Below are 115,343 nucleotides of genomic sequence, written 5' to 3'. Positions count from 1 at the left end.
ATTCACATGCCACCTTAGCGGTAGCAATCAGTGGGATTGCTGGGCCTGCTGGTGGTAGTCCAGAAAAGCCAGTGGGTACGGTTTGCTTTGGCTTTGCGGACCAGTTTGGTTGGCTTAGGCTAGAAACTTGCCATTTTGTTGGTGATCGCCAGCAAGTACGTCAACAAGCGATCGAGCATGTGTTTGACCAACTGATGGTGTATCTGCAGCTCGAGGATCGCGAAAACGTTAACTAAGGCAAACTTTTTTCACACAGATCTAGACACTGTACAAATCAACAGTATAATGAGCCGCAACATAACCAATCAGTGTCGAGCCGATTTCGACGCAATACCCACTCACCTGAGTGACTATCCGGAGAGAGTAATGGACGAGAATAAACAAAAGGCACTTGCGGCCGCCCTTGGTCAAATTGAAAAACAATTTGGTAAAGGTTCCATCATGCGTTTAGGTGATAACCGCACGATGGATGTAGAAACCATATCGACCGGCTCATTGTCTCTGGATATCGCCTTAGGTGCGGGTGGTTTGCCGATGGGACGTATTGTTGAGATTTTCGGCCCAGAATCTTCGGGTAAAACCACACTGACCTTGGAACTGATTGCTGCGGCCCAACGCGAAAGCAAAACCTGTGCTTTTATCGATGCTGAGCACGCTTTGGATCCGGTATATGCCAAAAAGCTGGGCGTTAATATTGATGAGTTACTGGTTTCTCAGCCAGATACTGGCGAGCAAGCGCTAGAGATTTGTGATGCCTTAGCTCGCTCTGGTGCGGTGGATGTGATTGTGGTCGACTCTGTCGCAGCCTTGACACCAAAAGCGGAAATTGAAGGAGAGATGGGCGACAGCCACATGGGTCTGCAAGCGCGAATGCTGTCACAAGCGATGCGTAAGCTAACCGGTAACCTCAAGCAGTCCAACTGTATGTGCATCTTTATCAACCAGATTCGGATGAAGATCGGGGTAATGTTTGGCAACCCAGAAACCACCACCGGTGGTAACGCGTTGAAATTTTACGCTTCGGTTCGTTTAGATATTCGTCGTACTGGTGCCATCAAAGAAGGTGATGAAGTCGTCGGTAACGAAACTCGGATCAAAGTGGTGAAGAATAAAATTGCGGCACCTTTTAAAGAAGCCCATACGCAAATCATGTATGGCCAAGGTTTTAACCGCGAAGGTGAATTAATTGATCTTGGTGTTAAGCATAAAATGGTTGAAAAATCAGGCGCTTGGTATAGCTGTAATGGTGATAAAATTGGCCAAGGTAAAGCGAACGCTTGTAAATATCTGAAAGAGAATCCAGCGATTGCTAGTGCGCTAGACAAAAAGCTGCGTGATATGCTGCTAAACCCAGAAAATATGCAATTGACCGAGGAAACCTCTGCGGCAGTTGATGAGGCAGAATTTGGTGCTGCCGAAGAGTTTTAAACTCGCGGCTAAGTGGCTGTCATTTTAGCGCTTAAGTTTTACTGAAATAAGCCCTGCATCGCAGGGCTTATTTTTTGCGGCCCCAAGTGGCAACCCGCACTATTGGAGAAAATAATGAGTTCGGCGTTATCCGCTTGTCGGCACAATGCACTACAGCTACTGAGTCGCCGCGATCATGGTCAATATGAATTGCAGCAAAAATTAGCTCTGAAAGGGCATCCAACCGATGTGATTGATCAGGTGATTAACGATTGTTTAGCGTTGGGCTATCTGGATGATGCGCGTTATGCGGCAAGCCAAGTACGGCAAACTATGAGTAAAGGTTATGGTGAGCGCCACGTGCGTCAACAACTCAAACAAAAGCGGATTGAGTCAGCGATGATTGATCAAGCTTTAGCCGATCAACAAGTCGACTGGTTTGCGCAGGCTAAATGGGTTGCTCAGAAGAAATTCCCACTTGGGGGGAGTGCCGAACGCCAACAATATGCGAAACAAGTTCGTTATCTGCAATATCGAGGTTTTGACTTTGAGCAGATCCGCTACGCACTGCAATCCAATAAGGGAGATGAATAGTTTTTACTGGGTGATTGTGCGGATTTAGGACCTAGCCAACCATTCACTTGTTACTTGCTGCTTTATTTCAATTTTCATTTCAATCTTCGATTTAGGGACCACTCTTGTTAAATTCAACTCAATAGGTTGTTAACCACAAGAAACTAGGCGAACGGTTATCCTTGCTTTACAATAGCGCAAAATTCTAACTTGAGTATTTCAGGAAGAGCTGCATGTTTATGAGCACGGATGAGGTGCGCCGCGCGTTCCTCGCATTCTTTGAAAGCAAAGGACACCAAATTGTAGAAAGTTCTTCATTGGTGCCAGCTAACGATCCGACCCTGCTGTTTACCAACGCAGGTATGAACCAATTTAAAGACTGTTTCTTGGGCTTGGAAAAGCGCGCCTACACTCGCGCGACAACCGCCCAACGTTGTGTCCGCGCCGGCGGTAAACACAATGATTTAGAAAACGTCGGTTTCACCGCACGTCACCATACCTTCTTCGAAATGCTAGGCAATTTCAGCTTTGGTGACTATTTCAAAGAAGATGCTATCCAATATGCATGGGAGTTTCTGACGGAAGTTCTGCAACTGCCCAAAGATCGTTTGTTGGTCACCGTATACCAAACCGATGACGAAGCGTTTGATATTTGGCATCAAAAAATGGGTATTCCGGCTGAGCGTATTATTCGTATCGGCGATAAACCTGGTGGTAAGAAATTCGATTCAGATAACTTCTGGCAGATGGGCGATACAGGCCCTTGTGGTCCATGTACTGAGATTTTCTATGACCATGGTGATCATATCTGGGGTGGGCCTCCCGGTTCGCCTGAAGAAGATGGCGACCGCTTCATCGAAATCTGGAATAACGTGTTCATGCAATTTAATCGTCATGCTGATGGCACGATGGAACCCCTGCCTAAACCATCGGTTGATACCGGCATGGGTATTGAGCGTATTTCTGCGATTATGCAGGGCGTGCACTCTAACTACGAAATTGATGTATTCCAAACCCTGATCAAAGCCGCTGCGGATGAGATCGGCTACCAAGATTTGACCAACCAATCTCTGCGTGTTGTGGCGGACCACATTCGTTCTTGCGCATTTTTGATTGTAGATGGGGTGATGCCGTCTAATGAAGGTCGTGGTTATGTACTACGCCGCATTATCCGTCGTGCAGTACGTCATGGTAACAAGCTTGGTGCACAAGGCGCTTTCTTCCACACTTTAGTGGGGCCTTTGGCGGAAGTGATGGGCAGCGCTGGCGTTGAACTGAAAAAACAACAAGCCTTAGTGGAAAAAGTCCTGCGTATCGAAGAAGATAACTTTGGTCGTACGCTGGATCGCGGCATGAGTATTCTTAATGGCGCTTTAGATCAACTCTCTGGCCAAGTGCTGGATGGTGAGACCGTGTTTAAATTGTACGACACTTACGGTTTCCCTGCGGATTTAACCAATGATGTGGCGCGTGAGCGTGGTTTTAGCATTGATGAAGCCGGTTTTGAGCAAGCGATGGAAGAGCAGCGTCAACGCGCTCGTGAAGCCGGTCAGTTTGGTACCGACTACAATTCACTGATCAAATCGGCAACCTCGACTGAATTTTGTGGCTACACCGAGAGTCGTGGTCAAAGTGTGGTGCAGGAAATCTTTGTGCAAGGTGCGCAGGTTGCTGCGTTGTCGGCAGGTGATAGCGCGATCATCGTATTGGATAACACGCCGTTTTATGCAGAGTCGGGTGGCCAATGTGGTGATACGGGTGTACTGAAAACCGACGCGGGTATTTTCCATGTACAAGATACGCATAAGCTAGGAAATGCGATTGCGCACCACGGCGTGCTAGCCGAAGGTGTTCTGGCGCAAGGCGATCACGTTGCTGCGATGGTTGATGAACAGCGCCGTATCGCGATTTCGCTGAACCACTCGGCAACCCACTTATTGCATGCAGCGCTACGTAACGTGCTGGGTGAACATGTGGCGCAGAAAGGCTCTCTGGTGCGTGCGGAAACACTGCGCTTTGACTTTTCACATCTTGAAGCGATGAGTGCAGCAGAGATCAAACAAGTTGAACGTCTGGTTAACCAGCAGATCCGCCGTAACCACAATATCGCAACTCAGATCATGAATATTGAGGAAGCGAAAGCCAAAGGGGCGATGGCACTGTTTGGTGAGAAATATGATGACCAAGTGCGCGTGCTGTCGATGGGCGATTTCTCCACCGAACTGTGTGGTGGTATCCATGCCAGCAATACCGGTGATATTGGCCTGTTTAAAATCATCTCAGAAGGTGGGATTGCAGCGGGTATCCGCCGGATTGAAGCGGTGACGGGTGAAGGAGCATTAGATTACCTTGAAGCGCAGCAAACGCAGCATGATGCCAAAGTGTCTGAAATGGCTGCGAAAGCCAAATTGCTTGAGAAAGATATCCAGCATTTGAAAGATAAGCTGGCAGCGCAAGAGAGCGCAGGCCTGATTAATCAAGTCAAACAAATCGCTGGGATTAATGTCTTGATTGCACAGCTTAATGGGGCGGATAACAAAGCACTGCGTGGCATGGTTGATGATCTTAAAAACCGACTGGGTAGCGGGATTATCATGCTTGGCAACGTGGCCGAAGATAAAGTGGGCCTGATTGCCGGCGTGACCAATGATTTGACCAATAAAGTCAAAGCTGGGGAGCTGGTCAACATGGTGGCACTACAAATTGGTGGAAAGGGCGGTGGCCGCCCTGACATGGCTCAAGCTGGTGGAACCGATGCGCAGGCTCTACCTGCGGCCTTAGAGTCGGTAGACGCTTGGATTACTGAGCGTCTATAACCACGACAAATAAATGACGCTCAATCGATATGTTATTGATTGGGCGTTATTTTATTAAGTCAACCAAGTGAGCTGATTGGTGTAAGTAAGACGTAGCCAATGAGGTGCTTGGTTTTATTTTAGTAACGATCAAATGAGATCTGACAATGGAATCCGATCAAATTTGATCCCAATAAGACTTTGGTCTTGGGAAGGTGAATACTGGTGAAAAAGCCCCTTATCGTGCAAAAGTTCGGTGGAACTTCGGTGGGTTCAATAGAAACAATGCAAACCGTAGCCGAACACATCATTAAGGCGAAAAATGATGGCAATCAAGTTGTCGTAGTGGTTTCTGCTATGGCAGGGGATACCAATCGACTGGTGGGTTTAGCTCAGCAAGTAGATAGTGTACCAAACGCTAGAGAACTTGATGTTTTGCTCTCTGCTGGTGAGCAGGTGTCGATGGCCTTAGTGGCCATGACACTGCACAAAATGGGCTATGCAGCCCGCTCACTAACCGGAGCTCAAGCGAATATTGTGACGGATAATCAACACAATAACGCAACGATTAAGCAGATTGATACTCGAAAGATTACAGAGCTGCTAGAACAAGATTTTATTGTAATAGTCGCTGGTTTTCAGGGTGTTAATGAAAATGGGGATATCACCACGCTCGGCCGCGGTGGTTCAGATACCAGTGCTGTGACCTTGGCGGGTGCGCTTAATGCTGATGAGTGCCAAATCTTCACTGATGTTGATGGTGTATACACTTGTGATCCACGAGTGGTACCTACGGCGCGAAAATTGGATGTGATTGATTTTCCATCCATGGAAGAAATGGCACGTAAAGGCGCGAAAGTGCTACATCTGCCCTGTGTCCAGTATGCTTGGAAAAATGCGGTACCACTACGTGTACTTTCTACCTTTGAAGATAATCAAGGCAGTTTGATTAAGGGTGATACCAGTACACATGCTATCTGTGGTATCGCAATTCAAAGAGACATGGTTTTAGTTGCGCTCAGTAATGAATCTTTGGCAGGGATTATTAAGCAGTGCCAAATGCTGGGGATTGAAGTTTGCACTATCATTGAAGAAGGTGATGATAGTGCGTTAGTGATTAAGCAAGATGCTTGTGCCAAGTTGCGATTAGTGTGCGCTGAGAAAATCCGCAATTCAGAGTCAGTGAGTCTAATCACTAAGGTTGGCCTGCAGGCTCGTGGGTTAGTGGAACATGCTCGGGCAACCTTAGCCGAACATGGTATCGCTGTGCGTTATGTCTCGGCTGAGCAACAATCATCTATGCTAATGTTGGATCCTGCGAATGTGGATCGTGCGGCAAATATTCTGCACGAGACTTATGTCGTATCAGCGATCTCTCAAGAGTTTGGGGTAAAACAAACTTTTTTAGGTTAAACCGCAACCCTTGAGAGTTTACGATGTGACAACTTTTGATGGATAATAGTTTGGTTGCAAGAAAATACAGAGATTACTCAAGGAGCTAAGAATGCTTATTTTGACTCGCCGTGTTGGCGAAACCCTGATGATCGGTGATGAAGTGACCGTGACGGTATTGGGTGTAAAAGGTAACCAAGTCCGTATCGGTGTTAATGCACCGAAAGAAGTGTCTGTGCACCGTGAAGAAATCTACATGCGCATTCAAGCAGAAAAAGGTAATGGTGGCGTTGCTTCAGGCAACTACTAATTATCACAGCAAGGTCGGCTTATCACGCCGACCTTTTTGTTTATCCGCGTGTTTTTACGGATAAAGTGTAAATTCTCAGCGCTTTGGTTAATTTACCAACGGTTGAGTGGTTTAACCCATTTTTTGCCAAGAAAGTGTTTGACATATTTTTGGTAAATCGTAATATGTGCCTCCGCAAGACGGTGAGGTGGCCGAGAGGCTGAAGGCGCTCCCCTGCTAAGGGAGTATACGGTTTATAGCCGTATCGAGGGTTCGAATCCCTCCTTCACCGCCATTCTTGCATTGCTTATTTCGATAAGCCACAGCGCGTCCGTAGCTCAGCTGGATAGAGTACCTGGCTACGAACCAGGCGGTCAGAGGTTCGAATCCTCTCGGACGCGCCATATTCTTCTGGAATATGTAAGTGGTGAGGTGGCCGAGAGGCTGAAGGCGCTCCCCTGCTAAGGGAGTATACGGTTTATAGCCGTATCGAGGGTTCGAATCCCTCCCTCACCGCCATTTATTGGCCGATGGTCAATTTTTTTGTTCCAGAGAAAACATTTGTGATATAGTTCACAACTTGCGCGCTCGTAGCTCAGCTGGATAGAGTACCTGGCTACGAACCAGGCGGTCAGAGGTTCGAATCCTCTCGAGCGCGCCATTATTTAACACTTCTGATGATTTGGGAGTGGATTGTGAAACCTGCGATTGCACAAGCAATCATGGCTTAAACAATCAAAAGCCTGCGCGTCCGTAGCTCAGCTGGATAGAGTACCTGGCTACGAACCAGGCGGTCAGAGGTTCGAATCCTCTCGGACGCGCCATTATTTTCTGTTTAAGAGCGAGTCTTATTCAGAACTAAGGGTAATTCCCTGCTAGTTAAATAGCGAATCATTACTCAATTGCGCGCTCGTAGCTCAGCTGGATAGAGTACCTGGCTACGAACCAGGCGGTCAGAGGTTCGAATCCTCTCGAGCGCGCCATTATTTAACACTTCTGATGATTTGGGAGTGGGTTGTGAAACCTGCGATTGCACAAGCAATCATAGTTTAAACAATCAAAAGCCTGCGCGTCCGTAGCTCAGCTGGATAGAGTACCTGGCTACGAACCAGGCGGTCAGAGGTTCGAATCCTCTCGGACGCGCCATTATTTTCTGTTTAAGAGCGAGTCTTATTCAGAACTAAGGGTAATTCCCTGCTAGTTAAATAGCGAATCATTACTCAATTGCGCGCTCGTAGCTCAGCTGGATAGAGTACCTGGCTACGAACCAGGCGGTCAGAGGTTCGAATCCTCTCGAGCGCGCCATATTATAAGCCCTGCATGAAAATGCAGGGCTTTTTTACATCTTTTAAATCTATATCTCTCAAACTGACATCTTGCAAAGACGGTGTCGTACTTTAAACAACAACCTCCTGTTTTGTAGAAGATATTTTTCTCTCTATTAACTTCATCGCATTATTTGCCCATTTTTCACGTTAGCTTGATTGAAATGAGGGAAAATCGATCTCTTCGCTTATTGTTTAAGCCCGTTATCCGGTTTGCTGTGCCGTGAATAGAGGATGCAGGCTACTGATTTGCTACGATTGCGATGATTTTTTGCTCTAATTTGTGGTCTAGGCAAAAGAGTGCGAGTAAGCAAATTGACAATAATGGTGCAGTCGAGATAATTCGTCCCTTCTGCTCGGCGATCACGCTGGTGAGTAGAAGAATGTCAGGATGACAAAAAGGAAGCAACATGACACATATTGGAAGTTTACTGATTGATGCCGCTACGTTAATGGCAACGGGAATGGTGGTGGTATTTCTGTTTCTTACCATCCTCGTATATTTAGTCCAACTGATGTCTCGATTGATACCTCAAGAGGTCATTGAGCCAGCTGTAACCTCCAACCACCATCAAACCGTTCAACCGATAACCGATGGCGTGAGCCCACAAGTCGTGGCGGCTATTTCTGCTGCGGTGCATCAGCACCGTGCTGCGCAACAGTAAATCAGGATTAAAAGGAGTTAATCAACATGGCTAAACCACTTGCTATCACCGATGTGGTCCTGCGTGACGCACATCAATCGCTTTTTGCTACACGGATGCGTATTGACGATATGCTGCCAATCGCGGCTGAATTGGATAAGATTGGCTACTGGTCTTTGGAAACCTGGGGCGGAGCAACCTTTGATGCGTGCATTCGTTTTTTGGGCGAAGATCCTTGGCAGCGTTTGCGCGCTTTAAAAAAAGCCATGCCCAATACGCCAATGCAGATGTTGCTGCGTGGGCAAAATCTGCTTGGCTATCGGCATTATGCCGATGATGTGGTCACCAAATTTGTTGAGCGTGCGCATGCCAATGGTATGGATGTCTTTCGTATTTTTGATGCGATGAATGATGTACGCAACTTTGAACAGGCAGTAAAAGCCACCATTGAAGTTGGCGCGCATGCTCAAGGCACTTTGTCTTACACCACCAGTCCAGTGCACAATACCGAAACTTGGGTTGATTTGGCCAAACGTTTAGAAGATCTCGGCTGTCATTCTTTGTGCATCAAAGATATGTCTGGCTTACTCAAGCCCTATGAAGCTGAAGAGCTGATCTCGCGGATCAAACAATCTTGTGCGGTGCCATTAGCATTGCATTGTCATGCCACCACTGGCTTATCTACTGCAACGGCGATCAAAGCTGTTGAAGCCGGGATTGATATTCTCGATACCTCGATTTCATCGATGAGCCAAACCTATGGCCATACTGCGACGGAAACTGTGGTGGCTATGTTACAAGGCACGGATCGTGATACTCAGTTGAAATTGGAACAATTGCAGCCGATTGCGACTTATTTTCGAACCGTGCGTAAAAAATACGCCAAATTTGAAGGCCAGCTAAAAGGGGTCGATTCGCGGATCCTGATCGCTCAAGTGCCAGGTGGTATGCTGACTAATATGGAGGGGCAGTTAAAAGAGCAAGGTGCTGCTCATCGGTTAGATGAGGTGCTTGATGAGATCCCTCGTGTACGTCAAGATCTTGGCTTTATTCCTTTAGTCACCCCTACCTCACAAATTGTCGGCACTCAAGCGGTGATCAATGTGTTGGCTGGTGAGCGCTACAAAAGTATTACCAAAGAGACGGCCGGTGTTTTGAAAGGTGAATATGGTGCCACCCCTGCTAGCGTTAATGCTGAGCTGCAAGCGCGTGTATTAGAGGGGCAAGCGGCGATCACCTGTCGACCAGCGGATCGATTACCTGATGAGTTGGATCAATTAACCAAGCAGTTAGTTAAAAAAGCGCAAGAAGAAAGCATCACCTTAGCCGATTCTCAGGTTGAGGATGTATTGATCTATGCGTTATTCCCGCAAGTTGGCCTTAAGTTTTTAAAAAATCGCCATAATCCAGCAGCGTTTGAACCTGCTCCAGATAAAAAACCAGCCCCTGCTGTTGCGCTACCTAACACCACAACTCAGGTCGAAGCTTATAGTGTCAAAGTCGATGGAGTGGTGTATGAGGTGGAAGTTGGCCCACAAGGTCAGCTCACTTCAATTGCTGCCGCTGCGCAAACTCAAACGGCGCCGCAACCTATTAGTACCAACGCCTCTCAAGCGCTAGAAACCATCACCGCTCCCTTAGCGGGCACGATTTTTAAAATCCAAGTTGAATCTGGAGCTGAAGTTGCACAAGGTGATGTGCTGATTGTGTTAGAAGCGATGAAAATGGAAACGGAAATTCGTGCGCTGCGTGACGGCGTGGTACAGCAGCTGCTGGTCAAATCTGGCGATAGCGTACAAGTGGGTACACCGTTAGTGAGTTTGGTGTAAGGGCGGATCATGGAGAGATTTATCACCTTATGGCAGCAAACTGGGCTTGCCAACTTTGCGTTTGGGCAAATCATTATGATTATGGTTGGCTGTGGTTTGCTGTTCTTAGCGATTCGCAAGGGTTTTGAGCCACTATTACTGCTACCGATTGGTTTTGGTGCGGTGTTAGCCAATATCCCTAATGCTGGGTTTACCGACCCTGGTGGTTTGCTGTATTACGTTTACTATATCGGTATTGAGTCAGGAATATTTCCGCTGCTGATTTTTATGGGCGTCGGTGCGATGACTGACTTTGGCGCTTTGATTGCCAATCCCAAAACCTTATGGTTAGGGGCTGCGGCACAGTTTGGTATTTTTGCTACCTTATTTGGTGCGATTTTGCTTAATTTTGTGCCGGGTATTGAATTTAGCTTGGCCGATGCCGCCTCGATTGCGATTATTGGTGGTGCTGATGGCCCAACCGCGATCTTTCTGTCTAGTCAGCTAGCGCCAGATTTGCTTGGCGCGATTGCGGTGGCAGCTTATAGCTATATGGCATTAGTGCCGCTGATCCAGCCGCCGATCATGAAAGCATTAACCACTCCTGAAGAGCGCAATATTACTATGGCTCAACTGCGTCATGTCGGAAAAACCGAGAAGATCGTATTCCCACTCTTGGTATTACTGATGGCGATCCTCTTTTTGCCGACTGCGACCCCTTTAATCGGCATGTTCTGTTTAGGTAATTTAATGCGCGAAGCTGGGGTGGTGGATCGCTTGTCAAAAACTGCGCAAAATGAGTTGATCAATATTGTCACCATCTTTCTTGGTCTGGGGGTTGGCTCAAAACTGCAAGCGGATAACTTTTTGAATATGCAAACCTTAGGCATTCTGCTATTAGGTGCGATCGCATTTAGTATTGGCACCGCAACTGGGGTGATCATGGCTAAGATCCTCAATAAATGCTCCCAAGAGGCGATCAATCCACTGATTGGTGCTGCTGGGGTTTCCGCTGTTCCTATGGCCGCACGAGTGGTGAATAAGGTTGGCTTAGCTGCGAATCCACAAAACTTTTTATTGATGCATGCGATGGGGCCTAATGTGGCAGGTGTGTTAGGCTCTGCGGTTGCTGCAGGTATTTTGTTAGCTTTGGCAGGTTAACTTAGAAGCAACTCTGCTAGGTTAAGTCTTGCGCTGCAGTATTAAGGTATTAAAAAATAGGTATATATTCAAAAGGATGCTTCGGCATCCTTTTTTATGGATCGGCTCGGGAGAGTGGAAATGGAAAATAAACAAATTGTCATCCCCCAATTTGGCGGTTCAGAGGTATTGGCGATGCATACCACTGCAATACCTACCCCAAAAAGTGGTGAAGTGTTAGTCAAAGTCGCTTTCGCCAGTATCAATCCTATCGATGTGAAAACACGCGCGGGTTTAGGTTGGGCGGCAGCACAGAATAAAGACCGGCTTCCTTGGACGCCGGGGTATGATATTGCAGGGCGAGTGATCGCGCTCGGTGATGGGGTTCGCCGTTTTAACTTGCGTGATAACGTGGCGGGTTTTATTGGTTTTCCACTGCGTGGAGGGGGTTACAGTCAGTATGTTTGTGTTCCGGAATCTGAACTCAGTCTCGTGCCAGATAGCGTGACGTTAGAAGCTGCTGCGGCGTTACCGTTAGCCGGACAAACCGCAGCGCAGGCACTGAGCAAGGCTCAGTTACAAGAAAGTGAGCGAGTTTTGATTTTAGCGGGAGCCGGTGGCGTTGGGCATATTGCGGTACAGATCGCGCTGGCGGCGAAAGCGCAGGTTTTTACCACCTGTAGTGAAGCGAATTTAGATTTTCTGGCCACGCTCGGCGCTCATGCCATCAACTATCAATTTGCGCCGGTGTCGCAGCGCCTACAAGATGTTGACGTGTTGATCGATTTAGTCGGCGGTGATGTCGCGTTAGATGCGCTCAAATGTTTAAACGACCATGCTCGCGTGGTCACTGTGCCAACGTTAAGTGCTGAGCTGATTTGCGAAAAAGCTAAACTGCTCGGTTTCCAAGCCAGCGGTATGCTGGTGGATCCTAATCCTGAACAGCTCGATACCATGTTGTATATGATGAGTGTCGGTTTACTGCATTTGGAAATTCAGCACATTTACCCGTTAGCGGAAGCCTGTTTGGCTCATGCACAGATTGAAACTGGCCATACCCGAGGCAAGTTACTGCTCGATATGAAATGTTAGTGTGGTTGCAAGATGTCAGCGCACCACTGACCACGCTGCTCGCTGAATCACCACTGGGTCTACTGTTTTGGAGTGGTTTTCTTAGTGCCACTTTATTACCGGGTGGCTCAGAAGCAGCGCTGCTGGCCAGTTTAGCGCTGGCTGAGCATTCAGTTTGGCTGATTGTGCTGATGACTACCGCAGGTAATACCTTAGGTGGCATGACCAACTATTGGTTAGGTTTATGCTTGCCCCATCGAACTGATTCTCAAAAACAAGGTCATAAAGCCAAGTTATGGCTACAACGTTATGGGTATTGGGCGTTATTAGCAAGTTGGTTACCGATCATTGGTGATCCACTCTGTTTAGCCGCCGGTTGGTTGCGTTTCAAGGCCATCCCTGTATGTTTGATGATTTTGATCGGTAAAGGGCTGCGCTATTCACTGCTGGCAGCCTTATATTACGGCGTATGGTAAGGATAAATGATGAGAAAAATTGGCAGCTATGGGTTATTGCTGTGGCTATTGGCTGGATGTAGTGCTTCTGAATCATGGTGGCCACGTTTTTCTTCGCTGCCGCAAGGTGTCACCCTAATTGAACAAGTGCCGGCCCAGCCGGGTAAGGTGATGATCCCGTATAGCAAATATCGCTTAGATAATGGACTAACGGTGATCTTGGCGCCGGATCACTCCGATCCTCTGGTGCACGTGGATGTGACTTATCATGTAGGCTCTGCCCGTGAAGAGATTGGTAAATCAGGTTTTGCTCATTTCTTTGAACACATGATGTTTCAAGGTTCACAGCATGTGGGCGATCAGCAACATTTTCGTTTGATCACCGAAGCCGGTGGTACTCTCAATGGCACCACTAATCGTGATCGCACCAACTATTTTGAAACGGTGCCAGCCAACCAGTTGGAAAAAGTGTTATGGCTGGAAGCGGATCGCATGGGATTTTTGCTCTCTGCGGTCTCGCAGCGCAAGTTTGAAATTCAGCGCGATACCGTCAAAAATGAGCGCGCTCAGAACTACGATAACCGTCCTTATGGCCTGATGTGGGAGAGAATGGGGGAAGCGCTGTATGCCGAAGGGCATCCTTATTCTTGGCAAACGATAGGTTATGTCAGCGATTTAGATCGGGTTGATGTTAATGATCTGAAAGCCTTTTTCTTGCGTTGGTATGGACCAAACAACGCCGTCTTAACCCTAGGTGGTGATTTAGATGTTCAACAGACCTTGGCTTGGGTGCAAAAATATTTTGGCTCGATTGAGCAAGGTCCAGAAGTCGTTGATGCGCCGAAACAGCCCGCGCGCTTAAGCGAAGATCGTTTTATTACGTTAGAAGATCGCGTGCAGCAGCCAATGCTGTTGATTGGTTGGCCAACTCAATATTTAGGCGCGGATGATCAGGTGGCACTGGATGTACTGGCGAGTGTCTTAGGCAGTGGTAATAACAGTTTGTTGTACCAAGAACTGGTGAAAACCCAAAAAGCGGTCGATGCCGGAGCATTCCAAGATTGTGCTGAATTGGCCTGCACCTTTTATGTTTATGCCATGGCACCGGCTGGTGAAGCCGGTCAATTGGCTCCGCTCTATCAACAAACCTTGCAAGTGCTGCAAAAATTTAAGCAGCAAGGTGTTACAACTCAGCGCTTAGAGCAGATCATTGGCTCACAAGAGGCCAATGCGGTATTTGCGCTAGAAAGCGTGCCAGGTAAAGTGAGCCAATTGGCCGCCAATCAAACTTTCTTCAAGCAACCGGATCGGATTGCCAGCCAGTTAGAGCAGTTGCGAGCGGTGACGCCACAAGCGGTGCAGCAGGTTTTTGGCCATTATCTTGTTGATCAACCGAAAGTGACCTTAAGTGTGGTCGCTAAAGGCAAAACCGACTTTGCGGTGCGCGCCGCTACCTTTACTACGCCTGCGCGTCAGTTGCCGGAATACCAAAAAATCGCTGAGCAGCAGTTGGCTTATCGACAAGTCAAAGATGATTTTGATCGTGCGCAAATACCAGCTGTGGCAGAGCCGGTTCAAGCACATTTACCGACTTTGTACCGGGTCGATTTTGACAATGATGTACAGTTACTCGGCACCCAAACCGATGAAACGCCGACTGTTTTGATTGAAATTCAGTTGCCTGTGGGCGAACGTCAGGTGGCGATCGGTAAAGAAGGATTAGCCAATTTAACCGCCAGCTTGCTGCAAGAGGGTAGTCAGCAGCGTAGTGCAGAGGCGATACAGGCGCAATTGGATCAACTGGGTTCGAGTGTGCAAGTGTCGGCTGGGGCTTATTCAACCAGCATTGTGGTCTCGAGTTTAAGTCATAATTTAGCGGCCACCTTACAAGTGGTGGAAGAGATGCTGCTGACCCCAGCGTTTAATCACAGCGATTTTGTGCGTCTACAGCAACAGATGCTGCAAGGTTTGGTGTATCAGCATCAGCAACCGAGTTGGCTAGCCTCGCAGGCGACACGCCAAGTGTTGTGGGGAGAGAGCTTGTTTGCTCGCTCAGGTGAGGGCAGTGAAACATCGGTTGCCGAGTTGACCTTGCAAGATGTGCAGCAGTTTTACCGTCAGCATTACACCCCTCATGGGGCACAAATTGCGGTAGTGGGAGATATCAGTGCAGCAGAGATTACACAGCAGTTGCAGTTTATCGCGAATTGGCAAGGTCAGCCTGCACCACTGATCCAGCCACAGACCATCCCTCATTTGACTTCGCAAAAAATCTATTTGGTTGATAAGCCAGGAGCGCCGCAGAGTATCATTCGTATGGTGCGCCAAGGCCTCCCGTTTGATGCCACTGGTGAACTCTATTTAACTCAGTTGGCTAACTTTAATCTGGCCGGTAACTTTAATAGCCGTATCAACCAAAACCTGCGTGAAGATAAAGGTTATACCTATGGTGCGGGAAGCTATTTTGCCAGTAATCGTGAAGTTGGGGCGATCGTATTTAATGCGCCAGTGCGAGCCGATGTTACGCTGGATGCCATCCAAGAAATGATCCACGAGATGCGTCAGTTTAGCCAAACGGGGATCAGTGAGCAGGAGATGGCCTTTTTACGTTTAGCCGTTGGGCAACAAGAGGCGTTGCTGTATGAAACGCCGGCGCAAAAAGCGCAGCTGATTTCGAATATTTTGACCTACAGTTTAGATCGGGATTATTTGCAGCAGCGTAATCAGATTGTCAAAAGTGTTGAGCGTACTGCGCTCAATCAGTTGGCGGCGCAATGGTTTAATCCAGATGATTATCAGATCATTGTCGTCGGTGATAGTCAGCGGCTTAAGCCGCAGCTACAAAAGTTAGGTATTGCCCTAGAAGAGCTTGAAATCCTCCGTTAGAGGACACATTTATTAGTCGGGCACAGTTTGCCCCTACTCGCTATGCCGCGTAATGGTTCGATATCACTGGCGGCATTCGATCATAACTACCGATATAAGTGAAGCGTATTTTGAGTACATTTGCCGAGCGACTACAAACAGTTGCAAACAAACCAGAAGTCTTTCAAAACTTTGGGCGTGGGTTAGAGCGCGAATCTTTGCGCTACACACCAGACGGCGCTCTTACGCAAACGCCACATCCTGCAGCGCTGGGCTCGGCATTAACTCATCGCTGGATCACCACCGATTTTGCTGAATCATTGTTGGAGTTTATTACTCCGGTTTCTCATGATGTGGATACACTACTGGCTCAGATGGCGGATATTCACCATTTCGCACAAAGCAAATTGGGTGAGGAAAAGCTATGGCCGCTCTCGATGCCTTGTTATGTCGGCAGTGAAGAGGGCATTGAACTGGCACAATATGGTTCATCGAATACCGGCAAAATGAAAACCTTGTACCGTGAAGGCCTTAAGCGCCGTTATGGTAGCCTGATGCAGATCATCTCTGGCGTTCATTTTAATTTTTCCTTCCCTACGAGTTTTTGGGATGCATTATTAGGCGAGCAAGATCCACAAACTCGCCAAGCCAGCCAATCGGCAGCTTATTTTGGGGTGATCCGCAATTACTACCGTTTCGGCTGGTTGATCCCTTATCTGTTTGGTGCCTCACCGGCGCTGTGCTCTTCATTTTTACAAGGGCGTAAAACCGATCTGCCGTTTGAGTCGTTGGGTAACACGTTATATCTGCCTTATGCGACTTCATTGCGCCTCAGTGATCTTGGCTATACCAACAGCGCGCAAAGTGTGCTGCAAATTGGTTTCAATAGCATAGAGCAGTATCTGCAAGGAGTGAATGAAGCGATCCGTACTCCATCGCAACAGTTTGCCAAACTTGGGGTTAAGGTTGAGGGACAATATCATCAGCTCAACAGCAATGTACTGCAAATTGAAAATGAGCTGTATGCGCCAATTCGTCCCAAACGAGTGACCCAAAGTGGTGAGCGACCTTCACAAGCGTTAGCTCGTGCTGGCGTCGAGTACATCGAAGTGCGTTCACTGGATGTCAATCCGTTTAGTCCGATTGGCATCGACGAAGATCAAGTCCGTTTTCTCGACCTATTTTTAGCTTGGAGTGCGTTATCGGACTCCGATCCGATGGGCAATTGTGAACTTGCCTGTTGGCGTGATAACTGGCGCAAAGTGGTGTTAGAAGGGCGTAAACCTGGCTTAGAGCTACAAATTGGTTGTCATGGTGAAGTGCTGACGTTGCAAACTTGGGCCAAGCGGGTGTTTGCTGATTTACGTGCTATTGCACAAACCATGGATGCTGCGCTAGGTGGGCAAGCTTACCAAGAGGTATGTGACAAGCTAGAAGGTTGGATTGATAATCCAGAGCTGACTTTATCAGCACAGATTTTGGCGCAAATTAAACAGCATGGCGGTTTGGGCAAAACCGGTTGTGCGCTCGGTAATCAATATCGCGCGGCGAATTTGCAGCATCACTACCAATATTATTCACTCGATGTGATGGAACAGGAAGTATGCCGCTCTACGCAAGCTCAAGCAGAGGTTGAAGCTAAAGATACGCTCAGTTTCGATGCTTACTTAACGCAATATTTTGCGTACTTGCAGGAGACGGTTTAAGGTTATTTGGCAAATGGTGCGTGACTAACGCGCCAATCAGGGAGCAAAGCGATGCCATTATTAGACAGTTTCACGGTTGATCATACTCGTATGCAGGCACCTGCGGTACGGGTGGCTAAAACGATGCAAACCCCAAAAGGGGATACTATTACGGTGTTTGATCTGCGGTTTACCTTGCCCAATCAGGACATTTTGTCTGAGCGGGGTATTCATACTTTAGAGCACTTGTATGCCGGATTTATGCGTCAGCATTTAAATGGCCGCGAGGTGGAAATCATCGATATTTCGCCTATGGGCTGTCGTACCGGTTTTTATATGAGCTTGATTGGTGCGCCTAGCGAGCAGCAAGTGGCGACGGCTTGGTTAGCGTCGATGCAAGATGTGCTGAAAGTCGCAAGCCAAGCGCATATCCCTGAGTTAAATCGATACCAATGTGGCACGGCAGCAATGCACTCACTGGCAGAAGCACAAGCGATTGCCCAGCAAGTGATTACCGCTGGTATTGCCGTGAACCGTAATGAAGAGTTGGCACTACCGGAAGCGATGCTTCATCAGCTAAACGTTAACTAAATTCGGCTTGAGTTTGCTTGATATATGAAAAAGCCCGAACTTCTGGTTCGGGCTTTTTGTCGTTTTCTTTCTTGCGAATCGCTACACCAAGCCAGCTTTAGTTTTCTTGGGATAGACTTTAACCAGCTTGATCCGGTTCTCTTCTAACTCCAAGATTTCCATCTTATGCTGTGCTACTTTGACACTCAGGTGACTGGCTGGGATCTCTTCAAGATGCTCCAAAATTAAGCCATTCAGTGTTCTTGGGCCGTCGGTCGGCAGTTTCCACTTTAAGCTTTTATTAATGTCACGAATGTTGGCGCTGCCCTCAATTAAGAAGCTGCCATCTCCTTGTGGGGTAATTTCATCGGCTAAACTGGGTGACATCGAGGTGGTAAATTCACCGACAATCTCTTCTAAAATATCTTCTAGCGTAGTTAAGCCAATGATTTCACCATATTCATCGACGATCAGGCCAATTCGCTCTTTGTTACGCTGAAATTTAACCAACTGGACATTAAGCGGGGTCCCTTCTGGAATAAAATAAATTTCATCCGCGGCACGTAAGAGCATCTCTTTATTAAAGTCGTTTTTCTCTAACATAAAGCGTGCTGCTTCGCGTAAACGTAGGATGCCGACCACTTCATCGATTTTGTCGCGATACAGCACGATGCGTCCATGTGGTGAGTGGCTCAACTGACGCACGATCGATTTCCAATCATCATTGATATTGATCCCGCTGATCTCATTGCGTGGGATCATGATGTCATTGACTGTGACATGTTCAAGATCGAGGATCGATAGCAACATATCTTGGTGACGACGAGGGATCAGATTGCCTGCTTCATTGACCACAGTACGCAACTCTTCCGAGCTGAGATGATCGCCTTTGCTATGCGGTGAAATACCAAGGACACGGATCAAACCATTAGTGATTACATTGACGAATACCACCAAAGGTGAGAATAGCTTCATCAGTACCGACAGTAATACGCTACTGGTGTAAGAAACCCGCTCAGGATATAGCGCAGCTAAGGTTTTTGGTGTCACTTCTGCAAAGACCAGAATCACCAAAGTCAGCGCTCCGGTGGCAATCGCAACCCCTAAATCACCGTACAGACGCATACCGATAATGGTCGCAATCGCTGAGGCGAGAATATTGACCAGGTTATTACCAATTAGGATTAAACCGATCAAACGATCTGGACGAGCCAATAGCTTTTCTACTCGCTGTGCACCTTTATGGCCACTGTTGGCTAAATGCTTCAAACGGTAGCGATTGAGGGCCATCATGCCGGTTTCAGAACTGGAGAAGTAGGCAGAAATAATAATAAGACACGCGAGTAGCGCAAATAAGATACCCGTTGATATGTCGTCCAAAACGCTAATTTTCCTTATGGTAGAGTGCTAATAAAATTAAAAATAAAACCGAATCAGATCAATGCCCGATTGATACCGCTTATTAGCGTAAAATGATTTCGCGTACAAAACGGCTACCGAAATACGCCAAAGTGAGTAAGGTGGCTCCGGCTATCGCAAACCATGTTACTTTTTTACCTCGCCAACCTTTACGGTAGTGTCCCCAGAGCAAAACCGAATACACCATCCAAGCGACAAATGACAAAATACCTTTGTGCGCTTTACCTTGTGCAAACATGTCCTGAACAAAGATAAAGCCAGTTAATAATGTTCCGGTCAATAATAAGTTACCAATCAAAATAATCTTGAATAGTTGGCGCTCGACCATCAATAGTGGTGGCAAGTTAGGATTATTCAACAATACTTTTTTGCTCTTTAGCTTATGGTCAAGCCAAGCTAGCTGCAATGCATATAGCGCACCGATGGTTAAGGTCGAATAAGAAAACAGAGCCAAAGAAATGTGCAGTAATAATTTAGGATCACTCTCTAAGTGAGTAATAAAGCTGCTTGGTAGAAAGGTAGCGGCACAAAGATTTAGTGCCGAGAAGCTGTAGGCTACGGGCAGTAAAAACCAAAGCCGAGCCTTGAACATGGCTAAACTCATCACCAAAGAGACAATAAAACTGATCAGCGACGCGACATTGAGGATACTTAAATTTTGTCCACTACCATGCAGGATCAAATCACTGAGTAACCAGGCATGAAACAGCAGTGCAATAGCGGCACTGATAAATACGGTTTTAGCTCGGATCCCAGTTTGCTTGACCAGTCCAGGTACGATATTCGCAATCGATAAGAGATATAACATCGTCGAGACAATCGCGATTAAGTTTTCCATACCTGCCACATAGATAAAGGTTAAGTGGGTGAATTATACCTTGCTCTTAGTAAATGGGCTACTTTGGAAATGCGCTGTTTTTGATATACCCTTCCTACTTAAAGCTGCAGCGGTGTTGGCGACGTTCGTTCACCCCAATCACATAGTTTGCCTATGCTCATGGGGACTCTCTCACTTGCCGCCTACCTGTAACTTCAAGTGGTTTGGGTATAGGTGAGATAAAAGGTCGGGTAATTTACGATTCGTGAATCTCAGCCATCAGCAACGGGTATGCCTGTCCGTTTGTCTAAGGTATACTCACGCCAATTTACCGCCGCTTAGCGCAGAGAAAAAAGATGTTTGAGAATTTAACCGATCGCTTATCCAACACGCTGAAAAATATCAGCGGCAAAGGTCGTCTTACCGAAGATAATATTAAAGATACCCTGCGCGAAGTGCGCATGGCATTGTTAGAAGCTGACGTTGCGTTACCTGTGGTACGTGATTTTGTGCAGCGAGTCAAAGAAGGCGCAGTGGGTGTTGAGGTGTCTAAATCACTCACTCCGGGCCAAGAGTTCATTAAGATTGTTCGTCAGCAGCTTGAAGCTGTGATGGGGGAATCGAATCAAGCGCTGAATCTCGCGGCTCAGCCACCGGCAGTTATTTTGATGGCCGGTCTACAAGGTGCCGGTAAAACCACCTCGGTGGGTAAATTATCCAAGCTTCTTAAAGAGCGAGAAAAGAAAAAAGTGCTGGTGGTTTCCGCCGACGTTTATCGCCCCGCGGCGATCAAACAGTTGGAAACGCTAGCTAATGATTTAGGTGTTGATTTCTTCCCATCAACGCCGGATCAAAAACCGATTGATATTGCTAACGCTGCGATTGATCACGCCAAGAAAAAATTCTACGACGTATTGATTGTCGATACGGCTGGTCGTTTGGCGATTGATGAGCAGATGATGGCGGAAATCCAGGCACTGCATAAAGCTATCAACCCAGTCGAAACCCTGTTTGTGGTCGATGCGATGACCGGTCAAGATGCAGCCAATACCGCCAAGGCATTTGGTGATGCACTGCCGTTGACTGGGGTTATTCTGACCAAGGTTGATGGTGATGCCCGTGGTGGTGCTGCACTATCGGTACGTCATATCACGGGTAAGCCAATTAAATTCTTGGGGGTCGGTGAAAAAACCGATGCACTAGAACCATTCCATCCAGATCGGATTGCATCACGCATTCTCGGTATGGGTGATGTGCTGTCCTTGATTGAAGATTTGCAGCGTAATGTTGATCAGCAACAAGCGGAAAAGCTCGCGAAAAAGTTCAAAGAAAAGAAAGGCTTTGATTTAGAAGATTTCCGTGAACAGCTCGGCCAGATGAAAAATATGGGTGGCATGATGGGCATGCTCGATAAATTACCCGGTATGTCGCAATTACCAGCCGATATGAAAGATAAAGTCGATGATCGGGTCTTTAAGCAGATGGAAGCGATGATCAGCTCAATGACCATGAAAGAGCGTCAGCATCCTGAGTTGATCAAAGGTTCACGTAAAAAGCGCATTGCCGCGGGCTCTGGTACCCAAGTACAAGATGTGAATCGCCTACTTAAGCAATTTACTCAGATGCAAAAAATGATGAAAAAAATGCAGCAGGGCGGCATGAAAGGCATGATGCGTAACATGCAAGGCCTGATGGGTGGTGGTCGTGGTGGTTTGGGCGGCGGTTTCTTTGGTCGTTAATGACACTATCACCAGCGGAGTAGATGAAGCATTAACCTTTCAATCTGTTAGCTGAATCACAGTAATGGCGCGCGCTTTTTGCTGGTGAAAAAGTAGCTAAACCCCTTGCAAAGCCTCGCAATAAGAGTAGAATTCCGAGGCTTTATTTTGGCACGAGACCCCAAACTGATTTTGTGAAAATTTTTGCAAGCCGGTTTTCGGGGTTAATTTTATTTTTGAAAAGCAAAGAGGACGACATGGTAACCATTCGTTTGGCACGTCACGGCGCGAAAAAGCGTCCATTTTATCAAATCGTTGTAGCAGACAGCCGCAACTCAGCAACTGGCCGTTTCATCGAGAAAGTTGGTTTCTTTAACCCGACTGCTGCTGGCCAAGAAGAAGGCCTGCGTCTGGATCTGGATCGCGTGAACCACTGGGTTTCACAAGGCGCATCTATGTCTGACCGCGTAGCACAACTAGTTAAAACCGCTCAAAAAGCGGCTTAATTATTACAATTAAGTAATCACTAGTTTATGTCGATGAAAGGTAAAGAAACGATGAGCAAGCAACACGAAAAATTGGTTGTGGGAAAATTAGGTTCTTCTTACGGCATTCGTGGCTGGCTTAAAGCTTTTTCCTACACAGACAATCCAGAAAGTATTTTCGATTACAGCCCTTGGTTCATTGAACAAAAGGGTGAGTGGGTAGAGTACAAAGTAGAAGGCTGGAAACGCCACAACAAAGGTTGGGTAGTGAAACTTCAAGGGCTTGATGTTCGTGAAGACGCACACCTGCTGACTAACTTTGAAATCGCAATTGACCCCGCATCATTACCAGAATTGTCAGGAGATGAGTTCTACTGGCGTGAATTGTTTGGTATGCAAGTGGTGACCACCAGCGGTTATGACCTTGGCGTTGTAACTGACATGATGGAAACCGGCTCCAACGATGTTCTCGTAGTGAAAGCGAATCTGAAAGATGCTTTCGGCCAAAAGGAACGGTTGATTCCGTTTCTTGAAGAGCAAGTGATCAAAGTTATTGATCGCCAAGCTCAACGGATCGAAGTTGACTGGGATCCTGCGTTTTAACTCAAAAATCGAATAAGCGAGGAAACATGTGGGTTGGCATTGTTAGCCTATTTCCTGAAATGTTCCGCAGCGTTACCGATTTTGGAGTAACAGGTCAGGCGGTGAAAAAAGGGTTATTGTCAGTTGAGACTTGGAATCCACGTGATTTCGCTCATGACAAGCGTCGCACAGTCGATGATAAACCCTACGGTGGCGGTCCCGGCATGTTGATGATGGTGCAACCTTTGCGCGATGCCATCCATGCGGCGAAACAAGCGTCACCGGGTAAGACGAAAGTGATTTATCTCTCTCCACAAGGTCGTAAACTCGACCAACAAGGTGTGGAAGAGCTGGCGCAAAGCCAGAATTTAATTCTGATTTGCGGTCGCTATGAAGGGGTAGATGAACGGATTATTGAATCGGAGGTTGACGAAGAATGGTCAATCGGCGATTTCGTAATGACCGGCGGCGAACTGCCAGCCATGACGTTGATTGATTCAGTCTCGCGGTTTATACCGGGAGTGCTAGGGGATTTTGCGTCAGCAGAAGAAGATTCTTTTGCTAATGGTCTGTTAGATTGTCCGCACTACACGCGTCCTGAAGTATTGGATGGAAAAGAGGTACCCGCGGTACTGAAATCTGGCAATCATGAGGACATTCGTCGCTGGCGACTGAAACAGTCGTTAGGCCGAACCTGGCTAAGAAGACCGGAGCTCCTGGAAAACCTAGCTCTGACTGACGAACAGGAACAATTACTGGTTGAGTTTATTAAACAGGCTCAGCATCAGTAACCTATTAAATTTAGTATCAGTTTATTCTAGGAATTTAGACAATGAGTAACATCATCAAGGCTCTAGAACAAGAGCAAATGAAACAAAACCTGCCTCAATTTGCACCAGGTGACACTGTTGTGGTTCAAGTTAAGGTAAAAGAAGGTGACCGTGAGCGTCTACAGGCTTTCGAAGGCGTTGTAATTGCAATTCGTAACCGTGGTCTGCACTCTGCATTCACCGTTCGTAAAATTTCTAACGGCGAAGGTGTTGAGCGTACGTTCCAAACTCACTCTCCAGTAGTTGATAGCATTGAAGTTAAACGTCGCGGTGCAGTACGTCGTGCCAAACTGTACTACCTGCGTGACCTGTCTGGTAAAGCTGCTCGTATCAAAGAGAAGCTGACTAAGAAATAATGCTAGAACTTTCGTTCTCGTAGTAAAAAGCGGAGCCCAAGGGCTCCGCTTTTTTGTATTGAGTGATGATTGTTTATCGATGATGGTTGCTTGATATTCATGCTTAACCATTGAAATCTTGGCGGTGCTAAACGCGAAACTGCAAGCTATTCTCGGGCATCTTCACCAATTGTCACTGGCACCACCATTTCTTGGCCTTTGCGCAGCAAAGTCAAATCGACCACGGTGCCTGGTCTAAGATCGGTCACGGTATCGGTCACATTTTGCCGGCCATTAATTTTTTTACCATCAATTTTGAGCAGGATATCTTGCTCTAATAGGCCGGCTTTTGCTGCGGGCCCAGTGGGATCCACGCCTAAAATGATGATCCCACCCACATGTTCATTGCCCAGTAAGCGTGAGGTCATTGAATTAATATCTTGTCCATCTACCCCAATATAGCCGCGGATCACCCGTCCATCGGCAATGATTTTGGTCATAATTTTGCTGGCGAGAGCGTAAGGAATTGCAAATGAAATGCCATAGGTTTCAAAATCGGTAGCTTGTTGGAAAGAGGCGGTATTGATCCCAACTAATTCCCCTTCGGTATTCACTAAGGCTCCTCCAGAGTTGCCTTCATTGATCGCCGCATCAGTTTGGATGAATGCTTGTCGTCCATCAGCGCTGATCGATGAACGACCGGTGGCTGAAATAATCCCAAATGTGGTGGTTTGCCCCAAATTATAAGGATTACCAATTGCTAACACCACATCACCCACTTGGGGATGATAATCGGGATTGAGTGGAATGACTGGCAGCCCACTCCCTTCCACGCGCAATATTGCGATATCGGTGCGGCGATCTTTGCCAACCAGCTGTGCCGCTGCGGCTCGGCCATCTTGTAGTGCCACCACAATTTGATCGGCTTGAGCCACGACATGATAGTTGGTAATGATATAGCCCTTTTCACTGACAATTACCCCTGAGCCTAAACCTTGAATCGACAGTTTGCGGTGATCGCTTTCGCTGTATTTACGGTTATAAATATTGACGACTGCAGGGGCGGCATTGCGCACCGCTTGATTAAACGATATCTGTAATGCGCTGATATGACGCGGTTGAGAATTGACGACAGGGAGTAGTTTGGCACGTAGTGAGGGTGTTAGCCCAATGATGATGATTGCGACAAATACCCCAAGGCTGATTGAGCGAACCCAAAATTTCAGCATAGTTTCCCCAACTCAAATTTAGATAAATGACGGACGGTAAGTGGTCAAGAATAACACTGGAAGTGCATTTCGCCAAAGTGACATCGAAAACGTTTATAGTTTCGTTTTTCTGGTTGATGTTGGTGTGAAGAGTATGGACTGCGTTACCGCTAAATGAGCGGTAACGCAGGGCTGACGTTTAACGAACGACTAGATACAGGGTCCGTTCGCCACGTTGAATATTTAATGCCAGAATATTCGGCGATTTTTCCATGATGGCACGCAACTCGGCAATGTTTTTTACCCGCTTACGGTTTACACCGATAATGATGTCATCTTTTTGTAGTTGATAAGACTCAGCCGCCGAACCTTTTTGTACCTCGGTGACTTTAACCCCTTGGATTGGATCGCTGTCATCAGTGTTACTGAGCTCTGCGCCGCTTAAACCTTGGTGCAGTGATTCGGCTTTGGTTTTTGCATTTTGCTGTTCATCGAGCGTAACGGAAACACTCTGGTTTTTACCATCACGTAATATGCCAAGAGTAATGGTTTTACCGGCACCTAAGGTGGCCACTTTAGCGCGCAATTCCGAGAAGGTATCAACCGGTTTACCATTGAGTGAGGTAATGATATCGCCGGCTTTGATCCCCGCTTTATCTGCTGCACTATTGGCGACCACTTGACTGACAAATGCACCTTTAGAGGATTCATAACCGAGCGCATCGGCGAGCTCAGAGCTGATTTCGCCTCCTTGCACTCCCAGCATGCCACGTTTGACTTCACCAAATTCTAAAATTTGATCGGTGAGGTTTTTCATCATATTCGAAGGAATGGCAAAGCCGATCCCGACGTTACCGCCATTGGGGCCTAGAATCGCAGTGTTAATTCCGATCAATTCACCATTGAGATTGACCAGTGCCCCGCCTGAGTTGCCGCTATTGATGGCGGCATCCGTTTGAATGAAATTTTCAAAATTTTCGATATTTAAGCCACTGCGCCCAAGCGCGGAGATAATGCCAGAGGTGACGGTTTGCCCTAAACCAAATGGGTTGCCAATCGCTACGGCAAAGTCTCCAACCCGTAGCACATCGGAGTCGGCAATTTTAATTTCGGTGAGATTTTTTGCTTTGCTGAGTTTAAGCAACGCGACATCGGACATCGCATCGCCACCGACCAGTTCAGCATCAAACTCCCGACCATCATGCAGTTTAACGCGAATTTTTTCTGCACTATTGATGACATGATAGTTGGTGACTACATAACCTTTCTCAGCACTAATAATGACGCCTGAGCCGAGTCCACGAAATGGACGTTCTTGCAGTTGTTCGGTTGGAAAGTCAGGGCCGAAGAAAAAACGAAATTGATCCGGCAGGCGCTGTTTTGATACTTGAGTGCCTTCCACTGCAATACTGACTACCGCTGGGGTGACTTTTTCTAGCATCGGCGCAAGACTCGGTATTTGCGATCCATTGACAGAAAGGGGAAGGGCTGCGCTGGCAGGTAACGGTGAAAGTATCGTGCCCAAGCTAAGAGATAGAGCAGTTAAAATAAGCAAAGGTTTTTTCATCATAAACTCCTCAACAAATACACATTTGGCTGAAATAGAAAATAGGTCCATTTCCAGAAACATCAACCAATAATCTGTGAGTTATGACTCAAAAACCTTTGCAAAGTTCACCATGCTCTGAGGTGAATAAAATTAACTGGCTTTGCTGTTATTAACTAAGTCGGCTGAGTGAATAATCGCTTTGGTTTCACCACGCAGCAAACCACTTGCACCTAAAGCATAATCTTTCGGCGGCTGTTCTAACGTTTCAGGTTGTTTATTCTCTTGCTCTTTTTGCTGGGCGAGTCGACTAAACGGATTATCTTGCTCTGGCAAATGAGGGATTAAATCGCTGGCGGTTTTTGCCATATGCTGATAGAGCTTAGTGTAATCCTTACCTAGAGTGTCGAGCATTTCGGCTGTCTGTGCAAAATGGTCAGCCAGTTCTTGACGCTGCTGTTCTAAACTAAATTTGGCGCTATCGAGTTCTTTTTGTAGATTCTTCTGCGTTTTGTATTGAGGCGTCATTAAACGAGTGATCAGCACTCCGACTATTATCCCCACTAGCAATCCAGCAATAGTATAAATCCAAGGCATAAGAGCTCCTTATTGTTGTTGTTTAACATGTTTTTTACCTGTCGGTTACACATGTGCGAGGGACATGTTACTATGAGAGCCTAGTACGATAAAGCAAAATGCATGTGGTTGATTTTGCGTTTACCACTTTTCTTATCACTGTAGCAGAGCAATATGACAGCAAAGCCGCGCTACCCCAAATATTTACTTTAAACCTCAGCATGACATATTGAATGGCTATGGTTTTTTTTGTGATTTTATACAAAAAGAGATGATTTTTTCTGCTCCCTTCTCTATAATCCTGCGACCCACCGTTACTGCAGGTCCTTTGTGACCGAGAGTGCCACCCACTCGAAGGGGTGATGACTGGGCTCTTAGACAGTGGGAGCGAAAGCTCCTTGAAGTGTAAATTTAAATTAACGGGTTATTATTAGCATGAAAACTTTCGTTGCTAAACCAGAAACTGTAAAACGTGACTGGTACGTTGTAGACGCTGAAGGTAAAACTCTTGGCCGTCTAGCAAGTGAAATTGCATCTCGCCTACGTGGCAAACATAAAGCTGAATACACTCCACACGTTGACACTGGTGATTACATCATCGTTGTTAATGCGGAGAAAGTTACTGTTACTGGTAACAAAGCTAAGAACAAAATGTACCACCGTCACTCTGAGTTCCCAGGTGGCCTGAAATCATTCAGCTTCGAGACGCTGATTGAGCGTAAGCCAGAAATGGTACTTGAGTTAGCGGTTAAAGGTATGTTGCCAAAAGGTCCTCTAGGCCGTGCTATGTACCGTAAGCTAAAAGTTTACGCTGGCGCTGAGCACAACCATGCTGCTCAACAACCAAAAGTACTGGACATCTAATCGGGGATTTCGGAAATGGCAGAGAATCAATACTACGGCACTGGCCGTCGCAAAAGCTCAGCTGCTCGTGTTTTTATCAAACCAGGCAGCGGCAACATCGTAATCAACAAGCGTAGTCTTGAAGAGTACTTCGGTCGTCCAACTTCTTGCATGGTTGTTAAACAACCTCTTGAACTGGTTGACATGGTAGAAAAACTGGATCTGTACATCACTGTTAAAGGTGGTGGTATTTCTGGTCAAGCTGGTGCTATCCGTCACGGTATCACTCGCGCTCTGATGGAATACGATGAGTCTCTACGTCCTGTTCTACGTGCTGCTGGCTACGTTACTCGTGACGCTCGTCGCGTTGAACGTAAGAAAGTGGGTCTACGTAAAGCACGTCGTCGTCCACAGTTCTCTAAGCGTTAATTTTCCTGTTTGGAAAATACGCTCCAGTGTTACTGGATGTGGTTCAAAAACCCGGCTATTTGGCCGGGTTTTTTACATTTCAGCGATAAGCCCACGGTTTATTGCTTGGTAGCGAATTGTCGCCACTGTTTTTTTCGTACTCATCCTCTCCTCCATGCTCATCATGCTTTATCCGGCACGCGATTATTCCTTTTGTGATGCTTCCAGCGTTCTCAATTGATGCATGTTGCAAAAAGGTAGCTTCACCTTGTTAAATATTAACTGTTTATTTATGATTTGTTATCGAGGTGATTCTATAGCCCGTGTTGGTTAGCCTTACTCTTTAAATGGAATTAGCTGGATCGATTGGAAGCCAATGGGAGAATGTCTGGATGAGTAATGCACCTCTAAATCCAGGTCGTAGACGATTTCTGACCGCCACCACCGCTGTTGTTGGTGGCTTAGGAGTGGCTGCGGTCGCAGTACCTTTTATCAAATCATGGAATCCGAGTGCTAAAGCCAAAGCCGCAGGAGCTCCGGTTGAGGTTGAAATCGGCAAGCTGGAAGAAGGGCAAATGATCCGAGTCGAGTGGCGCGGCAAACCGGTTTGGATAGTTCGCCGCTCTGGCGCGATTATTGAAGATCTAAAAAATCACGCCAACCAATTGCGTGATGCCAATTCGCAGCAGTTACAACAGCCCAATTATGCTCAAAATATTTACCGCTCAATTAAGCCTGAATATTTTATTGCGGTAGGGATTTGTACTCACTTGGGTTGCTCACCTACTTATTTACCCGATTCTTTTTCTGAGCAAGTCCAAGGTGTCAAATCCGGCTTTTTTTGCCCCTGTCATGGCTCCAAATTTGATATGGCGGGCCGTGTTTTTCAAGCGGTTCCTGCGCCATTAAATCTAGTGATCCCGCCGCATATGTACCTAAGCGATACTCGGGTGGTAATTGGTCTTGATGCAACAGGAGAGGCATAATGCAAGCTCTACTGGACTGGGTAGAAAAACGTCTACCGGTTATCAATGCGTATAGAAAGCATCTGTCCGAATATCCGATGCCTAAAAACTTTAACTTTTGGTACTTGTTTGGTTCGTTGGCGATGTTGGTACTGGTTAACCAGCTTTTAACGGGGATCTGGTTAACCATGAACTACGTGCCTTCAGGCGAAGGAGCCTTTGCATCAGTCGAATACATTATGCGTGATGTGGAGTATGGTTGGTTGCTGCGTTATATGCATTCGACCGGGGCTTCCGCATTTTTTATTGTGATTTATCTGCACATGTTTCGAGGTTTGATTTATGGCTCTTATCAGCAGCCTCGTGAATTATTGTGGATCTTTGGCATGCTGATCTTCTTGGTATTGATGGCTGAAGCGTTTATGGGCTATCTGCTCCCTTGGGGACAAATGTCTTATTGGGGGGCGCAGGTTATCATCTCGCTATTTGGTGCAATTCCGATTATTGGTGATGATTTAACACTGTGGATCCGCGGTGATTATGTTATTTCTGGTGCCACGCTCAACCGTTTCTTTGCGTTACACGTGATTGGATTACCAATAGTGCTACTACTGCTGATTGGGTTGCACGTTTTGGCGCTGCATGAAGTGGGTTCCAATAATCCTGATGGAATTGAAACTAAATTGGCTAAAGGTTCGCAGGGTGAGGGTTATCAACCTCAATTCAAGTTTCATCACGACTACACCAAGAAATATGACATTGTGGACTCCATTCCCTTTCACCCTTATGGCACGGTCAAAGACTTAATCGGTGTGGCCGGTTTCTTGTTTTTGTTTTGTTATGTGCTGTTTTTCAATCCGGAAATGGGAGGGTATTTCCTTGAACCACCTAACTTTGAAGCGGCTAATCCACTGAAAACGCCAGAGCATATCGCTCCGGTGTGGTATTTCACTCCATTTTACGCCATTTTGCGTGCCGTGCCGGATAAGCTAATCGGTGTGATGGCGATGGGGGCATCGATTATCATGCTGTTTTTATTACCTTGGTTGGATCGCTGTAAGGTGCGCTCTTATCGTTATCGTAGCAAATTCCATTTATTCAATATTGCCCAGTTTACGGTCAGTTTCATTGCATTGGGCATGTTAGGTGCGTTACCTGCGACACCTACTTATACCTTGTTGGCGCAGATTTTTAGCTTGGGCTATTTCATGTTCTTTGTGTTGCTGTTTTTCTATAGCAAGAATGAAGTGACTAAGCCATTACCGACCAGAGTGACCTACTAATGAAAATATGGATTGTAGTGTGGTTGGCTTTATGGCCATCATTGGTGATGGCGGCAGGAGCTAATATTCATTTAGATAAAGCGAATAATCAATTAAGCGATCAAGCTTCGCTACAAAATGGTGCCAAGCTATTTATCAACTATTGTTTTGGTTGCCATTCGACCCAGTACCAACGTTATCAAAGAGTTGCCGATGATCTTGGCATCCCGGCTGATTTAATGAAGCAACACTTAATATTTAATCCAGCCACTAAAATTGGTGATGTGATGGAAAATGCAATTCCGGAGCCATCCGCAGCTAAGTGGTTTGGGGCGCCGCCTCCGGATTTAACCTTAGTGGCTCGAGTACGGGGCACCGATTGGCTTTACACTTATCTGCGTACTTTTTATGTTGACCCATCACGCCCATTTGGAGTTAATAACTTAGTCTTTCCCAGCGTTGGTATGCCGCATGTGCTGGAAGAGTTGCAGGGCACTCCTGAGCCGATTTATGCCAGCAAAGTTGTTGATGGGAATCCGGTTATGCATGTGGTTGGGATCAAATCGCGTGGTAATGGTGAGCTAAGTGAAGGGGAATACAATCAAGCGGTGCGAGATTTGGTCAATTTTCTCGCATACTCTAGCGAGCCTATCAAGTTAGAGCGGCAAAAACTTGGTTGGTGGGTGATGGGCTTTTTAGTACTTTTCAGCCTAGTAGTGATTGCGCTCAAGAAAGAGTATTGGCGTGATGTGCACTAATTGTGCTATTATGTCGCGCTAATTTCCGATTGTTAACTCATCAATGGAGGCTATAGCCTCCATTGTTTTTTATCCCCGCATCTGTACTGGAGGGCTCCATGGCTGTAGCTGCCAACAAACGTTCTGTGATGACTCTGTTTTCAAGTGCATCCGACATGTATAGCCATCAGGTTCGCATTGTGCTGGCTGAAAAAGGTGTCAGTTTTGAAGTTGAGTTGGTTGATGAGAATAACCTCCCAGCGGAACTGATCGAGCTGAATCCTTATAAAACCGTACCTACTTTGGTGGATCGTGAGCTGGCTCTGTATGATTCCAAAATCATCATGGAATACTTAGATGAGCGTTTTCCGCACCCACCGCTAATGCCGGTTTATCCGGTTGCACGTGGTAACAGCCGTTTGATGATCTACCGTATTGAACGCAACTGGTACTCATTGGCGGAGAAAGTAGTCAATGGTTCACCTGAAGTGGCTGAGCAAGCGCGCAATAAATTGCGTAATGACTTACTGACTTTAGGCCCAGTGTTTGCTGAGTTTGAATACTTTATGAGTGAAGAATTCAGTTTAATTGATTGCTACTTGGCTCCACTGCTGTGGCGTTTACCTGTACTGGGCATTGATTTGATTGGTCCTGGTTCTAAAGAACTAAAAGTGTACATGAACCGTGTATTTGAGCGTGATTCATTCCTCGCTTCGCTGACGGAAGCTGAACGCGAGATGCGTCTGGCTCGCTAATGGATGCCGGAATGGATAGTGATCAAATGACACCGCGTCGACCTTACTTGCTGCGTGCATTTTATGATTGGCTGCTGGAAAACGAGCTTACGCCACATTTAGTGGTGGATGCCACGTTACCAAGAGTTAAAGTGCCACTCGAATATGTGCAAGATGGGCAAATTATTCTCAATGTCGCTCCGCGTGCGGTCAGCCATTTAGATCTCAGTAACGACGAAGTTACCTTTAATGCTCGGTTTGGTGGTCGGCCTCATCGCGTGATTGTGCCAATTTATGCGGTGCAGGCGATTTATGCACGTGAAAATGGTGCAGGGACGATGTTTGAGCCTGAACCTGCTTATATCGATTCACTAGAGCTTGAAGAGCTTGACTCACCAGCCTCGTTAGCTGGGCTAGAGAGTCCATTGACTGATGACAGTGATGATCATACTCGCGATGAGAGTAGTGATGAGCCACCTCGTCCAAAAGGCAAACCAAGCTTACGTGTTGTGAAGTAAACGTATCGTGAAGTCATCAAGCGTAACATGTAAAAGGCAGCGAGAATCGCTGCCTTTTTTATCGCCATCCCAAACGGGGTGGTTATTTATCTTGCTAACCGCTTGGTCCGATGGGCTTACTGAGCGTAATCAAATGCTCTGACCACTTGTTTTACACCAATAATATTTCTTGCTACCTCTATCGCAATATCAGCATGTTCAGCGGATACGTAGCCAAACAGATACACTACTCGATCTTCGGTTACTACCTTCACTTTTATCCCGTTGAGCTCGGATTTGGTCAGTAACGCGGATTTGACTTTAGTGGTGATCCAACTGTCATTGCTGATTTCTCCGACCGACAGCTGCGCTTTGATCTGGATTTGATTATGCAACTCTTTGACATCTTTCAGTTGCCGAGCTTGCGCGATAAATTGTTCTAAGGTCGCTTCAGTGCTGGATTGACCAAGTAATACCACGGTACCGCGATAAGCCACCGCTGAGATGCGCGTCTCTTTGCGATAGGGCTCTTTATTGGCAAGTCCTGCGACTTCTAACTCTAGGTTATTATCTTGCCAGATCTCCTTAGTGCTGCGCGGATCGGTCACCATATTGGCGGTGGTTGCGGCACCTGCGATGAATAATCCAGCACAACCGGTTAAGGTGACAAGCATGCTGGCCAAGAGAACAAGTTTAATACTTTTCATAATCACTCTACATGGGCTGGGAATAATACTTGGTCAATCAGATCACATAGGCAGTGTAGCGTCACCATGTGAACCTCGTGGATGCGCGCGGTACGGTGTGAGGGAATACGAATTTCCACATCATTTTCACCGAGTAGTCCCGCCATTTCGCCGCCATCTTTACCGGTGAGCGCAATAATCGTCATATCACGAGTGACGGCCGCTTCCATTGCTTTAATGATATTTTTGCTATTACCACTGGTCGAAATGGCTAATAAAATATCGCTAGGTTGACCAAATGCCCGCACCTGTTTAGAAAAGACTTCTTGGTAGTGGTAGTCGTTAGCCACTGCGGTTAAGGTGGTATTATCCGCGGTCAGAGCCATCGCTGGTAAACTTGGGCGTTCGGTTTCAAAGCGATTGATCAGGCAAGACACAAACTGTTGCGCGTTGACAGATGAACCACCGTTACCACAACAGAGAATTTTGTGGCCATTGAGTAAGCTTGCCACCATCGCTTGCGCCGCATGCATAATTGCATCTGGTAACGCTTCGGCTGCGGCAATTTGAATTTGAATACTTTCGGTAAAACTGTCTTTAATGCTATCGAGCATTGTCTATCCTTCAGTTATCGCGTTTTTTAACCATTCGATATGTTGCCCTTGCTGATGAATCGCAACCACATCAAAACGAAAATCCGCACTGTGACTATTTATGTTATTGGCGAGCATCCACCAATTTGCTGCTTTGATCAAGCGATCACGTTTGCTGCGGGTGATGGTTTCTGCGGCATGACCGTGTTGGCGATTGGCGCGATAACGGACTTCAACAAATACCCAAGTGGCACCCTGGCGCATCACCAAATCTAATTCGCCGCAGCGATAATTGACATTTTGGCTGACCAACTTTAACCCTTGGCGGCATAGGTGCTGTGCCGCCATCTGTTCATAGTGGTTGCCTTGGGCGCGAGAGTTAGCGAACTCCATGCTCCGCCCAACTGATTTCACGTTGTACCACACACTGATCATCAATGCTCAGTACACCGGTTTGGCCATCAAGGGTATAACCTTCGACGATTTTCATTTGTGGAAGTTCCACCATCAGTTGATACGCATCCATTCCGAGTGCTTGTAAGCGGCGCTCGGCATTTGAGCTGTCCGGCCAAATTTGAGTCAGTTGCTGCTGGAGGCTTGGCGATGGATGGATCAGCAGTGGAATATCGCTGTAGGTGACACCGGATAAATCTTCATACTGACGGCCTCCGGCATTGCTGTTGGAGTTAGAAAACAGCTTTGGAGGACGAGTGTCTGGGTTGATCGCGACTTCAATGAACGGTTTGATTAAGGTGAGATCGGAGCTGTTGGCAACAATATACACCGCATCGATATCGCGGCGGCTCCGCGGCTGACTTTCTAAGCCAATACCAAGCAGAGATTCGATCTGAGCAATATTTTGCTGGCTATCTTGTAAGCCAAAAATTGAATTGATATTGCGCTGTAATTGACGCTTATCACCAAACAGATTAACTGCCACTTTATCGTTACTAAAGTGCCGCCACTCTTGATTAAAGGCTTCCACCACACGCTGCCCATAAGCATTTTGTGGCGCTAAAATCAGTGGATAGCGGTAGCCTTGGCTGAACAAATGTTTAGCGGCTTGTGCCACCTCTTGCTCTGGTGATAAAGCCAGATAACACGCACCGGCAGTGTTATCGATATTATCCGGAATATTTAACGCTAACGTTGGAATCGTTTGGCCACGGCTTTGTTGCAAGCGTTGTAATTGCTCAATATTGTCTTTAATTAATGGCCCGACCACAAAATCAATGTTCTGGTTGGTCAGGCTGGCATCCACCGATGCTAGTGATTCGGCATTGGTATCAATAATGGTTAAAGTGGCGTCCGTTGCGCGTTCAGCATCATTCATCATCGCAAACACGAAACCATCACGAATAAATTGTGCCTGTTTGGCAAATTTGCCGGTTAAAGGCAGCAGTAATGCGGTATGGGTTGGTTTGACAATATTGAGTGCCAAAATATCGCTGATGGCTTTTGGGGTATATCTTGCCGCTGGATGCTGTGGGTTTTCGGCCAGCCAGCGCTGCAAAGTGTTTTGTAGCTGTGGCAGATTGCTGCCCAGCGTTTTCATGTAGATGGTTAATTGTAACCAACCGCTCAACTGTGTTTCATTGGGGCCCACGGCAAGGCGAGTCAAATTGTTCGCCGAATAGTGATTCAAGCTAGCCCAGATTTGATCGGCTAACGCTTCTTGCTCACGGTTTGATGACATCTCATACAGCGCGATCAATTCACGAGTGGAGTCAAACGGGCGATCTAGCGCGGTAAAAATATCGGCGCGTAATTGGTAATATTGTTGCCATTGAACCTGTGGTAATGACCAGTTCGCTTGGAAATTTAATTGGCGGAGCGCTTCTTGATACTGTTCGCTATTCACCAGTAATTGTGCGCGCAGCAGTTGCCATTGTGCTTGCTGAGTTTCGGTCAAGGGTTGCTTGGCAAGGCGCATGATCAATAATTGCGCTTGCTCAGGATTGTTTTCGGCAATCGCGGCTTTGAGGGCCATCAACAACCAATCATTTTGTTGTGTACCTTGGCTGGCATCGGCACGCATTAAGTAGGTTTGTGCGGTTAACAGTGGTGGTGCGGCAATATCGACCACATCCGGTGACGAAGGTTGAGTCGAACAGGCCGATAACACGATTGATAATGCAATCGGAGTCAATATGCGTGGTACACTGCGTCGCTGATGGTGGTTCATAGCCATGATTCTTTCGTTAGTCCGTAAGTTGTCTCTATATTAATCGTTGATGTGATGGTAAACAAATGACAGATACTAAAACCGTGCCAAATGGTGCACCAACTCTTTATATTGTGCCAACCCCGATTGGTAATTTGGGTGACATCACACAACGAGCCTTAGAGGTGTTAGCCCAGGTCGATATGATTGCCGCGGAAGATACTCGCCATACGGGTAAATTATTAGCGCACTTTAATATCAGCACCAAAACTTTTGCTCTGCATGATCATAATGAGCAGCAAAAAGCCCAGTTTTTAGTCGATAAGCTGCAATCGGGCATGTCGATTGCGCTGGTATCCGATGCTGGCACACCACTGATTAGCGATCCAGGTTATCATTTGGTCAATCAATGCCGTCAAGCTGGGGTCAAAGTTGTGCCACTTCCTGGTCCTTGTGCGGTGATCACAGCGTTAAGTGCAGCTGGTCTTCCGTCCGATTGCTTTAGTTTTGAGGGTTTTTTACCTGCTAAGAGTAAAGCACGTAAAGATAAGCTACTTGAAATCGCCAAAGTCGCGCGCACTTGTATTTTTTATGAGTCACCGCATCGGATCTGCGACGCCCTGCAAGATATGCAAGAGGTACTGGGCGGTGAGCGTCAAGTGGTTTTGGCGCGCGAGTTAACCAAGACCTTTGAAACCATTCAAGGTATGCCATTGGCACAATTGATCACCTGGATTGCCGAAGACGATAACCGCAAAAAAGGTGAAATGGTGCTGTTAGTGCATGGTTATCGGGCGGCTGGTGAGCAGACTCTGCCAGATGATGCATTGCGCACCTTAACTCTACTCAGCAAAGAGCTGCCACTCAAAAAAGCGGCGGCGCTCGTCGCCGAAATTCATCAGTTGAAGAAAAATGCACTGTATAAATGGGGCCTAGAGAATTTGGGTGAATAATTTCAACTGATTGATTTTATTTAGATTAGTCCGGTGCTTAAAGCATCGGCCCTTGATTAACTGTTCAGAAAACACAAGCGTTCAGGGGGAGTCTAAACCTTGGTTTTATAGATGCATAGCATATTGAGATAGCTATCAACCAGTTTATACATTGCATCTTGCGCACCAACGCGGTTGATCTGCAGAAACAGTGAGTAAAAGATGCCATGAAATAGGCTGGTGATATGATCAACATCATGCTTTTCACATAATTCACCACGTTGCATCGCTTTGCTAAACATATTTTTGATCAGCAACTGATTCGTTCGGTTAGTGGCAACGAATAGCGGCCACACTTCCTCGCGGGTTGATGTACTCCATTCAAACAATACTTTTAGCCAGTGGCAATCGGTGATTGCCAGTTGCACCATCTGTTTGCATAAACTTTGTAGGTTGCTTTTCACATCTAAATCCAAATCGATGTGATCGGTGAGGAAATTCGAATACTGCTGAACCACAAAATTGAGCACGTCATCCACCAGATCTTCACGAGTCGGGAAGTAATTAAATACGGTTGCCACCGAGACCTGGGCAATTTCTGCAATGTCAGCATGACCTGCGCGGCCTATCCCACGCTTTGCAAACACTTCTAAGGCGATTTCCATCAGTTGCAGTTTACGTTTATGAGGGGCCAAGCGAGTTCGCTGGGGTTTTTCTATTGATGTATCCATACCAAAAGGTCCTTGCCAATGAGACGATTGATTGAGCATCTTGCTCTAATAATTATTGTGTCATTTATTAATAAATGCCTAATGAGTGTAATGGTGCATATGTGTGAGGTCAATTGTCACGGGATTGAAATGCGCAGTAATAGTGATTTTGGGTCGGTTGTAACATCGCTTGGCTTGAGTGCAATCATCAGCACGCAGAGAATAGAGTGTGAAACGATTAACAGCTTTTGAGGGAAATGCTACTATGCACGCCTGCCAATAGGCACCCGTAAAATCAGCGATGCTGATATCGCGCAACATAACGAGAATGGTATGAAACATACAGTTGAAGTCATGATTTCTGAGCAGCAAGTTGCTCAGCGCATTGTCGAGTTAGGCCAAAAGATCACCGAGCATTACCAAGGCAGTGAAGATTTAGTCTTAGTGGGCTTGCTCCGTGGTTCGTTTGTGTTTATGGCAGATCTCGCTCGTCAAATTGATCTGACTCACCAAGTGGATTTTATGACCGCTTCGAGCTACGGCAACAGTATGCACAGTTCACGTGATGTGCGGATCTTGAAAGATTTGGACGATGATATTAAAGGCAAAGATGTGCTGTTGGTGGAAGATATTATCGATACTGGCAATACGCTGAGCAAAGTTAAAGAAATTTTGGCACTGCGTGAGCCGAAGTCGATCGCGATTTGTACTTTGCTCGATAAGCCAACGCGCCGTGAAGTGGATGTAGCCGTGGATTGGGTTGGTTTTGAAATTCCCGATGAATTTGTAGTAGGCGTGGGTATCGACTACGCGCAGAAATATCGCCATCTGCCTTATATTGGTAAAGTGGTGCCAGTTGCCGAGTAATCATTGAATTTAACAGCCATAACGCCCACTCAGTCAGTGGGCGTATGAGTTAAGCCATATTGTTAATCTTTCAGCGACACAGCAAACGATGCTGTGGATTGAGAATTTTCTCTAACGCTTGGTGATAGTTGCGCTCTACTGCATCGCGTGAGTCACAAGCCACCCCTAAATACTCCAAACGGCCATCGCCAATGCCATACACGAAACCGTGTACTTCGACTGATTGTCCACGTTCCCAAGCATTTTGTAGCACAGTCGAGTTGGCCAAGTTATACACTTGCTCGGCAACGTTAATTTCGGCTAATTTATCCGAGCGATCTTCCGCTGGCATTTGCTCCAGATAGTGGCGATGTTTGAGATAGTAATCGCGAATATGCAGCAACCAGTTATTAATTAAACCGAGTTGTGGATTAACAATTGCCGCAGTCACCCCACCACAGCCATAGTGGCCACAAACAATAATATGTTTAACTTGCAATACATCCACCGCATATTGAACCACGGATAAGCAGTTGAGATCAGTATGGATCACCTGATTAGCCACATTACGGTGGACAAACAGTTCACCAGAATAGAGACCGGTGAGTCGCTCGGCAGGCACTCGGCTATCGGCACATCCGATCCACAAAAAATCCGGGTCTTGCCCTCTGGCTAGCTTGGCAAAATATTCCGGATTTTCGGCTTTGATTGACTCTGACCATTTTGAGTTATTCTCAAAAAGCTGTTTTATTTCTGGCATCTTATTTCCCTTAGATTGTTAGCCACAATATACACAATCTCCCCCATGCTAGCTCACCTAATTTGTGGATTGATTCACTGCTCTGACGTGTTTTGGTAACCTTCGCCTAAACTCAGTGTAGGCATGATACTGCCAGCAGTGAGTGTTTTTAGGCTGACGGAAGCAAGAAATGCTCCCCTTTCACAGGTTAAGGGTTGAAAAAACGCCATTCAAGCGCAACATCACGACGGTCATCAGTAAAAAGGTTGCAGTTATGTACGCACTGGAAATACAACAGCTCACAAAAACCTATGCCGGTGGCTTTGAGGCGCTCAAAGGCATCAGCTTGCAGGTTCAACAAGGGGATTTTTATGCACTACTGGGGCCTAATGGGGCGGGTAAATCGACCACCATTGGTATTATTGCATCGCTAGTGAATAAAACGTCTGGCCAGGTCTCTGTGTTTGGTTACGATCTCGATACTCAGCTTGAGCGAGCTAAGCAGCAGCTTGGCCTAGTACCACAAGAATTTAACTTTAACCCGTTTGAGACGGTTGAACAGATCGTGTTGCAGCAAGCGGGTTATTATGGTGTGCCCAAAGCGCTGGCTAAGCAACGGGCGAAAAAATATCTGACTCAGCTCGACTTGTGGGAAAAACGTAGTGAGCGGGCCCGCCATCTTTCTGGGGGTATGAAGCGCCGTTTGATGATCGCTCGTGCGTTAATGCATGAGCCGCAACTGCTGATCCTCGATGAACCGACGGCTGGGGTGGATATTGAGCTACGCCGCTCGATGTGGGAGTTTCTGCAGCAGATTAACCAGCAGGGCGTCACCATCATTCTGACCACTCATTATCTGGAAGAGGCCGAAACGCTGTGCCGCAATATTGGCATTATTCAGCGTGGTGAATTAATTGAAAACACTAGCATGAAAGATCTGCTTGGTAAGCTGGATGTGGAGACCTTTGTATTGGATATCGATGGTCAGCAGACGATTGCGCCACTGCAAGGGGTGATCAAACAGCAGCTGGTGCAAGGCTCGCTGGAAATTGAATTGGAAAAGAGCCAAGGTATTAACCATGTGTTTAGCCAGTTGACCGAGCAAGGGGTTAAGGTGCTGTCGATGCGTAACAAGGTCAATCGCCTAGAAGAGCTGTTTGTCAGTATCGTTAATAATGCGAAGCGAGGCTAACCCGTATGTATCAAATTTATTGGACCGCATTTCGCAGTTTATTAAGTAAAGAAATTCACCGTTTTATGCGGATTTGGGTGCAAACACTAGTGCCACCTGCGATCACCATGACGCTCTATTTCATCATTTTTGGTAATTTGATTGGCTCACGGATTGGCGAGATGAACGGCTTTAGCTATATGGAGTACATTGTACCCGGGCTGATTATGATGTCAGTCATCACCAACTCTTACTCCAATGTAGCAGCTTCTTTTTTCAGTGCTAAGTTTCAAAAGAACATTGAAGAGTTGTTGGTCGCTCCGGTGCCCAATTATGTGATTATTGCCGGATATGTGATGGGCGGTGTGGCGCGAGGTTTATTAGTCGGGGCGATGGTGACCGCCGTTTCGCTGCTGTTTGTTGATCTGCGGGTCGAGCATTGGGGCGTGATTTGTGCCACGGTATTTTTAACTTCGGTGGTGTTTGCGCTCGGAGGATTGATTAACGCGGTATTTGCCAAAACTTTTGATGATATCTCGATCATCCCAACCTTTGTGCTGACGCCGCTGACTTATCTGGGCGGGGTATTCTATTCCATCACACTGTTGCCGGAGTTTTGGCAAGGGGTATCGCAGATCAATCCGATCGTCTATATGGTCAATGCATTCCGTTATGGCTTTCTTGGTATGTCGGATGTCGATATTAGCACTTCGTTTGCGGTATTAGTGGCTTTTGTGCTGGTGCTGTATGTGGTAGCGCACTATTTAGTGACCAAAGGTAAAGGGCTGCGCAGCTAGGCTTCACTCTTTATTAATGCTTGTGTCGTTAGCGAAAAAGGTCAACCGAGGTTGACCTTTTTGCTACCAGGATGAGGGATTATTCTTCTTCAGCGCTGGCTTTGTTTTCGATTTGCAGGTCAAGCACTTGGTTATCGATCAAGCGTACTTTACCAAGAAAAGCCGACATCAAGATCACCGCTTGTTTACTCTCATGGCTGATCGGTAATAGTGTTTGCGCATCACGAATAAAAATTTCATCAGGTTCTAAATCAGCGGCGCGTAACTGGTCCACCGCATCTTGGATCACCGATGGATAATCGCTGCGTCCACCGCGGATCGCACTATTGATCCAACGCATAGTGCGCGCTAAGACTGGCGCGCGTTGGCGTTCATCCAGCGTCAGCAAATTATTACGTGAACTCATCGCTAGGCCATCTAATTCACGCACGGTTGCTACGCCAACAATTTCAATATCCAGACACAGATCTTCGACCATCTGGCGGATCACCGCCAATTGCTGGAAATCTTTCTCGCCAAAGCAAGCCACATCGGGTTGTATGATGTTAAACAGCTTAGTGACAATCGTTGCCACGCCACGGAAATGTCCGGGACGAGAGGCGCCTTCCAGCATATACGATAGCCCAGGCACTTCGACCAAGGTCTGCTTATCTAACCCTTGCGGATAGAGAGTTTCTGCGGTTGGGGTAAATACTAGATCAACCCCTTCACCATTGAGTTTGCTCAAATCCTCTTCCAGGGTGCGCGGGTAGTTTTTCAAATCTTCTGCACGGTCAAACTGCATTGGATTGACGAAAATGCTGACCACCACCACATCGGCTAACTCACGGGCTTTGCGCACCAGCGTTAAATGGCCTTCATGTAAATTACCCATAGTCGGCACAAACGCGACACGGCGACCTTCGCGTTTCAATTGTTTGATCTGCTCGCGAACAACAGCTAGGTCTGCAAATACTTGCATCAATGACTCCTTAGGCAATAGTGTGGGCGAGATCGGGAAATGCGCCACTGGCCACATCTTCGATATATTGGGTAACCGCTTGACGGATATCACCGGTTTCGGCCAAGAAATTTTTCGAGAATTTAGGCATGTAGTTGGCCGAAATACCAAACATGTCATGCATAACCAGAATTTGGCCATCGGTGCCATTCCCAGCGCCAATGCCAATCACTGGTACATCCAAAATTTGGGTGATCCGTTTGGCGAGATCGGCCGGTACACACTCTAACAGGATGATTTGTGCTCCGGCTTCTTGCAGCGCGATAGCATCACGCACCATACGATCCGCTTTATCTTGCTCACGGCCTTGCACTTTGTAACCACCGAAAATATTAACCGATTGTGGCGTTAAGCCTAAGTGAGCACAGACCGGGACGGCACGTTCAGTCAACATTTTTACGGTGTCGACTAACCAATCGCCGCCTTCAATTTTTACCATATTCGCCCCAGCACGAACCAGTTTCGCAGCATTATCACACGCTTGTTCAGGCGTGGTGTAGCTCATAAACGGCATATCAGCCATCAATAGGCAGTTGGGGCTACCTTTACGTACACAACGGGTGTGGTAAGCAATGTCTTCCACCGTAACAGGCAAGGTATCCGCCTCACCTTGTAACACCATGCCCAGTGAATCGCCTACTAACAAGAGTGGCATGTCTAGGCTCTCAAATAATTGAGCAAAACTCGCATCATAAGCGGTGGATGTAGCAAATTTGCGACCCTCTTGCTTCCATTTCATCAGGTCGTTTATGGTTATTTTTTTCATGTTTAGTCCTTACTCGACATTGGCGAGTGCCAAACTCTGAGTCCATTAAGCGGCACTTGTTGCAGTAACGTTTGGATCTCAGTCCCGTCAGGGAGGGTTAAATTGGGTGCAATTTCTGCGAGCGGATAGAGCACAAATTCACGCACTTTCATTCCATAGTGGGGAATGGTGAGACGCTCACTCTCTATCACTTGATTGCCATAAAGCACAATATCAAGATCGAGGGTTCTTGGCCCCCAGCGCTGATCTTTACGCACGCGTCCCTGCTGCTGCTCAATGCGTTGTGTGCTATCGAGCAATTCCAGTGGGGTTAATTCGGTTTCGATGGCCGCCACCGCATTGATGTAATCGGGCTGATTTTGCGGCCCCATTGGGGTACTGCTATAGAGCGATGAAGCCGCGATTAAGCGCGACTTGGGTAATTGAGTGAGCTGGTGGATGGCCTGTTGGGCTTGGGTGACCGGATCGCCCAAGTTACTGCCAATCGCAATGTAGGCAAGGATCATTCGCTAGATTTACTCTTTGATTTATTGCGTGATGGTTTACGACGCCGCGCGCTGGATTTGCTGCCCGGCGCATTGCCAACATCGGCCACCATCGCTTGACGCATATTACGCCCTGCATTTTGGAAAGTCGCCCACCATTCGGCCAATTGTTTGGTTTCACCGCCTTCAATTTCACCACGCATCTCTAGGAAATCAAAGCCAGCGCGGAATTTACTCAGTTCTAGCAGGCGAAATGCACGTTTACTACTGCGCCGCGGTAGGCGTTGCTGTAACTGCCAAATATCTCGGATGGTCGTGGTGTGACGGCGTGGGATGGCGATACGTTTAACCACTTCATCCAAAATGTGGTTGCTGGCTTCAGTGATCGCATCAAATTCATTGAGCTTGAGCGAGGCCATTAAGTTATTGGCCAGCTCGATCATCGGATACCACAACATTGCAGCAAACATAAAGGCTGGGTTGATGCGCAGATCTTGTTCTAGTCGAATATCGGTGGCATCCAGCACTAAATCGAGCATCTGCTCGGTTGGTGAACTGTGCTCTTCGGTAAAATATGCCGCGACCGTTGGGAACAGTTGTTGGAATAGCTGGTATTCACGCATCAAGTGGTAGGTTTCTAAGCCATGACCCGCTTGCAGCATTTTCAGCGACTCTTCATACAGACGTGCAGCTGGAATATCGCGCAGCAAAGGTGCGAGTTGCTCAATCGGCGCGGCGGTATCTTCCTCAATATCAAAATCGAGTTTAACCGCAAAACGTACTGCGCGCAGCATGCGCACTGGATCTTCACGGTAGCGAGTTTGCGGATCACCAATCAGGCGCACTAAGCGATCGTCGAGATCTTCCATGCCACCGGCATAGTCGTGGATGCTGTAGTCGGCAATATTGTAATACATCGCATTGATGGTGAAATCGCGTCGTTCCGCATCTTGATCTATCGTGCCGTAGACATTGTCACGCAGCAGCATGCCCGCTTCAGATTGTGCGGCAATCTGTTGGCTTGAATTGGACTCTTGGTGATGGCCGCGAAACGTCGCCACTTCAATAATCTCACGCCCAAACATGATATGTGCCAGGCGAAAGCGACGCCCAATTAGTCGACAGTTGCGAAACAGTTGGCGCAATTGTTCAGGGGTAGCATTGGTGGCGACATCAAAATCTTTTGGTTTGCCACCAAGCAGTAAATCACGAACTCCACCGCCGACGAGAAACGCGGCAAACCCTGCCGCATGCAGGCGATAGAGCACTTTTAGTGCATTGTCGCTGATCTGCTTACGTGAGACTGGGTGTTCCTGACGCGGAATGATAGTCAAAGCTAAGTCTGGATATGTGTGAGTGTTACTCAATTCAAAATCGTTATTATTCATGTGCTTCTGACAATGATGGCGGTGACCGCTGTAAGCGCTACGTAGCTTAACTTGACGCTCAAGCGGACGGAATTTGCTGCAATAATAGCTTAAGCCGGACCATTTGAGAATCTTGGTGTGATCTCGATCGCTGCGGGTAGCTGACTTAGCTGCCAATATTGGCAGCCCCAGGTGAGCATTTGCTCCAGATTGGCATCGCAAAAATCGGCTGGTAGTTCAAAGCCTAAAAACTGCATGGCCTGCACGAGAGTTGGCTTTGGTTGCAAAGGATCAATCGCCGGTGCGTGATTCTGTTTGGACAGTTTATTGCCGTTACTATCGATTGCCAAAGGTAAATGCAAGTAGCTGACCGGTTTTTGTTGTAAGGTGTGATACAAGCTGATTTGTCGTCCGGTTGGCTCAATCAAATCGGCACCGCGTACCACCTGAGTCACCCCTTGCTCAATATCATCAATCACTACGGCAAGGTTGTAAGCAAATAGGCCATCACGACGTTTGATGATGAAGTCTTCTTGCGCCAACGCCGAAGGTATAGTGATGGTGCCATGTTTCAAATCAATGAACTGCAGCACCGGATTATCCATGTGTAATCGAATGGCACAGTCGTGATGTTGCCGTGGTGGATGGCGTTGACAGTGGCCGTTATAAAATCCGCCCATCGCTTTAACCGCTTGGCGGGTGCACTGACAGTAATAGGCTTGACCACTGGCGAGCCATTGATCGATCTGCTGTTGGTATAGCGCGTGGCGTTGGCTTTGGTATACCACTGTTTGATCCCAATGTAGACCGTACGCCTCCAAGGTGCGCAGAATATGCGCGGCCGCACCGGGCATTTCCCGCGGTGGATCAAGATCTTCAATCCGTACCAGCCATTGACCTTGTGCGGCTTTGGCTTGGAAATAGCTCCCTAACGCGGCGATTAACGATCCAAAGTGTAATGGGCCAGAAGGCGAGGGGGCGAAGCGACCAATATAGTTCATAGGGCGATTAACCTGTCGTTTGGCAAGGATGCCAATAAACAACAAAAGGGAGCTGCGGCTCCCTTTTTCTTTTCTTGCGGCTGGATGTTAGCCAAGCATTTGCTTTTCTTTGATTTCAGCCAGTGTTTTGCAATCAATACACAGATCCGCTGTTGGGCGCGCTTCTAAACGGCGCGTACCAATTTCAACTCCGCATGATTCGCAGTAACCGAAATCCTCTTCTTTAATTTTATCGAGTGTTTTTTCGATTTTTTTGATCAAACGGCGTTCGCGATCACGGTTACGCAACTCTAAGCTGAACTCTTCTTCTTGAGAAGCGCGGTCAACAGGATCTGGAAAGTTGGCCGCTTCATCTTGCATATGGTGTACCGTGCGGTCCACTTCTTCTCTCAGTTGGTTACGCCACGCTTCTAAAATTTTTGTAAAATGCGTGATTTGCGCCGGTGACATATACTCTTCACCCGGCTGCATTTGATATGGCTCAACACCTGCAATGGCTAGGATGCCCAGCGTTTTCTTTTTAGACTCTGTCATACAGATCTCCTACTAACCCTAGTCAACTGCGCGAGCAGTTCATTTTAAGGCGGGTATCTATAGCAAAAAGAAGTGGGGGAGGCAAACAATCGAAGCTAAAGTTATCGTCAATGTGAACAGACCATCAATTTTTTACTATTTGATGGGCAAATTTAAGTTGCGACGCGATTCGAATTTGATGCTCTGAAAGTGATGCTTGGTAACATAGCACTTCCACTCCGGCTTCTTGTGCCGCTTTTAATAACTGTGAATAGTTGGGGTCTATATGGAGGGCGGGAGCGACTTTTTCAATCCCTGAATGTAAAACAGCGAAGAAAAGGATCGCACGCTGACCTTGTTTGGCCATTTGTGCCAGCTCGCGCAGATGTTTTTGACCTCGGGTCGTGACACTATCTGGAAAGTAACCTTGTCCTGGTCCGCCTTGTTCGTTATCTAACAAGGTGACGCTTTTGACTTCGATAAAGCAGTCTGGGCGGGGATCTGCACTGAGCAAAATATCGATCCGACTATTTTCATCGCCATATTTTACTTCGGTACGCAGTTGTTCATAGCCTTTCAGTTGGGCAATCTCTCCAGCCAAAATCGCCTCTACCACTAAGTGGTTTGCCCGCGCAGTATTGACGCAAATCCAATCGCCCGTTTGGGTTTCGGTTAATTCCCAGCTTTGTGGGTATTTGCGTTTAGGATTGTCGGAGGTGGAAAACCACACACTGCTGCCAGGTTCAGCACATCCGGTCATCGCTCCCGTATTGGCACCGTGAATGGTGATCTGCGAGCCGTCAGCGAGCGCGACATCGGCTAAAAAGCGTTGGTAGCGTCTGATCAAGGTCGCTTTTTGTAACGGTGGTGAAAAGTGCATGTCTCGGCTTAGATGTTTTTTTATGTACAATGGCGCGGTCATTAAAGCATACAGGAACCCACCTTGTCACAACTGCCGATTGTCGCGCTGATGCCTAAGCTGTTAGACAGCCTTAGCCAATCCGCGCAACTTATCCTAAAGGCCGCGCCGGGCGCGGGTAAATCGACCTACTTTCCGTTGCAATTGCTGCAAGCTGGCTTATTCAACGGCAAGATGATCATGCTTGAGCCAAGACGCTTGGCGGCGCGCAATATTGCGCGCTATTTAGCGCAGCAACTGGGGGAAGAGGTCGGGCAACGTGTCGGCTATCGGGTACGTGGTGAAAGCCGAGTCAGCCGCTCAACTCAGTTGGAGATTGTCACCGAAGGCATTATGACGCGGATGCTGCAAAACGATCCGGAGCTAGATGGCATCGAGGTGCTGATTTTTGATGAGTTTCATGAGCGCAGTATTCACGCAGATACGGCCTTGGCGCTCGCGCTCGAAGTGCAAGCCGCTTTGCGTGAAGATTTAAAAATTGTCGTGATGTCGGCCACCTTAGATCAAGCCGCGCTGCAAAATTTATTGCCTCAGGCGCGGTATGTGGAATCGCAAGGGCGCGGTTTTCCGATCGAGATCCGCTACCAGCCTCTGCGTAGCGATGAGCGTTTGGTTGGCGCAATGCAGCGGCATATTCGGCATTTATTGCAGCATGAAACGGGTTCACTGTTGGCCTTTTTGCCCGGAGCGGCGAGCATTCACCAACTCAGCGAGCAACTGAGTGATTTATCCACTCACATTGAGATTTGTCCACTGTATGGGCAGATGGCATTTGCCGCTCAGCAGCGTGCGATTGCGCCTGCGGCTGCCGGGCGGCGCAAAGTGGTACTGGCGACCAATATTGCTGAAACATCGCTGACCATTGAGGGGATCCGTATTGTGCTCGATAGTGGGCTTGAACGCAGTGCGCGTTTTGACCTCAAAACCGGCATCACTCGACTAGAGCAAGTGCGTATTGCTCAATCATCGGCTGAGCAGCGCGCCGGACGGGCTGGGCGTTTAGAGCCTGGGATTTGCGTGCGTTTGTACAGTGAAGCGCAGCTTAAGCAGCAGCCTTGGCTCGCCGAGCCAGAAATTCTCCACACCGATTTGGCGCCGTTAGCGTTAGAGCTGGCACAATGGGGCGCCCCCGCGACCGATTTAGCGTGGTTGGATCTGCCGCCTGAGCGTGCTTTAGAGCAAGCGCAGCAACTGCTGCAACGGCTCGGTTTATTGGATGAGCGCGCTCAATTGACTCAGACTGGAAAAGACGCGCATCAGCTAGGGGTTGAGCCTAGAATTGCGGCGATGTTACTGAGTGCGGAACGGTTAGGTGAGGCGGCTTTACAAAGCAGCTTAGCATTAGCGGTATTGCTGGAAGAGCCAGAGCGGCAAGTGGTGGATGTGCAGCACAGCTTGCATCGTTGGCAGCAAGGTCACCATCCGCAGCGTAAGCTATTGCACCAGCGTGCGCAAAGCTTGGCTGCTAAGTTGGATACGGTGTTTTCGTTGGCGATGGTCGAAGAAGCTTGGCTTGGTTTAGTGGCGTGTTTGGCTTTTCCGGATCGGATCGCCCAACAGCGAGCTCAGCAGCCGGGGCAGTTTTTACTGGCCAATGGTCATGGCGCTTGGCTGGCGGTGGAGGAAAATTTAGCAGCTGCCGACTATTTGGTTACGCTGGATCTGCTGCGTAGCCAAGGCCAAGCCAGTCAAATTTTCAGCGCGCTTAGCTTGTCGATCAATGCGCTTGAGCAGTGGTTACCACAACTGATCCGCTGTGTCGATCAAGTCGACTGGGATGAAAAAGCCGGGCGATTGAGCGCGCAACGGCAGTGGCGGATTGATCAACTCATCGTGCGCCGTGAACATCTCCCTGCACCAGATCAACAACAAATGACCGAAGCTTTACTGAACTATGTTCGGCGTAAAGGGCTCAATGTGTTAGCGTGGAACGAAGCGGCGAGTGAGTGGCTGGCGCGTGCTCGTTGTGCGGCGGCATGGCTACCAGAAGAGGATTGGCCACAATTGCACGATGAGGCACTGCTGGCACAGCTTGATGATTGGTTAGCGGCTTACCTTGTGGGTGTGACTTCGGTGCAAGCTTTACAACATGTCGCGGTATTAGAAGCCCTTAAGCATTATCTTGGTTGGTCGCTTACTCAGCAATTGGATCAATGGTTGCCAACCCATTATCAGTTGCCGACCGGTCAGCAGCAGAAAATCCGTTACCAGCTCGGTATGGATCCTATGTTGTCGGTACGCATGCAGCACGTGTTTGGTGAGCACTGCTCACCGCGAGTTGCGAAAGGGACTAAAGCGGTGGTGATGGAATTGCTATCTCCTGCTCAGCGCCCTTTGCAAGTGACGCGCGATTTGGCCAGTTTCTGGGCTGGAGCTTATCGGCAAGTACAAAAAGAGATGAAGGGTCGCTACCCGAAACATGTGTGGCCAGATGATCCGGCAAACCACGTCGCCACCACCCAAACCAAACGACATTTCAACCCATGATCAGATACCGATGACCAAAAAAAGTAGTAACTCGCCGCGTGGCCGCACTGCGCGCCGTGGCAAAAAGAGCTCCACCCCAAGACTGCGCCTGTGGCTGACTAAACTTTGGGCCATTACTTGGAAAGTCGCCTTAGCGTGCGCAGCGCTATTGCTGTTTATCGGGATCTATTTAGATTCGATGATCAAACAGCGCTTTGATGGGCAACTGTTTGATTTACCGACGGTCGTTTATGCGCGGATTTTGACCTTAGAGCCCGGCAGTGGGCTCAGCTTGCCAGAGCTGCGCAATGAACTGGATGTGCTCAATTACCGTAAAGTGGCCCAGCCGCGCTTGGCCGGTGAATACTCATCATCAGCCACGCGGATTGAGCTGATCCGTCGCCCTTTCGAATTTGCCGATGGCCCAGAGCCCGATCGCCGCGTCATGCTGACGTTTGCCGATGATGGCTTGCGCAGCATTGAGGCTTTGGAGCAAAAACGGCAACTCGGCTATTTGCGTTTAGAGCCGAAATTGATGGGCATGCTGGAAAAAAACTCACCGGAACAGCGACTTTTCTTAGCCCGAGAGCAATTTCCTGAAGTGTTAGTTGATGCTTTGCTGGTGACCGAAGATCGTGATTTTTATCAGCATGATGGTGTGTCGCCATTGGCGATTGCTCGGGCAATGCTGGTTAACCTCAAGGCTGGGCGCACGGTACAAGGTGGTAGTACGCTGACTCAGCAACTGGCGAAAAATATTTTCCTATCGAGTGATCGCACCTTGTGGCGTAAGTTGCGTGAAGCGTATATCGCGCTGATCATCGATCACCGTTATAGCAAAGATCGCATTCTGGAAGCCTATTTAAATGAAGTTTATCTAGGGCAAAGTGGCGGCGATGCTATCCACGGTTTTGGTTTAGCTTCACGACTCTACTTTGGTCAGCCGCTGCAAGAGCTGCGGATTGATCAACTGGCGCTGTTGGTGGGGATGGTTAAAGGCCCGTCATATTACAACCCACTGCGCTTTGCTCAGCGCGCGCGCGAACGGCGTGATTTAGTGCTCAAGTTGATGATGCAGAACGATATTTTGACCGTAGCACAATATCAGCAAGCGGTCACTCGTCCACTTGATGTGCAGAAAAATGCGCAAATTGCCAGCCGCCAGCCGGCTTATTTCCAACAAGTGTCGATCGAGTTAAAGCAGAAGTTAGGCGATAAGTTTAAAGCCGATTCAGGCTTGCGGGTGTTTACTTCGCTCGATCCGGTGTCGCAAAGCAAGTTAGAGCAGGCGATCCAACAGCAGATCCCGCAGTTGGCAAAAACCGCTGGCCAAGATCTGGAAGCGGCCGCGATTGCGGTTGACCGCAACAGTGGCGAGATCCGCGCCATGGTTGGTGGCAAGCGTACCGGCTATGATGGTTTTAACCGAGTATTGAATGCCAGCCGTCAAATCGGCTCGCTGGTTAAACCAGCGGTATACCTCACCGCCTTAGCGCATCCGGATCAGTACCATTTAGCCACGACACTAGAAGATAAACCGATCACTTTAAAAGGTAGCCAAGGCACTGCGTGGACGCCGCGTAACTATGATCGTCAATATCGCGGTGCCGTGCCGCTTTATCTCGCGCTAGCTCAATCGCTCAATGTGCCGACGGTGCGGTTGGGGATGCAGCTCGGTATTGAGCAAGTGGCGACCACGTTGGAAAAATTGGGGGTTAAACGGGATGAGATCCGCCCAGTCCCTTCGATGCTACTCGGCTCCTTTTCGCTGACCCCGTATCAAGTGGCACAAATGTACCAAACCTTGACCAACTCGGGGCAAAAAGCGCCACTCTCTGCACTGCGTTCGGTACTCGATGTACAAGGCAATGTGCTGTATCAATCTTTGCCGAAAGTCTCCCCAGCCGTGGATCAGCAAGCTGCATGGCTCACCACTTATGCGCTCAAGCAAGGGGTACAACAAGGAACTGGGCGCGCTTTACACGCTCAATTTGCGCACGCGGGTTTGGCTGGTAAAACCGGAACCACCAATGATAACCGTGATAGTTGGTTTGTCGGGGTGGATGGCCGCGAAGTGACTACCATTTGGTTGGGGCGTGATGATAACCAATCCACCAAATTAACCGGATCCAGCGGCGCGTTACGAGTGTATGCGCAGTATTTGCAATACCGTATCCCGCAACCACTACAGCTACCGTGGCCGCAAGGGGTCAGCACTTTTGGGTTTGCTCAGCAGGCGCAAGGTGGCCTAACCCTTGATTGTGATAACGCGTTTAAACTGCCGATTTGGGATCCGCAGCAAAAGCTCAAGCAGCAGTGCGACAATCGCCCGACGGAATGGATCAAAAATCTGTTTCAGTGGTAGTTTCTTGCTTGGCTCACTGCGCTTAATTGATGCACATCTTGCCGTTGTTTGGTGAGCGTTGGGCGTTTATCATTTGACTATTAAGGATTTCGAGGGTAATTCAGCGTGATGAGATGGGCGGCATTATTTAGCATGGTGGTGGGGATTGGGCTGACGCCTGTGCTGCTCGCACAACCGATACTCACACAACCGATGGAAGCTAAGCTCGTGTCGCGTCCCAAAATCGGCTTAGTACTGGCTGGTGGAGGTGCGAAAGGGGCTGCGCACATAGGGGTGATCAAAGCCCTGGAAGAGTTGCAGGTGCCGATCGATATCATCACTGGTACCAGCATGGGGGCTTATGTTGGTGGTCTGTATGCTACAGGCATGAGTGCACAAGAGATTGAAGCCTTGATTTACAGCGTGGATTGGAACCGCGGCTATCGCGATCGGGTTGATCGTAGTCAGCGCAGTCTGCGTGATAAAGAGTATGAAGACCGCTATCAAATTACTACCGACCTCGGTTTGCACTGGGGGAGGTGCGTGCCCCCAAAGGAGTTGTGCAAGGGCAAAATATGCTGCGTATGCTGCGCGAAACCACGGGTAATCTGCCGGCGTTTGAGTCATTCGATCAATTGGTGATCCCTTATCGTGCGGTGGCGACCGATATCATTAATCTGCAAGAAGTGGTGTTGGATAAAGGCTTTCTGGTGGATGCGATGATGGCCAGTATGTCGGTGCCTGGCGCACTGCCGCCTTATGAGATTGATGGTTTGTGGCTCGTCGATGGTGGCGTGACCAATAATATGCCGGTTGATGTAGCTCGTGCGATGGGGGTGGATATTATCATCGCGGTTGATATCAGTACCGATTATAAAAGCCAAGCTGATTTCACCAACCTGTTTACGGTAGCGGATCAACTGTCCAACTATTTAGTGCGGCGTAGCACTGAAAAACAGAGTGATCATCTGCATCCGCAAGATCTGTTATTGCGCCCATCGGTGGGCAAAATGGAGACCACCGAGTTTGCTAAAATGCCGGATGCCTTTGCCATGGGCTATCACGTGGTGCAACAGCAGCGTGAGTTCTTACAGCGTATCGCGCTCAACAGCGCACAGTATCAAGCGTATCTTGAGGCCAAACAGCAGCGGCGCAAAACCTTACGCTATGGCGATCAGATCCACATCGATCACATTGTGCTGTACAATGACAGCCACTACAGCGATCGACTGCTCCTCAATCGAATCAATTTAGCCCCCGATCAAACATTCAGCCAAGAGCAAATAGAAACCCGTATTGAAGATCTCTATGCGTTAGATCGCTTTGAATTGGTGCGCTATCAATATCAGCAGCAAGGTACCTCTCAACAATTAGCGATTGATGTACGAGAAAAATCCTGGGGGCCGAACTATGTCAACTTTCGATTTTTTCTTGAGGATGATTTCACGACCAATAGCCAATACGCACTGGGGGTTTCGACCAATTTTACCAATATCAATCCCCATGGCGCGGAATTGACCCTCAATTTGGAGATGGGCACCGACAAGCTAGTGGAAACGCAGCTGTATTCGCCTTTTTTATCGGAACAGAAAATTTTTACCACCGCAGCTTTGGCCTACAGTAACGAGACTCGCAATGCGCCATTAACCGGATTTAATGATACTTCGTTGAGCGCAACTAAAAATTATTTGCCAGTGACCTACTCAGAATGGGTGGCGGAAATGGCGTTGGGGTATCAGGTTGAATTATGGCGCGAGTTGAAAGTAGGGCTGCGTTATAGCCAAGGTGATGGTGAAGCCTCTTCTTTACCCGTTTTCGGTGACTTTGCCTTCCAACGGCGTGGGCTATTTTTTGATTACCGCCACGACACCTTGGATGATTTTATTCTGCCTCAGCAAGGGCTCTATTTTAATTTGGGATACTTAGTTTCCAAAGACAGTTTTGATGGGAGTAATCCATTGTCTGACACGATGACACCATCAGATACTGTGTCTGAGTTCTCCGCCCGCTTGGTGGCTGCACATACCGTAGCTCGCCACACCTTGGTGGCTAATTTGGATATGGGGGTGGTGAAAAGTGAGCATTCATCAACGCCAATTGATCCCAAAAGCATTGGGGGTTTTCTCAATTTATCCGGTATTCCACGTAATAGCCTGATTGGTCAGAACAAAGTTTACGGTAATGTCATTTACCGTTACCGCTGGTTTGATAATGATTTCGGGATGTTTACCTCACCAGTCTATTTAGGTGCTTCGCTAGAATATGGTGGTGTATGGTCAGACCCAGATCTGCGTTTGAAAGAGGCACCTTTGTATCGTGCCAGTTCTCTATTTGCAGGGGTCAATTCACCGATTGGGCCAATCATGTTTGGCTATGGGCGCACTGAACAAAATTATGATTCAGTGTATTTTATTATCGGAACCACGTTGAAATAAGCATATCTTGCGTGGTGGATGATCGGACGCAGCTTGCGAGCAAGCCCAGATTTGGATGATAAGTTGCTTTGATTATTCCGTTAGTTTGATTAGCCAGTGACTTTGATGAGTAAGTTGCTATGTGGGTCAAAATGGTGAGATTTTAATTGCAAGTTAAACTTGCTATTCTGCCCCCACTGTTTGGCGCTCTTGCGCACGGTTGCTCTGTCAAACGGAGTGATAGCAAGCGTAGGGAGCGTCAAATTTCCAAGGATGTTCGCGGGTATTGTGATCAACGACGCGAACCGCAATGAGAGGAAAATGTCGTGCTTGAAGCCTACCGTAAACACGTCGCAGAGCGTGCTGCTGAAGGGGTTGTTCCAAGAGCTCTAGATGCAGAACAAGTTGCTGGACTTGTTGAGTTACTCAAAAAACCGCCGCAAGGTGAAGAAGCTTTTGTGCTTGATTTACTTGAAAATAGAATTCCACCGGGCGTGGATGAGGCGGCGTATGTCAAAGCCGGATTCTTAACCGCTGTCACCCAAGGTAAGGTGAGCTCTCCTTTAATCAGCCGTGCCAAAGCGGCTGAATTACTCGGTACGATGCAAGGTGGTTACAATATCGAACCATTGATTGCATTGCTGGATGACGCCGCTCTTGCGCCGATCGCGGCCAAAGCGCTGTCACATACGCTGTTGATGTTTGACAACTTCTACGATGTACAACAAAAAGCTCAAGCGGGTAACCCGTTTGCTCAGCAGGTGCTGCAATCATGGGCGGATGCCGAGTGGTTCTTATCCAAGCCCGCGTTAGCAGAAAAAGTCACGCTAACGGTGTTTAAAGTCAGCGGCGAAACCAACACCGACGATCTCTCACCTGCACCGGATGCTTGGTCGCGTCCAGATATTCCGGTACATGCTCTCGCCATGCTCAAAAATGCGCGTGAAGGGATCGAGCCTGATGTGCCGGGCAAAGTGGGCCCGATTCAGCAAATCGAGGTGCTTAAAGCGAAAGGTCATCAATTGGTGTATGTCGGAGATGTGGTTGGTACCGGCTCATCGCGCAAATCGGCCACCAACTCGGTGCTGTGGTTTATGGGCGATGATCTGCCTAACGTGCCCAATAAGCGCACTGGTGGGTATGTGCTGGGGGGAAAATCGCGCCAATTTTCTTTAATACCATGGAAGATGCCGGAGCCTTACCGATTGAAGTCGATGTATCTAAGCTTAAGATGGGCGATGTGATTGATCTCTACCCATTGGCGGGCAAAGTCTGTGATCACCAAACCGGAGCCGTATTGGCCACCTTTAAGCTAAAAACCGAGGTGCTGATTGATGAAGTACGTGCTGGTGGTCGCATTCCGTTGATTGTTGGCCGTGGTTTAACCGATAAAGCGCGCCATGTCTTAGGTTTAGAGCCTTCAAGCGAGTTTCGTCGCCCTGTTGCGGTTGCCGATAGCGGTAAAGGCTATACGCTGGCTCAAAAAATGGTCGGTAAAGCTTGCGGCGTCGCAGGTATTCGTCCGGGCACTTATTGTGAGCCTAAAATGACCACCGTTGGCTCACAAGATACCACTGGCCCCATGACGCGTGATGAACTGAAAGATTTGGCTTGTCTTGGTTTTTCGGCTGATCTGGTGATGCAGTCTTTCTGCCACACTTCGGCCTACCCAAAACCCGTGGATGTGCAAACCCACCATACGCTACCGGATTTTATTATGAACCGTGGCGGAGTCTCTTTGCGTCCCGGTGATGGCGTGATCCATTCTTGGCTGAACCGAATGTTACTGCCAGACACGGTCGGCACTGGTGGAGATTCGCATACCCGTTTCCCGCTGGGGATCTCTTTTCCTGCAGGCTCGGGCTTAGTGGCATTTGCTGCAGCAACGGGAGTCATGCCATTAGATATGCCTGAGTCGATTTTAGTGCGCTTTAAAGGCCAAATGCAGCCGGGGATCACCTTGCGTGATTTGGTGCATGCAATCCCTTATTACGGAATTCAACAAGGTCTGTTGAGCGTCGAGAAATCCGGTAAGATCAACGAGTTTTCTGGACGTATTCTTGAGATCGAAGGGGTGGAACATCTGACCGTTGAACAAGCGTTTGAACTATCAGATGCCTCGGCGGAACGTTCGGCAGCAGGTTGCACGGTAAAACTGTCACCGGCTTCGATTACCGAATATCTGCAATCCAACATTGTGATGCTGAAGTGGATGATCGCGGAAGGCTATGGCGATGTGCGTACTATTGAACGCCGGATTGAAGCGATGCAGGCTTGGTTAGCCAATCCGGTATTGATGGAAGCTGATCAGGATGCGCAATACGCTCATGTGATTGAGATTGATCTGGCCGAGATTAAACAGCCAATCTTGTGCGCCCCGAATGATCCGGATGATGCGCGGCTGCTGTCGGATTGTGCTGGCACCACCATCAATGAAGTGTTCATCGGTTCTTGTATGACCAATATTGGCCACTTCCGTGCAGCAGGCAAATTACTGGAGCAGTTCAATGGTCAATTACACACCCGACTGTGGGTCGCTCCGCCGACCAAGATGGATCGAGATCAGCTGATCGAAGAGGGCTATTACGGTATTTTTGGCCGAGCCGGTGTGCGAATTGAAACGCCGGGATGTTCGCTGTGTATGGGGAACCAAGCCCGAGTGGCGGACAACGCTACGGTGATTTCAACCTCAACGCGTAACTTCCCTAACCGATTGGGCAGTGGAGCTAACGTTTACCTTGCTTCGGCAGAATTGGCCGCAGTGGGGGCGATTTTAGGACGGATCCCAACCCTGGCTGAGTATATGCAGTATGCCAAACAGATTGATGCAACGGCGGCGGATACCTACCGCTACCTCAATTTCCATCTGATGGGGCAATACACCAGTAAAGCCAACTCGGTTATTTTGCAACAACCCGCTTAAGCGTAAACGTAAGTTTTGCTGTCAAAGCCGCGCTGGTCGCGGCTTTATTTTGCTGTACGTTTTCAAGGTATGATGAAACTCCGTCAAACCGGACTTTTCCCCTCACTCAGCGCTTTGCGATATACTTAAGCCATGATGTATCGAGCGGGAGAGCCGCATGGAATTTGAATTTATTAAGAACACCTTGTTAGGCGAATATGCGGTGCGCTGCAGTATGGAGCATCAAATTGTTGGCCGTTGGTTGCAAGAAGAGATTGGTCAAGATCAAGGCAAACTTAAACAAATTTTTGCTTTGATTGAGCAAGCGGCCGATTCACCAAGCCAAGAGTGGCTTTGGACGGGGCGTGAAATTTCTCTTATGGTGCAAGGCGATGAGATCACAGTGCAAGATAATGCCCTGGCTTACGACGCCGAGCATGAATTAGAGAGTGATTTCTTTTTGTATGACAGTGAAAGTATCGCTACTTGTGGGCGAGAAGACTTTCTTGCGTTGCTGACCCAGTGGCAGAGCTTTATTCAGTCGCGCTGATTGCAACACCAATCATTAAGGCGCCAATCATTAAATTTCCAATCATCAAAACTTTAGCCATCAAAATTGGCGACTGAGATTAAATCGTGTGCATTATTGTAGGGAAAAGGCTGCACCAAATGAGTGCGGCCTTTTGTTTTTTTAGAATGTTTGTGGTTTTTACTGATTAAAATCAATCTGTTAAAAGTTGGCACGCGGCTTGGATAATCAATAGCAAATCGACGACTGTTTCGGAGAGGAAGAGATGAAACTGATTAGCGCTATTATTAAACCATTCAAGTTGGATGATGTTCGTGAAGCATTGGCGGACGTGGGTATCGAAGGGATGACCGTGTCTGAAGTCAAAGGCTTTGGGCGGCAGAAAGGGCACACCGAGCTGTATCGTGGTGCGGAGTATCAGGTCGATTTTTTACCTAAGGTAAAAATTGAGATCGCAACCCAAAGCGACAATGTCGATCGGGTACTTGAAGCCATCATCAAAGCGGCGCACACCGGAAAAATCGGTGATGGCAAAATCTTTGTCTATGACCTGAGCCATGCGGTGCGTATTCGTACCGGTGAAATGGATTCAGAAGCCCTTTAACCTCAAGGATGAGAGATTGAATTATGGAATTATCAACCACAGTGACTGAGCTGCGTTATGCGCTCGACACGTTTTTCTTCCTGATTTCAGGAGCGTTAGTAATGTGGATGGCGGCGGGATTCGCCATGCTCGAAGCGGGGTTAGTACGCTCGAAGAATACTACTGAAATTCTGACCAAAAACTTTGTGCTGTATGCGATTGCGTGTACCACCTATTTAGTGGTCGGCTACAACATTATGTATCTTGATAATACTGAAGGTGGTTGGTTACCCTCTCTCGGCACACTGATTGGCTCACAAGCGGAGGGGGCAGATCACTCACTAGAGGCGGATTTCTTCTTCCAAGTCGTGTTTGTTGCCACATCGATGTCAGTGGTTTCTGGTGCCGTCGCGGAACGGATGAAGCTGTGGGCATTCTTGATCTTCTCGGTGATTTTGACTGCGTTCATTTATCCTATTGAAGGCTACTGGACTTGGGGGGCGGTTTCCTTGCCGAGGCTGGTTTTAGCGATTTTGCTGGTTCTGGTATCGTACATTTAGCTGGCGCTTCGGCAGCATTGGCGGGAGTGTTGTTGCTCGGGGCTCGTAAAGGTAAATACGGTAAAAATGGTGAGATTCACCCGATCCCTGGCTCGAACATGCCATTGGCAACCTTAGGTACATTTATTTTGTGGTTGGGTTGGTTTGGCTTCAATGGTGGCTCACAATTGATGCTCTCCGATTTTGAAAATGCGACGGCAGTGGGCAAGGTTTTCCTCAATACTAATGCCGCGGCAGCCGCAGGGGCGATTGCAGCACTACTAGTATGTAAAACCACTTGGGGTAAAGCCGATTTAACTATGATCCTCAATGGTACGCTGGCAGGATTGGTCGCGATCACCGCCGATCCTTTGTCGCCCTCGCCACTGTATGCCGTAGCGATTGGTGCCGTTGCTGGTGTATTGGTGGTATTTAGTATCATCGCGCTTGATAAGCTGAAAATTGATGATCCGGTGGGCGCGATTTCGGTACATGGTGTATGTGGCTTATTTGGTTTACTCGCAGTGCCAATCAGTAATGCTGAGGTGACATTGGGCGCCCAGTTACTTGGTGCGGTGGTGATTTTTGCTTGGGTATTTAGTGCCAGTCTAGTGGTGTGGTCCATTATCAAAGCAACAATCGGGATCCGTGTCTCAGAAGAAGAAGAGATGGAAGGGATGGATATGCACGATTGTGGCGTTGTTGCCTACCCAGAGTTTGTAAACAACAAATAATTCATTGATTATTCTCACTAATAAAACAAAACCTACCAAAGAGGTAGGTTTTGTTTTTCAATTGGAAATTTCCATACTATTATATTATTGATAATCATTATCAATAATAAGTCTAAGGGAAACTTTCAATGAAAAAACTGCTCAGCTTATCTGTTCTCACTCTTAGCTCATTGGCTTCTGGTGCCTTTGCTGCTCAACATGTGAATGTTTACTCTTATCGCCAATCATTCTTGGTTGAACCTATGTTTCAGGAGTTCACCAAACAAACGGGCATCAAAGTTAATGTTAAATTTGCCAAAGAAGGCATTGCCGAGAAACTTGCTCAAGAAGGTGAATATAGCCCTGCCGATGTGATCTTAACGGCTGAGTTTAGCCGTCTGTTTGAGTTAACCGAAAAAGGTCTGACTCAGCCACTTGATAGCCGAGTGATTGAACAGAATATTCCGGCTCAATACCGTGATAGTGGTGATGAGTGGTTTGCCTTGACGCAACGTACGCGTAGTGTCTACTCATCTCGTGAGCGTGTGGGTAAATTAGGTAATGATTTTGATTATTTGGATCTCGCCAAGCCCGAGTTTAAAGGAAAAATTTGTACTCGTAGTGGTAAGCACCCATACAATATTGCCCTTGTCGCCTCTATCATTGCGCACCATGGTGAAGCACAAGCCAAAACTTGGCTAGAAGGCGTTAAGGCAAACTTGGCTCGTAAACCACAAGGTAATGATCGTGACCAAATTCGTGCAATTAAAGAGGGGCTGTGTGATCTGTCGTTAGGCAACAGTTATTATTTAGGTGCAATGCTCAATGATGCGCAACAAAAATCTTGGGCAGAAGCTGTTTATATCAATTTTCCTGGTCAAAATGCACAAGGCACTCATGTGAATGTGAGTGGCATGGCAATGGCGAAATTCGCGCCAAATCGTGATTATGCGATTAAACTTATGGAATTTTTAAGTGGTGCAACAGCTCAACAAATGTATGCACAAGTCAATTATGAATACCCAGTGAAAGAGGGGGTTCAACGTTCGGCTTTAGTGGCGTCATGGGGCGAATTCAACATCGATCAGCTCGCTCTGGAAAAAATTGCAGACTACAACTCGGCGGCTATCAAGCTAATTGATGAAGTCAAGTTTGACCTGTAAGTGAAATCAGGGGTATAAGGTACCCCTATTTTATTTGCGTTATGCAGCGCGTTAATCGCTGTTCAAGTCTTGTATTGTTAGGCAATGAAAGAAAAATATTTTACTTGGAAAATGAGCAGTTTTGCATTGGCTATCCTGCTTATTTTGCCCATTCTCTCGATCTTCTATAGTGCATTTGGTAGCAGTGGTGAGGTTTTTGCTCATTTACTGGCGACGGTAATGCCAACTTATATTTTTAATACCTCAGTGTTAACGGTGGCGGTATTACTACTGACGCTATTGTTCGGGGTGCCTTGTGCTTGGCTAATTGCCATGTGTCAATTACCGGGTGAACGCTGGTTACAATCGGCGCTAGTGCTACCGTTAGCTATGCCTGCTTATATTATTGGTTATCTATTTACCGATTGGTTTGATTATGCAGGACCAGTTCAAATCGCTTTACGTGACTGGACGGGCTGGCAAGCTGGTAGCTATTGGTTTCCAAATATTCGTAGTTTAGGTGGGGCGAGTGTGGTGCTCGCTTTGGTTCTTTATCCTTACGTTTATTTACTTTGTCGGGCTGCATTCATGGAACAGAATGTCACGCTGCTTCAATCCGCCCGTTTGTTAAGGTGCACTCCGTGGCAAAGCTTCTGGCGCATATCATTACCATTAGCTCGTCCTGCTATTGCAGTAGGTTTATCTTTAGTTGCAATGGAAACGATTGGCGATTTTGGTACGGTAAGTTTATTTGCGGTCAATACGTTAACTACGGCTGTCTATGACACTTGGCTCGGTTATTCAAGTCTTAGTGCGGCAGCCAAAATTTCAGCGCTGATGTTAGTTGTGCTGTTATTGTTGCTTAGCAGTGAGCGTTACAGCCGTCGGCGACAAAAACTCTACCAAAACCAATTTAATAGTCATGATGAATATCGCTACACCTTAAAAGGTTGGCGTTTATGGGTAGCTTTAACTTGGTGCTGGGGACTGGTGGCCATCGCCTTTATTGTGCCGTTATTACAGTTGATTAGTTACAGTTGGACTTACTTTGCACAAAGTTGGACGGTGCAGTTTAGAGAATACGCTCTGAATAGTTTTATCGTTTCGATGAGTGCAGCAGTGATTGCAGTATTAGTGGCTTTGATTACCAATTTTTATGTCCGTTTACAAAATAACCGTTCCAGCGAGGTGCTGATGCGTCTTTCTTCGCTGGGCTATGCGGTGCCAGGAACTGTGTTAGCGATTGGTATTTTGGTGCCAGTCTTGGCGCTGGATCATCTGATCAATGATATTGCAAAACTGATGCAGTGGCAGCGTCCTGGGTTAATCTTCTCAGGGAGTTTGTTTGCGATTGTCTTTGCATTAGTGGTGCGCTTTTCTGCTGTTGCGATTGGTAGTATTGAAAGCAGTTTAAGTAAAATCTCTCCGTCCTTAGACATGGCGGCGCGTACCATGGGGTGTCATGCTAATCAAATGCTTATGCGAGTACATCTACCCCTGATTCGGCGTGGAGCTTTAATTGCGGGATTATTGGTTTTTATTGAGTCGATGAAGGAGTTGAATGCATCGATTCTATTGCGCCCGTTTAACTTTGAAACACTGGCAACTTATGTTTATAGCTACGCCTCCGATGAACGTTTAGAGCTGGCGGCGTTGCCAGCGATTTTGTTGGTGTTGGTGGGGCTGATCCCTCTGGTTATGGTTAACCGTTCTTTGGAGCAAAAGCACTGATGAGCTGTGCGTTATTGATTGAAAACCTGACTTGCCAATATGATTCGCAAACCGTATTGAAATCATTGTCACTACAAGTTAATCCGGGTGAAATCGTTTGTCTGCTGGGAGCGAGTGGTTGTGGCAAAACCACGTTATTAAAATCGATTGCAGGTCTTATACCTTTAGCGGCAGGACGACTGAGTCTTAATTGTGTGACGTTAGATGATGGTGAGCATTGGCTACCACCCGAACAGCGTAATATCGGGATGATTTTCCAAGATTATGCATTATTTCCTCATTTGACGGTGGCGCAAAATGTTTCTTTTGGCTTGAATAGTATGCCGGCGGTGCAAAAGCAGGCTAAAGTCAGCGAGATGCTCTCTCTGGTGCATCTGAATGATTTTGCTGAGCGCTATCCGCATCAGCTTTCGGGAGGACAGCAGCAGCGTGTCGCGATTGCTCGGGCTTTAGCCTATAAACCGGATTTATTACTGCTTGATGAGCCATTTTCAAATATTGATACTCAAGTCCGTCATGAGCTAATGATTGAAATCCGTAAAATCTTTAAACAGCAAGGGGTGACGGCCATTTTTGTCACGCACTCACGGGAAGAAGCATTTACTTTTGCTGATAAAATGGCAGTAATGAATCGCGGTGTCATTGAGCAGTTTGGTAGTGCGGTGGATCTTTACTATCAACCATCGAGTCAGTTTGTCGCTGATTTTCTTGGTGGGGGGAGCTATTTAGAGGCCAGACGGATCAGCGAAACCGAATACCAAACCCCAATTGGGATAGTTGAGGCGATAGCTCGTCAACCCATTGAGTTAGCGGCTACCTGTAAATTACTGCTGCGTCCGCAGCAGGTTCAGATCCACGCGGCACAAACTAGCCAAGTGACGGTAACTGAACTGCAATTTATGGGTGACCATTGTCGCTATCTAGTGGACGCCTATGGCACGCAATTGATCGCGACTTCATCACAAGCCTTAGGTGTCGGGCAGGCGGTCGAGGTGCATATCGATACTCAGGGAGTGCTCGCTTTCGCTTAATCTACGCTGGAAAAAAGCCCGGCCAAAAGACCGGGCAAGTGTCGTTCAGTACTGAGGGGACTTAACCTCAGCGATGAGAACCACTCAGTGATATCCACTTCCTACTTGAAGCTGTAGCGGTGTTGGCGACGTTCGTTCACCCCAATCACATCGTTTGCCTATGCTCATGGGGACTGACTCACTTGCCGCCTACCTGCAACTGCAAGTTGTTTGGGTATAGTTATAACTAGGCTTATTGGTTATAACGCCAAGAAGGCTTTCATCTGTTGAAGAACACGCTCTGCAGTGGGTTGATCGGCCATTTCGGCAAAAATACGCAGCAAAGGCTCAGTGCCAGAGAAACGGGCAATCACCCAGCCGCCATTTTTGAAATAGACTTTCGCCCCATCTTCGTAACTGACCTTGTCGATTGCAAACTCAAACTCAGGCAGTTTTTTCTCAATGTATACTTTACGATAGATCTCATCGCGCTGGGCCGGCTTAAATTTACAATCGCCTTCTGCAGTGTAGGCATAGCCGTAGCGAGCGTAGATCTCACTTAATAGCTCAGAGAGTTTTTTACCAGTGACGCTGATCATTTCAACCAATAGGCTTGAGGCAAACACGCCATCTTTCCCTTTAATATGACCACGGATGGTTAGACCGCCAGAGCTTTCACCGCCAATCAGTGAATCGTCCGCTTCCATCTGTGACGAGATGTGCTTAAAGCCGACTGGGACTTCAAAACACTGCTCACCATGATCGGCGGCGATTTTATCGAGTAAGTGCGTGGTGGCAATGTTACGGACGACCGAACCCTTCCAGCCTTTATACTCCAGTAGATAGTAGTAAAGCAGGATCAGCACTTCATTCGGATGAATAAAGTTGCCTTGCTCATCAATAATGCCTAATCGGTCAGCATCGCCATCGGTGCCAATCCCAAGATCATAACCTTCATGTTTCACCAAATGTTTTAAACGATACAAGGTGGCTGCACTGGGCGATGGCATTAGCCCTCCGAAATCGGGGTTTTTACCATCATTAATCACATCCACATCACAGCGGCCATTGATCAGTACCGTTTGCAACGCATTTTTAGCAACACCAAACATCGGGTCGATCAATACGCGCAGATTGGCTTGTTTGATCGCCTCAATATCAATCGCATTAATGATGCTATCGACGAATTCGTTCATCGGGTTGATGATCTTGATCTGCTTATCATTAACCGCTTGTTCAAAATCGATCCATTGGACATCTGGTTGGCTCATGGTCGCGATTTGCTGTTCAATCTTTTGCGTGATCACTTCATCGGCATCACGGCCACCGCGGATAAAGACTTTAATTCCATTGTAATCGGCTGGGTTATGCGAAGCGGTGATACAAGCTGAATACGCACAATCCATCTCCTTGGCTTTAAACATCACCACCGGTGTGGGCACAAATTTATCAATAAAACTCACCACAATACCGTTCGCGGCTAATACTTCGGCAAACCAGCGTCCGGCTTTATCGGATAAAAAGCGGCGGTCATAGCCAATCACGAAGCCTTGTGCTGCCACTTGTTCATGTTGAATAATGTTCGCCAAAGCTTGAGCCACCAAACGCACATTATCTTTGGTGAATTCCTCACCAATAAACGCCCGCCAGCCGCCAGTACCAAATTTAATCATTTTCTCTCCCTATTCCTTTTCCTGTTGTCATTGTCGGGGACAATGACAACGGGTTTGGATATAAAATGTTTAGGTATTAGAAAACGGGCGCTCAGCGAGTGCCCGAAAATCGGTTAACCCAGAATCACCACCACTTGATTGATGCTGCCTGCGGCTTGAACCGGCACAGCACCTTCAATCGCTTGGCCATTGAGCGTGATCGATTGCACACCTTTCGATACGCCGTGTGGGTTTTCCACTTTGATTTGGTAAGTTGCATCACGCCACTCACGAGTCACTTCAAAACCAGGCCATGAAGTTGAGATACAAGGATCAATTTCCAGTCCAGCAAAGCCCGCTTTGATACCTAACATGTAGTTGGTGACCGCGTGATACGCCCAGCCAGAAGTACCGGTTAACCACGGGTGGTTAGCGCGGCCATGATCTTGGTGATCGCGGCCCATAATGAACTGTACGTAAGAGTACGGTTCGGCAATCCGAGTCTCGATGATATCATTTTGGTTGTATGGGTTGAGTGCGTCATACAGTTCCATCGCACGATCACCACGCCCCAGTTTCGCTTCCGCTACCCACGCCCATGGGTTGGGATGCGAGAAGATCGCGCCGTTCTCTTTCACACCTTGGTAAACACGAGTCACGAAACCAATGTCATCATTTGGCGTTGCGAATGAAGGTGCATTCAGGTGTAGGCCGTATTTGGAGAACAGATATTGGTAGACCGCATCCATCGCTTTGATGCCGCGTTCATGGCTGACTGTGCCAGAGAGCACCGCCAATGAGTTAGACTCTAAGTGCACCTTACCTTCGACTTGATCAAAGGTACCGATTTTGTCGCCATTTTTGGTCAGGCCACGGATGTACCATTCACCTTGCTCATCCCATAAGTGAGTTTCACATGCATGACGCACACCGTCCGCCATTGCTTGATACTTGTCGGTGGCCGCTTGATCATTACGATAACGTGACAGCTCAAGAAACGCTTCTAATGCCCAGAAATGTAGGAACGAAACCATGGATGACTCACCGCCACCCAAGTTCAAGCAGTCATTCCAGTCCGCACGTAAGCCTTTACAAATCCCGGTTTGGCCAACGTATTCAGCCGAGAAGTCCAATGCGGCCATCATATGCTGATACACACTAGCGTTACCGCCATCGGCATAGGGGATCACTTCATCGATAAAGGCAAAATCACCGGTTTCTTTCACATAGCTGAGGATGGTCGGCACAATCCACAGGTGATCGTCAGAGCAGGTATCTTTGATGCCGTGGATCTTGTCGTCATCCGATGGGGTTGGTACCACGGTGGGGGATTTAGACGGTTTGACATCCGCTTTCGCCGGATCGAACCAATCTGGATCAAACAAGTGCAAACCGTAACCCGCTTTCACTTGACCGCGCAGTAGGTCAACCAAGCGTTTACGCGTCATGGTTGGGTTAGTGTGTGGGACAGAGATCGCATCTTGCGCGGTATCGCGGTAGCCAAGACCGGTACGGCCGCCCACCTCAATGAACGAGGCAAAGCGTGACCACACTACACAAGTTTCTGCTTGGTAGAGGGTCCAAGCGTTGATCATGGTATCCAGTCCTGGATTGGGTGATTTAACTTGGAACTTAGCACAGCGCTCATCCCAGTGGGCTTTAATACCAGCAAACGCCGCATCGACTTGGGTTAGGTCTTGGTATTTTTCACGCAGTTTCGCGCCATTACCTTTGCCGACCCCAAGGATCACCGCGAAGCGTACTTTTTCCCCCGGTTGCAGCACAAATTGCTTATGCAGTGCACCACAGTGGTTGTAGCAGGTTTGCGCGCTGTTAGAGCATCGACCTTGGGCAACCGCAATTGGGTTAGCTTCATCACGGTACATGCCAAGGAACTGGTCACGTTGACCGTCGTAGCTGTCAGCATCAAAGGTTGCGGTTAAGTAGTAGAAACCTAAGAAATCATCGGTGTTGTAATACAGATCATATTCGATCACGCCATCTTGGAACGAAGTGCCCGCAGAGTAGAGTGACATCTGGTGGTTTTGGTTATCCGATTTGATGTGGCTGAAAGAGAACTCAACGTAGTTAAACGCACTGATGGTACGCACTTCATTCGAGGTGTTTTCAATCACCACATCCCATACTTCGGCATCTTCACCTTTGGGGACGAACAGCGTTTTAGTCGCGTGGATCCCGTTGTAGTCACACTTGAATTTTGAGTATGACAAGCCGTGACGTACTTCGTATTTGGCTTGCTCAAGGCTTTTCGCCACTGGTTGCCAAGAGATTGACCAAAAATCACCGCTCGCATCATCACGCAGATACACGTAATGACCAGGGCGATCTTGGGTAAAGTTAGGGCGGAACTTCGTCACGCGATTGTACTCAGGCGAGTGGTAGAACGAATAACCTCCCGCGTTATGAGAAATCACAGTACAAAACTTTTCTGTACCGAGATAGTTAGTCCAAGGGGCGGGTACGTCAGGGCGAGTGATGACGTATTCGCGTTGTTCATTATCGAAATAACCGTATTTCATGGTGCTTTCCTTTTAAACTAGCTGCGTTGGGCAGCTAAAACCTATGCTAGTGAAAACTTATGCTGAGTAAAAATTTATGCTGAGTAAAAAAAGGGTTGATAAGCCCACGACAATTCGAGACAACTCACTGCGTCGTGGTCTTTGGTTATTCTTTCCAAGGTGCGCGATAAGTGATGTTTTGCTTATCGAGCAGCGGCAAATGCCCCTTTAGGCGCGCCAAATAATCTAACCAGTTACGTTGAGATTTTTCGGTCCAGCCCCCCTCGGCTAAAGCGGTTAAACGCGGGTAGAGCATATATTCCATCCGCTCTGGGTTATTGATCAGCTCACACCATAAAGCGCACTGGGTGCCGAGGATCCGTTTGCGTAGTGGATCATCGATTGCAACATCGGCCAGCGGTTCATAACCGTAAGCACGCTCTAGCGGTGTGACGCCAGCCCAATCCACGCCCGGCTCTTCTGGGGCGAAATCTTGGCTCATATCGAGATAAGTGAATTGCCCTGGTTGCAAGATCACATCAAAGCCAAGCTTGGCGCATTGCAAAGCGGCTTGCTCGGATAACCAAGCGTAAATGATGGTGTCTTTGCTGACTTTGTCGCCATGGTGGGCTTCTTCCCATCCGACCATGCGCTTACCCAAACTTTTCAGTTTCTGTTCGGCATAACGCAGCAGGTGGCCTTGGAGCTCTTTGGGATCGGTATAACCTTGCTGCTGCATTAACGCTTGGCATTTAGGGCTATCGAGCCACACACCGTTAGGGACTTCATCGGCACCAATGTGGATCAACGGACTTGGAAACAGCTCGGCGACTTCTTGCAACACAATATCTAAAAACTGATAAGTCCCCGGTAAAGCCGGCGAGAGCACGTTATCGGTGTAGTTTTGAATACTGCGATATTGCGAGCGATCTTCATCGTCGACCAACCATTCCGGCAGCGCTTTAATTGCGGCCCGGCAATGGCCAGGAATATCAATTTCAGGAATAACCGTGATACCGCGTTGCTCGGCATATTCGATTACTGAGCGGATCTCATCTTGGCTATAAAAACCGCCATGTCGTTCGGTCAGTAAACTGTATTGAGGTTCGAGCACTTCATTCATACCGCGCCATGCGCCGATAGCGGTTAATTGAGGCAGGCGTTTGATCTCAATGCGCCAGCCTTCATCATCAGTGAGGTGCCAGTGGAATACATTAAATTTGTAGTGTGCTAGTTGGTTGATCACTCGTTTCACTTGTTCTAACGAGTGAAAATGGCGTGCGCAATCGAGCATCATGCCGCGATATTTGAAACGTGGCGCATCGACGATTTTGACCAATGGGAAGCGTAAGTGGTCCGCTTGAGGCTGGGCCAGTTGTAATAAGGTGGCGCTGGCATGAATAAAGCCGCTATGGCTGCCTGCTTCAATGGTGATCCCTTGTGTATCAATCTGCAGTTGATAGTGACCGTCATCGAGAGTGGGATTGCTGCGATAAACAATATCACTGTGTCCAATCGCACTTAGGCCAACCCCATGTAAGTTTTGCAGTTCTTCAGCGAACCAGTGCGCGGCACGTTCAGCCAGATCGGAGTGCAAAGCGATCTGACTCGAACGGCTGATCACAAACTCGCCCTTAACCTGTTGCAGTGAGTTGGGTTTAGGGATCACGCACAGCTCGGCTGCGGTAACCGCAGGGATCTGGCTGCGCTCACGGTATGGAGAGGCGAGTACGATCGGGTTAACCACCACTTCGATGCGTTCTGCCGGTTGTCGGTCATTACGTTGTACGAAAGCGTGGGCGATACCATTGTCATAAAAATGATACGGCGCGGTTTTAATGATGAACTCACAATAAAAGTGACCATTGGCGGGCAGTACAGGCTCAGTGGGCACCAGTGAACATAAGCTGCCGACTTGGGTCAGTTGACCATGGGAGACGCTGGTTGGCTGAATATAGCGGTCAATCACAAAATGCAGTGACCAGTCATGCAGATCTTGATCGCTTAAATTGTGCAAGGTTAAGCCAAAACGACAATCTGGCTGTTGTTCGGAGAGCACCGCAAATTCAATTCGATAACTCATAAACCATCCTTATACAGGTTGTGCTCGGGTTTTCCGGCAAACATTAATCCACCTTCGATAGCATCCGCTTGGGGTGCGACTAGCCATTGTTGGACTGGTGGTGATAACCAATCATGCAGGCGTTCAGCAATGCTACCCATCAGGCAGATCTGCTCTGCACCTTTGCGATGCAGCGCGATAAGTAACATTTCGATATCCGCCGCCGTTTGCTTGAGTAGCTCGATCGCGAGCTCATCTCCGGCATACGCATGGCTGAAAATTTGTGGTGAAAACTGGGCATAATCGCAAGGTAGTGCGGTTTTGGACCAAGTGACGATCGCATCCAGATCATGTTGAAAATGGTCCATCACCACTTCACACAGTGGAGTGTGTGGGCGGATCTCATCTTGCGCGAGCAGCACCTGTTGGATGAGGCGCAGCCCCATTACAGCACCGCTGCCTTGATCTGAGATGGGAAACTCACGACCGCCGACCACATATGACTGACCATGTTTAAGCAGTAAGCCACATGATCCAGTACCTGCAATCATGATTGCTCCGTCATTGCCCAAATGTGCACCAAGGCAAGCGCCATAAGCATCCGTGTTTAGGGTCATTGACGCAAAAGGGTGGGCTTGTTGTATAAAAGCATGCCATGCGTTTTTTTGCTCTGCGCCAGCTAAGGCCAACCCAACATGCATGTTAGCGAATGCCTGCTCACTTAATCCGCCTTGTTGGGCCGCGAGGGTAATTGCATCGATCACTGCTTGCAGCGCCCGATCGACCCCTAATAAAATGTTGGCACTGCCACTTTTCGCTTCGCCGATCGATTGACCTTGCGCATCGCGGATCCTGGCTCGACAAGAGGTGCCACCACCATCAACTCCGACGTAGTAAGTCATTCGGCCACCTCCGCCGTGGTGAAGTGATCAAATTGAGACATGATTGCCAGTAAATACCAAGCACCATGCGGGATCCACTGTTCGCCCCAGCGCCAGTTTTGCAGCAGATCGTGTTTTTGCTCATAAGGGTTGAACGCAATATCGCGTGGATCATCAAATCCAGCGGTGATCCCGTTACATACCCCGCCTTTGGCATTGAAAAAGCCCAAGTGAGGCAGATAATCAGGATTATTGTGGCCATGACCATCAAGCATGCACATGTCATAAGGGTTAAGGCCAACAATCCAGTTCAGCGCATTTTGTGCCCAAACTTGCAGTGATTGGGCAACGCTCGGCGTCAAATGAGGCTGGGCGAGGTAAGCCATACTCGCCAGTGAGGCTAAGCGGGCATTTTCACCTTGCCACCAGTAACCACTCTCGTTGTCTTGTGCGATAAAAAAGCTGCTGCGTTTTGGGCTAGTCACGCCTTTCACGTACTGGCGTGGATAACCAAATGGGTTGGTCACTTGCGCGGTGATCGTCAGTTCAAATTGACAAGCTTGCTCGACTACGCGCTGCTGCTGGGCATAGTAAGCGGTATCAGTTTCGATATTGAGGTATTCACACAGGGCAATGACCGGTAGGCCCGCATCGGAAGGATGAAAATAAGGGCGAGCGCCATCACGAGTCGCCGACCAGTAGTGAGTTATTTGTTGATCACTGGTTTGACGCTGAGCCAAACGCTGTGCCCATTCACGAGCTTGCGTCAGGTATGCATGGTTGTCGGTGCTACGGTACAGCTCACAACAGGCGAGAAGTGCGCAATATTCATCAATAATGTTTTCTACTCTATCATCAAGATATTGGCTATTGTGCTGTTTAAGGTGCCAATAACCGGTTTCTGCCGCTTGTAAATATTGCGTTTGGCTAAACTCACCATGGGTGTCTAAGCGTGCTGCCGCGGCGAGCGCAGCAATCGCGATTCCGCCACCTTGACGAAATCCGGCTTGATAAGCGGCAGATTTATCGCCTTTTTGAGTCGCATAAGCGCAAATCTCTCGCTGTTTGGTGTCTTTGCTCCAGCGATCAAATACCGTCATATAGAAAAAGCCCGCCGAATCTTGCATTCGGAGCAAAAAGTCAGCGCCAAACAAGGCTTCATCGGTTAGGCGCGTGCGAGAAAATGGCGCAAAATCCGCGTGGTGTTGTAACACCGCTAGCCCTTTGAGCATGTTCCACACTACTATGGGTATTTGCTGTGGATTCAAATAGTTAGCGTAAGAAAGGTGACTGAGATACTTACTGACGTCACCGGAAGCATCGTACCAGCCGCCATGCACATCGGCAGTGGTTGATGTGCCGAGCAGCGGTACGTGCTTGTCTTGTTGATCAAACTGTCCTGAGCAGCGCTGCGACTTGAAATAGTGCAGCACATCGGAAAAGGTACGCTGCATCAGCACGCCTTGCTCAATGCTAAAGATGGCAGATTGAGTGTGCTCAAGGCGCAAATAGTAGTCGCCTGGAGTGGTAAAATCGGAAAAATCGATACGATGAAACTGTCCCTGATGCCAGCTATCCACGCTACCGTGCTGCTCGATAACAAGCGTGGCAACGGTTTGATGGCTACGAGCACAAACCAAAAGCACACAGTCATCCATTAACTGTGTTTGGCTACACAGCAAAACTGCTTGCTTGGCACCTTTGGTTTCATAGCCAATGTGGTTGGTCAGTAACTGCATTCATGTTCTCCACTGGATGGATGGAGCTGGCTCCTGGCAGGATCAGGAGCCAGCTCGGTGGTTATTTTTGAGCTTGTTATTTTTCGAACAGATAACAGCGTACAAAGTGGTTGTCAGAGAGCTGAGTTACTTCCGGTAGCGCTTCACGGCACTTCGCACTGGCGTGTAAGCAGCGTCCAGCGAAAGGACAGCCGACTGAATCTGGCGTCCAGAGCGGGATCTCACCTTTATTGCCTTCCAGTTTTTCATGGATGGATTTTTTCGGATCCGGTACGGCAGAAACCAACAGTTTGGTATAAGGATGCTGAGGATCGTGAATGATCGCATCGGTATCCCCCCATTCCACCATGTGTCCGACATACATCACCGCCAAGTCTTCCGCGATGTAACGTGCGGTGGCGATATCGTGAGTGATGTACAGCAGCGACATCTGCCGCTCAAACTTCATCTCTTCCATTAGGTTGAGAACGCCCGCTCGAATCGACACATCCAGCATTGAGGTTGGTTCGTCAGCCAGTACCACTTCTGCGCCTACCGCAATGTTACGTGCCAAGTTGACTCGCTGCCGTTGACCACCTGAGAGTTGGTGTGGGTATTTCGCTGCCGTTTCTTTTGGTGGGATAAGGCCCACTTGCTCCAGCAGTTCATAAACCCGCTCTTCTAGCTCTTTTTTATTGCCCGGTGTGACCTTTTTGTGGATCAGCAGGGGGCGAGCGATATGGTGGAAAATGGTATGGGTTGGGTTAAGCGAGCCAAATGGATCTTGCCATACCATCTGCACACCTTCGCGGTAGTGCATCAGGTCATCACGTGATGTGATGTCTTGAATGTCACGGCCTTTGTACTCAATGGTGCCCGAGGTTGGCGCGTACATCTTGGCGATCATTTTGGCAGTGGTCGATTTGCCTGAGCCTGACTCACCTACCACCGATAAACCGCGGCTTTTGTACATTTTGAATGACACGTCGTTAATCGCACGCATCATAGGTTGTTTGAGTGCGTTACTGTTGATCGGGAAATCTTTAACCAGATTTTTCCCCTCAACCAGTAATTCGCCAAATGATTTGCTCATAATTGTCTCCAGAAATTCTTTGCTACTGCTTAACCTTGCGCCTTAAGCTTTCATGGTCGCATTCGGTTGTGCGTAGAGATGGCAATTAGAAAAACGGCCATGCTCAATTTGACGCAGTGCGGTTGGTATCTTAGTGCAAGCCTCATGAACTCGGTCACAGCGAGCTTGGAAACGGCAACCTTGTGGAATTTCCAGCAGGTTGAGTGGGTTGCCAGGGATCCCTGTGAGCTTGGTTTTGGGTCCGGTTAACGGTGGGAAAGAGCTACCAAGACCTTTGGTGTAAGGATGGAAAGGGCTTTCCAGAATCTGTTTTGAAGGAGCAACTTCAATCAATTCACCTGAGTACATGATGCCGATGCGGTCAGAGAACTCGACCATCAGTGACAAGTCATGAGTAATAAATAAGATAGAGAAACCAAATTCTTCTTTTAACGCATATATTTTTTGCAGAATTTCACGCTGTACCACCACATCTAAAGCGGTGGTCGGCTCATCCATAATGATCATTTTCGGATTGAGCGCGAGAGCAATTGCAATCACCAAACGTTGTCGCATACCGCCCGAAAACTGGTGCGGATAGTCATTGAGTCGGCTGGGATGGATATCGACGATCTCTAACAGACCTTCTGCGCGCCGTTTTGCTTGTTCGCGTGTCATGTTGGTGTGACGCATGATCACATCGCAAAATTGCTCTTCCATGGTCAGCACTGGGTTGAGTGCATTCATTGCGCTTTGAAAAACCATCGACATTTCTTTCCAGCGGAAGGATTGCATCCGTTCATCGCTGTATTTGAGGATATCTTCACCGTTGAAGATCACCTCACCACCGGTGATAAATGCGGGCGGCTTATGCAGGCGCATCAGCGAGAAGGCGACGGTTGATTTACCACAGCCAGATTCACCAGCCAGACCAAACACTTCGCCTGGGGCTAAATCAAAGCTGACATTGTTACAGGCTCGTACATCACCGGCATCGGTAATGTAGTCGACGCATAAGTTGCGGATTGAGATTAATGGTGCAGTCATGATTATTGATCTCCGCTACAAAGTGCATTTTGTTGTGCTAGGTCTGGTTGACGGGCTTTTTGGTCTTGCTTAGCCAGATTTTTCCAACGCTTCATACCTTTGTGTGAACGCAATTGTGGGTTGGCAATTTCATCAACCGCAAAGTTGAGCAGTGCTAGGCCAGTGACCAGCAGGGTTAAAGAGATACAAGGAGCGAGCAGTTCCCACCAAGCGCCAATCAGCATCGACGATGAGGTTTGTACGTTGTAAAGCATGATGCCCCAACTGATGGTGTTTGGATCGCCCAGTCCTAAGAAGGAGATGGTGGCTTCCATCATGATTGCGTACATCACCGAGCCGATAAAGCTGGCGCCAACAATCGAAATTAGGTTAGGCAGAATTTCAACAAAGATAATGCGCCATGACGATTCGCCGAGTACTTCCGCGGCTTTTACGAACTCTTTCTCACGAATAGCCATGGTTTGTGATCGCACGACCCGTGCGCCCCATGCCCAGGAGGTACAGCCAATAATTAATGCAATGGTTAACGGCCCAGCCTCGCCGATAAAGGCGGCTAATACGAACAGCAGTGGGTATTGTGGGATCACCAGCATGATGTTCATTGCAGCGGTCAGGAAGTCATCGATTTTTCCGCCAAAATATCCAGCAGAAATGCCGATCACTGTGGCTAAGAAACAGACTGTGATCCCCGCACCGAAACCGACCGCGAGTGATACACGAGCCCCATAGGCGACTTGTGACCAAACATCGCGCCCCATGCGAGTGGTACCTAACACATGATCCGCTTTTTTAGATAATGCTAGCGTGCGACGATCGGTGGCTAAGTTTTCCGCCACCCAGCCATCAGGATTGGCTTGTGCAGCTTTGACCACAAATGCTGGGTACTCATGAGGATTACCGGTACGCTTATCTGGTGCATAAGAGGTGATAAGGGGTGCTGCTAACGCGATAAACAGGAACATGCTTAAAATGGTCACGCCAATCATCGCCATGCGGTTGCCGCGTAAGAGTTTCCAAAGTGCTTTCATGATTATTTACCTCCCTTGCGTAAGCGAGGGTCTAGAACAACGTATAACATGTCAGCCAGTAGGTTAAAGAACAGCATGAACAGGGTCATGATAAGTAGCTGGCCTTGTAAAACTTGATAGTCACGAGCAGTAATGGCGTTAAACAATACGGTGCCTAAGCCTGGGTAGTTAAAGATGATTTCAATAATCAACTGACCACCAATCGCCATACCGAGTGACATGGAAAGGGCGGTAACACTTGGCAGTAGCGCGTTACGTGCGGCGTAGTTGAATACCACGCGGTTTTCGCTTAAGCCCTTGCCTTTCGCCATGGTGATGTAGTCTTCCGCGAGCAGGTTAATCATGTTGTTACGCATGTTGACCAAGAAACCACCGATTTGCACGATTGAAGCACAGACCAATGGCAGTACCGCGTGATAGCCGACATCTTTAATAAATGCCCAGCTAGTCCAATCGGGTATGGTGCCTGGTGTGTAGGCGTAACCGGTCGGGAACCAGCGTAAACCTATCGCGAAGGTAAACATTGCCAGCATGGCGATAACCACTTGTGGCACGGCTTGAATAACCAAGGTACCTGGCGTGATGAAGGTGTCATAACTGCTGCCTCGTTTCCATGCGGCAAAGATACCGAGCACCGAACCGATAGAGAAAGAGATGATCACCGCCGTACCGGCGAGGAACAGCGACCAACCAAATGCACCACCCAGTAGCTCATTGACACTTAATGGGTAAAATTTGATGGAGGTACCCAGTTCCCAAGTCAAGATGCTTTTGATGTATGTCACATACTGAACATACCAAGGGCCATCAACAAAGCCTAAAAGCTGTTTCATGGCTTCGATGCGCTCAGGTGTCACTTGTGCTGTGGCATGAGCAAACATCATGGTTACCGGATCACCCGGCATGGCACGAGGAATAATAAAGTTTAATGTTGCTGCAACCAGCAACGCGGCAAAATAGAACGACAATCGTCTTAAAAAGTAACCCATAACTTACACCTTACTCACCCAGTTTTGTCCTGTCTCTGGTTTCAGGTCTCGCCCCTAGCGAATTTGAGAGCGAGAAATCCCCTGACGACGAGCGCCACATGTTTGCTTAACAACCAATTAGCTTAACAACCAAAGGGGATTTAGATAGGCGGCGCACAGCGTGCGCCGCAAGAAATGAACGTGTATTACTTAACTGGTTTCAGATCCAGTACATGCAGTAGACGCTCTGGGATACCAGCCCAAATGCTTGGACGGCCCTGTGGATTTTCTTCATTCCACCAGCCAGTAAAGCGAGTGGTGTTGTATTGGTACATCCACGCACCAGACATTACTGGTACAGTCACTTGATTTTCAGCAATGATCTTCTGAATACCATGTGCGATCGCTAGCTGCTCATTTTTGTCTGCAGTTTTGTAGAAACTGTCGAGCAAGCTGTCGAGTTTCTTATCTGCGAAGTAGTGCATCGCGAAACGAGGCATACCGTCACCAGATTGCAGAGCTGAGTTGTAGCCGCTATTCCAGTAAGTGTGTGGATCAGCACCGTGGAAGTAGTTGGTGTACGCCACATCGTAAGTACCATCCAGCATTGCTTGGTTATAAACCGCAAATTCTGGTGTACGAGCACGCGCTTTAATACCCACTTCTTGGAGCTGTTCAACGGCGAGTTGCACTGTATTGTTAAAGTCAGTCCAGCCGTTAGGTGATTGGATCAGCAGTTCGAAAGATTTGCCAGATGGAGTTTCTACGAAACCGTCACCATTGACATCTTTGAAGCCCGCTTTTGCTAACAGTTTCTTAGAGCCTTCAACGTCATAGGTGTTGAAGCCTTTGTATTTTTGGTGAATTGCTTCATCAGACCATGCTTCGAATGCATAGCCTAGACCTGATGCGAAGTCATTGACAGTACCGCTGCCGTAGAAGGCGATGTCAATGATGGTTTGACGGTCAAGCGCCATTGAGAACGCACGACGGAAGTCTACGTTAGTCAAGGCTTCTTTCTTCGCTGGATCTGGGTTTTTGAAGTTCACCATGAACGACTGAGTACCCGCTGCTGGATACCAGTAGTGGTGATTAGGATTCGCTGCCGCGTAAGTACGGTCGATATCTGGAACAAATGAAGAAGTCCAATCTAGCTCAGAGTTAACGATTTTGCCCAGTAATTGGTCGTTGTTTGCGATTTGTGGTACACGCAGACAGTCAACCTCTAGGTTAGTGTTATCCCAGTAGTTAGGGTTACGACATTGAATGTACAGTTGTGGGGTGAAGGTATCTATCACGGTGAAAGGACCAGTGCCTACTGGGTTTTCATTGGTGAAAGTGGTTGGATCTTTAACATCTTTCCATACGTGCTCAGCAACGATAGGGATTAATGAAATTTCATAAGGTACGTTAGAGTTAGCTTCAGACAGGCTAAAGCGCACTTGGTACTCGTTTACTTTCTCAACTTTAGTAACCCACTTGTTGATACCACGTTGATCCAGTTCAGGTTTTGCTTTCAACAGATTGAAAGAATACACCACATCGTCAGCGGTGAAGGCTTCACCATCAGACCACTTAACCCCTTTACGGATATCAAAGGTGACACTCATCAAGTCATCAGACATTTTTAAGTTTTCCGCTAAACGGAAGACTGGAGTGTTACCTTTCATTTCATTAAAGACCACCAGTGGCTCATAGATGAAATCTGTAGTGGTACGCAGGTTAGTCGCTAGGTACGGGTTAAAGTTACGTACCATTGTAGGGTAGAAATCTGGCACGATAGTTAGCTCACTACGAGCAAAGGCTGGAGCTGAAACACTGGTTGCTGCTGCGATTACTGCTGCGGCTAGTGCGGTTTTTTTAATATTGGCAAGCATAGCTGTTCCTTACTAGTTGCTTTCATTTCACTAATGGATGGAATGTTATCAATTGATAAACACTCTCCAAGACCTACCTCATGATGATGCCCCGTCGGAGGGAGGGGGTAAATGAGTGGCCTGTAGGCCTTTGGCAGGAGTAAGAAAACACCTTACCAAGAAATTTATCAATTCGATTTCCCGTTAAAAACGTCAAAAGCATTGCTTGTCACGTTACTAACGTCAATATGCCTTGTGGTGAGCGTTTTTTATGCAAAACTTGTTGGGTGATTCACGTCGCAAAAGCCAAATGGGTTACTGTTGTTAGTTAGTGATTACTTCCGTTGTATTCTCTTTAAATATTGGCATTTGAGTGTGTTTTTTATTAACGAGATCTTGCTCACTAGCCCGATATTCCGTTAATTTAACCGATGAAATTAATTCTGGCGAATTGTTGTGACCCCCTTCGCAATCTCAAACAAAGAGCAACACTCCCCCTTAGATGAGCGATGACTTGCGTGTTTTTTCATCGTTTTGGTGAGGGTGATGGTCGTGATTATTACGTTTTTTCGTGGTGTAAAGTAAGTTAAAAATATAGCATTTATACCCTTCCTACTTGAAGCTGCAGCGGTGTTGGCGAGGTTCGTTCACCCCAATCACATAGTTTGCCTATGCTCATGGGGACTCACTCATTTGCCGCCTACCTGCAACTCCAAGTTGTTTGGGTGTAGAGTCATTTCCAACCTTAGCCTGTTGGCCTACAGCTCGATAATTGCTGATAAAAAAACCCACCATGCGGTGGGTTGAAATGATATCGGCTAATTAATCGCTGCTGGTGAGCAGCTTTTGTAACTTATCGCGCTGCATTTCAATATGAGCCCGTTCCGGACCTGATTCTTTGCAGTGTTCTAAGATGTAATCCAGCGAGTTGAGTACGGTTCTCCAACGTGGTGTTCTTGGTAGAGTTTCGATCCGTAGGTATTTATCCAAGGTGCGAGTTTGTAAGGTACTACGGTCAAGATAGACACGCCATAAACCGCTTTGTTCAGCAAAGGTGAATTTGCTTTGCCCAGAAACTCTCTCCCAATAATTGAGCGCACTGGTCATCGCTTCGACTAATACTGCACGCATCAAATCTTGTTTCGATTGATACTCACCAGTCGCTTTGTCGGCGAGCCGAGTAAATTCGCCACCGAGCTCTTTGAGTTTTTGCAGTTTGTCTTTATCTCCCTCAAAGGCATAGCTAGACAGCGCTTCTACTGCAGTCTCTAAATTGTAGATCCGCGCGGCGTTGATACTGCCACCGACATTAAAAATGTACATCGCTTGCAGGCCGGAACCTTGTGGTAAGCGCAGCACATCGGCCGAGAGGTGTTGGCGTACATCTTCAACATAAACATCAATGTTACCGCAGTAATGCTCTTGATCAATCGAGAGGTATTTAGGGGCGATCAATTCTTCAGCATTGGAGCGTTTAAGCTGCTCTGGCGTGCGTCTAAATAGGCGTGCTGCCGCTTCATTGGCAAAACGTACTTTATGTTCTTCATTGACACATAAAATTGCTTCGGGAGCCGATTCTAGCTGTTCCAATAAGCGTCCTTGAGTTTCCAGTAAACTAGCTTCGACCATGGCTCGATGCTTGAGCTCTTGTTGTAACTGTGCATTTTCAATCCGGCGTAACTCTGCCTTACTGGCGGTCAGATGAGCCATAATTCGCGCCGCGAGCTCTTGCTTATTAAACGGTTTACATAAGTAGTCATTTGCACCAGCATCAAAGCCACGTACTCGATCATCAGGCTGGTTGAGTGCGGTGAGCATGATGATTGGCAATTCGGCATGATCGTAGTTTTGTCTTAATTTTTCACAGACTTGATAGCCACTCATCCCCGGCATCATGATGTCGAGCAATATCAGCTCTGGTTTTTCAGCTTGTACCGCCTCCAGTACTTGGTGTCCATCTTGGACAGTATGCACTCGATAACCTTCAAGACGTAAAAAACTGTCTAATACTCGTAGATTGACAGGTTCATCATCAGCGACCAGCAGCAGTGGCCCATGTTCATTTTCCGGTAATGAACTCTGCTCTGGTAGCTCTGGGTCAATCAGATCAGGGGCTTGGAAGTGCGACAGTTCTATAACATCCGCTTGTTCGATCTCAGCTTGAGTGGCTAATGGCAGGGTAAAGCTGAAAGTGGTTCCGACCATTGGTTGACTGCTAACATACAAGGTGCCATCCATTAGCTCGATCAACTGGCGGCTGATCGACAATCCTAAGCCTGCACCTTGACGGTAGCGACTGGCGTCTTGACCGGCTTGGATCAGTGGTTCGAAAATCTGCTCAAGTTGATCGGCCGGAATGCCTTGCCCGGTATCTACCACTTGTACACGTACCTTATCTTCCATACAGGTGGTCGAAATGACAATTTTGCCTTCGGAAGTGTATTTAATTGCATTACCAATCAAGTTGTACAGTACTTGCTCTAAGCGTTGGGGGTCGACTGAAACCCAGACCGGTTGATCTGGCACTTGGTTGATGATCCGTAAGGTTTTTTTGCCGAGTAAATGATGCGAGAGTTCAAGGACTAAGCGAGTGGATCTCGACAAATCGACGGCACATCGTTGAATGTCTAACGCGCCATAGCGCATTTTATGATAATCAAGCAGATCATCGACTAGGGTTGCTAAGCGCTGGCCACTACTAATGATGATATCAAGCTGATATTTATGTGCTGCCGTTAATGGGCCATTGGCACCAGACACTAACGCCTCGGCAATGCCGATCATGCCATGTAACGGGGTGCGCAACTCGTGTGAGGTGGTGGCAAGAAATTCATCTTTCAGCTTGTTAGCCAGTTGTAGCTCATCATTTTGTTTACGAATGATCAGCAGATTGCTTTCCAGCTCTTTATTTTGTGCTTTGATCAGGGTGATTTTGTCACGGATCGAACGTTGCATTCGTTCAAAACTGACCGCTAAACGACCGATTTCATCTTTACGTTCGGTGTTGATCATCGCTTCATCCAAATCGCCCGCCGAGACGCGTTCCGCCGCCCAGGTCAGTTTCAATAATGGTGAAGTAATGAAGTTTGACAGATAATGTGATGCGATAATCACTAATACAATTGCGGTCAGCATCGCTAACACAAACAATTTTTCTAGCTGGCGTATGCCAGCAAACGCTTCTTTTTCTGGCAACTCAACCACGAGTGCCCAGTGAATACTTTTCAGATTAATGGGTGTATAGGCGGCAATAACATTTGCTCCCTCGGTGTTGGTATAAGTGCCAACTGAGCGTTGTCCTGATAAGGCTAAATCGACCACTTGCTTACTTTTTTCAACCGCAATATCCGCCGTAGTCAGGGTTCGAGATCGATGATCTTGGCCGACTAAGATAGTTTGCATTGTTGGGTGGTTATTGCCGTCGGCAATCAATTTAGTAATCGCATTACTCGGTAGGCGGAACATCGCATAACTGTGCAGGTAGCCTTGCTGGATGATCGGCGCACCTAGCCAAGCGTACTGTTGACCATTTTGTGGTTCAAAATCAGAGATCACCACTGGAGTGAAATCTTCATTGGCTTGGCGCTGTTCACTGACCATTTGTTCTAGGCGTTTAAAGGTTTGGCCAAGCAGGTTGGCTTGGTCTTTTCCAGTGAGTAAATTGGTGCCAAAGTTATCGTGTTTGTAGATTGAATAGACCACGTTACCGTCAATATCGACCAACAAAATATCATCAAAATCGGAACGTTTAAGTAACTCCAAATATGCCCAGTGATAACGCTTATGCAGTAGGCGGTAACGTTCACTGCCTACATAGGCGCTCGACTGTGGTAGTACTGAGGTTTTGATCTGATCGCCAGAGCCGGAGATATAGCGCTGCTGGGCATGTTCACGCGCCCCTTCAATCGTGATGTCTAAGCGTTGAAATGCATTGACCAGACCATAAAAACGCCCGCCACTGGCATAGGCGAGCTCAGAGCGCACAAAGCCCATCACTTCCGACTCTTTCGCCAACATGTAATCAATCACTTGTTGCTGTTTAGTATCTCGTACTGAAACAAGGTAAGAGGTACTTTGCTGTTCGAGATCTTGACTGTGTGAACGCAGGAAAAACAGCGCGGTAATCGTCAGTGGAATGATGCTCAGTGTCAGAAATGCGGCCATCAGCGTATTCTGTAGGCGCTTGAATTTTTGTTTTCGATAGAACCTAAACATAATTAAGACGTTACTTCTTGGTCAAACTCAATGACGTTGGTCAGCCATGAGTGAGTGGATGATAAGAAACAATGAAAGTAACGAAATTAACGAGTTTTTTTACTTTGACAAGTAAGTCCAAGCTAAAGCGTGGGGATAGGCACAAAAAAGGCCAGAGCAAGGCCGTTTTTAGGCGAACTTTTCGTCAAAAACGGCAAAATAGGCGACGTTATTTTTTTGCGTGATAGATGGTAAATTTGCTGGTTTTGGCTGCAATATCACACTGGCCAAAGGCTTGTTCAATGATTGGTGGGTATTTTAAAAAGCTGTTGGCGACCACCCACAGTGAGCCTTGATTGGCGAGGTGATTGACCGAGTGTGCCAATAACTGTTCAGTCGCGCCATAACTGGTCTGCAAGCCGGAATGGAAAGGCGGATTGGTGACAATCGCTTGGTAATCACGGCCCGCATTAGAAAGCATATCAGAGGGATAGACCTTGCCGTGTAGCTGGTTGGCGCGCAGCGTTTCTTGACTAGAGCGAATCGCCAGTGCACTGATATCGGTCATTTCCAGCTCAATTGCTGGGTTGAGAGTGGCCATTACGCAGCCTAATACACCAGCCCCGCAGCCAACATCAATCACTTTGCCACTTAACGCCGGTAAGGTATCCAGCAACAGTCGACTACCAAGGTCAAATTCTCCATGGCTAAACACCCCTGGTAGGCTGCGAATCGTCAGCTCGTGCCCTTGATAGTGAACGGTATAAGATTTAAACCACTGGTTGAGCTCAAAAGCGGCCGGAGTATTAACGCATTGTCCCCAATAAAATGAGCAGCGACGTGCCGAATCGTATTTGTGGATCGGGCCGTAAGCGGCGAACATTTTTTCAATGCTTTTGACCCCAGAGCGATTTTCACCGACCACGATAATTTCGGTGCCGGTACCGAGTTTAGCCAGCAACATCGCCAGCAGATATTCCGCTTCTTGCTTGGCTTTCGGCCAATAGAGCAAAATTAAATCAGCCTTAACCTCATCAGTGAGCTGTTCACCAAAATAACAATCGATGGCAGCGTGCTGCTCGAGCTGTGAAAAATAGCCGTAATGCGTTGTGAACACCGCAACTGAAGCACAATGTTCACGCAGTTGGAGTGGAAACAGATCTTCTACTTCACCGGCAACCAACACATGCTTATCGGCAAAATAGTCGAGTTGACGAAGGGCAATTTCACTTGGGGCGGTATAAGGTTGCATGGCACGCTCTAGAGCAGAAAAAGGGGGCCGATTTTCGCACACTCAGCCCGCTGAATGAAGTGTTAACTTTGGATCAACTGTTGTCTTGTTGATCCAAAAAGCTGCGAAATTCTTCTTCGTAAAGATTAAACAGCACTATGGTGATGGCAAAGATCAGTGGACCATAAATCAAGCCAATCAAACCAAACAACTGGAGTCCGCCAAGCAGGGAGAAAAAGATCATCAGCGTATTCATGCCGGCACTGCCTTGCATTAACAAAGGGCGCAGCAAATTATCAATTGAACCCACTATGATCACGCACCATATGGCAAGGAAAATTCCCCAGTTAGTGTCGCCAGTTAACAACAAATACAGTGTGGCTGGGATCCAGATTAACGCAGTACCGATCACGGGAATGAAAGAGGCGAAGCCCATCATGGTACCCCAAAATAGTCCGGGGAATCCGGCGAGCCACATGCCCAATCCACCCGCTAAGCCTTGGGCGATCGCGGTTAAAAACGAGCCCATTACCGCCGATTTAGAGACATTTTCAATTTCTGTCAGTAAGCGATCTTCTTGGCTGCGTGATAGTGGCAATATATGACGGATCGCACTGATGATCTGATCGTGGTCACGCAGCAAGAAAAACAGCACAAACAGCATCAGGAAAAAACTCATGATAAAGCTGGTGGTATCCCCGACAATTTTGGCACTAATACTCACCAAATTACTACCAAATGCAGTAGCAAATTGGCCAATTCGCTGCGCGATTTGTTGCGAGCTAATCTCTTCAAAGGGCAAATATTGATTGATTAAATCGAGCCCTTTAACCACCCATGGGTGATTGAATAACTCCTGAATACCGCCATGCGAGACCCAAGTGTAAAGGTTTTGCGAAAATTTCGATCCTTGTTGTACCAGCGCGCCAAAAATAAAACCGAGCGGGATCACCACAATCACGGTCAGCACGAGACAAGATAACAGTGCGGCAAGATTGTGGTGTGAGCGCAACTTACCTTCAAACCAGCTATGGATTGGAAACATCAATAAAGAGAGGATGAACGCCATCACAATCGAATTGATATAAGGTTCAACCAGCCAGTAACAAGCGAGAGCTGCCGCCAGCAGTGCCACCACTAATACACGATGACGGGAGGTTAATGGGATTTTTTCTGACACAGAAGTTGTCCGCTTAAAGGAGTGTTAAGGCTATAATGAGGCCAATTGCGCTGCTTAGCAATCGAGAGGTGGATATGGGGTGTTGTGATAAAAATGAGTGTAGTGACAAGTCGGCAAAACGTAAGTCAATTGCGTGGCTGGCTTTGGTGATTGGTGCTTTGGTGCTGGTGAGCCTGTATTACTGGCAGTAAAGCTGGTTTACCCGTACACAAGTCGATAAAAAGGCAGCCGATCGGCTGCCTTAGTTATCTATAGTGGGTTATCTACAGTTATTTATCTATAGATTTAGCCATCGATGGTGTATGGCTTAAGCCTGCGCGGCTAGGATTGCAAAGCTGCGATCGGCCGCTTCTAGCGTAGCGGCAATTTCTCTGCTGCCATGTGCCAATGAGGTAAAGCTGGCTTCAAAGGCGGAAGGGGCGAGGTAAACGCCATGCTCTAACATCAAATGGAAGAAGCGTTTGAAACGTTCCACATCACAACGGGCCACGTCTTCATAGCAGGTTACTTGCTTCTGCTCGGTAAAGAAGAAGCCAAACATGCCGCCTACTTGATGGACTAACAGCGGAATACCGTGTTGATCAGCCAGTGATTTGAAACCATCCGCCAGTTGTTTGGTGATTTCAGCGAGGCGTTTTTCATTGCCTTCTTCACGCAGCAGATTAAGGCATGCATAACCTGCGGCCATCGCAATCGGGTTACCCGATAGAGTGCCGGCTTGGTAAACCGGGCCCGTTGGCGCAATGTACTGCATGATTTCACGTCGACCACCAAACGCACCGACGGGCATTCCACCACCAATCACTTTACCTAATGTGGTTAAGTCGGGCTTAATGTTGTAATAAGCTTGCGCACCGCCTAGTGCCACGCGAAAACCCGTCATTACTTCATCAAAAATCAGTAGTGCGCCGTGTTGGTCACAAATCTCGCGCAGCCCTTGATGGAAGCCTTCCACGGGTGGGATACAGTTCATATTACCCGCTACAGGCTCAACAATAATACAGGCGATTTCACCGGGATTGGCGGCGAAAAGCTGGCGCACAGAGTCTAAATCGTTAAAACGAGCGGTTAAAGTATGCTTAGCAAAATCTTCTGGAACACCAGGAGAGCTTGGTTGACCCAAGGTCAGCGCACCCGATCCGGCTTTGACTAATAAGCTATCGGCATGGCCGTGGTAACAACCTTCAAACTTGATGATTTTATCGCGGCCAGTGTAACCCCGTGCGAGGCGAATCGCACTCATGGTCGCTTCCGTACCGGAGTTAACCATGCGCAGTTGTTCCATCGATGGCACTAACTCAGAAACTAATTCGGCCATAGTGATTTCCATGGCGGTTGGTGCGCCAAAACTTAAACCACGCTGCGCCGCTTGCATCACCGCATCACGGATCGCAGCATGGTTATGGCCAAGGATCATCGGTCCCCATGAACCGACATAATCAATGTAGGCTTTGCCATCGGCATCAAAAATCAGCGCGCCGTCAGCTCGTTCAATGAAAATTGGCGAACCACCAACTCCGTTAAAGGCACGCACAGGGGAGTTGACCCCGCCAGGAATGGTGGTTTGTGCCTTTTGATATAACTCGGCGGATTTGGTCATGTTATTTTCCTCTTATGATCAATCGGACCAATTTGGGGGGCATTGTACGCCTATGCTCCATAGGGTGAAATATTTTCGCTACATTTTTACCGAAGTTGTCGATCAATCATCGCAAGTCTGCTTGTCATGCAGCGATTTCAGTTAGCAAATCCATTTCGATTAAGGCTAATACTTGAACGCTTAACTCAGGTATTAGATAATCGCGCCATTATTACTATGAGATGTGTAGCGCACCCTTGACAGGTTAGCGTGGCACGTTGCACGAATGAGAGGTCATCGTGAGCGAAGTTACTATTCCATTATCCTTTTCTGACGCGGCAGCAAGCCGGGTCAAAGCATTGATTGCTGAAGAAGAAAATCCATCGCTAATGCTGCGTGTTTACATTACTGGTGGCGGCTGTAGCGGTTTTCAGTACGGTTTTACTTTTGATGAAACGGTTAATGAAGGCGATACCACGATTGATAACAGTGGTGTGATTTTGGTGGTTGATCCGATGAGTTTGCAGTATTTGATTGGTGGGGTGGTTGACTATACTGAAGGGCTGGAAGGGTCGAGATTTTTCGTCAATAACCCAAATGCCACCACTACCTGTGGCTGTGGTGCATCATTTAGCGTTTAATTGTGCGCGCTATCGAGCCGCAATATGCTTAACAACGAATAGGGCCAGTTGTGTGTTTCGACTGGCCCTCTTTTTATCGATAGTTTCAATGTTACTGCTTGGCATACAGCAACTGGCTGTAGCGTTCGAGTTTGGCCATGCGCTGCTTGGCATTGGCAATAAAGGTCTCTTTGGCTTTGCCTTTCAATGATTGAGCCTGCGGTAACTCGACCGTTCTTGGGTTTTTGTGTACGCCATTGACCAAAAATTCATAATGTAAGTGCGGCCCAGTGACGCGACCAGTGCCGCCTAAAGTCCCAATCGTTTGATTTTGTTTGACTCGTTGACCGGTTTTAACCATACGTCGTTGTAAGTGCAGGTATTTGGTCAGGTAAGTGCTGTTATGCCGAATATAAACATAGTTACCGTTAAATTGGTTGTAGCTCGACTTTTCCACCACGCCATCCCCGCGGCCCAAATTGGGGTGCCAACCGGAGCCACATAGTCGGTTCCACGGTGCGCAGCTACTTGGCCAGTGACCGGATGCAAACGCCGCGGATTAAAATTCGATGAGACACGGCGAAAATCGACCGGTGAGCGCAAAAAGGCTTTTTTCATCGCACGACCATCTTGGTCGTAATAGTTACCCGTGTTGTCATCCAAAATGGTGGTAAAGGTTGTGCCTTGGTTGGTAAAGGTGGCAGCAATAATATTGCCGCGTCCAATCACGCTGCCCTCGACAATTTTTTCTTGATAGAGCAATTTGAACTGATCGCCGGCGCGAATATCGAGTGCGAAATCGATATCCCAGCCAAACAGATTGGCCAATTCCATAATTTGGTTGGCGCTTAATCCTGCCGCTACGCCCGCATTCCAGAAATTAGAGGTGATCTCTGCTTCGGCATAGTTGAGTTGGAAAAACACCTCTTTCTTATCAAATTCGGAGCTGAAACCTGAGTCTGAACGCGTCACCACAAAGCTTTCGTAAGGGCTAATGGTACGTTTGAGCTGCACCAACTGATCATTTTCATCAAAACCGAATTTCAATTCATCCTTCGGCATGAGTCTAGATAATTGACTATTAATATCACTGTTGCTTGAGGTTAGCTCATGCAGCAAACGTGACGAGAGTCCGGCACGTTGAAACAGCACAGCGGCGCTCTCGCCATTGCGGACTTGGTGCGTTTCCCAGCGCAGCATCGTGGTTGAGATCGGCGTCTCTTGCTCTAGGTTAGCAAACAGTTGGTTATCGAGTTCTATCGGGTAATGACGCCCAACTTCTAATTGACTGTTCGATTGACGTAAGCCATCCGAATTGGGTAGAAAAAACACCGCGAATACGATGATGGCGCTAAATGCGGTGATTAACACGCGGTGTAGCCAAGGCAGACGATTGAAAAGAGAAAGCATATTCAGTTCAAATTCATTTAATTATTAACAAAATCGCTGCCCGCTAGTCTAACTGGTTTCAAAAAGCATCGCTATTCAAGTAAGATGTCCCACTAGCATATTTTTGCCAAATCTGTGGGAGTGAACAAGAATGGCGAGTATTGAAGCGGCTTTGGCTGAGATTAAACGTGGTGTTGAAGAGCTGATCCCAGAAGAAGAGCTGATGGCTAAGCTCAAAGAAAATCGTCCACTACGCATTAAATTGGGCGCGGATCCAACGGCTCCGGATATTCACTTAGGTCATACGGTTATCCTCAATAAGCTGCGTACTTTCCAGGATTTAGGCCATGATGTGACATTTCTGATTGGTGATTTTACCGGCATGGTCGGTGATCCGACTGGTAAAAATACCACTCGTCCACCGCTGACCCGCGAAGATGTATTGCGCAATGCGGAAACCTATAAGCAGCAAGTGTTTAAGATCCTTGATCCAGCGAAAACCAAAATTCAATTCAATTCAGAATGGTTATCGCAGCTCGGCGCAGAAGGGATGATCCGACTCGCTTCGAATCAAACGGTAGCACGTATGCTAGAACGCGATGATTTTAAAAAGCGCTACCATAATGGCCAGCCGATTGCTATTCATGAGTTTATGTATCCTCTGCTACAAGGTTATGACTCAGTGGCGATGGAAACTGATGTCGAGCTTGGCGGTACCGATCAGAAGTTCAACCTGCTGATGGGACGCGAGCTGCAAAAATCCCATGGTCAAAAACCACAAGTGGTATTGATGATGCCGCTGCTGGTTGGGCTGGATGGCGAGAAAAAAATGTCGAAGTCCGCGCACAACTATATTGGGGTGAGCGAAGCGCCGAGCGAAATGTTTGGCAAAATCATGTCGATCTCTGATGATCTGATGTGGAGCTACTACGAACTACTCTCTTTCCGTCCGTTAGAGCAAATTGCTCAGTTCAAAGCGGATGTGACGCAAGGCACCAACCCGCGTGATATTAAGATCCTACTCGCGAAAGAGATCATTGCCCGTTTCCATAGCGAAGCGGATGCTGAAGCGGCAGAGCAAGAATTCATCAATCGTTTCCAAAAAGGCGCGATGCCAGAGGAGATGCCAGAGTTTAGTTTTGCGGCTGGGATTGCGATCTCTAATCTGTTGAAAGAGGCGGGGCTAGTGGCTTCTACCTCGGATGCGCTGCGTATGATCAAGCAAGGGGCCGTGAAGCAAGACGGTGAGAAGCTCGAAGATGCCAAATTAGTCCCTGTTTGTGGCACTGCGGTTTACCAAGTGGGTAAGCGCAAGTTTGCCCGTGTGACCATTCAGTAATATAACTATTCAGTAATATGATCATTGAGTTGTAGTCAGCTACTTGCTTACATCGAAAAAAGCGCCAATCGGCGCTTTTTTTATCGCCGCCGTTTGAGTGGCTAAGTCCATTGATTAAGCCCATTGATTAAGTTTACTGACTAAGCTAGCGCGCCTTGAGCACTGTAGTGGTCACGGTGAGTCAGCTCAGCTTTATGACGCATTGGCCTGTGAGCGATCCCACTCAATCAGTTGTTGGTAAAGCTCACTTTCAAATTGCACAATCGGCGCTTCCACTGCCACGCTGGGTTTGGCTGAGGGCGGAAAATAATCCGTGACAAATTGAACAAACAGAGCGGTTGGGCGCAGCTGTTGATCGACGATAAAGCCAGCCATGTTATAGGTGCCATACAGCGAACCACTTTTGGCTTTAATTTGACCGCTGACGAGTGGGCTGCGCATACTGCGCCGATATTGCAAGGTGCCAGATTGCCCAGCGTTAGGCAGCATAGCAATTAAGCCAAGCTCAGCATCATGCTGATAAAGATAGCGCAGAGTCTCTAGCATCACTTGTGGCCGGATCCGGTTATTGCGCGACAGACCTGAGCCATCCGCCAACGGGCTATCTTGTAAATCAATCCCAGCTCTGGAATACAAGATCTGTTTAATCGCTTGCGTGCCGTTGGCAAAACTGCCTGGTTGCAGATAAAAATGCTGGCCTAAGGTTTTGGTTAAGCTATCGGCAATCAAGTTGTCGGATTTTTGCAGCATAATGGGCAACAATTCAGCCAGTGGCGCGGATTGATGTTGCGCCACGCGTTCAAATGGTGCCAATGGCGGAGCGCCAATCTTAACTTGGCCTTTAAGCTTGATATTTAACTGCCCCAGTAGGCGATACACGATGCGCTGGGTATACAGACCCGTATCTTGCACCGCTAATTTCAAGGCTAATGGTTTATCTCGCTGTACTAAACAGCCGGCTAATTGATAGTGGTTTTCAGGGCTGGTGGTGAGCTCTAAATCGCAGTGTAGGCTCTCTTGCTGCGCTTGGCTGACACTGATCGTTTGTGACTGCACATGCACAGGATGGTGCTCCGGGACATAGACTCGGGTTTTGCCTTGTGGCTCAGTATAAATTGAGGCTTGAATGCAGTTACTGTCTAAATTGATCGCACTGACCGGCGCACTATAGCAGACGCCGAGAATGTCCCACGGCCAGCCAACTGCACGTTGATAGCCGCTAAATGCGCTATCATCCAGCCATAAATCACCGTCGATCTGCCCGCCGCTGTGCACTTTAAGCTGCTGGAGTAGTGCGTTAATATCGGCACTGGTCAGGGTTGGATCTCCGGAAAAACGGATCGCCCAATCTTGTTTCGCGCGCAGCAGTTTGGTACTAAAGCGAAACTCATCGCCCAATTCCAGCTTGGCCGCCAGTGCGGTTAATATTTTAAGGGTGCTGGCGGGCGGATAATATCCGTCGGCATTGAGCGCAAGCGTGGGTTGCGTAGCGCGAATCGGCTCAATCAGTAATGCGTAACGTGTGCCAGCCGGAAGCTTATGGATTGCACCACTCAATGGGTTTTGCGCGCGCAGCGGCGCGGCGCCAAGCAGCAAACTGAGCAGCAGTAGTCTAATTAAGATAACGCGCCAACCCATAACTCAAACTTCCACAGATAATCGAATTTGCAGTATAGCCAGATAAAAAAACGCCTGCTAGTGAGCAGGCGTTAAGCATGTGACCTTAAGTCAGCAATTAGAAGTCGTAACGTAGGCCGATGGCCAGTTCGTCTTCTGCTTGTGCTTTGGTAATGGTTGCATCTGCATCTAACAAGTTGAAGTTGTATGAGATGTAAGTGCGGAAGTTAGGCTTGAAGAAGTAAGTTGCATCGATTGCAAAATTATCAGCTTCATCGGCTTTAGTACCTGAGGTTTTAGACTCTAGGTAGTTGTATGTAGTTGAGAATACAGCTTGGCCTAGCTTGTATTTTGCAGCTAGTTCATAACCAGTCAGGTCTGTTGTTGAGTCTTTTTCGCCATCAACAAAAGCACCCGCGAAGTAGAAATCAGCGATCGCGTAAGAAGCCGCCAGCATATATTGGTTAGCTTTGTCTTGGTCGGCATAACCCGCACCGATATTGAAGCCAGTGTCACCCAATGCGTAGATTGCGGATAGAGAGTAGCCATCTTCGCCATTGTCAGTGTAATCAGTATTCCAAGTACCACCAGTTTTATCTGCTGAACGGTCTGCAAAACGATAGCTCGCTTTGACGCTTAGGTCGGCAAATTGACCTTTATACGCCAGCATATTGTCAACACGGTCAGCTACGGCAATTTTGTAGGCTGCTGAGTTACCGTGGTAAGCCATGATATCGGTAAAGTCAGTGATCACGCCCAGCGCGCCATCGTTTTTACCGTAAGTCACTTCACCGAAGGTGCCGCCGATACCGGCATAGGTATAACGGTTGTCTAGGTCGCCTTTCTTATCTTCGCCGTCGTCTGCGGTAGTGAATTCGCCTTCATAGAAACCGACACCGTACAGGCTATCGTTGATCGCCACTTTACCGAGGAAGTTTAGACGTACGCGAGTTTTGTCATTCGCTTTACCATCTTTTACAGACAGACGCGCTTCAGCACGGCCGCCCATATTCAGAGAGGTGCCATCTTGATTGTAGAGTTCGCTAGCGTTTACACCGGTCGCCACTGCAGCAGCTGAAACAGCAAGAGCAATAAGAGTCTTGTTCATATTATTAAGTCCTAATTTATTGTCCATAAATTTGATTTTTATACGACGTAAGCCACGTCACACGAAATTGACTCACCATCAAGCCGGACCAATCTGCGGTATGGGGGTACACAACCACACAGTCTAGCGAAATTGATGCTGTTGCCGATTTCGTGGTTGTTTTTTTACTCCCAAAGTTCCGCTATCGGTTAGTAAAATGATATAAATCAGGCTTATGAACGCTGTTTTATTGAGGGTAAAAATTTATCAAGATGATGTTTTTATTAAGTTTTTATTAATTTTTGTTGATCGAAAAAAATATTGTTTTAGCGATGTTTTTTATTTTTTTTTATCAGATTTGAGTAAATTGACGACAATTCAACTGTGTTGACGATCACAGATAAAATGGTGAAATCACCATTGGCGTAAATTCGCCTCGCAAATCTTGAATTTGGATGATTTCGCTCTTAACTTTGTTTACACTTTCGGGTAATCCAAATGGTTCAACCCTGACCTGACTCGCTTTAGGATGTTGGGGATGTTTTTTATTGTCCAAAGCAACACTTTGGCGCAGAGGTAGATGATGGAAAAAGTTCCAATGACATTGCGTGGCGAACAGCTGCTACGCGAAGAGCTTGATCGGCTATTAAAGCTCAGACCGAAAATTACACAAGCGATTGCAGAAGCGCGTGAGCTGGGTGATCTGAAAGAGAATGCGGAATACCATGCCGCTCGCGAAGAGCAGGGGATCTGTGAAGCGCAAATCCGCGATATCGAATATAAGCTGTCGGTAGCGCAAGTGATCGATGTGACCAAAATGGACAACAGTGGCAAAGTGATTTTTGGTGCCACGGTTACTGTGGTTGATGTCGATAGTGAAGAAGAGAAAACTTACCAAATCGTTGGTGATGATGAAGCCGATATCAAATCAGGCCGTATTTCGGTTAACTCACCGATCGCTCGTGGTTTGATTGGCAAGTTTGAAGGCGATGAAGTGGCGATTGCGACTCCAGGTGGCGATAAGCTGTTGGAAATTGATCGCGTTGAGTATCGTTAATTCGATGCCCAATAAGGGAAAAGGTCGCGATTGCGACCTTTTTTGTGGATCCTGCGGCGGATTATTTGCGCGGCAATTCGATTTTGCGTTGTTGCGATTGGCGATAAAGTACCAATACTTTACCAATCACTTGTACTTTTTCGGCACCAGTTTCGCGAACAATAGCATCAACAATCAATAGTTTAGTTTCACGATCTTCGGAAACCACTTTGATTTTAATCAGTTCGTGGTGATCAAGCGCAATTTCGATTTCCGCCAGCACAGCTTCTGTTAATCCGTTTGCGCCCATTAACACAACCGGTTTTAAGTTGTGTGCCAAGCCTTTCAGATGCTGTTTTTGTTTGTTGCTTAGGTTCATTACGCGGCCAAATTTATTTAATATTAGGGTTGAAAACCGTCATTTTAGCGCCATCTATTCGAGAAGACTATATTTTCTACCATACTTTCTCAGATCGTGGTGACTTAGTTAGGAATATAATGAGTAAACAGAAACACTCAGCCAGCTCAACTCGCTGGTTAAAAGAGCATTTTGATGACAAGTACGCTAACGAGGCGAGAAAAAAAGGTTATCGTTCACGTGCGATCTTCAAAATAGAAGAGATCCAAAACAAAGATAAACTGCTCAAACCCGGCATGACGGTGGTCGATCTAGGCGCCGCACCGGGTGGCTGGTCGCAATTTTCTGCCAAAGTGGTTGGCGAGAGTGGGCGGGTGATCGCCTGTGACCTGCTACCGATGCAGTCGATTGCTGGTGTCTCTTTTCTGCAAGGGGATTTTCGGGAAGAAGCGGTATTGAATGCCTTACTTGAGCGCATTCAGCCAGACATGGTCGATGTGGTGATGTCGGATATGGCGCCGAATATGGCTGGCAATCTATCGGTTGATCAACCGCGCGCTATGTATCTGGTTGAGCTTGCACTGGATATGTGTCGACAAGTTCTGGCTCCCGATGGTAGTTTTGTGGTGAAAGTGTTCCAAGGCGAGGGGTTTGATGACTATGTCAAGGCCGTACGCGATCTGTTTAAAGTGGTGAAAATTCGTAAACCAGATTCCTCACGAGCCCGTTCACGAGAAGTTTTTATCGTGGCGACTGGTTACAAAGGTTAACTATTTCACCCTTGGGTGTCCAAGTAGAGTCTATAGCCGCTAGTGATAAACTGTAGTACCCTATTTTTCAATTACAATTAGTTATCGAGAGGCTTACACCTTGAGTGACATGGCAAAAAATTTAATTCTGTGGCTGGTGATTGCGGTCGTTTTAATGTCGGTATTCCAGAGCTTCGGCCCGAGTGAAAACAGTGGCAGAGCGGTTGACTACACCACCTTCGTAAAAGAAGTGGGTCAAGGCCAGATTCAGGAAGCACAATTCAACAACGGTGAAATTACTTTCGTGCGTCGTGGTGGTGGTAGCCGTTATGTAACTTACATGCCGGTTTATGATCAAAAGCTGCTCGATGACTTGATTAATCAAGACGTTAAAGTACAAGGCACGCCTCCAGAAGAGCAAAGCTTACTCGGCACCATCTTTATCTCATGGTTCCCGATGATTCTGCTGATTGGGGTGTGGATCTTCTTTATGCGTCAAATGCAAGGCGGCGGCGGTAAAGGCGCCATGTCGTTTGGCAAAAGTAAAGCACGCATGATGAGTGAAGAGCAGATCAAAACCACCTTTAATGATGTGGCTGGCTGTGATGAAGCTAAAGAAGATGTGAAAGAGCTGGTCGATTACCTGCGTGATCCTAGCCGCTTCCAAAAACTCGGTGGTAAAATTCCAACAGGGGTTCTGATGGTGGGGCCTCCCGGTACTGGTAAAACACTGCTAGCCAAAGCGATTGCCGGTGAAGCGAAAGTACCGTTCTTTACTATTTCCGGCTCTGATTTCGTTGAAATGTTTGTCGGTGTCGGTGCATCGCGTGTACGTGACATGTTTGAACAAGCCAAGAAAGCCTCACCTTGTATCATCTTTATTGATGAAATCGATGCGGTCGGCCGTCAACGTGGCGCGGGTGTTGGTGGTGGTCATGATGAACGTGAACAAACCCTCAACCAAATGCTGGTTGAAATGGATGGTTTCGAAGGTAATGAAGGCATCATCGTGATTGCAGCTACCAACCGTCCAGATGTACTTGACCCTGCTCTATTGCGTCCGGGACGTTTCGACCGTCAAGTGGTGGTCGGATTGCCGGATGTGCGTGGCCGTGAACAGATCCTTAAAGTGCATATGCGTAAAGTGCCTTTGGCCGATGATGTACAGCCTGCATTGATTGCTCGTGGTACTCCTGGTTTCTCTGGTGCAGATTTGGCTAACCTCGTTAACGAAGCCGCCCTGTTTGCCGCTCGCGGTGACAAACGTAACGTGTCGATGGTTGAGTTTGAACTGGCGAAAGACAAAATCATGATGGGTGCCGAGCGCCGTTCGATGGTGATGTCGGAAGAAGTCAAAGAGTCTACCGCTTATCATGAAGCCGGTCATGCGGTGGTTGGTCGTTTAGTACCAGAACATGATCCAGTGTATAAAGTGTCGATCATTCCACGTGGCCGAGCGCTAGGGGTGACCATGTATCTGCCGGAGCAAGATCGCGTCAGCATGTCGAAGCAGCATCTGGAATCGATGATCTCTAGCCTATATGGTGGCCGTCTTGCTGAAGAGCTGATCTATGGCAAAGATAAAGTGTCAACCGGTGCTTCGAATGATATTGAACGTGCCACTGAAATTGCACGCAAAATGGTGACCCAGTGGGGCTTCTCGGAAAAACTTGGCCCGATGCTCTATGCGGAAGATGAAGGTGAAGTGTTCCTTGGTCGTAGCGTGACTCAGACTAAACATATGTCGGATGACACGGCTAAGTTGATTGATGATGAAATTCGTATTTTGATCGACCGCAACTATGAACGTGCACGTCAAATCATTAGCGATAACATGGACATCATGCATGCGATGAAAGATGCGTTGATGAAATATGAAACCATCGATGCCGGTCAAATTGATGACTTAATGGCTCGTAAAGCGGTGATCCGTGAACCTGCTGGTTGGGGCGATCACGCTAAAGCGACTACTGAAGTCAAGGCAGCACCCGCTGCGGCAAGTGATTCAGATAGCGCTGCTGCGGAAGAATCGGTCGATCCTCAACCGGATGCTAGCGCATCGAGTGATAACAAAGACGCACAATAAACGCGCTGTTAATCCTAAACCCCGACTTGTTCGGGGTTTTGTGTTTGCAAGGGAGGGAAATTTATCCATATGAAAATTAGCTATGCCAATAAGCAGCTTGATCTGCACTCTCCAGTCGTGATGGGGATTTTAAATACCACGCCAGACTCTTTTTCTGACGGCGGATGTTATGTGGATCTCGACCTCGCGCTGACTCGCGCACAGCAGATGATCAACGCGGGGGCGGCGATCATTGATATTGGCGGTGAGTCGACTCGCCCTGGTGCGCCAGAAGTCACCTTAGCTGATGAATTGCAGCGCGTGATCCCGTTGGTGCAAGCGATCCGTGCGCGAGACTCACAAGTGTGGATCTCGATTGATACCAGTAAAGCTGAAGTTATGCGCCAAGCTATTGCTGCAGGGGCGGATCTGATTAATGATATCCGTGCCTTACAGGAGCCGCAGGCGTTAGAAGTTGTGGCGCAAGCACAAGTGCCGGTGTGCATTATGCACATGCAAGGCCAGCCGCGCACCATGCAACAGGATCCGCATTATCACGATTTGATTGAAGAGGTTAGTCAATTTCTGGCTGAGCGGATTGCTATCTGTGAAGCGAGTGGTATTAAGCGTGAGAATATTATCTTAGATCCCGGTTTTGGCTTTGGAAAATCGATCCAACACAATTATCATTTGCTCGCTCACCTAGAGCAGTTTCATCGTTTCGGATTGCCGCTTTTGGCGGGAATGTCCCGTAAGTCAATGATCTTTAAAACGCTGAATAAGCAACCTGCAGAGTGTGTCGCAGGGAGCGTTGCGTGTGCGACACTTGCCGCACAGAAAGGGGCGCAAATCATTCGGGTACATGATGTTGAAGCAACAATTGACGCACTGAAAATGGTGCAGATGATGCACAGCAATCAGTAAAAATAATAAATTAAAGGGAACGCAAATGTCTGATAAAAGACGTTATTTTGGCACTGATGGGGTGCGTGGTAAAGTTGGCCAGTACCCGATTACACCTGATTTTGTACTTAAGCTTGGCTGGGCGGCTGGACGTGTTTTGGCAAAACAAGGCACCAAAAAAGTCATCATAGGTAAAGATACGCGGATTTCTGGCTATATGCTGGAGTCGGCCTTGGAAGCGGGACTGGCGGCGGCGGGGTTAAAAGCCACCTTTACCGGACCAATGCCGACCCCTGCGGTCGCGTATCTGACTCAAACTTTCCGCGCTGAAGCGGGGATCGTCATTTCGGCATCGCATAATCCTTATTATGACAATGGGATTAAATTCTTCTCTTATCAAGGCACCAAGCTGCCGGATGAGATTGAGTTAGCAATTGAAGCTGAAATGGATAAACAGATCGAATGTGTTGAATCGGCTGAGTTGGGCAAAGCGACTCGCATGGTGGATGCCGCGGGACGCTATATCGAATTTTGTAAAAGCACCTTTCCTTCTCAGCTCAGTTTATCGGGATTGAAAGTGGTGGTTGATTGCGCGCATGGTGCCACTTACCACATTGCACCGAATGTGTTTCGCGAGCTGGGTGCCGAGGTGATTGCGATTGGTGTTGAGCCGAATGGATTAAATATCAATGATCAAGTCGGTGCCACTGATGTGCGTGCTTTGCAACAACGGGTGGTCGCAGAGCAAGCGGATCTTGGCCTTGCCTTTGATGGGGATGGAGATCGCATCATTATGGTTGACCATCTGGGTAATAAAGTCGATGGTGACCAAATTGCCTACATCATTGCGCGCGATGCATTGCGCCGTGGTGAACTCAAAGGTGGCGTGGTCGGAACCCTAATGACCAACCTTGGGATGGAAAATGGCTTAAAACAGCTCGGTATTCCGTTTGTGCGTGCTGCGGTCGGTGATCGCTACGTGATGGAAAAACTGCTCGAAAAAGGCTGGAAAATTGGCGCAGAAAATTCAGGTCATGTGATTTTACTGGATAAAGTCACCACTGGAGATGCAATTGTGGCTGGGTTGCAAGTGCTCGCTTCAGTCGTCGGCAGCGAAATGACCCTGCATGATCTCGCCAAAGGTATGACACTTTATCCACAAGTGCTGGAAAATGTTCGTTTTGCTGGTGACAATAACCCGCTGCAAACCTCTGCCGTTAAAGCGGTGGTTGCGCAAGTTGAAGCGGAACTCGGTTCGAAAGGGCGAGTGTTACTGCGTAAATCGGGCACAGAGCCGCTACTGCGCGTGATGGTAGAAGGTGAAGATGCCGAGTTGGTGCAACAATCTGCTCTGAAAATTGCCCAAGCGGTCAAGGATAACTGCTAAGCAGGATGGGTTGGTGATGATTCCTAGCCGATTGATTTTGCGCTAGGAATTATCTGAATGCTTAAAAAATCGCGCTTGTGCGAGTTTTTTAAGCGATCAAAGCGAAAAGTGATTTTTTTAGAAAATTCCGCTTGTCAGCTCCAGAACCATTGGGTAGTATTGCGTCCGCTTTCGGAGAGAAAGGTCGCTGGCTTTGTTCGAATCGTCAATGATAAGAATGGCGCTAGCTCAACAAATATGAACATAGGTGGAAGTAATGTTTACAGTTCTACTTGTGATTTACCTGTTGGCAGCGGTTGCTATTATTGGCCTAGTGTTGATTCAGCAAGGTAAAGGCGCAGATATGGGAGCCTCATTCGGTGCCGGCGCGTCAAACACTGTGTTTGGTGCTGGTGGCTCAGGTAACTTCCTAACCCGAATGACTGCAATTTTTGCAACAGTATTCTTTGTTATTAGTTTGGTGCTGGGTAATATGTCTACGCATAAAACTGAATCACAATGGGTTGACCCGTCACAAGGTCAAGTGATTCAACAAACTAGTGATACAGTGAGTGAAGCGCCTGCCAAGAGCAGTGACGAAATTCCTCACTAAGCTGTCAGTAACACGATAGCGCAAGATATGCCGAGATGGTGAAATTGGTAGACACACTAGCATGAGGTGCTAGCGCCTTAGGTGTGAGGGTTCGAGTCCCTCTCTCGGCACCATATTTACAAACTTGTAAATCACCTTGTTGAGCGTATAATGCTCGCAAGTCGGACGCGGGGTGGAGCAGCTTGGTAGCTCGTCGGGCTCATAACCCGAAGGTCGTTGGTTCAAATCCAGCCCCCGCAACCATCTCTCTTTAGCTAGAGAGACAAGTTTGGCAGTGTTAACCTCACTGCAGTTGAGAAGCGATTCTCAATTTATCAGGGTCCAGCAATAAAAAACCCCGACTTAATCGGGGTTTTTTATTATCTGAATTTCCTTTTCGGGAAGATTTGGATGTTTGCTTGGAATTTAAATTGGGCTCTCAGCCCTTTTTTTGTTTCTGGAGTGGTTTAGATGACGGGTTTAGAAAGACAACTTACTGAAATGCTTGAAGCTCCGGTAGTTGCTGCTGGTTATGAGTTGGTCGGATTAGAGTTCGTACGTGCGGGAGAACACTCCACACTGCGTCTTTTTATCGATCATGCCAACGGTATCAACGTGGATGACTGTGCGGCAGTGAGTCACCAGGTGAGTGCCGTTTTGGATGTTGAAGATCCGATTTCGGTCGTTTACTACCTCGAAGTCTCTTCACCGGGTCTGGAAAGACCACTCTTTAAAGCAGCACATTATGAGCAGTTTATTGGTCACGAGGTCAGCATCGTTTTGAAGATGGCTGTTGGCAACCGTCGCAAGTGGAAAGGTGTTATCCAATCAATTGATGGAGAGACTGTTTCTGTGCTGGTTGATGGGCAAGCGGAAGAGTTTGCTCTAAGCAACATTTCAAAAGCTAACCTGATCCCTAAATTTTAAGTCTTTGAGGCTAGAACAATGAGTAAAGAAATTTTAGCGGTAGTTGAGGCGGTTTCTAACGAGAAAGCGGTACCTCGTGAGCGTATTTTTGAAGCGCTAGAAACTGCGTTAGCGACTTCAACTAAAAAGAAGTATGAAATTGAGGTCGATGTACGTGTTGCTATCGATCGTAAAACGGGTGCCTTCGAAACTTTCCGCCGTTGGTTAGTAGTCGAAAACGTTGAGAACCCAACCAAAGAGATCTCATTTGACGCGGCAAGCTATGATGATGAATCGGTACAATTGGGTGATTACATTGAAGATGAAATTCAATCAGTAACCTTCGATCGTATTACCACTCAAACCGCTAAACAAGTGATCGTACAAAAAGTACGTGAAGCTGAGCGAGCACAGATTGTTGAGCAATTCATTGATAATGAAGGTGAGTTGGTTACCGGTGTTGTGAAAAAAGTGAACCGTGAAACGGTGATCTTGGATCTTGGTAACAATGCTGAAGCCGTGATCCTGCGTGAAGACCAACTGCCGCGTGAAAACTTCCGCGCTGGTGACCGCGTGCGTGGTTTGCTGTTTAAAGTGGCTCCAGAAGCGCGTGGTTTCCAACTGTTTATTACTCGTTCTAAGCCTGAAATGTTGACCGAGTTGTTCCGCGTTGAAGTGCCTGAAATCGGTGAAGAGCTGATTGAGCTGAAAGCGGCTGCGCGTGATCCTGGTTCGCGTGCCAAAATTGCAGTGAAAAGCAATGATAAACGTATTGACCCAGTGGGTGCTTGCGTTGGTATGCGTGGTGCGCGTGTACAAGCGGTTTCTGGTGAACTCGGCGGTGAGCGTATTGATATTGTGTTGTGGGACGATAACCCTGCGCAATTTGTCATTAATGCGATGGCACCTGCGGATGTAGCTTCAATCATTATGGATGAAGATACCCATTCAATGGATATCGCGGTGGAAGCCGATAATCTTGCACAAGCGATTGGTCGTAACGGACAAAACGTTCGTCTTGCTTCACAACTGACCGGTTGGGAACTGAACGTGATGACGGTTGCCGATCTGCAGAAGAAACACCAAGAAGAGTCAATGGCATCGATCGAAAACTTCATGAAGTATCTCGATATCGAGCAAGATTTTGCTGAGCTATTGGTTGAAGAGGGTTTCTCAACCCTAGAAGAAGTGGCTTACGTACCAATGAATGAGCTGTTAGATGTTGATGGCTTAGATGAAGATTTGGCTGAAGAGTTACGTAGCCGCGCTAAACAAGCGCTAACCACGCTTGCGCTTGCGCAAGAAGAATCGTTCGAAGGTCTTGAGCCAGCAGAAGATTTGCTAGCACTAGCAGGACTTGAGCGCGAAATGGCATTCAAACTGGCAGCGAAAGGTGTTGCGACACTAGAAGATCTCGCTGACCAAGGTGTGGATGATTTAGAAGGTATTGAAGGTCTAACTGAGCAACGTGCGGGTGAGCTGATTATGGCGGCTCGTAACATTTGTTGGTTCGGTGAAGACGCATAATTTCAGCAAGGGGAGGAAGCGGCATGACACAAATTACCGTTAAAGCACTGAGTGAAGAAATTGGTACACCAGTAGACCGCTTATTAGAGCAACTTGCTGATGCAGGAATGAACAAAGCCGTTGCCGATCGTATCTCGGAAGATGAGAAGCAGAAGTTGCTGACTCATTTACGTAAAGAGCACGGCGATGCGACCGGCAGTGAGCCAACGCGTTTGACACTGCAGCGTAAAACCCGCAGCACACTAAGCGTAAGCGCAGGTGGCGGTAAAAGTAAGGATGTTCAGATCGAAGTGCGCAAGAAACGTACCTATGTTAAGCGCAGTTCTATTGAAGATGATGCGGCTCGTGAAGCGGAAGAAGCCGCAATGCGTGTCGCGGAAGAGCAAGCTATCCGTGAAGCGGAAGAAGCTGCACAACGCGCGGCAGCAGAAAAAGCCAAACGTGATGCAGAAGAAGCCGTTAAGCGCGAAGCTGAGGCCAAACGTGTTGCTGAAGAAAAAGCGAAGCGTGAATCGCAAGCTACCGCACAACCACGTTCTGACCAAGATAAATTGAAGCAAGAAGCAGCGCGCAAAGAAGCCGAGGCGCTAAAACGCCGCCAGGAAGAAGAAGCAAGACGTAAGGCCGAAGAGGAAAGTCTCCGTCAACTTGAAAAAGTACGCGAATTGGCTGAAAAGAATGGTGAGCGCTGGTCTGCTGAAAAAGAGACTGTAGGTGATATGCAAGAAAATACCGATTACCATGTAACCACTTCGCAATATGCTCGCGAAGCGGAAGATGCGGCAGACCTTCACGAAGAAGGTGCTAGTCGTCGTTCGACAAAAGCGAACAAGAGAAAAATGTCTTCGCGTGACGATAACCAAGAACGTGATTCTCGTCCTCGTGGTGGCAAAGCGGGTCGTAAAGGCCGCATCCATAAACCAATGTCTATGCAGCACGGTTTTGATAAAACGGCTGTAGTTGCTAAAGCAGATGTTGTGGTTGGCGAAACCATCATCGTTTCTGAACTGGCACAAAAAATGTCAGTAAAAGCCACTGAAGTGATTAAAATCATGATGAAGATGGGCGCCATGGCGACCATTAACCAAGTGATCGATCAGGAAACTGCACAACTGGTTGCTGAAGAAATGGGTCACAAGGTTGTGATTCGTAAAGAAAACGAATTAGAAGAAGCGGTTCTTTTGGATCGTGACGACAAATTTGAAGAAGTTTCTCGTGCACCGGTGGTGACCATCATGGGTCACGTTGACCACGGTAAAACGTCAACTCTGGACTACATTCGTCGTACCCACGTGGCCTCTGGTGAAGCGGGTGGTATTACCCAGCACATCGGTGCTTACCACGTAGAAACCCCGAATGGCATGATCACCTTCCTCGACACTCCTGGACACGCTGCGTTTACCGCCATGCGTGCACGTGGTGCGAAAGCGACGGATATCGTTGTGCTAGTGGTTGCGGCAGACGATGGTGTAATGCCGCAGACGGTTGAAGCGATCCAACACGCGAAAGCGGCGGGTGTACCGCTGATTGTTGCAGTGAACAAGATCGATAAAGAAGCGGCGAACCCAGATAACGTAAAAACCGAACTGGCGCAGTACAATGTTATGCCTGAAGAGTGGGGCGGCGATAACATGTTCGTCCACATCTCAGCCAAACAAGGTACCAACATTGAAGGCCTACTTGAAGCTATCCTGCTACAAGCTGAAGTTTTGGAACTGAAAGCGGTTGAGCAAGGCATGGCATCGGGTGTGGTGATTGAATCACGCCTTGATAAGGGCCGTGGTCCAGTGGCGACCGTTCTGGTTCAGTCTGGTACTCTGCATAAGGGTGACATTGTTCTGTGTGGTCAAGAGTATGGCCGTGTGCGTGCAATGCGTGATGAAGTGGGCAATGAAGTTGAAAAAGCTGGCCCATCAATCCCAGTGGAGATCCTTGGCCTGTCTGGTGTGCCAGCTGCTGGTGATGAAGCGACAGTGGTACGTGATGAGCGTAAAGCACGTGAAGTGGCTAACTACCGTGCCGGTAAGTTCCGTGAAGTGAAACTGGCTCGTCAGCAGAAATCGAAGCTGGAGAACATGTTCTCCAACATGACCGCAGGTGATGTCGCTGAATTGAACATCGTTCTGAAAGCGGACGTACAAGGTTCAGTAGAAGCAATTTCGGATTCGCTGCGCAGACTCTCGACTGAAGAAGTGAAAGTGAACATCGTTGGCTCTGGTGTTGGTGGTATCACTGAAACCGACGCGGTATTAGCGGCAGCTTCAAACGCAATCGTGGTCGGCTTTAACGTACGTGCAGATGCTTCAGCGCGTCGTACCCTTGACACTGAAAATATCGATCTACGTTACTATTCAATCATTTACCAATTGATCGATGAAGTGAAACAGGCGATGAGCGGCATGCTTGCTCCTGAGTTCAAACAAGAAATCATTGGTCTGGCTGAAGTTCGTGACGTATTTAAATCACCGAAACTGGGTGCGATTGCTGGTTGTATGGTCACCGAAGGTGTCATCAAACGTAATGCGCCGATCCGCGTCCTACGTGATAACGTGGTGATTTACGAAGGTGAACTGGAATCTCTGCGTCGCTTCAAAGATGACGTGGCAGAAGTTAAGAATGGTTACGAGTGTGGTATCGGCGTTAAGAACTATAATGATGTTCGCGTGGGTGACCAAATCGAAGTCTTTGAGACTATCGAAATCAAACGTACCATTGACTAATCAACCACGGTTGCATTAATCAAACCAAGGTAGGTTGTTGAATACACCATGGGGGGCTGGTCAAAACCATCCCCCCATTCTTTCTATTAGTGAGAATAGATATGCCGAAAGAATTTAGCCGCACTCAGCGTGTGGCACAGCAATTACAAAAAGAACTGGCGATGATCCTGCAACGTGAAGTGCGCGATTCTCGTCTCGGTATGGTCACCATTTCTGATGTGGAAGTGTCACGTGATTTGGCTTATGCCAAAGTGTTTGTGACTTTCCTGTGCATCGGTGAGCAGACGCCAGAATCTTGCCTAGCCGCGCTGCGTGAGCATGAAGTTGCAGTACGTATGCTCCTTGGTAAGCAGATCCGTCTCCGCTTAACGCCAGAAATTCGTTTCTATTACGACAACACTTTGGTGGAAGGTATGCGCATGTCGAACCTTGTAACTGAAGTCGTTAATACTGACAAGCGTCGTATGCACGAAGCGGGTCGTGATGAGGACGAAGCGTAATGGCTCGTCGACGTAAAGGTCGGATTGTTCACGGGGTGATCTTGTTGGACAAGCCGACTGGGATCTCTTCTAACGACGCTTTGCAAAAAGTTAAACGTCTCTATGGGGCAGAAAAAGCCGGCCATACTGGTGCGCTCGATCCATTAGCAACCGGCATGCTGCCGATTTGCCTTGGTGAAGCGACTAAGTTTTCGCAATTTCTGCTCGATTCCGATAAGCGTTATCGGGTAATCGCAAAATTGGGCGAACGTACCGACACTTCAGATTCTGATGGTCAAGTGGTGCAAACTCGCCCGGTTAATGTCGAGCGGGATACGCTGCTCGCGAGTATCGCCAAGTTTCGTGGCGAGACGGATCAAGTGCCATCGATGTTCTCCGCCTTGAAACATCAAGGTCGTCCACTGTACGAATATGCTCGTCAGGGCATTGAAGTGCCGCGTGAAGCGCGCAACATTACCGTGTATGAGATTGAGCTGCATTGTTTTGAAGGCGATGAAGTGGAGATGGAAGTGCACTGCTCGAAAGGGACTTATATCCGCACTATCGTTGATGATCTGGGTGAAATGCTCGGCTGTGGCGCACACGTGACTATGCTACGTCGGATCGGGGTCGCGAATTATCCGTATGCCAGAATGGTGACCTTAGAGCAACTGCAAGAGTGGGTTGAGCAAGCTCAGCGTGAAGAAAAAACCGTGGCAGAGGTGCTCGATCCGCTGTTATTGCCGATGGATACTGCAGTAGAGGCATTACCGGAAGTCAATGTGATTGCTGAGCTGATTCCGTTGGTGCAACATGGCCAAGCGGTACAGGTCGCTGGCGCACCAACCGAAGGTATGGTGCGGATTACTGGCGGCGAGCATAAATTGTTTCTCGGGATTGGTGAAATTGACGGTCATGGCCGAATTGCCCCTAAACGTTTAGTAGTGTACGGCGAATAATCTCATTTGCTGTAAAGCCATAGAAATGGGTGTCGTTGTTTGAACTTAGTTTTCATGACCTGACGCTAAATCGTTCTTATAGCATTTTTATGACGATTGAAGCAGAGTTTCAATCGTCATTTTTCATTGTTAATCACATACTGTTGATATTCTTAATTATATATACCGAATCAACTTGAAGATGCTGGCGGCTTTGTTGCTGAATTCAGCTTGCGAGCGGACGCTAGCTAAATCGTTCACCTTTTAGACGATATACTGAGTTTCGGGCATACCTATCCCAGTTAACTTGTTGAGTGCTTTGATCATCGCGTAAGTCTCCCAACTTGTGCATTGTAATTGCGAAGAGTGAGTGATGCTCCAAGTAACTGTTTCACGCGATACATAGCGGTTTCAGACAATGAACGCCTGTGGTAACCATACTTCTGTTTCCACTTTTTGTTCGACCCATAGAGTTTCTGGCAGCCAACCGCCAGATTGCGTGGGTGCCCCTTTCCCAGAAGGCTGCTCCCTCACGCGGAGGGATTAAAGGTATCGCTTTCTTAACCCTAATTGCCCTATGGCATTCCCTTGTATCGTATGCGCCATCTCCCGAGATCTCCTTGATGGCTCTGCTTGTTTGCTTGAGTAGATTGGGGAGTACTTCTGCATCTGTCACGCCCGATAATGTCAGCTCAGCCGCGATAATTTCATGCGTATCGGTATCAACGGCAAGATGGAGTTTACGCCAGACTCGACGCTTACCATCGGTTCCATGTTTTTTCACTTTCCATTCGCCCTCACCGTATACCTTGAGTCCAGTTGCATCAATGGCTAGGTGCTGAATCGTGCCTCGTGAAGAGGTTTTAAAACAAACCTCGACATCCTTAGCTCGGCGACTTATGCAGGTATAGTGGGGACAAATCAATGGAACATTTGCCAATCTAAAAACTGAGTCGATAAAGCCTTGTAGCGCTCTTAAAGGTAAGGAAAAGATGCGCTTTACCATGAGAGCAGTTGTGATAGCAAGGTCACTAAACAATCGTGGTCTACCACGTCTATCCTGTTTAGTTTGTTTCCACTCAGTTATCGCTTCTTCGTCAATCCAAAACGTGAGTGAACCTCGGTTGACTAGGGAGCTATTGTACTTGTGCCAGTTAGTGGTTTTGTAGCGAGGCTTCGGCATGAAATTAAAGTCAGTGAATGAATGCTCCTGATCTGATCGTAAGATTCTGATTTAGTTCATTCGATTTATGCAACAAAGCCATTTCCTTTCGATCCGCTCATCTGATGATGAGCGGATATTTTATTTGTACAGTTAAAGTTTTCTAAAACGTGATCGGTAAAAATGTCTTATCCCCCTTTTTAGTCTCTTGTTGTCTATCTTTAATCTTCTGTTCACGGGGACTACTACCGTTGCCCTCGCATTGCGTGAGACATTCCGCTTGTGCGGCTTAAGAATCTTCCCTATAATTCGCGCTTCTCGTGTCGGCTGAATCAGAGATTGGCTGACACAAACTTAAACCTTAACTCTTTAGGAGAGAATTATGTCTCTGAATGCAGAAACTAAAGCAGCAATCGTTGCTGAATACGCACGTTGTGAAAATGACACTGGTTCACCAGAAGTACAAGTAGCTCTGCTGACTGCTTCTATCAACCACCTGCAAGGTCACTTCCAAGCACACAAAGGCGATCACCACAGCCGTCGTGGTCTGCTGCGTATGGTTTCAAGCCGTCGTAAGCTGCTGGACTACCTGAAAGGTAAAGATCTTTCTCGTTACCAAGATCTGATCAAACGTCTAGGCCTGCGTCGTTAATTCGTCGCTGTACTGCACAGTTTGTATAGAAAAGGGGCTTATGCCCCTTTTTTGCTGCCTAAATTCGCTATCTAATTAGCTATCCTTTCGCTAAGTAGTTTATACTAGCCGCCGTTCAGTCTATGTGGCTGAACAAGTTTGTGCTCACGGCATTACAGTCACCGCAGTCGACCAAAAGGTCGCGGCTATTAAAAACAGACTGCTCTCTCAAGAATATCCCTAAGTACCCAGTCTTTTTTTACTAGTCGCGATTAGTAGTGCTTTGAGTATTGATGATTTAATTTCAGGCAAGTCCTGAAGATAAGGAATACTCATGTTCGAAAAACCAGTAGTAAAAACGTTTCAGTACGGTAACCACACCGTTACTTTAGAAACGGGTGTTATGGCTCGCCAAGCCACCGCAGCCGTAATGGCGACCATGGATGACACTTCAGTGTTCGTCAGCGTGGTAGGTAAAAAAGAAGCGGTAGTCGGTCAAGACTTCTTCCCACTCACCGTAAACTACCAAGAGCGTACTTACGCGGCAGGTAAAATCCCAGGTGGTTTCTTCAAGCGTGAAGGTCGTCCATCGGAAGGTGAAACCCTGACTGCACGTCTGATTGACCGTCCAATTCGTCCTCTGTTCCCAGATGGCTTCACGAACGAAGTGCAAGTAATTGCAACCGTAGTCTCAGTGAATCCAGATGTGCAACCAGATATGGTGGCGATGATCGGTACTTCTGCTGCGCTGGCAATTTCTGGTCTGCCATTCAATGGCCCAATCGGTGCGGCACGTGTTGGTCACATTGATGGTCAATTAGTGCTTAACCCAAGTGAAAAAGAGCTGAAGCAGTCTCGTCTGGATCTGGTGGTTGCGGGTACTGAAGGCGCGGTGCTGATGGTTGAATCAGAAGCACAGATCCTGAGCGAAGAAGAGATGCTGGCGGCTGTGGTATTTGGTCATGATCAACAGCAAGCAGTGATCAACGCGATCAATGAATTTGCCGCTGAAGTTGCGACTCCTGCATGGCAATGGGCTGCACCAGCTGAAAACACTGAGCTGAAAGGCAAAGTGGCGGCTTTAGCTGAAGCGCGTCTGGTTGAAGCGTACCAGATCACTGAGAAAATGGCGCGTTATGATCGCATCCATACCATCAGTGCAGAAGTGACGGCGGCTCTGCTGGCTGAAAACGAAGCTTTAGATACTAAAGAAATTCACACCATTTTCCACGATTTGGAAAAAACCGTTGTACGTCGCAGCATCATCGCGGGTAATCCACGTATCGATGGCCGTGAAAAAGACATGGTACGTGCACTTGACGTACGTACTGGCGTATTGCCACGTACTCACGGCTCAGCGCTGTTCACCCGTGGTGAAACTCAAGCACTGGTGACCGCAACGTTGGGTACACAACGTGATGCGCAAATCATCGACGAGCTGACTGGCGAGAAGAAAGATCACTTCCTGCTGCATTACAACTTCCCTCCATACTGTGTGGGTGAAACTGGCTTTGTGGGTTCTCCTAAGCGTCGTGAAATCGGTCACGGCCGTTTGGCGAAGCGTGGTATTGCAGCGGTAATGCCATCGGCAGATGAATTCCCGTACACTGTACGTGTTGTGTCTGAAATCACTGAATCAAACGGTTCATCTTCTATGGCTTCTGTGTGTGGTTCATCGCTAGCGCTGATGGATGCCGGTGTGCCAATTAAGGCTTCTGTTGCGGGTATCGCAATGGGTCTAGTGAAAGAAGACAATGATTTCGTCGTACTGTCAGACATTCTAGGCGATGAAGATCACCTAGGTGATATGGACTTTAAAGTTGCGGGTACTGCAACGGGTGTTACTGCACTGCAGATGGACATCAAGATTGAAGGTATCACCAAAGAGATCATGCAAATTGCACTGAACCAAGCCAAAGGTGCTCGTCTGCACATTCTGTCGGTGATGGATCAAGCGATCGCAACTGCGCGTAATGATATCTCTGAATTTGCTCCACGCATCCACACCATGAAGATCAGTGTTGAGAAAATCAAAGACGTGATCGGTAAAGGTGGTGCAGTGATTCGTCAACTGACTGAAGAAACTGGCACTACGATTGAAATCGAAGATGACGGTACGATCAAGATCGCAGCAACTGACGGTGATCAAGCGAAAGAAGCGATCCGTCGTATTCAAGAGATCACCGCTGAAGTTGAAGTGGGCGTGATCTATACCGGTAAAGTGGCTCGTCTGGCTGATTTTGGTGCGTTTGTAACCATTCTGCCTGGTAAAGATGGCTTGGTACATATTTCGCAAATCGCTGATAAGCGTGTTGAAAAAGTGTCAGACTACCTAACTGAAGGTCAAGAAGTTCAAGTGAAAGTTCTTGAAATTGACCGTCAAGGCCGCGTTCGTCTGAGCATGAAAGAAGCGGTTGAAACTTCAGCCGAAGTAGTCGAGCCAGCGGCACCTGCTGCAGAATAATTTACCGTTGATGGTAAAAACAACGCGGCTTTTCTTTTCATAGCCAAAGCGTGTTATAAAGGGGAGCGTTATTCGCTCCCTTTTTTTATGCGAAATCCACAGGAGTATGATGAGTGAAATGGTTTCGATTACCGATCGCGCTACTAGGATTGGCGGTACTGTCTGGCTGTGCTGCGCAGCATAAATCGGCCACTCAGTGGCTGTATCCACCGATGGCGGTGCCACTACAAGCCTCTGTACAGCAAGAAGTGCAAATTGCTCGACTCAGCCAATTATTGTTAAGAACGGATCTTGATGCAGAACTGCGCGCTAAGATGTTGTTTGAACGTGGGAATAATTATGACAGCGTTGGCTTACGTGAATTGGCTCAGCTCGATTTTACTCAATCGTTGGCGCTCAATCCGGCGCAACCTGATGTGTTTAATCTGCTTGGGGTGTATTACACCGAAGCTGGGGAATTTGATGCTGCGTATGAAGCTTTTGATTCAACGCTAGAATTAGACCCAAGTAATGAGTATGCGGTGCGTAACCGGGCGATTGCTCTTTATTATGGTGAGCGGCCACAGTTGGCGTTGGAAGAGATCACTAAGCATTATCAACAAGATCCCAATGATCCTTTTCGTGCCCTGTGGTTATACATCATCGAAAGTGATGTCAATCCAGAGCAAGCGCGTATCGACCTACTACAACGTTATCAGCAGCATGATGAGCAGTGGGGCTGGGTGTTAGTTGGGTTAATGTTGGATCAGCTACCAGAAGAGATCGCGTTTAAAGCGATTATCGCCGGCTCTCGTGAAAATGATCTGTTAGCCCAAAGGTTAACCGAAGCCTATTTCTACCTTGGCAAGCGTTATCAAATGCAGGGCGAACTGGCGCAAGCACTATCCTTGTATAAGCTGGCCATCTCATTCAATGTGTATGAATACGTAGAGCACCGTTATGCCTTTCTTGAGCTAGGGCGTATCTTCCAGCAAGTGCGTGAAGAACGTTTAGCCACATCGAAAGCTGAGTCATCGACTCCTTAGTGTGATCTTCTGATTATAAAAAGCCGCCGAACGCGGCTTTTTTTATGCCTGCCATCTTGCTAATATAGTTAGCAATGCTAATTATGTAGTGCGCTTTATGTTAGAAACTAATCTTGAGAAAATGGAACGTTTTGCGGCTAAGGTGTGGCGCAAATATGCCAAAGAAGATCCTTTTGCCCAGCTCAGCTTCAATGAGTACGACTATTTGAAAGTGCTGCAGAATGCCCCGCAAGCGATTCGTTTAACCGATTTGGCTCAGGCATTAGAGGTGAGTAAGCCTTCGGCGTCCAATATGCTTAAAAAGCTTGAGCGGCGGGGGTTAGTCAAACGAGTTTGCTGCGCGAAAGATGCCCGTGCTCAGTTGTTTGAGCTGACAGAACAGGCCGAGCAGAATTTGGCCTATGAAGCGCGAGTCTATCAAACTTTAGCCCAGCAAGTGGCGCAGAGCTTGTCGGATGAAGAAGTGGTGATCCTCGATTTGCTACTCGGCAAAGCATTGCGCCAATCGTAAATTTTTATTAGATAAGCTAATTAAGTAAGACGTATTGTTATGATGAATCGTTCAATTTACCGACAGTTTGTTCGCTATACCATTCCTACGGTCGCGGCGATGCTGGTTAATGGTCTCTATCAAGTGGTGGACGGTATCTTTATTGGCCATTATGTCGGTGCGCAAGGGCTGGCTGGGATTAATGTCGCTTGGCCGGTGATCGGGACTATTTTGGGTATCGGCATGTTAGTGGGCGTCGGCACTGGAGCGCTGGCTTCGATCAAGCAAGGGCAAGGTGATGCGGAGAGTGCAAAACGCACGCTGGCGACGGGCTTAACCAGTTTACTGCTGCTAGCGCCTTTAGTGGCATTGATCTTATGGTGGAGGGCGGATGATTTTTTGCATTGGCAAGGCGCGCAAGGGCGGGTATTTGAATTAGGTCAACAATATTTACAAGTGTTGTTGGTCGGCTGTGTGTTTACCTTGGGCTCTATTGCGATGCCATTTCTGCTGCGTAACGATAATAGTCCCAATTTGGCGACTTTACTGATGGTGATTGGTGCGCTGAGCAATATTGCACTCGATTATCTGTTTATTGCTTGGCTTAATTGGGAGCTGACGGGGGCAGCGATTGCCACTACTTTGGCACAATCGATCGTGAGCTTGCTTGGCTTAGCGTATTTCTTCTCCAAACGTGCCAAAACCCGTTTAACCCGCCACTGTCTTAAGTTGGAGTGGCGCACGTTACCTAAGATTTTAACCATTGGCGCTTCGAGCTTTTTTATGTACGCCTATGGTTCAACCATGGTCGCGCTGCACAACACCTTGATGATTGAATATGGTGATCCGGTCATGGTAGGGGCTTACGCGGTGATGGGCTACATAGTGACGATTTATTATCTGACAGTTGAGGGGATTGCCAATGGTATGCAGCCGCTAGCCAGTTACCATTTTGGTGCGCGTAACTATGGCCATATTCGGCAATTATTACGCTTAGCGATGAGTATTGCGGTGCTGGGCGGTATGCTATTTGTCATGCTACTCAATCTGTTTCCTGAACAGGCGATTGCGATTTTTAACTCTAGCGACCGTGAGCTGATGGCCGGTGCGCAGATGGGGATAAAATTACACCTATTTGCTATGTATCTGGATGGCTTTTTAGTGGTGAGTGCGGCGTATTATCAATCGATCAATCGCGGTGGTAAGGCGATGTTTATTACGCTTGGTAATATGTCGATAATGTTGCCATTTCTACTGATTTTGCCACTGTTTTTCGGTTTGACTGGGGTGTGGATTGCACTGCCAATCTCCAATATTGTGCTGGCTACGGTGGTGGCAATCATGCTGTGGCGTGATGTGCAGCGCTTGGGTAATGCAGAGCAAGTTTGCCCAGTATAATCGTGTTCAAGCCCACTCAGCGGGCACCTGTCCGCTGAGTGGGTCGTTAAGTTTAGTTGGTAGTTTAGCCGATAGTTAAGCTTAGTCGTTTTTAATTGCCAAGCCGGCTAATTGATGCCAATAACCATTACATTGGTGCTGGGTGATCACTTGTGGTTTTTGCCCATGCTGATTAGCTTTGAACTGCTGGAGATGCTGGAAGGTTTCGACTCCAAGTGGGCTTAAACGCACCACATCGACTAATCCAGCCATGCTGGGCAAATCATTCACCAAGTTATAGCAATAACCCGATTGGGTCTGAATACCATTGAGGTTAAACACTGATTGCCCTTCTTGGCTTGCCACCTGAATCCCAGTTGGGTAGCGAATACAGCAAGTTTCACACTCATCTTTGGCGCGATTTTCTGCTCGGGCCGTGAAGCAGCGTGCGGAATAAGCCAGCGGAAGATAGCCATGACTAAACACTTCGACTTCAAACTTGCCGCTAATACCTAACTGATCACACTGTTGCAAGGTATTGACTAACCAGTCGCGTGATAATTCTACCGGCATACACCAGCGGATCATGCCTTGTTTTAAAAACAGCTTTAATGTGTGTGCGTTATAGGTGTTGATGGCGGGGCCAACGATAAAAGGAATGCCTTTTTCGTGTGCCATTTGTACTGCAGAGACATCATTGGCTTCAATCGCAAAATCACCGTTATCGATGTATTTTTTCATCAGGTTGATTTCGCTGGGGGCTTCAAGCAGGGCCATGGTGGAGAGCACTACTTGCTTACCGGCAGCCGAAAGGGATTTGGCAATTTCCAACCAGTGCTGTGGCTTGAGCTCACGCCGTTTTGAACACACCGTTTCGCCAAGATAAATGATATCAGCTTGGCTCGCTTCGGCTTGAGCATAGAAACGGTCGACGTCTTGTTTGGGCCAAAAATAGAGTAGAGGACCTAATGCATACTTCATAATCGTGTGACCTTATTGCCATTGACGGTGATAAGCACCGAGTGTGGTTTGCGTTCCTTCCGACACATTGGCCAGTGCCACATCCCACTGGGGTTCGACCTGATAATGGGCTGGATTGGCCAGATAGCGATCAATTGCGGCGCGCCATGTGCGAGTCACTTGCTCAACATACGCAGGACTGCGTTGGCGACCTTCAATTTTTACTGACGCAACATTGGCAGCAAACAGCTCAGGCAGCAAAGATAAAGTATTTAAACTGGTTGGCTCTTCTAAGGCATGGTAACACTTATTTTGCGTATCAATTTCGGCGATAAAACGCCCCTTACATAGGGTTGGATAACCGGCATTTTCTCCAGCGGCATACTTATCAATCAGGATCTCGTTTAGGCGAGATTCAAGCCCTGATTCGGTTTCTTGCCAGCGCACATATTTGGCTGGCGAGCATGCTCCGACGGTATTGGGCGACTCTCCGGTCAGATAGGATGAGAGATA

93 protein-coding genes, 10 tRNA genes and 5 pseudogenes (2 of these 108 only partly in view) are annotated in these 115,343 nt (G+C 47.7%); 68 read left to right on the top strand and 40 right to left on the bottom strand.

Annotated features, from left to right (window positions below):
• From G7083_RS03765 to luxS, 22 genes are all read left to right on the top strand, one after another.
• Positions 1 to 236: the 3' portion of a nicotinamide-nucleotide amidohydrolase family protein gene (locus G7083_RS03765; protein WP_166013649.1), read on the top strand. Its footprint begins 271 nt before the window's first position; the window shows 236 of its 507 coding nt (coding positions 272-507); the start codon falls outside the window, past its left edge; its stop codon occupies positions 234 to 236.
• Positions 237 to 366: 130 nt separating this feature from the next.
• On the top strand, positions 367 to 1,428 hold the full coding sequence (gene recA, locus G7083_RS03760) for a recombinase RecA (RefSeq protein ID WP_166013648.1): 1,062 nt from the start codon (positions 367 to 369) through the stop codon (positions 1,426 to 1,428).
• Positions 1,429 to 1,542: 114 nt separating this feature from the next.
• Positions 1,543 to 2,001: a recombination regulator RecX gene (recX, locus tag G7083_RS03755; protein WP_166013647.1), complete on the top strand. Its 459-nt coding sequence runs from the start codon at positions 1,543 to 1,545 to the stop codon at positions 1,999 to 2,001.
• A 212-nt stretch (positions 2,002 to 2,213) separates the two neighbouring features.
• Complete coding sequence (alaS, locus tag G7083_RS03750; protein WP_166013646.1) at positions 2,214 to 4,796, top strand: alanine--tRNA ligase; 2,583 nt, start codon at positions 2,214 to 2,216, stop codon at positions 4,794 to 4,796.
• A 204-nt stretch (positions 4,797 to 5,000) separates the two neighbouring features.
• Positions 5,001 to 6,188 (top strand): aspartate kinase, encoded by a 1,188-nt coding sequence (locus G7083_RS03745; RefSeq protein WP_166013645.1) that lies wholly within the window; start codon positions 5,001 to 5,003, stop codon positions 6,186 to 6,188.
• 91 nt (positions 6,189 to 6,279) lie between these two features.
• Positions 6,280 to 6,477 (top strand): carbon storage regulator CsrA, encoded by a 198-nt coding sequence (gene csrA / locus G7083_RS03740; protein WP_000906485.1) that lies wholly within the window; start codon positions 6,280 to 6,282, stop codon positions 6,475 to 6,477.
• A gap of 181 nt (positions 6,478 to 6,658) precedes the next feature.
• A tRNA-Ser gene (locus tag G7083_RS03735) sits at positions 6,659 to 6,751 on the top strand.
• 32 nt (positions 6,752 to 6,783) lie between these two features.
• Positions 6,784 to 6,860: transfer RNA gene (locus G7083_RS03730), tRNA-Arg, on the top strand.
• A gap of 22 nt (positions 6,861 to 6,882) precedes the next feature.
• Positions 6,883 to 6,975 (top strand) — tRNA-Ser (locus tag G7083_RS03725).
• Positions 6,976 to 7,040: 65 nt separating this feature from the next.
• Positions 7,041 to 7,117 (top strand) — tRNA-Arg (locus G7083_RS03720).
• 86 nt (positions 7,118 to 7,203) lie between these two features.
• A tRNA-Arg gene (locus G7083_RS03715) sits at positions 7,204 to 7,280 on the top strand.
• An 82-nt stretch (positions 7,281 to 7,362) separates the two neighbouring features.
• Positions 7,363 to 7,439 (top strand) — tRNA-Arg (locus tag G7083_RS03710).
• Between the two features lie 86 nt (positions 7,440 to 7,525).
• Positions 7,526 to 7,602 (top strand) — tRNA-Arg (locus G7083_RS03705).
• Positions 7,603 to 7,684: 82 nt separating this feature from the next.
• Positions 7,685 to 7,761, top strand: a tRNA-Arg gene (locus G7083_RS03700).
• Positions 7,762 to 8,191: 430 nt separating this feature from the next.
• Positions 8,192 to 8,446: an oxaloacetate decarboxylase subunit gamma gene (locus G7083_RS03695; protein WP_166013644.1), complete on the top strand. Its 255-nt coding sequence runs from the start codon at positions 8,192 to 8,194 to the stop codon at positions 8,444 to 8,446.
• Positions 8,447 to 8,472: 26 nt separating this feature from the next.
• The gene (oadA, locus tag G7083_RS03690) at positions 8,473 to 10,254 is read left to right on the top strand and encodes a sodium-extruding oxaloacetate decarboxylase subunit alpha (protein WP_166013643.1); all 1,782 of its coding nucleotides are present in this window, start codon (positions 8,473 to 8,475) and stop codon (positions 10,252 to 10,254) included.
• 9 nt (positions 10,255 to 10,263) lie between these two features.
• A complete protein-coding gene (locus G7083_RS03685; protein ID WP_166013642.1) occupies positions 10,264 to 11,394 on the top strand; it encodes a sodium ion-translocating decarboxylase subunit beta in 1,131 nt (376 codons plus the stop codon).
• Positions 11,395 to 11,514: 120 nt separating this feature from the next.
• Positions 11,515 to 12,465: an NADP-dependent oxidoreductase gene (locus tag G7083_RS03680; RefSeq protein WP_166013641.1), complete on the top strand. Its 951-nt coding sequence runs from the start codon at positions 11,515 to 11,517 to the stop codon at positions 12,463 to 12,465.
• Positions 12,459 to 12,920 (top strand): YqaA family protein, encoded by a 462-nt coding sequence (locus G7083_RS03675; RefSeq protein ID WP_166013640.1) that lies wholly within the window; start codon positions 12,459 to 12,461, stop codon positions 12,918 to 12,920. Before G7083_RS03680 ends, G7083_RS03675 begins: the two co-directional genes overlap by 7 nt.
• Before the next feature lie 9 nt (positions 12,921 to 12,929).
• A complete protein-coding gene (locus G7083_RS03670; RefSeq protein WP_166014980.1) occupies positions 12,930 to 15,785 on the top strand; it encodes a pitrilysin family protein in 2,856 nt (951 codons plus the stop codon).
• A gap of 110 nt (positions 15,786 to 15,895) precedes the next feature.
• Positions 15,896 to 17,470 (top strand): glutamate--cysteine ligase, encoded by a 1,575-nt coding sequence (gshA, locus tag G7083_RS03665; protein WP_166013639.1) that lies wholly within the window; start codon positions 15,896 to 15,898, stop codon positions 17,468 to 17,470.
• 51 nt (positions 17,471 to 17,521) lie between these two features.
• Entirely contained in the window at positions 17,522 to 18,040 is a 519-nt protein-coding gene (luxS, locus tag G7083_RS03660) for an S-ribosylhomocysteine lyase (protein ID WP_166013638.1), read from the top strand.
• An 81-nt stretch (positions 18,041 to 18,121) separates the two neighbouring features.
• On the opposite strand, the gene G7083_RS03655 is transcribed toward luxS, so the two are convergent.
• Both G7083_RS03655 and G7083_RS03650 read right to left on the bottom strand, forming a co-directional pair.
• A complete protein-coding gene (locus tag G7083_RS03655; protein WP_166013637.1) occupies positions 18,122 to 19,399 on the bottom strand; it encodes an HlyC/CorC family transporter in 1,278 nt (425 codons plus the stop codon).
• An 82-nt stretch (positions 19,400 to 19,481) separates the two neighbouring features.
• Positions 19,482 to 20,276, bottom strand: coding sequence for an inner membrane protein YpjD (locus G7083_RS03650; protein ID WP_166013636.1), 795 nt, complete (start codon positions 20,274 to 20,276; stop codon positions 19,482 to 19,484).
• A 335-nt stretch (positions 20,277 to 20,611) separates the two neighbouring features.
• On the opposite strand from G7083_RS03650, the gene ffh reads away from it, so the two are divergent.
• The 5 genes from ffh (at position 20,612) to rplS (ending at position 24,226) form a co-directional block, all read left to right on the top strand.
• Positions 20,612 to 21,994 carry a signal recognition particle protein gene (gene ffh, locus G7083_RS03645; RefSeq protein WP_166013635.1) on the top strand — a complete coding sequence of 461 codons (1,383 nt, stop codon included), beginning with the start codon at positions 20,612 to 20,614 and terminating at the stop codon, positions 21,992 to 21,994.
• A 236-nt stretch (positions 21,995 to 22,230) separates the two neighbouring features.
• A complete protein-coding gene (gene rpsP / locus G7083_RS03640) occupies positions 22,231 to 22,479 on the top strand; it encodes a 30S ribosomal protein S16 (RefSeq protein ID WP_166013634.1) in 249 nt (82 codons plus the stop codon).
• Positions 22,480 to 22,506: 27 nt separating this feature from the next.
• Entirely contained in the window at positions 22,507 to 23,061 is a 555-nt protein-coding gene (gene rimM, locus G7083_RS03635; protein WP_166013633.1) for a ribosome maturation factor RimM, read from the top strand.
• A gap of 26 nt (positions 23,062 to 23,087) precedes the next feature.
• On the top strand, positions 23,088 to 23,831 hold the full coding sequence (gene trmD / locus G7083_RS03630) for a tRNA (guanosine(37)-N1)-methyltransferase TrmD (RefSeq protein WP_166013632.1): 744 nt from the start codon (positions 23,088 to 23,090) through the stop codon (positions 23,829 to 23,831).
• 41 nt (positions 23,832 to 23,872) lie between these two features.
• Complete coding sequence (rplS, locus tag G7083_RS03625) at positions 23,873 to 24,226, top strand: 50S ribosomal protein L19 (RefSeq protein ID WP_166013631.1); 354 nt, start codon at positions 23,873 to 23,875, stop codon at positions 24,224 to 24,226.
• 146 nt (positions 24,227 to 24,372) lie between these two features.
• Here the strand turns inward: rplS and degS are convergent, their stop codons facing one another.
• The 3 genes from degS to zapG all read right to left on the bottom strand — a co-directional run bounded on the left by degS (position 24,373) and on the right by zapG (position 27,556).
• Positions 24,373 to 25,434 (bottom strand): outer membrane-stress sensor serine endopeptidase DegS, encoded by a 1,062-nt coding sequence (gene degS, locus G7083_RS03620; RefSeq protein WP_166013630.1) that lies wholly within the window; start codon positions 25,432 to 25,434, stop codon positions 24,373 to 24,375.
• A 178-nt stretch (positions 25,435 to 25,612) separates the two neighbouring features.
• Positions 25,613 to 26,980, bottom strand: coding sequence for a Do family serine endopeptidase (locus tag G7083_RS03615; RefSeq protein ID WP_166013629.1), 1,368 nt, complete (start codon positions 26,978 to 26,980; stop codon positions 25,613 to 25,615).
• 132 nt (positions 26,981 to 27,112) lie between these two features.
• Positions 27,113 to 27,556 (bottom strand): Z-ring associated protein ZapG, encoded by a 444-nt coding sequence (gene zapG, locus G7083_RS03610; RefSeq protein WP_166013628.1) that lies wholly within the window; start codon positions 27,554 to 27,556, stop codon positions 27,113 to 27,115.
• A gap of 414 nt (positions 27,557 to 27,970) precedes the next feature.
• Here zapG and rplM point away from each other — a divergent pair, with 414 nt between their 5' ends.
• The 7 genes from rplM to sspB all read left to right on the top strand — a co-directional run bounded on the left by rplM (position 27,971) and on the right by sspB (position 33,002).
• Positions 27,971 to 28,399, top strand: coding sequence for a 50S ribosomal protein L13 (rplM, locus tag G7083_RS03605; protein WP_166013627.1), 429 nt, complete (start codon positions 27,971 to 27,973; stop codon positions 28,397 to 28,399).
• A gap of 15 nt (positions 28,400 to 28,414) precedes the next feature.
• Entirely contained in the window at positions 28,415 to 28,807 is a 393-nt protein-coding gene (gene rpsI, locus G7083_RS03600; protein WP_000829823.1) for a 30S ribosomal protein S9, read from the top strand.
• Between the two features lie 371 nt (positions 28,808 to 29,178).
• Positions 29,179 to 29,772, top strand: a complete 594-nt coding sequence (gene petA / locus G7083_RS03595; protein WP_166013626.1) for a ubiquinol-cytochrome c reductase iron-sulfur subunit — start codon at positions 29,179 to 29,181, stop codon at positions 29,770 to 29,772.
• Complete coding sequence (locus tag G7083_RS03590; RefSeq protein WP_166013625.1) at positions 29,772 to 31,034, top strand: cytochrome bc complex cytochrome b subunit; 1,263 nt, start codon at positions 29,772 to 29,774, stop codon at positions 31,032 to 31,034. The genes petA and G7083_RS03590 overlap by 1 nt, the downstream gene beginning before the upstream one ends.
• A complete protein-coding gene (locus G7083_RS03585; protein WP_166013624.1) occupies positions 31,034 to 31,771 on the top strand; it encodes a cytochrome c1 in 738 nt (245 codons plus the stop codon). Before G7083_RS03590 ends, G7083_RS03585 begins: the two co-directional genes overlap by 1 nt.
• Before the next feature lie 98 nt (positions 31,772 to 31,869).
• The gene (sspA, locus tag G7083_RS03580) at positions 31,870 to 32,505 is read left to right on the top strand and encodes a stringent starvation protein SspA (RefSeq protein ID WP_166013623.1); all 636 of its coding nucleotides are present in this window, start codon (positions 31,870 to 31,872) and stop codon (positions 32,503 to 32,505) included.
• A gap of 11 nt (positions 32,506 to 32,516) precedes the next feature.
• Positions 32,517 to 33,002: a ClpXP protease specificity-enhancing factor gene (gene sspB, locus G7083_RS03575; RefSeq protein ID WP_166013622.1), complete on the top strand. Its 486-nt coding sequence runs from the start codon at positions 32,517 to 32,519 to the stop codon at positions 33,000 to 33,002.
• Between the two features lie 116 nt (positions 33,003 to 33,118).
• Here sspB and G7083_RS03570 read toward each other — a convergent pair whose 3' ends face one another.
• Genes G7083_RS03570 through G7083_RS03555 form a run of 4 tightly spaced genes read right to left on the bottom strand, consistent with a single transcriptional unit; the run spans position 33,119 to position 36,445 of the window.
• A complete protein-coding gene (locus G7083_RS03570; protein ID WP_166013621.1) occupies positions 33,119 to 33,688 on the bottom strand; it encodes a BON domain-containing protein in 570 nt (189 codons plus the stop codon).
• A 2-nt stretch (positions 33,689 to 33,690) separates the two neighbouring features.
• On the bottom strand, positions 33,691 to 34,281 hold the full coding sequence (locus G7083_RS03565; protein ID WP_166013620.1) for a phosphoheptose isomerase: 591 nt from the start codon (positions 34,279 to 34,281) through the stop codon (positions 33,691 to 33,693).
• Positions 34,282 to 34,284: 3 nt separating this feature from the next.
• Complete coding sequence (locus tag G7083_RS03560; protein WP_166013619.1) at positions 34,285 to 34,653, bottom strand: YraN family protein; 369 nt, start codon at positions 34,651 to 34,653, stop codon at positions 34,285 to 34,287.
• Positions 34,640 to 36,445 (bottom strand): penicillin-binding protein activator, encoded by a 1,806-nt coding sequence (locus tag G7083_RS03555; RefSeq protein ID WP_166014979.1) that lies wholly within the window; start codon positions 36,443 to 36,445, stop codon positions 34,640 to 34,642. Before G7083_RS03555 ends, G7083_RS03560 begins: the two co-directional genes overlap by 14 nt.
• A gap of 65 nt (positions 36,446 to 36,510) precedes the next feature.
• Between G7083_RS03555 and rsmI the strand changes: the two genes are divergently transcribed.
• Positions 36,511 to 37,377, top strand: coding sequence for a 16S rRNA (cytidine(1402)-2'-O)-methyltransferase (gene rsmI / locus G7083_RS03550; protein WP_166013618.1), 867 nt, complete (start codon positions 36,511 to 36,513; stop codon positions 37,375 to 37,377).
• 92 nt (positions 37,378 to 37,469) lie between these two features.
• Here the strand turns inward: rsmI and G7083_RS03545 are convergent, their stop codons facing one another.
• Positions 37,470 to 38,087 (bottom strand): LuxR/HapR/OpaR family quorum-sensing transcriptional regulator, encoded by a 618-nt coding sequence (locus G7083_RS03545; RefSeq protein ID WP_166013617.1) that lies wholly within the window; start codon positions 38,085 to 38,087, stop codon positions 37,470 to 37,472.
• Between the two features lie 312 nt (positions 38,088 to 38,399).
• Here G7083_RS03545 and hpt point away from each other — a divergent pair, with 312 nt between their 5' ends.
• Entirely contained in the window at positions 38,400 to 38,933 is a 534-nt protein-coding gene (gene hpt, locus G7083_RS03540; protein WP_166013616.1) for a hypoxanthine phosphoribosyltransferase, read from the top strand.
• A 70-nt stretch (positions 38,934 to 39,003) separates the two neighbouring features.
• On the opposite strand, the gene can is transcribed toward hpt, so the two are convergent.
• Positions 39,004 to 39,672, bottom strand: a complete 669-nt coding sequence (can, locus tag G7083_RS03535; RefSeq protein ID WP_166013615.1) for a carbonate dehydratase — start codon at positions 39,670 to 39,672, stop codon at positions 39,004 to 39,006.
• Between the two features lie 253 nt (positions 39,673 to 39,925).
• On the opposite strand from can, the gene G7083_RS03530 reads away from it, so the two are divergent.
• Positions 39,926 to 40,843, top strand: a complete 918-nt coding sequence (locus G7083_RS03530) for an ABC transporter ATP-binding protein (protein ID WP_166013614.1) — start codon at positions 39,926 to 39,928, stop codon at positions 40,841 to 40,843.
• Positions 40,844 to 40,848: 5 nt separating this feature from the next.
• Complete coding sequence (locus G7083_RS03525) at positions 40,849 to 41,619, top strand: ABC transporter permease (RefSeq protein ID WP_166013613.1); 771 nt, start codon at positions 40,849 to 40,851, stop codon at positions 41,617 to 41,619.
• A gap of 79 nt (positions 41,620 to 41,698) precedes the next feature.
• Here G7083_RS03525 and panC read toward each other — a convergent pair whose 3' ends face one another.
• The 7 genes from panC to sfsA form a co-directional block, all read right to left on the bottom strand.
• The gene (panC, locus tag G7083_RS03520; RefSeq protein ID WP_166013612.1) at positions 41,699 to 42,580 is read right to left on the bottom strand and encodes a pantoate--beta-alanine ligase; all 882 of its coding nucleotides are present in this window, start codon (positions 42,578 to 42,580) and stop codon (positions 41,699 to 41,701) included.
• 10 nt (positions 42,581 to 42,590) lie between these two features.
• On the bottom strand, positions 42,591 to 43,385 hold the full coding sequence (panB, locus tag G7083_RS03515; protein ID WP_166013611.1) for a 3-methyl-2-oxobutanoate hydroxymethyltransferase: 795 nt from the start codon (positions 43,383 to 43,385) through the stop codon (positions 42,591 to 42,593).
• Between the two features lie 2 nt (positions 43,386 to 43,387).
• Positions 43,388 to 43,891, bottom strand: a complete 504-nt coding sequence (gene folK / locus G7083_RS03510; protein WP_166013610.1) for a 2-amino-4-hydroxy-6-hydroxymethyldihydropteridine diphosphokinase — start codon at positions 43,889 to 43,891, stop codon at positions 43,388 to 43,390.
• Entirely contained in the window at positions 43,888 to 45,258 is a 1,371-nt protein-coding gene (pcnB, locus tag G7083_RS03505; RefSeq protein ID WP_166013609.1) for a polynucleotide adenylyltransferase PcnB, read from the bottom strand. The genes folK and pcnB overlap by 4 nt, the downstream gene beginning before the upstream one ends.
• Positions 45,259 to 45,347: 89 nt before the next feature.
• Positions 45,348 to 46,238: a tRNA glutamyl-Q(34) synthetase GluQRS gene (gluQRS, locus tag G7083_RS03500; RefSeq protein WP_166013608.1), complete on the bottom strand. Its 891-nt coding sequence runs from the start codon at positions 46,236 to 46,238 to the stop codon at positions 45,348 to 45,350.
• Between the two features lie 87 nt (positions 46,239 to 46,325).
• Positions 46,326 to 46,772 carry an RNA polymerase-binding protein DksA gene (dksA, locus tag G7083_RS03495; protein ID WP_166013607.1) on the bottom strand — a complete coding sequence of 149 codons (447 nt, stop codon included), beginning with the start codon at positions 46,770 to 46,772 and terminating at the stop codon, positions 46,326 to 46,328.
• Positions 46,773 to 46,896: 124 nt separating this feature from the next.
• Positions 46,897 to 47,631, bottom strand: coding sequence for a DNA/RNA nuclease SfsA (gene sfsA, locus G7083_RS03490; protein WP_166013606.1), 735 nt, complete (start codon positions 47,629 to 47,631; stop codon positions 46,897 to 46,899).
• 63 nt (positions 47,632 to 47,694) lie between these two features.
• On the opposite strand from sfsA, the gene hrpB reads away from it, so the two are divergent.
• The 10 genes and pseudogenes from hrpB to G7083_RS03440 all read left to right on the top strand — a co-directional run bounded on the left by hrpB (position 47,695) and on the right by G7083_RS03440 (position 64,064).
• On the top strand, positions 47,695 to 50,157 hold the full coding sequence (gene hrpB, locus G7083_RS03485; protein ID WP_166013605.1) for an ATP-dependent helicase HrpB: 2,463 nt from the start codon (positions 47,695 to 47,697) through the stop codon (positions 50,155 to 50,157).
• 10 nt (positions 50,158 to 50,167) lie between these two features.
• Entirely contained in the window at positions 50,168 to 52,501 is a 2,334-nt protein-coding gene (gene mrcB, locus G7083_RS03480; protein WP_166013604.1) for a penicillin-binding protein 1B, read from the top strand.
• Positions 52,502 to 52,609: 108 nt separating this feature from the next.
• Positions 52,610 to 54,915 (top strand): annotated as a pseudogene (locus tag G7083_RS03475) (patatin-like phospholipase family protein).
• 305 nt (positions 54,916 to 55,220) lie between these two features.
• Positions 55,221 to 57,817: pseudogene (gene acnB, locus G7083_RS03470) on the top strand (bifunctional aconitate hydratase 2/2-methylisocitrate dehydratase).
• Positions 57,818 to 57,974: 157 nt separating this feature from the next.
• Positions 57,975 to 58,346, top strand: a complete 372-nt coding sequence (locus G7083_RS03465; RefSeq protein WP_166013603.1) for a YacL family protein — start codon at positions 57,975 to 57,977, stop codon at positions 58,344 to 58,346.
• Positions 58,347 to 58,590: 244 nt separating this feature from the next.
• Positions 58,591 to 58,929 carry a P-II family nitrogen regulator gene (gene glnK, locus G7083_RS03460; RefSeq protein WP_166013602.1) on the top strand — a complete coding sequence of 113 codons (339 nt, stop codon included), beginning with the start codon at positions 58,591 to 58,593 and terminating at the stop codon, positions 58,927 to 58,929.
• 23 nt (positions 58,930 to 58,952) lie between these two features.
• Positions 58,953 to 60,181: pseudogene (locus G7083_RS03455) on the top strand (ammonium transporter).
• 128 nt (positions 60,182 to 60,309) lie between these two features.
• On the top strand, positions 60,310 to 61,323 hold the full coding sequence (locus G7083_RS03450; RefSeq protein ID WP_166013601.1) for a Fe(3+) ABC transporter substrate-binding protein: 1,014 nt from the start codon (positions 60,310 to 60,312) through the stop codon (positions 61,321 to 61,323).
• Positions 61,324 to 61,407: 84 nt separating this feature from the next.
• Positions 61,408 to 63,033 carry an iron ABC transporter permease gene (locus G7083_RS03445; RefSeq protein ID WP_166013600.1) on the top strand — a complete coding sequence of 542 codons (1,626 nt, stop codon included), beginning with the start codon at positions 61,408 to 61,410 and terminating at the stop codon, positions 63,031 to 63,033.
• Positions 63,033 to 64,064, top strand: a complete 1,032-nt coding sequence (locus tag G7083_RS03440) for an ABC transporter ATP-binding protein (protein WP_166013599.1) — start codon at positions 63,033 to 63,035, stop codon at positions 64,062 to 64,064. Before G7083_RS03445 ends, G7083_RS03440 begins: the two co-directional genes overlap by 1 nt.
• Before the next feature lie 239 nt (positions 64,065 to 64,303).
• Here the strand turns inward: G7083_RS03440 and G7083_RS03435 are convergent, their stop codons facing one another.
• The 14 genes from G7083_RS03435 to hemL form a co-directional block, all read right to left on the bottom strand.
• A complete protein-coding gene (locus G7083_RS03435; protein WP_166013598.1) occupies positions 64,304 to 65,716 on the bottom strand; it encodes a phosphoglucomutase/phosphomannomutase family protein in 1,413 nt (470 codons plus the stop codon).
• Between the two features lie 113 nt (positions 65,717 to 65,829).
• Positions 65,830 to 68,235, bottom strand: coding sequence for a N,N'-diacetylchitobiose phosphorylase (locus G7083_RS03430; protein WP_166013597.1), 2,406 nt, complete (start codon positions 68,233 to 68,235; stop codon positions 65,830 to 65,832).
• A 145-nt stretch (positions 68,236 to 68,380) separates the two neighbouring features.
• The gene (locus tag G7083_RS03425; RefSeq protein ID WP_166013596.1) at positions 68,381 to 70,297 is read right to left on the bottom strand and encodes a family 20 glycosylhydrolase; all 1,917 of its coding nucleotides are present in this window, start codon (positions 70,295 to 70,297) and stop codon (positions 68,381 to 68,383) included.
• On the bottom strand, positions 70,294 to 71,178 hold the full coding sequence (locus G7083_RS03420; RefSeq protein ID WP_166013595.1) for an N-acetylglucosamine kinase: 885 nt from the start codon (positions 71,176 to 71,178) through the stop codon (positions 70,294 to 70,296). Before G7083_RS03420 ends, G7083_RS03425 begins: the two co-directional genes overlap by 4 nt.
• Complete coding sequence (locus tag G7083_RS03415; RefSeq protein ID WP_166013594.1) at positions 71,175 to 72,896, bottom strand: glycoside hydrolase family 9 protein; 1,722 nt, start codon at positions 72,894 to 72,896, stop codon at positions 71,175 to 71,177. Before G7083_RS03415 ends, G7083_RS03420 begins: the two co-directional genes overlap by 4 nt.
• A 76-nt stretch (positions 72,897 to 72,972) precedes the next feature.
• Positions 72,973 to 73,968: an ABC transporter ATP-binding protein gene (locus G7083_RS03410; protein WP_166013593.1), complete on the bottom strand. Its 996-nt coding sequence runs from the start codon at positions 73,966 to 73,968 to the stop codon at positions 72,973 to 72,975.
• 42 nt (positions 73,969 to 74,010) lie between these two features.
• Positions 74,011 to 74,994, bottom strand: coding sequence for an ABC transporter ATP-binding protein (locus tag G7083_RS03405; protein ID WP_166013592.1), 984 nt, complete (start codon positions 74,992 to 74,994; stop codon positions 74,011 to 74,013).
• A gap of 2 nt (positions 74,995 to 74,996) precedes the next feature.
• On the bottom strand, positions 74,997 to 76,022 hold the full coding sequence (locus G7083_RS03400) for an ABC transporter permease (protein WP_166013591.1): 1,026 nt from the start codon (positions 76,020 to 76,022) through the stop codon (positions 74,997 to 74,999).
• 2 nt (positions 76,023 to 76,024) lie between these two features.
• Positions 76,025 to 77,011 (bottom strand): ABC transporter permease, encoded by a 987-nt coding sequence (locus G7083_RS03395; protein ID WP_166013590.1) that lies wholly within the window; start codon positions 77,009 to 77,011, stop codon positions 76,025 to 76,027.
• A gap of 185 nt (positions 77,012 to 77,196) precedes the next feature.
• Positions 77,197 to 78,867, bottom strand: coding sequence for an ABC transporter substrate-binding protein (locus G7083_RS03390; RefSeq protein ID WP_166013589.1), 1,671 nt, complete (start codon positions 78,865 to 78,867; stop codon positions 77,197 to 77,199).
• Positions 78,868 to 79,668: 801 nt separating this feature from the next.
• Entirely contained in the window at positions 79,669 to 83,061 is a 3,393-nt protein-coding gene (locus tag G7083_RS03385) for a response regulator (RefSeq protein ID WP_166013588.1), read from the bottom strand.
• Between the two features lie 208 nt (positions 83,062 to 83,269).
• Positions 83,270 to 84,292, bottom strand: a complete 1,023-nt coding sequence (gene rsmC, locus G7083_RS03380; protein WP_166013587.1) for a 16S rRNA (guanine(1207)-N(2))-methyltransferase RsmC — start codon at positions 84,290 to 84,292, stop codon at positions 83,270 to 83,272.
• Between the two features lie 73 nt (positions 84,293 to 84,365).
• Positions 84,366 to 85,451 carry an AI-2E family transporter gene (locus G7083_RS03375; RefSeq protein ID WP_166013586.1) on the bottom strand — a complete coding sequence of 362 codons (1,086 nt, stop codon included), beginning with the start codon at positions 85,449 to 85,451 and terminating at the stop codon, positions 84,366 to 84,368.
• Positions 85,452 to 85,758: 307 nt separating this feature from the next.
• Positions 85,759 to 87,051, bottom strand: a complete 1,293-nt coding sequence (gene hemL, locus G7083_RS03370) for a glutamate-1-semialdehyde 2,1-aminomutase (protein WP_166013585.1) — start codon at positions 87,049 to 87,051, stop codon at positions 85,759 to 85,761.
• Positions 87,052 to 87,329: 278 nt separating this feature from the next.
• On the opposite strand from hemL, the gene erpA reads away from it, so the two are divergent.
• Positions 87,330 to 87,671 (top strand): iron-sulfur cluster insertion protein ErpA, encoded by a 342-nt coding sequence (gene erpA / locus G7083_RS03365; protein WP_166013584.1) that lies wholly within the window; start codon positions 87,330 to 87,332, stop codon positions 87,669 to 87,671.
• A 91-nt stretch (positions 87,672 to 87,762) separates the two neighbouring features.
• Here the strand turns inward: erpA and G7083_RS03360 are convergent.
• Positions 87,763 to 89,060: pseudogene (locus G7083_RS03360) on the bottom strand (peptidoglycan DD-metalloendopeptidase family protein).
• Between the two features lie 130 nt (positions 89,061 to 89,190).
• Between G7083_RS03360 and tyrS the strand changes: the two are divergent.
• The gene (gene tyrS / locus G7083_RS03355) at positions 89,191 to 90,378 is read left to right on the top strand and encodes a tyrosine--tRNA ligase (protein WP_166013583.1); all 1,188 of its coding nucleotides are present in this window, start codon (positions 89,191 to 89,193) and stop codon (positions 90,376 to 90,378) included.
• A 192-nt stretch (positions 90,379 to 90,570) separates the two neighbouring features.
• On the opposite strand, the gene dacB is transcribed toward tyrS, so the two are convergent.
• From dacB to G7083_RS03340, 3 genes are all read right to left on the bottom strand, one after another.
• Entirely contained in the window at positions 90,571 to 92,016 is a 1,446-nt protein-coding gene (gene dacB / locus G7083_RS03350) for a serine-type D-Ala-D-Ala carboxypeptidase (protein WP_166013582.1), read from the bottom strand.
• 97 nt (positions 92,017 to 92,113) lie between these two features.
• Entirely contained in the window at positions 92,114 to 93,103 is a 990-nt protein-coding gene (locus G7083_RS03345) for a porin (RefSeq protein ID WP_166013581.1), read from the bottom strand.
• 373 nt (positions 93,104 to 93,476) lie between these two features.
• Positions 93,477 to 93,638 (bottom strand): hypothetical protein, encoded by a 162-nt coding sequence (locus G7083_RS03340; protein ID WP_166013580.1) that lies wholly within the window; start codon positions 93,636 to 93,638, stop codon positions 93,477 to 93,479.
• Positions 93,639 to 93,665: 27 nt separating this feature from the next.
• Here G7083_RS03340 and greA point away from each other — a divergent pair, with 27 nt between their 5' ends.
• Positions 93,666 to 94,139: a transcription elongation factor GreA gene (greA, locus tag G7083_RS03335; RefSeq protein ID WP_166014978.1), complete on the top strand. Its 474-nt coding sequence runs from the start codon at positions 93,666 to 93,668 to the stop codon at positions 94,137 to 94,139.
• Positions 94,140 to 94,200: 61 nt separating this feature from the next.
• Here greA and yhbY read toward each other — a convergent pair whose 3' ends face one another.
• The gene (yhbY, locus tag G7083_RS03330; protein ID WP_166013579.1) at positions 94,201 to 94,497 is read right to left on the bottom strand and encodes a ribosome assembly RNA-binding protein YhbY; all 297 of its coding nucleotides are present in this window, start codon (positions 94,495 to 94,497) and stop codon (positions 94,201 to 94,203) included.
• Positions 94,498 to 94,616: 119 nt separating this feature from the next.
• Between yhbY and rlmE the strand changes: the two genes are divergently transcribed.
• From rlmE to truB, 12 genes are all read left to right on the top strand, one after another.
• Positions 94,617 to 95,246, top strand: coding sequence for a 23S rRNA (uridine(2552)-2'-O)-methyltransferase RlmE (gene rlmE / locus G7083_RS03325; protein ID WP_166013578.1), 630 nt, complete (start codon positions 94,617 to 94,619; stop codon positions 95,244 to 95,246).
• A 109-nt stretch (positions 95,247 to 95,355) separates the two neighbouring features.
• Entirely contained in the window at positions 95,356 to 97,311 is a 1,956-nt protein-coding gene (gene ftsH / locus G7083_RS03320; RefSeq protein ID WP_206212106.1) for an ATP-dependent zinc metalloprotease FtsH, read from the top strand.
• A gap of 69 nt (positions 97,312 to 97,380) precedes the next feature.
• A complete protein-coding gene (gene folP, locus G7083_RS03315; RefSeq protein WP_166013577.1) occupies positions 97,381 to 98,214 on the top strand; it encodes a dihydropteroate synthase in 834 nt (277 codons plus the stop codon).
• A gap of 25 nt (positions 98,215 to 98,239) precedes the next feature.
• The gene (gene glmM, locus G7083_RS03310; protein ID WP_166013576.1) at positions 98,240 to 99,580 is read left to right on the top strand and encodes a phosphoglucosamine mutase; all 1,341 of its coding nucleotides are present in this window, start codon (positions 98,240 to 98,242) and stop codon (positions 99,578 to 99,580) included.
• 256 nt (positions 99,581 to 99,836) lie between these two features.
• Positions 99,837 to 100,172, top strand: coding sequence for a preprotein translocase subunit SecG (gene secG / locus G7083_RS03305; protein ID WP_166014977.1), 336 nt, complete (start codon positions 99,837 to 99,839; stop codon positions 100,170 to 100,172).
• A 29-nt stretch (positions 100,173 to 100,201) separates the two neighbouring features.
• Positions 100,202 to 100,285, top strand: a tRNA-Leu gene (locus G7083_RS03300).
• Positions 100,286 to 100,338: 53 nt separating this feature from the next.
• Positions 100,339 to 100,415, top strand: a tRNA-Met gene (locus G7083_RS03295).
• A gap of 207 nt (positions 100,416 to 100,622) precedes the next feature.
• Positions 100,623 to 101,078 carry a ribosome maturation factor RimP gene (gene rimP, locus G7083_RS03290; protein WP_166013575.1) on the top strand — a complete coding sequence of 152 codons (456 nt, stop codon included), beginning with the start codon at positions 100,623 to 100,625 and terminating at the stop codon, positions 101,076 to 101,078.
• Between the two features lie 18 nt (positions 101,079 to 101,096).
• A complete protein-coding gene (gene nusA / locus G7083_RS03285; RefSeq protein WP_166013574.1) occupies positions 101,097 to 102,584 on the top strand; it encodes a transcription termination factor NusA in 1,488 nt (495 codons plus the stop codon).
• Positions 102,585 to 102,607: 23 nt separating this feature from the next.
• Entirely contained in the window at positions 102,608 to 105,304 is a 2,697-nt protein-coding gene (infB, locus tag G7083_RS03280) for a translation initiation factor IF-2 (RefSeq protein WP_166013573.1), read from the top strand.
• A 101-nt stretch (positions 105,305 to 105,405) separates the two neighbouring features.
• Complete coding sequence (gene rbfA, locus G7083_RS03275; RefSeq protein ID WP_166013572.1) at positions 105,406 to 105,804, top strand: 30S ribosome-binding factor RbfA; 399 nt, start codon at positions 105,406 to 105,408, stop codon at positions 105,802 to 105,804.
• The gene (truB, locus tag G7083_RS03270; protein ID WP_166013571.1) at positions 105,804 to 106,742 is read left to right on the top strand and encodes a tRNA pseudouridine(55) synthase TruB; all 939 of its coding nucleotides are present in this window, start codon (positions 105,804 to 105,806) and stop codon (positions 106,740 to 106,742) included. The genes rbfA and truB overlap by 1 nt, the downstream gene beginning before the upstream one ends.
• A gap of 243 nt (positions 106,743 to 106,985) precedes the next feature.
• Here the strand turns inward: truB and G7083_RS03265 are convergent.
• Positions 106,986 to 107,904 (bottom strand): annotated as a pseudogene (locus G7083_RS03265) (IS5 family transposase).
• Positions 107,905 to 108,265: 361 nt separating this feature from the next.
• Between G7083_RS03265 and rpsO the strand changes: the two are divergent.
• From rpsO to G7083_RS03240, 5 genes are all read left to right on the top strand, one after another.
• Positions 108,266 to 108,535, top strand: coding sequence for a 30S ribosomal protein S15 (rpsO, locus tag G7083_RS03260; protein WP_000055655.1), 270 nt, complete (start codon positions 108,266 to 108,268; stop codon positions 108,533 to 108,535).
• Between the two features lie 313 nt (positions 108,536 to 108,848).
• Positions 108,849 to 110,978, top strand: a complete 2,130-nt coding sequence (gene pnp / locus G7083_RS03255; protein ID WP_166013570.1) for a polyribonucleotide nucleotidyltransferase — start codon at positions 108,849 to 108,851, stop codon at positions 110,976 to 110,978.
• Positions 110,979 to 111,091: 113 nt separating this feature from the next.
• Positions 111,092 to 112,003 carry a lipoprotein NlpI gene (nlpI, locus tag G7083_RS03250; RefSeq protein ID WP_166013569.1) on the top strand — a complete coding sequence of 304 codons (912 nt, stop codon included), beginning with the start codon at positions 111,092 to 111,094 and terminating at the stop codon, positions 112,001 to 112,003.
• A 97-nt stretch (positions 112,004 to 112,100) separates the two neighbouring features.
• Positions 112,101 to 112,514, top strand: a complete 414-nt coding sequence (locus G7083_RS03245) for a MarR family transcriptional regulator (RefSeq protein ID WP_166013568.1) — start codon at positions 112,101 to 112,103, stop codon at positions 112,512 to 112,514.
• Positions 112,515 to 112,553: 39 nt separating this feature from the next.
• Positions 112,554 to 113,891 (top strand): MATE family efflux transporter, encoded by a 1,338-nt coding sequence (locus G7083_RS03240; protein WP_166013567.1) that lies wholly within the window; start codon positions 112,554 to 112,556, stop codon positions 113,889 to 113,891.
• A gap of 81 nt (positions 113,892 to 113,972) precedes the next feature.
• On the opposite strand, the gene G7083_RS03235 is transcribed toward G7083_RS03240, so the two are convergent.
• Positions 113,973 to 114,851 (bottom strand): U32 family peptidase, encoded by an 879-nt coding sequence (locus G7083_RS03235; RefSeq protein ID WP_166013566.1) that lies wholly within the window; start codon positions 114,849 to 114,851, stop codon positions 113,973 to 113,975.
• A gap of 12 nt (positions 114,852 to 114,863) precedes the next feature.
• Positions 114,864 to 115,343: the final stretch of a peptidase U32 family protein gene (locus G7083_RS03230; protein ID WP_166013565.1), read on the bottom strand. 534 nt of this gene lie beyond the right edge of the window; only the last 480 of its 1,014 coding nucleotides appear in the window; the start codon falls outside the window, past its right edge — the gene reads right to left on this strand; it ends in the stop codon at positions 114,864 to 114,866.

The organism is Vibrio sp. HDW18, from assembly GCF_011306175.1.
In the GTDB taxonomy this organism is placed as follows: domain Bacteria; phylum Pseudomonadota; class Gammaproteobacteria; order Enterobacterales; family Vibrionaceae; genus Vibrio; species Vibrio chanodichtyis.
The sequence above is the reverse complement of the archived record's forward strand: the minus strand, read 5'-3'. Positions and strand labels throughout refer to the sequence as shown.

Bases quoted from the DNA above. Each gene is read 5' to 3' on its own strand.
- G7083_RS03685 (WP_166013642.1), top strand. From the start codon at position 10,264: ATGGAGAGATTTATCACCTTATGGCAGCAAACTGGGCTTGCCAACTTT.
- pcnB (WP_166013609.1), bottom strand. From the start codon at position 45,258: ATGAATAATAACGATTTTGAATTGAGTAACACTCACACATATCCAGAC.
- csrA (WP_000906485.1), top strand. From the start codon at position 6,280: ATGCTTATTTTGACTCGCCGTGTTGGCGAAACCCTGATGATCGGTGAT.
- folP (WP_166013577.1), top strand. From the start codon at position 97,381: ATGAAAATTAGCTATGCCAATAAGCAGCTTGATCTGCACTCTCCAGTC.
- G7083_RS03570 (WP_166013621.1), bottom strand. From the start codon at position 33,688: ATGAAAAGTATTAAACTTGTTCTCTTGGCCAGCATGCTTGTCACCTTA.
- panB (WP_166013611.1), bottom strand. From the start codon at position 43,385: ATGAAAAAAATAACCATAAACGACCTGATGAAATGGAAGCAAGAGGGT.
- G7083_RS03680 (WP_166013641.1), top strand. From the start codon at position 11,515: ATGGAAAATAAACAAATTGTCATCCCCCAATTTGGCGGTTCAGAGGTA.
- alaS (WP_166013646.1), top strand. From the start codon at position 2,214: ATGTTTATGAGCACGGATGAGGTGCGCCGCGCGTTCCTCGCATTCTTT.
- truB (WP_166013571.1), top strand. From the start codon at position 105,804: ATGGCTCGTCGACGTAAAGGTCGGATTGTTCACGGGGTGATCTTGTTG.
- G7083_RS03405 (WP_166013592.1), bottom strand. From the start codon at position 74,994: ATGACTGCACCATTAATCTCAATCCGCAACTTATGCGTCGACTACATT.
- rsmI (WP_166013618.1), top strand. From the start codon at position 36,511: ATGACAGATACTAAAACCGTGCCAAATGGTGCACCAACTCTTTATATT.
- G7083_RS03345 (WP_166013581.1), bottom strand. From the start codon at position 93,103: ATGAACAAGACTCTTATTGCTCTTGCTGTTTCAGCTGCTGCAGTGGCG.
- rlmE (WP_166013578.1), top strand. From the start codon at position 94,617: ATGAGTAAACAGAAACACTCAGCCAGCTCAACTCGCTGGTTAAAAGAG.
- rpsO (WP_000055655.1), top strand. From the start codon at position 108,266: ATGTCTCTGAATGCAGAAACTAAAGCAGCAATCGTTGCTGAATACGCA.
- G7083_RS03675 (WP_166013640.1), top strand. From the start codon at position 12,459: ATGTTAGTGTGGTTGCAAGATGTCAGCGCACCACTGACCACGCTGCTC.
- G7083_RS03560 (WP_166013619.1), bottom strand. From the start codon at position 34,653: ATGGAGTTCGCTAACTCTCGCGCCCAAGGCAACCACTATGAACAGATG.
- tyrS (WP_166013583.1), top strand. From the start codon at position 89,191: ATGGCGAGTATTGAAGCGGCTTTGGCTGAGATTAAACGTGGTGTTGAA.
- G7083_RS03450 (WP_166013601.1), top strand. From the start codon at position 60,310: ATGAAAAAACTGCTCAGCTTATCTGTTCTCACTCTTAGCTCATTGGCT.
- rpsI (WP_000829823.1), top strand. From the start codon at position 28,415: ATGGCAGAGAATCAATACTACGGCACTGGCCGTCGCAAAAGCTCAGCT.
- glnK (WP_166013602.1), top strand. From the start codon at position 58,591: ATGAAACTGATTAGCGCTATTATTAAACCATTCAAGTTGGATGATGTT.
- G7083_RS03440 (WP_166013599.1), top strand. From the start codon at position 63,033: ATGAGCTGTGCGTTATTGATTGAAAACCTGACTTGCCAATATGATTCG.
- G7083_RS03390 (WP_166013589.1), bottom strand. From the start codon at position 78,867: ATGCTTGCCAATATTAAAAAAACCGCACTAGCCGCAGCAGTAATCGCA.
- G7083_RS03615 (WP_166013629.1), bottom strand. From the start codon at position 26,980: ATGAAAAAACCTTTGCTTATTTTAACTGCTCTATCTCTTAGCTTGGGC.
- luxS (WP_166013638.1), top strand. From the start codon at position 17,522: ATGCCATTATTAGACAGTTTCACGGTTGATCATACTCGTATGCAGGCA.
- G7083_RS03525 (WP_166013613.1), top strand. From the start codon at position 40,849: ATGTATCAAATTTATTGGACCGCATTTCGCAGTTTATTAAGTAAAGAA.
- G7083_RS03445 (WP_166013600.1), top strand. From the start codon at position 61,408: ATGAAAGAAAAATATTTTACTTGGAAAATGAGCAGTTTTGCATTGGCT.
- rbfA (WP_166013572.1), top strand. From the start codon at position 105,406: ATGCCGAAAGAATTTAGCCGCACTCAGCGTGTGGCACAGCAATTACAA.
- G7083_RS03400 (WP_166013591.1), bottom strand. From the start codon at position 76,022: ATGAAAGCACTTTGGAAACTCTTACGCGGCAACCGCATGGCGATGATT.
- sspB (WP_166013622.1), top strand. From the start codon at position 32,517: ATGGATAGTGATCAAATGACACCGCGTCGACCTTACTTGCTGCGTGCA.
- trmD (WP_166013632.1), top strand. From the start codon at position 23,088: ATGTGGGTTGGCATTGTTAGCCTATTTCCTGAAATGTTCCGCAGCGTT.
- G7083_RS03435 (WP_166013598.1), bottom strand. From the start codon at position 65,716: ATGATTAAATTTGGTACTGGCGGCTGGCGGGCGTTTATTGGTGAGGAA.
- glmM (WP_166013576.1), top strand. From the start codon at position 98,240: ATGTCTGATAAAAGACGTTATTTTGGCACTGATGGGGTGCGTGGTAAA.
- petA (WP_166013626.1), top strand. From the start codon at position 29,179: ATGAGTAATGCACCTCTAAATCCAGGTCGTAGACGATTTCTGACCGCC.
- hemL (WP_166013585.1), bottom strand. From the start codon at position 87,051: ATGACCAAATCCGCCGAGTTATATCAAAAGGCACAAACCACCATTCCT.
- G7083_RS03585 (WP_166013624.1), top strand. From the start codon at position 31,034: ATGAAAATATGGATTGTAGTGTGGTTGGCTTTATGGCCATCATTGGTG.
- G7083_RS03240 (WP_166013567.1), top strand. From the start codon at position 112,554: ATGATGAATCGTTCAATTTACCGACAGTTTGTTCGCTATACCATTCCT.
- zapG (WP_166013628.1), bottom strand. From the start codon at position 27,556: ATGCCTTGGATTTATACTATTGCTGGATTGCTAGTGGGGATAATAGTC.
- nusA (WP_166013574.1), top strand. From the start codon at position 101,097: ATGAGTAAAGAAATTTTAGCGGTAGTTGAGGCGGTTTCTAACGAGAAA.
- greA (WP_166014978.1), top strand. From the start codon at position 93,666: ATGGAAAAAGTTCCAATGACATTGCGTGGCGAACAGCTGCTACGCGAA.
- gluQRS (WP_166013608.1), bottom strand. From the start codon at position 46,238: ATGAACTATATTGGTCGCTTCGCCCCCTCGCCTTCTGGCCCATTACAC.
- ffh (WP_166013635.1), top strand. From the start codon at position 20,612: ATGTTTGAGAATTTAACCGATCGCTTATCCAACACGCTGAAAAATATC.
- sfsA (WP_166013606.1), bottom strand. From the start codon at position 47,631: ATGCACTTTTCACCACCGTTACAAAAAGCGACCTTGATCAGACGCTAC.
- oadA (WP_166013643.1), top strand. From the start codon at position 8,473: ATGGCTAAACCACTTGCTATCACCGATGTGGTCCTGCGTGACGCACAT.
- G7083_RS03245 (WP_166013568.1), top strand. From the start codon at position 112,101: ATGTTAGAAACTAATCTTGAGAAAATGGAACGTTTTGCGGCTAAGGTG.
- dksA (WP_166013607.1), bottom strand. From the start codon at position 46,772: ATGACAGAGTCTAAAAAGAAAACGCTGGGCATCCTAGCCATTGCAGGT.
- can (WP_166013615.1), bottom strand. From the start codon at position 39,672: ATGCCAGAAATAAAACAGCTTTTTGAGAATAACTCAAAATGGTCAGAG.
- G7083_RS03555 (WP_166014979.1), bottom strand. From the start codon at position 36,445: ATGAACCACCATCAGCGACGCAGTGTACCACGCATATTGACTCCGATT.
- hpt (WP_166013616.1), top strand. From the start codon at position 38,400: ATGAAACATACAGTTGAAGTCATGATTTCTGAGCAGCAAGTTGCTCAG.
- yhbY (WP_166013579.1), bottom strand. From the start codon at position 94,497: ATGAACCTAAGCAACAAACAAAAACAGCATCTGAAAGGCTTGGCACAC.
- G7083_RS03465 (WP_166013603.1), top strand. From the start codon at position 57,975: ATGGAATTTGAATTTATTAAGAACACCTTGTTAGGCGAATATGCGGTG.
- pnp (WP_166013570.1), top strand. From the start codon at position 108,849: ATGTTCGAAAAACCAGTAGTAAAAACGTTTCAGTACGGTAACCACACC.
- degS (WP_166013630.1), bottom strand. From the start codon at position 25,434: ATGCTGAAATTTTGGGTTCGCTCAATCAGCCTTGGGGTATTTGTCGCA.
- G7083_RS03695 (WP_166013644.1), top strand. From the start codon at position 8,192: ATGACACATATTGGAAGTTTACTGATTGATGCCGCTACGTTAATGGCA.
- G7083_RS03670 (WP_166014980.1), top strand. From the start codon at position 12,930: ATGAGAAAAATTGGCAGCTATGGGTTATTGCTGTGGCTATTGGCTGGA.
- G7083_RS03565 (WP_166013620.1), bottom strand. From the start codon at position 34,281: ATGCTCGATAGCATTAAAGACAGTTTTACCGAAAGTATTCAAATTCAA.
- G7083_RS03425 (WP_166013596.1), bottom strand. From the start codon at position 70,297: ATGAGTTATCGAATTGAATTTGCGGTGCTCTCCGAACAACAGCCAGAT.
- folK (WP_166013610.1), bottom strand. From the start codon at position 43,891: ATGATCCTTGCCTACATTGCGATTGGCAGTAACTTGGGCGATCCGGTC.
- panC (WP_166013612.1), bottom strand. From the start codon at position 42,580: ATGCAAGTATTTGCAGACCTAGCTGTTGTTCGCGAGCAGATCAAACAA.
- rpsP (WP_166013634.1), top strand. From the start codon at position 22,231: ATGGTAACCATTCGTTTGGCACGTCACGGCGCGAAAAAGCGTCCATTT.
- G7083_RS03235 (WP_166013566.1), bottom strand. From the start codon at position 114,851: ATGAAGTATGCATTAGGTCCTCTACTCTATTTTTGGCCCAAACAAGAC.
- G7083_RS03530 (WP_166013614.1), top strand. From the start codon at position 39,926: ATGTACGCACTGGAAATACAACAGCTCACAAAAACCTATGCCGGTGGC.
- G7083_RS03650 (WP_166013636.1), bottom strand. From the start codon at position 20,276: ATGGAAAACTTAATCGCGATTGTCTCGACGATGTTATATCTCTTATCG.
- G7083_RS03395 (WP_166013590.1), bottom strand. From the start codon at position 77,011: ATGGGTTACTTTTTAAGACGATTGTCGTTCTATTTTGCCGCGTTGCTG.
- G7083_RS03420 (WP_166013595.1), bottom strand. From the start codon at position 71,178: ATGACTTACTACGTCGGAGTTGATGGTGGTGGCACCTCTTGTCGAGCC.
- rimP (WP_166013575.1), top strand. From the start codon at position 100,623: ATGACGGGTTTAGAAAGACAACTTACTGAAATGCTTGAAGCTCCGGTA.
- sspA (WP_166013623.1), top strand. From the start codon at position 31,870: ATGGCTGTAGCTGCCAACAAACGTTCTGTGATGACTCTGTTTTCAAGT.
- G7083_RS03410 (WP_166013593.1), bottom strand. From the start codon at position 73,968: ATGAGCAAATCATTTGGCGAATTACTGGTTGAGGGGAAAAATCTGGTT.
- mrcB (WP_166013604.1), top strand. From the start codon at position 50,168: ATGACCAAAAAAAGTAGTAACTCGCCGCGTGGCCGCACTGCGCGCCGT.
- secG (WP_166014977.1), top strand. From the start codon at position 99,837: ATGTTTACAGTTCTACTTGTGATTTACCTGTTGGCAGCGGTTGCTATT.
- recA (WP_166013648.1), top strand. From the start codon at position 367: ATGGACGAGAATAAACAAAAGGCACTTGCGGCCGCCCTTGGTCAAATT.
- G7083_RS03545 (WP_166013617.1), bottom strand. From the start codon at position 38,087: ATGGATACATCAATAGAAAAACCCCAGCGAACTCGCTTGGCCCCTCAT.
- rsmC (WP_166013587.1), bottom strand. From the start codon at position 84,292: ATGCAACCTTATACCGCCCCAAGTGAAATTGCCCTTCGTCAACTCGAC.
- ftsH (WP_206212106.1), top strand. From the start codon at position 95,356: ATGGCAAAAAATTTAATTCTGTGGCTGGTGATTGCGGTCGTTTTAATG.
- G7083_RS03430 (WP_166013597.1), bottom strand. From the start codon at position 68,235: ATGAAATACGGTTATTTCGATAATGAACAACGCGAATACGTCATCACT.
- infB (WP_166013573.1), top strand. From the start codon at position 102,608: ATGACACAAATTACCGTTAAAGCACTGAGTGAAGAAATTGGTACACCA.
- G7083_RS03415 (WP_166013594.1), bottom strand. From the start codon at position 72,896: ATGCAGTTACTGACCAACCACATTGGCTATGAAACCAAAGGTGCCAAG.
- G7083_RS03590 (WP_166013625.1), top strand. From the start codon at position 29,772: ATGCAAGCTCTACTGGACTGGGTAGAAAAACGTCTACCGGTTATCAAT.
- rimM (WP_166013633.1), top strand. From the start codon at position 22,507: ATGTCGATGAAAGGTAAAGAAACGATGAGCAAGCAACACGAAAAATTG.
- G7083_RS03385 (WP_166013588.1), bottom strand. From the start codon at position 83,061: ATGTTTAGGTTCTATCGAAAACAAAAATTCAAGCGCCTACAGAATACG.
- recX (WP_166013647.1), top strand. From the start codon at position 1,543: ATGAGTTCGGCGTTATCCGCTTGTCGGCACAATGCACTACAGCTACTG.
- rplS (WP_166013631.1), top strand. From the start codon at position 23,873: ATGAGTAACATCATCAAGGCTCTAGAACAAGAGCAAATGAAACAAAAC.
- dacB (WP_166013582.1), bottom strand. From the start codon at position 92,016: ATGGGTTGGCGCGTTATCTTAATTAGACTACTGCTGCTCAGTTTGCTG.
- rplM (WP_166013627.1), top strand. From the start codon at position 27,971: ATGAAAACTTTCGTTGCTAAACCAGAAACTGTAAAACGTGACTGGTAC.